Origin of the sequence: Streptomyces sp. NPDC050997, from assembly GCF_040660135.1 — a bacterium.
Lineage (GTDB): Bacteria > Actinomycetota > Actinomycetes > Streptomycetales > Streptomycetaceae > Streptomyces.
This window is the reverse complement of sequence record NZ_JBFAGK010000026.1, coordinates 1-115,343: the sequence shown is the minus strand read 5'-3', so window position 1 is coordinate 115,343 and position 115,343 is coordinate 1. Positions and strand designations below refer to the sequence as shown.

Sequence of the window (115,343 nt, the reverse complement as noted above, 5' to 3'; positions counted from 1 at the left end):
ACCGGCCTTCTCCGCCAGGGACATCCGGGACAGGAGATCGGCGACGCGCTTCTTCACCGGCAGCCCGCTGTTCAGATACGGCAGCCCGTGGGCGTCGACGACGACCTTCGGGGTCTCGGCGGGCGGCTTGGCGCCGGTGACGGTCAGCTTGAGCGGGATCGTCTCGGCGGACTCGGCGGACCTGTCCTTGAGGGTGCGGACCCGCACGGTGCGGGAGGTGCCGGAGGCGGTGCCGGCCGGGAAGGTGACCTCGCCCCTGAGCGGCGTGTAGTCGCTGCCCGAGGCGGTGCCGCCGGTCGTCTCGTAGCCGACGGTCACCGGCTCGTCGATCGGGGCGGAACCGGTGGTGGCGACGGTGAGCCGGACGTCGGCCGTGCCGCCCTCCTCGACCGGGTAGACGGCGGCGTCGGTGGTGACGTTCGCGCGCAGGGACTGGTCGGCCTTGCCGTACAACTCGACGTCGTCCATGGCGAATTGGCCGGGAGCGCCGACGGGGAGCGTGACGGCGTAGCCCCACATCCCGGTGAGACCCAGGACGTGGTCGATGCCGCCGACGGGTTGGTAGTCGGTTCGGTATACGAAGTCGGTGAAGGGGATCTCGATCTGTCTCCAGCCGCTGAAGTCGTCGGTGAAGGACGTCGTCCACAGCTCGGAGGCCTCGCCGTGGACGCCCCCGTCCTTGAGTTCGAAGGTGATCTTCTTGGCGTTGTTCCGGCCGTCCCACCAGAAGCGGATGCCCTTGTGCGCCGACCAGTCGTGGGCGGGCTCGGTCGCGGCGAAGTCGTGGGTGAAGCCGCCGTAGCCGCTGATGTCGTAGGTGCCGGAGAGGACCTTGGCGCCCTCGGGGGCGTCGGCGCGGTCGGCGAACCGGAGTTGGGGCGGGTCGTCGTTGTCGCCGCCCCAGGTGAAGATGCCGTCGGCGGGCTGGGCCGCGAAGGGGACCTCACCCTCGAAGCGGTCTACGGCGACGGGGGCGGGGTCGCCGGCCGCCTGGGACACGCTCGGTGACAGCAGAGCGGTCAGCAAGGCGGTGGTGACGAGCAGAGCGGCTCTTGGCATAGACCATTCCTCGACTCTCTGGTTCACTCATGACTTAGATCACGCCGTGAGTTAACTAACGGCCCACACACCCGTCAAGACGCCACGTCAGACATTTCGGGAAGGGCGACCAGCATGAGGAGAACCCCCCGCGCGATCCGGCTGCTGCTGGCCGGTCTGCTCTCCACGGCCGGCTTCACCGCGGCCACTACTCCCGCACACGCCGCCGGTGAACAGGTCACCGCGTGGCTCACCACCACCGACGACGCCGCCGGCCGCCATGTGACCCGCGGCCTCCAGGCCCAGACGCCGTTCGCCTTCCAGTCCGGATCGGGCGGCACCGGCGAGAACATCACCGTCGACGAGAACACCCGCTACCAGACCTTCACCGGCGGCGGCGCGTCCTTCACGGACACCGCGGCCTGGCTGATGAACAGCAGCGGGGCGCTGTCCGCGTCGACCCGGAACGCGACCATGACCAAGCTGTTCTCGCCGACGGACGGCATCGGACTGTCGTTCCTGCGCAATCCGATGGGCGCCTCCGACCTGGCGCGGTACGGGTACTCGTACGACGACATACCCGCCGGGCAGACGGACCCCAACCTGACGAGCTTCTCCATCGCGCACGACCTGGCCGACGTCGTGCCGCTCACCAAGCAGGCGCTCGCGCTCAACCCCTCTCTGACTGTCATGGCCTCGCCATGGACGGCGCCGGCCTGGATGAAGGACAGCGGCTCGCTCAACGGCGGCTGGCTGAAGTCGGAGGACTACGGGGTATACGCCAACTACTTCGTGAAGTACCTCCAGGCGTACAAGGCCCAGGGCGTCAACGTCTCGTACGTGACCGCGCAGAACGAGCCGACGTGCTGCTCGGGTTACCCGTCGATGAGCTGGAACGCCAGCGGGCTCGCGTACTTCACCAAGAGCGAGCTGCTGCCGAAGCTCCAGGCGGCGGGCCTCACGACCAAGGTCCTCGCCCACGACTGGAACTGGGACGTCTACGACTCCTACGCGGCCTCGACGGTCGACGACGCGGCGGTCCGTTCGCATCCCAACTTCGGCGGGATCGCCTGGCACGGCTACGGCGGTGACATCGCCAAGCAGACGACCGTGCACAACCAGTACCCCACGCTGGACGCCTTCGGCACCGAGCACTCCGGCGGCACCTGGATCGCCAACCAGCAGCGCGAGGACATGAACAACATCATCGACTACACCCGCAACTGGGCGAAGTCGGTGACCAAGTGGTCGCTCGCCGTGGACCAGAACATGGGCCCGCACAACGGCGGTTGCGGCACCTGCACCGGGCTGATCAGCGTGCACAACGGCGACGGCGCGAGCGGCACGGTGGACTACACGGTCGAGTACTACACGATGGGCCAGCTGACGAAGTTCGTCCGCCCGGGCGCCCAGCGGATCGCCTCGACGGCGTCCACCTCCGTGCCGAACGTGGCCTGGCGCAACCCGGACGGCTCCAAGGCTTTGATCGCCTACAACGACGCCTCCACCGCGAAGACGGTCACCATCAACTGGGGCGGGCAGCACGCCACTTACTCCCTGCCGGGCAAGACGTCGGCCACCTTCACCTGGACCGGCACGCAGTCCGGCGGCGGCGGTCAGACCGGTGCCTTCGTCGGCCTGTCGAGCAAGTGCCTGGACGTGGCGGGCGGTTCGGCCACCAACGGGACCGCCGTGCAGCTCTACGACTGCAACGGCTCGACGGCCCAGCAGTGGACCGCGGGGACCGACGGGTCGATCCGCTCGCTCGGCAAGTGCCTCGACGTCACCTCGGCGTCCACGGCGGACGGGGCGAAGGTGCAGTTGTACGACTGCAACGGGACCGGTGCGCAACAGTGGTCGTACAACGCGACGACCGGTGATGTGGTGAACACGGCGGCGAACAAGTGCCTTGATGTGACCGGCAGTTCGTCGACGAACGGAACGCGGGCACAGATCTGGACGTGCTCGGGAGCAACCAACCAGAAGTGGCACTTGCAGTAGGGCGGGCCATGTCCCGCCCTCGACGGGGGGAGGGCGGGACATGAGACGTACAGGGGTGGCCGTCGCGAGCGCGGTGGCCGGGTCTCTGCTGCTCAGCGGGTGCGGGGCCGTCGATCTGCCGCTGGCCGGGATAGAGGTCGGGGCGGACGGGGCGCCGTCCGTGCTGATCCGGCCGTGCGGGGGCGACACCTACCAGAAGCCGTCGCTCGACGGGTGGGCCGGATCCGCCGAGGACGGGCCGGCCACCACGGGGTGGGACGTACGGAAGGAGAAGCTGAGCGGGGACGCCGAGTTCCCGCTGTTCTCGCCGCCGAAGACCTGGCAGGCCCGGCATCTGGGCACGCAACGGCTCCTGCCCGAGCACCACTACGCGCTGCGCTTCGGGCACTACGACACCGGCGACTCCTACAACGGGACCGTCGACTTCACGGCCGCGGACATCGCCGCACTGAAGCCCGGCCAGGTCTGGGCCGACAACCGGGCGATGAGCCTCGACGAGTTCGAGAAGCTCGCCGAGGACTCCTGCTGAGGCGGCCCCGCCTGCTCGGCCGGAGCTACGCGGGCGGCTCCACGCCCGCCCGCAGCAGCCCGTACGTGTACGCGTCCTCCAGCGCCTGCCAGGACGCCGCGATCACGTTCTCCGCGACACCCACCGTCGACCACTCCCCCGCCCCGTCGGACGTGGAGATCAGGACACGGGTGGTGGACTGGGTGCCGTGGACGCCCTCCAGGATGCGGACCTTGTAGTCGACCAGGTCGAGCTGGGCGAGCTGGGGGTAGATCTTCTCCAGCGCGACGCGCAGGGCCCGGTCCAGGGCGTTGACCGGGCCGTTGCCCTCCGCCGTGGCGACGATGCGCTCACCCTTGGCGTAGAGCTTGACCGTGGCCTCGTTGGCGTGGCTGCCGTCGGGGCGGTCCTCGACGATCGCGCGCCACGACTCGACCTCGAAGTACTTGAGGGGCCTGCCCTCGACCTCGGCGCGCAGCAGCAGTTCGAAGGACGCGTCCGCCGCCTCGTAGGTGTAGCCCCTGAGTTCGCGTTCCTTGACCCGGTCGACCACCCGGCCGACCAGCTCGCGGTCGCCGCCGAGGTCGATGCCGAGTTCCTTGCCCTTGAGCTCCACCGAGGCGCGGCCCGCCATGTCGGAGACCAGCATCCGCATGGTGTTGCCGACCTGCTCGGGGTCGATGTGCTGGTACAGGTCGGGGTCGACCTTGATGGCGGAGGCGTGCAGGCCGGCCTTGTGGGCGAAGGCGGAGACGCCGACGTAGGGCTGGTGGGTGGAGGGGGTCAGGTTGACCACCTCGGCGATCGCGTGCGAGATGCGCGTCATCTCGCGGAGCTTGCCCTCGGGCAGCACCTTCTTGCCGTACTTCAGCTCCAGCGCGGCGACCACCGGGAACAGGTTGGAGTTGCCGACCCGCTCGCCGTAGCCGTTCGCCGTGCACTGGACGTGTGTCGCGCCGGCGTCGACCGCGGCGAGGGTGTTGGCGACCGCGCAGCCCGTGTCGTCCTGGGTGTGGATACCGAGCCGGGCGCCGGTGTCGGCGAGCACCGTGGAGACGACCGCCTGGACCTGCGCGGGGAGCATCCCGCCGTTGGTGTCGCAGAGGATCACGACGGACGCGCCGGCCTCCGAGGCGGCCCGTACGACCGCCTTCGCGTACTCGGGGTTGGCGCGGTAGCCGTCGAAGAAGTGCTCGCAGTCGACGAAGACGCGGCGGCCCTGCTCCGTCAGGAAGGAGACCGTGTCGCGGACCATCTCCAGGTTCTCGTCCAGCGTGGTGCGCAGGGCGAGTTCCACGTGCCGGTCGTGCGACTTCGCGACCAGCGTGATCACCGGGGCGCCCGAGGCCAGGAGAGCCTTGACCTGCGGGTCCTGAGCCGCCTTCGCGCCGGCCCGGCGGGTGGCACCGAAGGCGACCAACTGGGCGTGCTTGAAGGCGATCTCCTCCTGGGCGCGGGCGAAGAACTCGGTGTCGCGCGGGTTGGCGCCGGGCCAGCCGCCCTCGATGAAGCCCACGCCGAAGTCGTCCAGGTGCCGCGCGATGGCCAGCTTGTCCGCGACGGTGAGGTTGATGCCCTCCCGCTGCGCGCCGTCACGCAGGGTGGTGTCGAAGACGTGGAACGAATCGTCGAGTTCGCTGGTTTCGGTCATGGTGTCAAGGCTCCTGTGTTGGATCTCGGTCTACCGGAATGACCGGCTCCACCGTCCCCACATGGTCCCTCGCGCTCTCGCCTCCGGCTGCGGGTGGGCCAGAAAAAGCGAAAAACCCCTCGCGGGTGCGAGAGGTCTGCGCGCGGGTCGAGGACGACGGTGTCCGCCCGTACCTGGTCGTACGTGGCGGTCACTGCGGACCGGCGCGCCTGCTGCCAATAATCATGGCGAACGAGAGCACGGAGGCAGTTTGGCACAACCTGCCCCGGTGCTCACCGTCCGTCTCAGAATGCGAGCCCGCGATCTTCCCTGGGGAGTGTCGGCGGGCGGCTCAGCGCACCCGGCGGACGAAGGCGGTCCCGGCCTCGCCTGCCCCATGCCGTGCGCGATACGGCCGTCGCGTGCGCGAGGAAGCGGGAAGACGGGAGAACCGGAGAGCGGGAGAACCGGGGCCCGCCGCAGGACGCGGCGGGCTCCGGTATGTCCGCGGGGCTCAGCCGAGCCGGTGCATCCAGCCGTGCTTGTCCTCGTTGACGCCCCTCTGGATGCCCAGCAGGGCCTCCCGCAGCCGCAGCGTGACCTCGCCGGGGGCGCCGTCGCCGTGGGTCCAGGCGGAGTCCTTGGTCTTGACGTGGCCGACCGGGGTGACCACGGCCGCGGTGCCGCAGGCGAAGACCTCGGTGAGGGCGCCCGAGGCGGCGTCCGCGCGCCACTGGTCCAGCGTGACGACACCTTCCTCGGCGGTGTAACCGAGGTCGCGGGCGACCTGGAGGAGCGAGTCGCGGGTGATGCCCTCCAGGATCGAGCCGGTGAGCGACGGGGTGACGATGCGGTCGCCGTAGACGAAGGCGATGTTCATCGAGCCGGACTCCTCGACCTTGGTGCGGGTCACCGCGTCGAGGTAGACGACCTGGTCGCAGCCGTTGCGGGCGGCCTCCGCCTGGGGCAGCAGGGAGGCCGCGTAGTTGCCGCCCGTCTTGGCGTCACCGGTGCCGCCGGGGACGGCACGGACGTGGTCCTCGGAGACCCAGATGGTGACCGGCTTGACGCCGCCGGCGAAGTAGGCGCCGGAGGGGGACGCGATCAGCATGAAGAGGTACTCGTTCGCCGGGTGCACGCCGAGCGCGGCCTCCGTGGCGAACATGAACGGGCGCAGATAGAGGGAGTCCTCTCCGCCGTGCGGCGGCACCCAGTCGGCGTCCTGCCCGAGCAGCGCGTCGAGGGCCTCGATGAACAGCTCCTCGGGCAGCTCGGCCATGGCCATCCGGCGGGCGGAGTTACGGAAGCGGCGGGCGTTGGCCTCGGGGCGGAAGACCGCGACCGAGTCGTCGGACTGGCGGTACGCCTTGAGGCCCTCGAAGATCTCCTGGCCGTAGTGAAGGACGTGGGTGGAGGGGTCGAGGGAGATCGGCCCGTACGGGACGAGCTGCGCGTCGTGCCAACCGCGCCCCTCCGTCCACTTGATCGTCACCATGTGGTCGGTGAAGTGGCGGCCGAACCCGGGGTTGGCCAGGATCGCCTCGCGCTCGGTGGCGGAGAGCGGGCTGGCGGACGGCTTGAGCTCGATCGTGGGCGTCGTCATGAGTGGTTGTCCTTCACCGGTTGTTGAGTGACGGGCCGCGCTCACGTCCGGACTGCCAGTGGCCAGTGCTAGGACGTCCGAGCATTCCCTCATTCCGCGGCTCCACGTTCGATTATCGCAAGCGGGAGACCGATGGGGGTACCGCCCACGTCCTTGCGGCCGTGGGGGAGGAAACGGCGTGAAAACGCGACCCAGGGATGATGGTGGCACCCGGCGGGGACATGCGAAAGCCGCCGGGTACGGAGTGACCCGGCGGCTTGTGTGAAGCGCGGCGGGTCAGCCGGCTACTCGTACGGCGAGCGCGTCGCCGATCTCGGAGGTGCTGCGGGCCGGCTTGCCGGTGCGCTCCGCGAGGTCGACGGAGACCGCCTCGTCGATACGGGCGGCCTCGGACTCGTAGCCGAGGTGGCGCAGGAGCAGGGCGACGGACAGGACAGTGGCGCTGGGGTCGGCCTTGCCCTGACCGGCGATGTCCGGGGCCGAGCCGTGCACGGGCTCGAACATGGACGGGAACTCGCCGGACGGGTTGATGTTCCCGCTCGCGGCGACGCCGATGCCGCCGGAGACGGCCGCGGCGAGGTCGGTGATGATGTCGCCGAAGAGGTTGTCGGTGACGATCACGTCGAAGCGCTCGGGCTGCGTGACCAGGTAGATGGTCGCCGCGTCCACGTGCATGTACTCGGTGGTGACCTCGGGGAACTCGGCGGCCACCCTGTTGAAGACGTTCGTCCACAGGTGACCCGCGAAGGTCAGCACGTTGTTCTTGTGGATCAGCGCGAGCTTCTTGCGCGGGCGGCCCTGGGCGCGGGCGAAGGCGTCCCGGACCACACGCTCCACACCGAACGCCGTGTTCACGGAGACCTCGGTGGCGACCTCGTGCTCGGTGCCCGTGCGGATGGTGCCGCCGTTGCCGGTGTACGGGCCCTCGGTGCCCTCGCGGACGACGACGAAGTCGATCTGCGGCTCGCCGGCCAGCGGGGTGGCGACACCCGGCAGCAGCTTCGAGGGACGCAGGTTGACGTGGTGGTCGAAGGCGAAACGGAGCTTGAGCAGGAAGCCGCGCTCCAGGACACCCGACGGCACCGACGGGTCGCCGATCGCGCCGAGCAGGATCGCGTCGTGCTGCTTGAGGGCGTCGAGGTCGGCGTCGGTGAGGGTCTCCCCGGTGGCGTGGAAACGCTTGGCCCCGAAGTCGTAGTCCTTGGTCTCCAGCTTCACATCCTGCGGAAGGACGGCGGAGAGGACCTTCAGGCCTTCGGCCACGACTTCCTGGCCGATGCCGTCACCGGGGATCACTGCGAGATTGAGGCTGCGAGACATGTCGGCACCGTACTCCTTGTCCCATGGGATGACATGCGTTGTCCGCGATACGGACATCCGGGAGCACTGCCTGGGAGCACGTGCACGCCACCCCGTTGCCACGCGTTCACCCGTACGTATGACGGGTGTTGAGGTCCGGTGGGAAGTTCATCCTTATGGAGACACCCGACTGCGGCATCCCGCCCGAGCTCGCGCGCCGGATGAGCATGGCCGAGCAGCACGAGTACCTGCGCACGAAGCTGTCCCGGCGCCGCACGCTGGTGACGGCGGGCGCGGTGGCGGGCGGACTGCTGACGGGCTGTTCGAGCGTCGGCTCACCGCGTACCGCGGCCAGTGCGACGGCCACCTCCACCTCACCCTCGTCCGCGTCGGCGCACGGCTCGGCCGTCGTCCCGTTCGGCCGGCATCTCGCCTTCGGCGCCGACCCCAGGACCGGGATGCGGATCTCCTGGCAGGTCCCGGGCGCGGTGCGGGGGCCGTACGTCCGGATCGGCACCCGGCCCGACGAACTGAGCCGGAAGATCGACGCGGAGGTGCGCGACCTGCACACGCCGGGGGTGAGCGGGGTGCGCCTGGCGCTCGACCAGTTCTATGTACACGCGGCTTTGGACGGTCTGCTTCCCGGTTCCACGTACTACTACGGCGTCGGTCACGACGGCTTCGACCCGGCCTCGCCCGCCCACCGGTCGACGATCGGCTCGTTCCGTACGGCTCCGACGGCACCGGAACGGTTCGTGTTCACCGCGTTCGGAGACCAGGGGGTCAGCCGTGCGGCCGCCGCCAACGACCATGTCCTGCTGCGTCAGAAGCCCGCCTTCCATCTGCACGCGGGCGACCTCTGCTACGCGGACGGCACCGGCCACGGTGAGAAGACCGACGGTTACGACCCCGCCTACTGGGACCTGTTCCTCAAGCAGAACGAGCCGGTCGCGAGGTCGGTCCCCTGGATGGTGACGACCGGCAACCACGACATGGAGGCCTGGTACTCACCGGAGGGCTACGGCGGCCAACTGGCCCGCTGGTCCCTCCCGGACAACGGCTTCGACCCGCGCACCGCACCGGGCGTGTACGCGTTCACCTACGGCAACGTCGCCTGCGTGGCACTGGACGCGAACGACGTCTCGTACGAGATCCCCGCCAACTTCGGCTACACGGGCGGGAAGCAGACGGCGTGGCTGGACCGGAAGCTGGCCGAGCTGCGGGCGGACGCCGCAGTGGACTTCATCGTGGTCTTCTTCCACCACTGCGCCTACTCGACCTCCTCGCACGCCTCCGACGGGGGCGTGCGCACGGAGTGGCTGCCACTGTTCGCCAAGCACCAGGTGGACCTGGTGATCAACGGCCACAACCACGTCTACGAGCGCACGGACGCCATCAGGAACGGCGAGGTGGGCCGGCCGGTCCCGATCGGCGCGACGACCGACCCGACGCGGGACGGGATCGTGTACGTCACGGCGGGCGGCGGCGGCAGGGACCTGTACGGCTTCCCGGCGGGCGTGAAGGAGAGCTACGAGGGACACGTCAAGGACCGCGAGTCCGTGGACTCCTTCCAATGGACGAAGACGCAGCAGTCCAGGAAGGAGACCGTCGAGTGGTCCCGGGTGCGCTACCGCGGGTTCTCCTTCCTCTCGGTGGAGGCGGAGAGCGGTACGCGCCCGAAGCTCACGGTGTCGGCACTGGCGCAGAGCGGGAAGCGCATCGACCGTTTCGAGGTGCGGCGCGGTGCGTGATTCCGCGCCGCACCTCATACGGGTGCGGCTCTCGTCATACGGGTGCGGCTCTCACCGGTCAGTGGCCGGTCGCGCCGCCGTTGTCGCGGCGGTCGAGGGCGCGCTGGAGTGCGGCGGCGGCGTTCTTTCGGTCGGACTCGCTCGTACGGGAGATGTGACGGACTCGACGGCGGGCGGTCGTCTCGGCCATGGGGAATCGACTCCTTCGAGATTCCGCGCTGCGGAAAAAGGGGGTACGAGACGCCGGAAGAGGCGGCGAGCGGTGCCGCAGGGATTGCCTGCACGGGGCCCGGCTCACGACCGCCATTCGCTGGATCGAGCGAGACGTTCGGCTCCTACAAAGTTAAGGGAGGAGGTCCTGTCTGTCTCCACAATTACTCGGACTTCCTACTATCTGAGACGGCGTCCTCCCCCGCACCGCGCTGACCTGCACCGCGTCCGCGTCGCGAACGCGCGGAACGGGCCAGGTCGAAGACCTGGCCCGTTCCCTGTGCGCGGGGGCTCAGCCCATGTGCGGGTACGGGTAGTCGGTCGGCGGGACCAGCATCTCCTTGATGGCGCGGGTCAGGGTCCAGCGCATCAGGTTCTGCGGGGCGCCGGCCTTGTCGTTGGTACCGGAGGCCCGGCCGCCGCCGAAGGGCTGCTGGCCGACGACGGCGCCGGTCGACTTGTCGTTGATGTAGAAGTTGCCGGCCGCGTAGCGGAGCTTGTCCATCGTGTACGCCGCCGCCGCGCGGTCGGCCGAGATGACCGAGCCGGTCAGCGCGTAGTCGGACACCGACTCCATCTGGGTCAGCATCTCGTCGTACGCGTCGTCCTCGTAGACGTGGACCGCGAGAACCGGGCCGAAGTACTCCGTCGTGAAGACCTCGTTCTCCGGGTCGCCGCACTCGATGACGGTCGGCCGGACGAAGTAGCCGACCGAGTCGTCGTACGAACCGCCCGCGACGATCGCGCAGTTCGGGTCCGACTTCGCACGGTCGATGGCGGCCTTGTTCTTGGCGAAGGCGCGCTCGTCGATGACCGCGCCGATGAAGTTCGACAGGTCGGTGACGTCACCCATGGCGATGGAGTCGACCTCGGCGGCGAACTCCTCGCGGAAGCCGCTGTTCCAGATCGACGCCGGGACGTACGCCCGGGAGGTCGCGGAACACTTCTGGCCCTGGTACTCGAAGGCACCGCGGGTCAGCGCGGTCTTGAGGATCGCGGGGTCGGCGCTCGGGTGGGCGACGACGAAGTCCTTGCCGCCGGTCTCGCCGACCAGACGCGGGTAGGTGCGGTACTTCTCGATGTTGGCGCCGACCGTCTTCCACAGGTGCTGGAAGGTCCTGGTCGAGCCGGTGAAGTGGATGCCCGCGAGGTCGCGGTGGTTCAGGGTGACCTCGGAGACCTCGATGCCGTCACCGGTGACGAGGTTGATGACGCCCTTGGGCAGCCCGGCCTCCTCCAGCAGCCCCATGAGCAGCACGGCGGCGTGGGTCTGCGTGGGCGACGGCTTCCAGACCACCACGTTGCCCATCAGCGCGGGCGCGGTGGGCAGGTTGCCCGCGATCGCCGTGAAGTTGAAGGGCGTGATCGCGTAGACGAAGCCCTCGAGCGGGCGGTGGTCGAGGCGGTTCCAGACGCCCGGGGAGTTCGCCGGGGGCTGCTCGGCGAGCAGGTCACGGGCGTACTTGACGTTGAAGCGCCAGAAGTCGATCAGCTCGCACGGGGTGTCGATCTCCGCCTGCTGGGCGGTCTTCGACTGGCCGAGCATGGTGGAGGCGGCCAGCGTCTCGCGCCAGGGACCGGCCAGCAGCTCGGCGGCGCGCAGGATGATCGCCGCGCGGTCGTCGAAGGACATCGCACGCCAGGCGGGCGCGGCGGCCAGGGCCGCGTCGACGGCGTCCTGGGCGTCCTGCCGGGTGGCGTTGCCGTACGTGCCGAGGCGGGCCTTGTGGTTGTGCGGCTGCACGACGTCGATACGCTCACCGCCGCCCAGTCGCCTCTCGCCGCCGATGACGCACGGCAGATCGACGGGGTTGTCGGCCAGCTCCTTGAGCTTCGCCTCCAGTCGCGCGCGTTCCGGCGAGCCGGGGGCGTAGCCGTGCACCGGCTCGTTGACGGGGGTGGGGACCTGGGTTACAGCGTCCATGGTTCCTGAACTCCTTCTTGAGCGGTGTGTTTCCGGGGCTCAGCCCTTGGTGATCATGCTTCGCGCGAAGAACCGCAGGTTGGCCGGCTTCTCCGCGAGGCGGCGCATGAAATAGCCGTACCAGTCGGTGCCGTAGGCGGTGTAGACGCGCATGCGGTGGCCCTCGGCGGCGAGCCGCAGGTGCTCGTCGCCCCTGATGCCGTACAGCATCTGGAACTCGTACTCGTCGAGCTTGCGGCAGGCCTGCCGGGCGAGTTCCTGGGCGATGGAGATGAGGCGCGGGTCGTGGGACCCGACCATCGGGTACCCCTCGCCCTCCATCAGGACCTTCAGGATCCGGACGTACGCCTTGTCGATCTCGTGCTTCCGCTGGTGGGCGACCTCGGCGGGCTCGTTGTACGCCCCCTTCACCAGCCGTACGCGACTGCCGCTCGCGGCGAGGCGGCGGGCGTCGGCCTCGGTGCGGAAGAGGTAGGCCTGGATGACGCAGCCGGTCTGCGGGAAGTCCTTCCGCAGCTCCTCGTGGATGGCGAACATCGAGTCGAGGGTGGTGTGGTCCTCCGCGTCGAGGGTGACGGTCGTCCCGATGGCGGCGGCGGCCTCTACGACGGGACGGACGTTGGCGAGGGCCAGCTCGTGACCGCCGTCGAGCGCCTGGCCGAACATGGACAGTTTCACGGACATCTCGGCGCGGGGGCCGAGCTCCAGCCGCTTGAGCCGGTCCACGAGCTCCAGGTAGGAGTCCCGGGCGGCGGCGGCCTGTTCGGGCGTGGTGATGTCCTCGCCGACGACGTCCATCGTCAGCTCCAGACCCCTGTCGGTCAGCTCCTGGACGATCGACACGATGTCGTCGACGGACTCACCGGGGATGAAGCGGTCCACGACCTGCTTGGTGACCGGGGCCGCCGAGATCAGGCGTCGGATCAGGTCGCTGCGCGACGCGGCGAGAATCACGGGACCCAGCACGGGGCACCTCCACATACCAACCCTGATGAGGCCGATTCCCGAAGATTCGGGTACGGCACGGGGAACCACCGTGAAACCTAAGGATCCCTCCGATCGTCTGCCATCGACAGCTGTCACGCATCCGTGCCCTGGATCTCAGACAGATGTATGAAGGCCCCCGGAAATGGGGGAGAATGCCCGGGTGACGTCGGATGCTGCGCCTTTCAAGAACGTGGGTGACTACCAGGAGCTGGTCGACGAGATCTCCGAGCTCCTCGGCGCCCCCGCGACCCTGGAGAGCCGGGACTTCGAGCTGATCGCCTTCGGTGCGTACGACAGTGAGGGCGACCTGGACGCGTCGGCGCTGGACCCCGTGCGCACCCGCTCGATCCTCGCCCGGCGCTCCACGGCCGCCGTCCGCTCGTGGTTCGAGGGCTTCGGCATCACCCGGGCGACAGGGCCGGTCCGCATCCCGCCCACCCCCGAGGCGGGCGTCAACCGGGGACGGATCTGTCTCCCCGTACGCCATCGGGGCGTCGTCCTCGGTTACGTCTGGCTGCTGGACGACGACCCGGGGCCGACCGAGGAGAAGCTGACGGCGGCGATGGGGGTGACGACCCGCATCGGCGCGCTGCTCGCGGACGAGGCGCAGCACGGGGCGGATCTGAGCAGGGAACTGCGGGCGGTCCTCACCGCCGAGCGCGGCTGGCAGCACGACATGGCCGTCGCCGAACTCCGCACGGCCCTCGGCCCGCGCGCGGACACCCTGCACACGATGGTCTGTGTGGCTCCCTGGCCGTCGGCCGACCCGGAGGACGCCCCGTCCGTCCGTACGGTCCCGGGTGCGACGGCCCTGTGCACGGTCCCGTGGGGAACGACGGCCCACTCCCTCGCCCTGCTGGTCCGGCTCCGCGCACCGGACGTCCTGACACCGGCGACGTCGGCGGCGGGACGGCTGCTGGAGCGGGCGGGATCACAGACCGGAAGCGGGGGCGGGCCGAGCGGGGGCGGGCCGCCGGTCGCGGGCGGCGGTGCCGGGGGGCGGCCACCCGGCACCGGTGCCGCTGCGGGAAGCAGGCCGGTGGCCCCCGTGGCGTCCGTCGGTGGGTCCGACCGTGCCGGTGGGGTCGCCGCCGGTATCGCTGTCGCCCGCGTCGGTCTCGCCGAGTTGGGCGTCGCCTGGCGGGAGGCCGCGGCCGCCGCCCGAGCGGCCCTGGCGGAGACCCGTTTCGGGCCGGTCGCCGAGTGGGCGGACATCGGTCCGTACCGCCTGCTGACCTCGCTGCCCCCGGAGGCAGCCCACGACCCCGCCGTACGTACGCTCCTCTCCCCCGCCCACCGCGAACTGGCCCGCACCACCGAGATCTACCTCGACTGCGCCGGCCAGGCGGCCCGCACCGCCGCCGAGTTGGGCATCCACCGCCAGACCCTCTACTACCGCCTGTCCCGGGTCGAGAAGCTCACCGGCCTGGACCTGGACGACGGTGAGGACCGACTGCTGCTGCACATGGTGTTGAAGGGGGCCCGGCTGTAGCCATGTCCGGGACGGCCACGGATCCTCAAGGCATGCCCCTGCTGATGATCGACCTCGACAACACCCTGGTCGACCGGGACTCCGCCTTCCGGGAGGCGGTCGCGTCGTTCCTGGTCGAGTACGCGCTGCCCGCCGACGATCTCCCCCGGCTGCTCGCCCTCGACGCGAGCGGCTACACGCCCCGCGCGGATGTCGCCCGAGCCATGATCGACCGCTACGGCGCCACCGTCCCCGGCTCCGCCGTGCACGCCCTCCTCGACCACGGCGCCGCCGAACGCGTCACCCTGCCGGAGCCGACCCGCCGCGCCCTCGACGAGGCCGTCGCGGGCGGCTGGACCTGTGTGATCGTCAGCAATGGCCGCGTCGCCCAGCAGGAGACGAAGATCCGGATCACCGGGCTGGACCGGCTCGTCCACGGCTGGGTGGTCTCCGAGGCCGTCGGCCACAAGAAGCCCGCTCCGGAGATCTTCCAGGCCGCCGCGTCCCTGGTCGGCGCACAGCTCAACGGCGCCTGGATGATCGGCGATTCACCGCATGCCGACGTCCGGGGCGCGATGTGCGTCGACGCGCACAGCGTGTGGGTGTCGGGCGGCCGGCCGTGGACCGAGGTCGACTACCGGCCCACCCGCATCGCCCGGGACACAGCCACCGCCATCCACCAGGTGGTCGGCCCCAGCTCAGCCTCGGCTACCTGTTCGTAGCCGCGGCGATCACCTGACGCAGCCCCTCCGCGATCTGCTCCGCGCCAGGCGCGGTCTTCGGGTCGAAGGTCCACTGCGCGATGAGGCCCGTCATCAGGGTCACGTAGAACATGCCGAGGGTGTCGACGGTCTCGTCCGAGACGTCCTCCTCCCGTCCACCCATGAGCATCGGCACGAACCCACGCCCGGCCTCCCGCTGAGCCCGCGACAAGTGGTCCCGCACGTCGGGCAGTTGGTCACCCATGACCACGATCTCCATGCTGAGGTGCCAGAGCGAGCCCGGCTCCCGCATGGTGGCGATGACGTTCGACCACACCTCCTGGAACCGTTCGAGGGAACCGGGCTCGGCGCTCAGGGCGGTCCCGTCCCCCTCGAAGGCGTCACCCATGGCCTCGACCAGCGACACATACGCCTGCGCCAGCAGCGCGCCCTTCGAGCCGTAGTGATAGCCGATCGAGGCCAGGTTGGTCCCCGACTCCTTGACGATGTCGCGCGCCGTCGTCCGCACGAAGCCCTTCTGCAGCAAGCAGCGCTTGGCGCCCTCGAGCAGATCCTCACGGTGTCCCATGCGGTCCACCCTACCGCCGCCCCATACAGTCGTCCTAGACGCACGTATTACACAGTCGTTCTAGACAAGCGTTTAAGACGCGCGTACATTCCTCGGCATGACGACGAACCCGACGAGCACCACCCCGCCCCCCGCCCGAGCCGGCCGCCGTGAATGGACCGCCCTCGGCGTGCTGATGCTGCCGCTGCTGCTGGTCTCGATGGACGTCTCGGTCCTCTACTTCGCCATCCCGGCGATCAGCGCCGACCTGGACCCGAGCGGCACCCAGCAGCTGTGGATCTTCGACATTTACGGGTTCGTGCTGGCCGGCCTGCTGATGACGATGGGCTCGCTGGGCGACCGCATCGGCCGCCGCAGGCTGCTGCTGTTCGGCGCCGCGGCCTTCGGCGCGGCCTCACTGGTCGCGGCGTACGCGAACAGCGCCGAGACCCTGATCGCGGCCCGCGCGGTCCTAGGCATCGGCGGCGCGACCCTGATGCCGTCCACGATGGCGCTGCTGCGCACGATGTTCACCGACCCGGGCCAGCGGGCGAAGGCGATCGGCCTGTGGTCCGGCGTCATGACCGCGGGTATCGCGCTCGGCTCGGTGATGAGCGGCGTGCTCGTCGAGCACTTCTGGTGGGGTTCGGTCTTCCTGGTCAACCTGCCCGCGATGGCCCTGCTGCTGGCCCTCGGCCCGATCCTGCTGCCCGAGTCGAAGGACCCCGCGCCCGGCCGCTTCGACTGGCTGAGCGTCCCGCTGTCGATGGCCGCGGTGCTCCCCGTGATCTACGGCCTGAAGGAGATCCCCTCGGAGGGCTGGAACGTCCGCTACGTCGTCTCGATCACCGTCGGCCTGCTCTTCGCGGTCCTCTTCGTACGCCGCCAGCGCACCGCGGCTTCGCCGATGATCGACCCGGCCCTCTTCCGTGGCCGCGGCTTCGCGCCGTCCGTCGCCCTGAACCTCGTCTCGACGTTCGGGATCATGGGGTCGGCCTACTTCACCACGCAGTACCTGCAGTCGGTGCTCGGCAAGAGCGCACTGGAGGCGGCCCTGTGGGCGCTGCTGCCGTCGCTGCCGATCGGGGCCGCGGCGCCGGTCGCGACCGCCCTGGTCCAAAGGGGCGTCAACCTCGCACACGTCATCACCGCGGGCTTCGCGATCGCCTCGTGCGGCTTCGCGCTGCTGGCCCTCGTCGGCACGGACTCGATGTGGCTGGTGCTGGCGTCCTGCGCCGTCCTCGCGGTCGGCGGTGTCATCGTGATGTCCCAGATCATGGACCTCGCGATGGGCACCGCCCCGGTGGAACGGGCGGGCACCGCGTCCTCGCTGATGGAGACGGGCACGGAGTTCGGCGGCGCCCTCGGCATGGCCGTCCTCGGCTCCATCGGCACGGCGGTCTACCGCCACGAGATCCCGGCCTCGGCGCCGGCTGAGGCCCACGAGACGCTGGGCGGGGCGCTGGCGGTGGCGGATCGGGTCCCGGGCCTGGCCGCGGTGGCGCGAGAGGCGTTCACCAGCGGGATGCAGGGTGCGGCGATCGCGGGTGCGCTGGTGCTGGCGGGAGCGGCGGCACTGACGACGGTGACACTGCGTCGCGTCAGCGTGCGGCAGGTGCCGAAGACGGCTGAGCCGGAGCGGGCCACGGCCTGAGGAAGCGCGTTCACGGAAAACGCCGGACGGGCTGAGAAACCTCAGCCCGTCTGGGGGTCCCCCCTCTGGGGGAGTTGGAGGACAAGGCCCGTTCAGGGCCGAAGCGGGGGTCCGGGGGCGGCAGCCCCCGGAGGCGACAAACCCCTCAGACCAGATTCACCGCACGCGCGGACGTCGCCCCGATCTCCTCCGCGACCTCCGCCAGCACCCCGGCGGCCACCGCGTCATCGACGGTCAGCACCGCCAGCGCCTCGCCGCCGGCCGCCGACCGGGCGACCTGCATACCGGCGATGTTGATCCCGGCCTCGCCGAAGACCCGGCCGACCGTGCCGACGACACCGGGCCGGTCCTCGTACCGCAGCACCACCATGTGGTCGGCGAGCGCGAGGTCGACGTCGTAGTCACCGACCGCGACGATCTTCTGCAGGTGCTTCGGGCCGGCCAGCGTGCCGGAGACCGACACCTCCTCGCCGCTGCTGAGAGTGCCACGCACGGTGACGACATTGCGGTGCTCGCTGGACTCCGAGCTGGTGGTCAGCCGCACCTCGACGCCGCGCTCCTGCGCGAACAGCGGGGCGTTGACGTACGACACCGTCTCGTCGACGACGTCCTCGAAGACACCCTTGAGGGCGGACAGCTCCAGCACCTTCACGTCGTGCTGGGTGATCTCGCCGTACACCTCGACGTCGAGGCGGACCGCGACCTCGCCCGCGAGCGCGGTGAAGATACGGCCGAGGCGCTCCGCGAGCGGCAGGCCCGGCTTGACGTCCTCGGCGATGACCCCGCCCTGGACGTTCACCGCGTCCGGGACCAGCTCACCGGCGAGGGCGAGCCGCACCGACCTGGCGACGGCGATACCGGCCTTCTCCTGCGCCTCGTCGGTCGACGCGCCGAGGTGCGGGGTGCACACGACCTGGTCGAGCTCGAACAGCGGGGAGTCCGTGCAGGGCTCCTTCGTGTACACGTCGAGACCGGCACCGGCGACCCGGCCCTCCTTGAGGGCGGAGAACAGCGCCTCCTCGTCGACGATCCCGCCGCGCGCGGCGTTGACGATCCGCACCGACGGCTTGACCTTGTGCAGGGCCTCGTCACCGATGAGACCCAGGGTCTCGGGGGTCTTCGGCAGGTGCACGGTGATGAAGTCGGCGACCTCGAGCAGCTCGTCGAGGGACAGGACCTTCACGCCCATCTGCGCGGCCCGGGCAGGCTGGACGTAGGGGTCGTACGCGACGACCTTCATGCCGAAGGCCGACATGCGCTGGGCGACGAGCGCGCCGATGCGGCCGAGGCCGACGACACCCAGGGTCTTCTCCGCGAGCTCCACACCCGTGTACTTGCTGCGCTTCCACTCGCCGTTCTTCAGCGCGGTGTTCGCCTGCGGAATGTGGCGCGCGGTGGCGAGCAGCAGACCGCAGGCCAGCTCGGCGGCCGTCACGATGTTGGAGGTGGGGGCGTTGACGACCATCACGCCGGCCTTGGTGGCGGCGGAGACGTCGACGTTGTCCAGGCCGACGCCGGCTCGCGCGACGACCTTGAGCTTCTTCGCGGCGGCGACCGCCTCCGCGTCGACCTTGGTGGCCGACCGGATCAGGATCGCGTCGACATCGGCGATGGCGGGCAGCAGCTCGGCCCGGTCGGCGCCGTTGCAGTGCCGGATGTCAAAGTCCGGGCCGAGCGCGTCGACAGTCGCAGGCGACAGCTCTTCAGCGATGAGTACGACAGGTTTCGAGCTCACGTGAGTCCTCACAAGTCCATTGCGTGCGGACGGCCGTCCCGACGGCCGCAGGCGGTGGAGGGTGCTAGCCGCGTGGAAGACGCACGACGCTGTGGGCCTGACGCGTATGTAGTACGGCAGTGTAGTGGCGCGGCCGGGGCCGTCTCGCGCCGCCCGAGAAAGGATCACTCGGACGGGAAAGCCGGCCCCTTGGCGTGCGGCGGGGTCCGGGGACCAGCCCCGCGTCGGACCCCTGTGGACGGTTCGGCCGTGGCGTCGGGCGGACCCGATGTCGCGGCCGATCCACATCCAGTGTTACGCGTCCTCGTCGTTCACCCAGCTCATGAGCTTGCGCAGCTCCTTGCCCGTGGTCTCCAGCAGGGACTCGGCGTCCTGCTGCTTGTACTCGTTGTACTTCTTCAGACCGCCGTGGTACTCGTCCATCCAGGCCTGGGCGAAGGTCCCGTCCTGGATCTCGGCGAGGACCTTCTTCATCTCGGCCTTGGTGGCGTCGGTGATGATCCGCGGGCCGGTGACGTAGTCGCCCCACTCGGCGGTCTCGGAGATCGACCAGCGCATCTTCTCCAGGCCGCCCTCGTACATGAGGTCGACGATCAGCTTCAGCTCGTGCAGGCACTCGAAGTAGGCGATCTCCGGCTGGTAGCCCGCCTCGGTCAGGGTCTCGAAGCCCGCCTTGACCAGAGCCGCGGTGCCACCGCAGAGGACGGCCTGCTCACCGAACAGGTCGGTCTCGGTCTCCTCGGTGAAGGTCGTCTTGATGACGCCGGCGCGGGTGCCGCCGATGCCCTTCGCGTACGACAGGGCCAGCGCGAAGCCGTTGCCGGTGGCGTCCTGCTCGACGGCCGCGATACAGGGAACGCCGCGACCCTCCTCGTACTGGCGACGGACCAGGTGGCCCGGGCCCTTCGGGGCGACCATGCAGACGTCGACACCGGCCGGGGGCTTGATGAAGCCGAAGCGGATGTTCAGGCCGTGGCCGAAGAACAGCGCGTCGCCGTCCTGCAGGTTGTCCTTGATGTGCTCCTCGTAGACCTGGCCCTGGATCGGGTCCGGGACGAGGATCATGATGACGTCGGCCTCGGCGGCGGCCTCCGACGGGCTCACCACACGCAGGCCCTGCTCCTCGGCCTTCGCCTTGGACTTGGAGCCCTCATGCAGACCGACACGCACGTCGACACCCGAGTCACGGAGCGACAGCGCGTGGGCGTGGCCCTGGCTGCCGTAACCGATGACCGCGACCTTGCGGCCCTGGATGATGGACAGGTCGGCGTCGGCGTCGTAGAACAGCTCGGCCACTTTGGGTTCTCTCCTTGGTGTGCAGGTGTTGCGTCCCACCGTATGACGGAGGGCGGAAGGGAAGTTTCGGGGTCTCGGTATACGGGCGGCCGACGAAGCCGACCGCCCGTTTCCGATGTCTTACGCCGACCGATCCAGGGCGCGCAGCGACCGGTCCGTGATCGAACGGGCACCGCGTCCGATCGCAATCGTGCCGGACTGCACTAGTTCCTTGATGCCGTACGGCTCGAGCATCTTCAGCATGGCCTCCAGCTTGTCGCTGGAGCCGGTGGCCTCGATGGTGACGGCCTCCGGGGAGACGTCGACGGTCTTGGCGCGGAACAGCTGGACGATCTCGACGATCTGGGAGCGCGTCTCGTTGTCGGCGCGCACCTTCACCAGAACGAGTTCGCGCTGAACGGCCGATCCGGGTTCCAGCTCGACGATCTTGAGCACGTTGACGAGCTTGTTGAGCTGCTTCGTCACCTGCTCCAGCGGCAGTTCGTCGACGACACTCACCACGATGGTGATGCGGGAGATGTCGGGGTGCTCGGTGACACCGACGGCGAGCGAGTCGATGTTGAAGCCGCGGCGGGAGAACAGGGCGGCGATCCGGGCCAGGATGCCCGGCGTGTTCTCCACCAGGACGGAGAGCGTGTGCTTGGACATGTCTCTTGGGTCTCTCTCGCTCAGTCGTCTTCGTTGTCGCCGAAGTCGGGGCGGACGTCCCGGGCGGCCAGGATCTCGTCGTTGGAGGTGCCGGCGGCGACCATCGGCCACACCATCGCGTCCTCGTGGACGATGAAGTCCACGACGACCGGGCGGTCGTTGATCGAGTTCGCCTCTTCGATGACCTTGTCGAGGTCCTCCGGCGACTCGCACCGGATCGCGTAGCAGCCCATGGCCTCCGACAGCTTCACGAAGTCGGGGACGCGGGTGCCGGCGCTCGGCTCCTTGCCGCTGGCCCCGGGGCCCGAGTGCAGCACGGTGTTCGAGTAGCGCTGGTTGTAGAAGAGGGTCTGCCACTGGCGGACCATCCCGAGGGCGCCGTTGTTGATGATGGCGACCTTGATCGGGATGTTGTTCAGGGCGCAGGTGGTGAGCTCCTGATTGGTCATCTGGAAGCAGCCGTCGCCGTCGATCGCCCAGACGGTCTGTCCGGGCACGCCGGCCTTGGCGCCCATCGCGGCCGGGACCGCGTAGCCCATCGTGCCCGCGCCGCCGGAGTTCAGCCAGGTCGCCGGCTTCTCGTACTGCACGTAGTGGGCGGCCCACATCTGGTGCTGGCCGACGCCCGCCGTGAAGATCGTTCCCTCTGGGGCGAGTTGGCCGATGCGCTCGATGACCTGCTGCGGCGAGAGGGATCCGTCCCCGGGCTGGTCGTACCCCAGGGGATAGTTCTCGCGCCACCGGTTGAGGTCCATCCACCAGGCGCTGTAGTCGCCCCGGTGTCCCTCGCTGTGCTCCTTCTGCACGGCCTGGACCAGGTCCGCGAGGACCTCGCGGGCGTCACCGACGATCGGCACGTCCGCGGCGCGGTTCTTGCCGATCTCGGCCGGGTCGATGTCGGCGTGGACGATCTTGGCGTGCGGGGCGAAGCTGTCCAGCTTGCCGGTGACGCGGTCGTCGAACCGGGCTCCGAGGGCGACGATCAGGTCGGCCTTCTGCAGCGCGGTGACGGCGGTGACCGCACCGTGCATGCCCGGCATTCCCACGTGCAGCTCGTGACTGTCGGGGAATGCGCCGAGCGCCATCAGGGTGGTGGTGACGGGCGCTCCGGTGAGTTCGGCGAGGACCTTCAGCTCGGCCGTGGCCTTGGCCTTCAGGACGCCGCCGCCGACGTACAGGACGGGCCGCTTCGCGGCGGTGATCAGCTTGGCGGCCTCGCGGATCTGCTTGGCGTGCGGCTTGGTCACCGGGCGGTAGCCGGGCAGGTCCATGACCGGGGGCCAGGAGAAGGTCGTCTGCGCCTGGAGGGCGTCCTTGGCGATGTCGACCAGGACCGGGCCGGGCCGGCCGGTGGAGGCGATGTGGAACGCCTGCGCGATCACCCGGGGGATGTCCTCGGCCTTGGTGACCAGGAAGTTGTGCTTGGTGATCGGCATCGTGATGCCGACGATGTCCGCCTCCTGGAAGGCGTCCGTGCCGATCGCCTTGGAGGCCACCTGCCCGGTGATCGCCACGAGCGGCACCGAGTCCATGTGGGCGTCCGCGATCGGCGTCACCAGGTTCGTCGCACCGGGGCCGGAGGTCGCCAAGCAGACGCCGACCCTGCCGGTGGCCTGCGCGTAACCGGTGGCCGCGTGCCCTGCGCCCTGCTCATGGCGGACCAGGACGTGGCGCACCCGGGTGGAGTCCATGAGTGGGTCGTACGCGGGGAGGATCGCACCGCCGGGAATGCCGAATACCGTGTCGGCCCCGACCTCCTCGAGAGAGCGGATGAGGGACTGCGCACCCGTGACGTGCTCGGGGGCGGACTGATGTCCTCCGGAACGGGGCCGCGGCTGCGGGTGATGGGCCCCGGTGGCCTGCTCGGTCATCGGCATTCTCTTCTCGATGCTGAGGGTTTTTGCGAAGTTTGTGCGGTTTTTGAATGGTGCACGGACGGTGCCCGTGCAACAAAAAACCCCTCGTGCCATAAGGCAAGCGAGGGGAGCGCGCCGGGTGGGGTCGCTGTGAGTTCCGGGTCCGTCCGGAGGTCACCAGCGTCAGCCGACGCGCTTTCCAAGTACGAGAATTCGGGTGCGCATGGCACTGACCCTCTCCCCGGCACGCACTCACTGTCAAGTGGGTGGGACGGGAGTCTCATTATGTGAGCGAAGGGCCGTCCCGCCTCCGAGAACCGCGGCCACGCCTGCGGTGTACACCCCCGCGCCGCCGCCCGCCAACACGGGCTCGGCCGGGCCGTGCGGCACCGGATAGTGGCCGGAACTCAGTGCCCGGCGCAGCCGGAACTCGTCCAGCGGACCCGAGAACGCCATGCCCTGCCCATGGGTGCAGCCCATCGCGCGCAGCGCCACGACCTGCTCCGGCAGGTCCACGCCGTCCGCCACGGACTGCAGCCCGAGATCCCCGGCGATCCGCAGCAGCCCACTGGTGATCTTGTGCAGTCGCGCGGACTCGACGACACCCTCGACCAGACCGCGGTCGATTCTCAGCACGTCGACCGGGAGTCGCCTGAGGGCCGTGATCGCCGCGTATCCGCTTCCGAAGCCGTCCAGGGCGATCCGGACGCCGAGCCTGCGCAACGCGCTCAGTCGACGCTCCAGCTCGTCCAGGGAGACCCGGGGGTCGATGTCGGACAGCTCGATCACCAGGGAGCCGGACGGCAGCCCGTGCCGGGTCAGCAGGGCCTCGGTCGAGCCGAGCGGCATCGAGCGGTCCAGCAGCCGGCGCGCGCCCATCCGGACCGCCACCGGCACGGACAGCCCGGTCGACGCCCGCTCGGCCGCCTGCTCGACGGCCTCCTCCAGCATCCAGCGCCCCAGCTCGGCGGTCTTGTCACTGTCCTCGGCCACCCGCAGGAACTCGGCGGGCGTGAACAGCACGCCCTGGGAGGAGCGCCAGCGCGCCTGGGCGGAGACCGACGTGATCCGGCCGTCCTCCAGGCACACCACCGGCTGGTGCAGCAGCGTGAACTCGCCGTCGTGCAGCGCCGCCCGCAGACGCGTGGCCAGCTCCGCCTTCCGTACGACGTCCTGCTGCATCTGTGGGGCGTACAGCTCGACCCTGCCCTTGCCGCCCGCCTTGGCGCGGTACATCGCGAGGTCCGCGTTGCGCAGCAGTTCACCCGCGCCGAGACCCGGTTCGGCGAACGCGACGCCGATGGACGCGTTGACGCGGACATCGTTGCCGTCGATGAGGTAGGGCTGCGAGAGGGTGGTCCGCAGGCGCTCAGCGAGCTCCATGATGTGACGTTCGCGGGCGGAGCGGTCACGGGTGCCGTCGCCGACGATCAGGGCGGCGAACTCGTCGCCGCCGAGCCGGGACGCGGTGTCCCCGTGCCGCACGGCGTCCTGGAGTCTGCGAGCGGCCTGGACCAGCAGCTCGTCGCCGGCCTGGTGCCCGATCGTGTCGTTGACTGCCTTGAAGCCGTCCAGGTCGATGAAGAGCACGGCCGTGCCGCGCAAGGCGGCGCCCCGGTCCGAGGAACGGCGGCCGGACAGGGCCTGCTGGACGCGCCGGGTGAACAGAGCGCGGTTGGGCAGGTCGGTCAGCGGGTCGTGCTCGGCGTTGTGCTGGAGCTGCGCCTGCAGTCGGACTCTCTCGGTCACGTCCCGGCTGTTGAAGATGAGGCCGCCGTGGTGACGGTTGACGGTGGACTCGACGTTGAGCCAGCCGTCGTCACCGGACCGGAAGCGGCATTCGATGCGCGTGGTGGGTTCCACCAGAGGGCTGGCGGCGAGGAAGCGGCGCACCTCGTGCACCACGCAGCCCAGGTCCTCCGGGTGGATGAGTCCGGCCAGTTCCGTGCCGACGAGCTCCTCGGCCGGGCGCCCGTACACTCCGGCGGCGGCCGGGGAGACGTAGCGCAGGATGCCGTTGGGCGCGGCGATCATGATGACGTCGCTGGAGCCCTGCACCAGGGAGCGGAAGTGGTTCTCCTTCTGCGCCAGTTCCTGGGTGAGGGTGATGTTGTCGAGCAGCATGATGCCCTGGCGCACCACGAGGGCGAGCACCACCGTGCCGCCGGTGAGCAGCACCACACGGTCGACGCTGCGGCCGTTGAGGACGTTGTAGAGGATCCCCAGGGTGCAGACGGCGGCGGCGAGATACGGCGTGAGGGCGGCCAGGGAGCCGGCCGTGGGCCGGGCCGTGGGGTACCGGCTGTGATCACCTCCCGGCGCGGGCGGGTGGTGCTGCGGGCCGGTGTGCTGTCCGGGCAGGTGCTCACGCACCACGCGGGTACCCCCGGGCAGAGGTGGCCGGTCGGCGTCGGCTCCGGATTTCGACGCGGCCCAGGGGGCGTACGCGAGTAGCAGCGAGCCGGCGAACCAGCCCGCGTCGAGCAGCTGTCCGGAGCGATAGGTGTGGTGCAGCAGTGGCGAGGTGAACAGCGCGTCGCACATCACGGTCAGGGCGAGCGCCCCGATCGCGGTGTTGACCGCTGTCCGGTTCACCGCCGAGCGCCTGAAGTGCAGGGCGAGCACCATGCTGACCAGGGCGATGTCCAGCAGCGGGTAGGCGAGCGAGAGCGCGGCGTGCGACACGCTCGACCCCTCGGACCTGGCCGCCTGCGCGAGGGCGAGGCTCCAGGACAGCGTGAGCAGGGAGCCGCCGATCAGCCAGGCGTCCAGGCCGAGGCAGACCCAACCCGCCTTCGTCACCGGTCGCTTGGCGAGCACCAGCAGGCCCACGATGGCGGGCGGCGCGAAGCACAGGAAGAACAGGTCGGCGTAGCTGGGGCTGGGCACCTCGATACCGAGGACGACCTCGTACCACCCCCAGATCAGGTTGCCCAGGGCCGCCATCATCGAGGAGAGGGCGAACAGCAGCCATGCGGGCCGAAAGCGGACCCGTCGGCTGCGGGCGTAGAGGAAGCAGGACACGGCCGCGGCGCCCGCCGCGGCACTCAGCCCGAAGTCACCCATGATCAGGGCGACTTGGCGCGAGCCCCAGCCGAACGCGGAACCCAGGGCGTATCCCGCGCACACCAGGGCCAGAAGGAGTTGGCGGACCAGGCTCGACCCGCTGCCGGAAGCCGGTCGGCGGGTCGGCGACGGACCGGGCACGGGACGGACCCGCGGCACCGAGTCGAGGGTGGTCGTGGAAGACGGGGGCGAGCTCACCGGGCCCTCCCGGTCCGCGCCGCCCCCGGGTCCCACGGGTCCCGGTGCGCTGGGTGCGCGTGCTTCCTGCGGCTGCTGTGCCCGCGGGGGTGGTGGCTGTGAGCGTGATGGCTGTGGTGTCCGGCATGCCCGCAGGGGTGGCCGCCATGGTGACCGCGTCCGCGCGCGGCCGTGTTCCAGGGTCGTCGTCGGCGGCCTCGCCGCGTCGGATCGTTCGTCCATAGGCCGTGCATCGCCCGTCGCCCCCCTCACAGTCTGCAATGTCCATCCCCGGCGCCGAACGGTGAACGGCGCAGCCCCTGTCGGGACGATACACCAGTCTCGTCACTCAGGGACATAGTTCCTCTACGCTCCGTGACGACCAGCGGCGATGCGGGCACGGACCGCGTCCGCAAGACTGCGGAGGGTGCCGGAAACGGATCGCGCGCCTGTCGCGCCCGTCGCGCGGATCGCGCGCGGGGCTCGACCCGTGGGCGTCAGGCGCCGGTTGCGCCCGTCGTGAGAATCACGTTGCGCAGCGGCTCCCGGTTCACGAATCGGTTCAACTGGTCCACGAGGAGCCGCTTGGCGCGCGGCAGGAACGCGGACGTGGGTCCGCCGACATGGGGGCTGACGAGCACGCCGGGCGCGTGCCACAGGGGGTGGCCCGGGGGCAGCGGCTCGGGGTCGGTGACGTCGAGGGCGGCGGTGAGGCGGCCGCTCTCCAGCTCGGCGAGCAGCGCCTTGGTGTCGACGACGGGGCCGCGGGCCACGTTGACCAGCAGCGCGCCGTCCCTCATACGGGCCAGGAAGTCGGCGTCCACCAGGTGGCGGGTGGTCTCGGTGAGCGGCGTGGACAGGATCACGACGTCCGCCTCCGGCAGCAGGGAGGGGAGTTCGGTGAGTGGGTGCACCGGGCCGCGCGCCGTGGTGCGCTCAGAGCGCGCGACGCGCGCCACCCGCGCCACCTCGAACGGAACGAGCCGGTCCTCGATCGCTGCTCCGATCGAGCCGTACCCCACGATGAGGACGTTCCGGTCCGCAAGCGCGGGCCGGAACCCGCCAAGCCACTCCTCCCGGTCCTGGGCGCGGACGAAGCCCGGTACGCCGCGCAGCGAGGCGAGGATCAGCGTGAGCGCGAGTTCGGCCGTGCTCGCCTCATGCACCCCGCGGGCATTGCACAACCGCACGCCGGGGCGCAGGTGTTTGAGGCCCGGCTCGACGGCGTCGGTGCCCGCCGACAGGGTCTGCACGACCTGCACGGAGCTCAGCCGCGGCACGGGGCGCAGCCCGACCTCGACGGGCTTCATGTAGGGGACGACGTAGTAGACGCAGTCCTCGGGATCGGCGGGAAAGTCCTCCTCGCCGTTCCAGAAACGGTAGTTCAGGCTCTCGGGAAGTCCCTCGATCTCCTCCGGCGGAACGGGGAGCCACACATCAGCAGCAGTCATGGTCAGGAGGCTATGTCAGGGACGCGGCAGCGCAGAGGTTAGGTTGGGGGGCCAGGAGAGGGAGGGTCACGAGCAGGTGGAGCGCAGGACGATCGGCGCGGCGGCGCTCGAGGTGGGAGCCGTCGGACTCGGGTGCATGCCGATGAGCTGGGCGTACAGCGGGTCACGGCAGCGCGGCGAGGAGTCGCTCAGGGCCGTGCACCGGGCGCTGGACCTCGGCTCGACGCTCCTGGACACGGCCGACATGTACGGCCCCTTCACCAACGAGCTGCTGATCGGGCGGGCGCTGAAGGAACGGCGTCAGGACGCCTTCGTGTCGACCAAGGTCGGTCTGCTGGTGGGCGAGCAGCACATCGTGGCCAACGGCCGCCCGGGCTATGTGAGACGGGCCTGCGACGCTTCCCTGCGCCGACTGCAGACCGACGTCATCGACCTCTACCAGCTGCACCGGGCGGACCCCGAGGTTCCGGTCGAGGAGACCTGGGGTGCGATGGCGGACCTCGTCCGGGCCGGAAAGGTGCGGTCGTTGGGGCTGTGCGCGGTGGGCGCGCGGGGCGGCCGCCGGTCCGGGGGCGGGCTGCACGACGCGACGCTCCGGCAGCTGCGGAGGGTGCAGCAGGTCTTCCCGGTGAGCGCGGTGCAGGCGGAGCTTTCGGTGTGGTCGCCGGAGGCCACGCGGTCGCTGCTGCCGTGGTGCGAGGCCCGCGGCATCGGTTTCCTGGCCGCGATGCCGCTCGGCAACGGGTACCTGACCGGCACGCTCACTCCCGGCGAGGGCTTCGAACCGGACGACGTGCGGGCCCGCCACCCCCGCTTCACCGCGGAGATGATGGCCGCGAACCAGCCGATCGTGGTCGGCCTGCGCCGGGTGGCCCGCCGCCACGGCCCGGACGTCACCCCGGCCCAGGTGGCCCTGGCCTGGGTCCTCGCCCAGGCCGGGCACGTGGTCCCGGTGCCCGGAGCCAAGCAGGAGCGCTGGGTGACGGACAACGCACGGGCGGCGACCCTGCGTCTGACGGCACAGGACCTGGCGGAGGTGGCGGAGCTGCCACGGGCACAGGGATCCTGGGACTAGTGCCTGGGACTAGTGCCGTGGCAGGCACCGGGAATCGGGAACCTCTGAGGCGCGAGCGGTGTATGACAAGTAGAACCTGCCGCGAGACCGCCCGTCGAAGGGACCAAAATCGTGCAACATCGAGCTGTGTCGGCCGCGTTGGCCGCAGCCGCTCTCCTGCTGACGGCCGGATGCTCGTCCGACGGAGCGGGCGGCGGACCGTCTGCCGGCGCCGACAACGCCACACCGAGTCGTACGGCCTCGGGGTCGTCGCCCTCCCGGCAAGCCGCGGAGGAGACGCCCCCGGCCAAGGGTTCGGTGAAGGTGGTGCGCACCGTCACCGAAGGCCTCGACACCCCCTGGGGCCTGGCCCCGCTCCAAGACGGCGACCTGCTCGTCTCGTCCCGCGACCAGGGCACGATCACCCGGATCGACGGACAGTCGGGCAAGAAGACCGAGCTGGGCGAGGTGCCTGGGGTCTCCCCGGCCGGTGAGGGCGGCCTGCTGGGCATCGCGATCTCCCCGGACTACGCCTCGGACCACATGGTCTACGCCTACTTCACCTCGGCCTCGGACAACCGCGTGGTCCGCATGCTGTACGACGAGAAGAAGCCGTCCGGCGAGCAGCTCGGCGCGCCCGACACGATCTTCAAGGGCATCCCCAAGGGTGTGATCCACAACGGCGGCCGGATCGCCTTCGGCCCGGACCGGATGCTGTACGCGGGCACGGGCGAGAGCGGGGACACCGGCCTGTCCCAGGACACCAAGTCCCTGGGCGGCAAGATCCTCCGGCTGACCCCGGAGGGCGAACCGGCGCCGGGCAACCCCTTCCCGGACTCCCCCGTGTACTCCTACGGCCACCGCAATGTGCAGGGTCTGGCCTGGGACTCCAAGCAGCGCCTGTTCGCCTCGGAGTTCGGCCAGGACACCTGGGACGAACTGAACGCGATCAAGCCGGGCGCGAACTACGGCTGGCCGGACGCCGAGGGCAGGTCGGACAGTTCCAAGTACCAGAACCCGGTGGCCCAGTGGCGCACGGACGACGCCTCCCCGAGCGGCATCGCCTATGCCGGGGGTTCCGTCTGGATGGCGGGCCTGAAGGGCCAGCGTCTGTGGCGCATCCCCCTCAAGGGCACGGCGACCTCGGCCGACCCGCAGGCCTTCCTCCAGGGCGAGTACGGCCGGCTGCGCACGGTGGTCGCGGCGGGCGGCGACAAGCTGTGGCTGGTGACCAGCAACACGGACGGCCGCGGAGACCCGAGGGACGGGGACGACCGGATCCTGGAGATACAGGTCCGCTGAGGGCCTGCCCCGGCCCCGGCGATCACCCCACTCACCCCGCTCACTCCTGCGAGGAGGACTCCTCGTCCGGCTTCTGCGGTCGTACGACGACCTTCCCGGATGTGAGGTCTATCGGCCCGCGCCCGGGATCGCCGTCCCCGACGTCCTCCCGGGTGAGTTCCAGCCGGTTCTGCTCGTCGCGGGTGTGCTTGCGGCCGGGTGCGAACAGTTCCTCGAACATGTTGAACACGGCGCCTCCCTGCGCGTCTCTTGCAGCGTACGCCTCAACCGGATGTCTCCACCTGGGAGACGTCGGCCGCGAACAGCCCCAGGCGATGCGCCACCGCCGCCGCCTCGCCCCGTCCCGCGACACCGAGCTTGCCCAGGATGTTCGAGACGTGGACGCTGGCCGTCTTCGGGGAGATGAACAGCGCCTCCGCTATCTGGCGGTTGGTGCGGCCGGCGGAGACCAGGCGCAGGACATCGCGTTCCCGGCCGGTGAGGCCGAGGGCGCGGGCCGGGTCTTCCGGGGTGCCGGGCTCGGCCGCGCCGTCGGTGGCGGTCCGGCTACCGCCGTTCAGGGGGCGGGCGCCGGTGAGGCTGAGGCGGGCGCGCTGGGCCAGGCGGGCGGTGGCTATGGCGAGGGGACGCGCGCCGAGGTGTTCGGCGGCGGCGTGGACCAGGCGCAGCAGCTCCGTGGCGCGGTCGCGTTCGTCGCCGCTCTCCCCCGACAGCAACAGGGCTTCGGCCAGGCGGTGCCGGACGCGGGCGAGGTCGTAGGGGCGCTCCAGGGCCTCGAAGGCGGTGACGACCTCCGTCCAGGTGTCCGCGCGGGCGCCGTCCTCGGCTCGTAGCAGTTCGGCGCGGACCCAGCGTTCGTAGGCCTGCCATACCGGGACATGGGTGGCCAGGGGCTTGGCCGTGGCGCGGATGCGTTCGAGGATCTCGGGGCGGCCGGGGCCGACGGTGGGCAGGTCGCGCGCGTCGGCTTCCGCGGCGGCCGAGGTGAGCAGCATCCGCCAGACGTAGCGCTGGGTGCCAGGCGGGAAGCCGGCGTCCAGAGCGCGTGCGAGTTCGGCGCGGGCGTCGAGGAGGCGGCCCTCGGCCGCGGCGATGCCGATCGCGATGCGCACGAGGGGCAGTTCGTGCTGGGGAGCGCGGTCATGACTCCCGAAGTGGCCGCGGGCGGCGGCCAGATGGCTTGCGGCGGCTGCCAGGTCCCCTCGGTCGAGGGCGAGTTCGGCGCGGAGGGTGGCGTGGAAGCCGCGGGGCTTGGTGCTCTGGCCGACGTGTTCGGCCTTGGTGCCCGCTTCGGCGGCCCGGTCCCAGCGGCCCAGCGAGTAGAAGGTCTCGGCGAGGTTGCCCCAGATCCAGGCCTCGGTGTCCAGCAGGCCGAACTTCTGGGAGTGGGCGAGCCCCGCCTCCAGGATCGGCACGGCCTCCTTGGAACGGCCGACGGATTCGAGGGCGGAGGGCAGGTTCACATAGGCGCGGCCGGCGATGGTGGAGATGCCGTACTCGACCGTTCGGTCCTTGACCTCGGCCATCTCGGCGAGCCCGGTCGCCACGTCGCCGGCCTCGACCATGAGGCCGCCGAGCGTGAGGCGGGCGTTCATCTCGGTGTCGCGGACTCCGAGCATCCGCGCGTACTCCACGGCGCGTTCGGCGGCCGTGAAGGCGCCGGGGCCGGGGGCGTGCACCATGGACCAGTTGGCCACGCTGGCGAGGACCTCGGCGTGCACCTCCGAGGGCGGCAGGCCGCGTACGAGGTCCTGGGCGGTGGCCAGTTCGGCCCAGCCGTCGCCGCGGGACAGCGACTGGACAAGGCGGGAGCGCTGGGTCCAGAACCAGGCGGCGCGCAGCGGGTCGCCGTCTTCGACCAGCAGTCGCAGTGCCCGCTTGATGATCATCAGGGCGCGTTCGCGTTCCCCGCACAGTCGTCCGGCGACCGCGGCCTCGGCCATCAGGTCGAGGTAGCGCAGCGGAGTGGTCGCGGGGTCGCAGCCGCAGGGCGGATAGACCTCGGTGTAGTCGACGGGGCGCAGTCGCGCGCGGACGTCCTCGGGGGCGGTGTCCCACAGTTCCATCGCGCGTTCCAGCAGCCCCAGTTGTTCGGAGTAGGCGTGCCGGCGGCGGGCGGTGACGGAGGCGTCCAGGACTGCGGGCAGGGCCTTGGCGGCGTCGTGGGCGTGGTACCAGTAGCTGGCCAGGCGCATCACGCGTTCACCGGCGGGGACGAGCGTGGGGTCGGCCTCCAGGGCTTCGGCGTAGCGGCGGTTGAGGCGGGAGCGTTCGCCGGGCAGCAGGTCGTCGCTGACGGCCTCGCGGACCAGGGAGTGGCGGAAGCGGTAGCCGTCGCCGCCGGGCGCGGCGAGCAGGATGTTGGCGCCCACGGCGGCCCGCAGGGCCTCGATGAGGTCGTCCTCGGTGAGCCGGGCGACGGCGGCGAGTAGCCGGTACTCGACGGTGGAGCCGCCTTCGGCGACGATCCGGGCGACCCGCTGGGCGCTCTCGGGCAGTCCCTCGACCCGTACCAGGAGCAGGTCACGCAGGGAGTCGGTGAGGCCGCTGCAGCTGCCCTCGTGGGCGGCGACGGCGAGTTCCTCGACGAAGAAGGCGTTGCCGTCGGAGCGTTCGAAGATGTCGTCGACCTGGACCGGGTCGGGTTCGGAGGCGCGGATGCCGGCGATCTGGCGGCCGACCTCGGCGCGGTTGAAGCGGCCGAGTTCGATGCGGCGGACGGTGCGCAGCCGGTCGAGTTCGGCGAGCAGGGGGCGCAGTGGGTGGCGGCGGTGGATGTCGTCGGCGCGGTAGGTGGCGAGGACGACGAGGCGGCCGGTGCGCAGGGTGCGGAAGAGGTAGGCGAGGAGGTGGCGGGTGGAGGCGTCGGCCCAGTGCAGGTCCTCCAGGGCGACGACGACCGTGCGGTCGGCGGCGACGCGTTCCAGCAGCCGGGCGGTGAGTTCGAAGAGGCGGGCCATGCCCTCCTCGTCGTGCCGTCCGGGGCTCGTCTCGCCGAGTTCGGGCAGCAGCCGGGCCAGTTCCTCCTCCTGGCCGGCGGTCGCGGCGGCGAGTTCGTCGGGCAGTTCCCGGCGCAGGGCGCGCAGCGCGGTGGAGAAGGGGGCGAACGGCAGTCCGTCGGCGCCGATCTCGACACAGCCGCCGAGTGCGACGACGGCACCCCGGTGGCAGGCGGCGGTGGCGAACTCCTCGACGAGGCGGGTCTTGCCGACCCCGGCCTCACCGCCGAGCAGTAACGCCTGCGGCTCGCCCGCGGCGGCACGGGCGAGCGCGTCGTTCAACGTGTCCAGTTCATCGGCGCGGCCGACGAACACGGGACTGACGGACCTGGTCTCCACGGGCCCGAGCATCGCACGCGGGTCTGACAACGCGGCACCTGTTTTCGACAGATCCGTCAGCGCCGCACGTGCTGTCGCCACTCCCGGCCGCCCGGCCCTCGTCCTGGACGGATCCGACGACCCGGCACCCGTCCTCGGCGGAACCTCGACGGCGTCGGCGCGCACGGGGACGGGCGGCTGCGTCGTAGGGCTGCCCGTCCCTGCCCCGGCGCTCACGCGGTGGGGACGAACCAGTGCCGGCGTGGGCGGCCGGTATGCGGATCACTCTCGGCGGCGCGTCGGGCCGCTTCGCGGCGGGCGGCGCGGTTGCCGAGGACGGCCCGGCGGGCCAGCCGCTCCTGCTCGGCCCGGCGGATCAGTTCGGCGGAACGCAGTCGCTGGAGCTCGTACTCGTACATGGTGTGTCCCTCGTGAGGTCGGTTTCGGCTTCGCTCGTTGCGATGCCTCCACCTTCGTCTCCCAGGGGGGTGCGCCACATCGGGAGAGTTCCGCATCTTCGGCGAGGGACGGGGCCTTAGACGCGCGAGAGGGGCCTCAGGGAGCTCCGTAAGGTACTCACGGATTCCCTAAGGCCCCTCAGGACCTGCGGTGACTCAGCCGGCGGCCGGCACGGACGGCAGCCCGAGCAGGACGTCGGTGTACTTCAGGACGGCCAGGAGCAGGCCGATGACGCCGAGGGCGACACCGCCCCAGGAGACCGACTTGATCCACACGGCCTGCGGCCTGCCAGGGGCGCCGAACGCGGGACGGGCGAGCACCACGACACCGACGACCAGCGCGAGCAGCGCGAAGACGCCGCCCCACAGCGCGGTGGCGTGCCAGGCGTCGCCGTAGCCGTCCTTGAGGAGCTTGGCGATGTCGGAGGAGGACGTGGACTGTGCCTCCATCTGACCGACGAGCGACTGCCGCGCGGCCGCGATCGTGCCGACCCAGCTGCCGGTCAGCGAGACGAAGCCGAGCGCGGCGGAGACGACGGCACCCGCACCCTGGGCGACACCGGAGGGACGCTCGCTCTCGTTGTCCCTCGCAGCGAGATCCTCGACATCCGCGTCCTCGGCCGCCGTGTCGGCGCCTGCGTCGGCTTCGGACTCCGTCACCTCGTCGGTCTTGGTGACGTTCACCTTCTCCTCGTCGGTCGTGGCCTCGGCACCCGTCTTGGCGCCGGTCTCGTCAGCTGTCTTGGTTCCCATGTTGCGCACCGTACGGATCCTGTCTGAGAAGTTTCTTAATGATCCCTGTGAGCACCACGCGCGCGGGCCGCGCGCCACTCGGGGGCAAGGATGGACCACACCTCGAGGTCCAGACGTACGCCGTGGTGCGGGTAGCCCGACCGCCGCACCCCTTCCCGGGACATGCCCAGGCGCCGGGCCACGTTAAGGCTGGGGCGGTTGTCCACGGCGGCGATCCACTCGACCCGGTGGATGCCGCGCCGCTCGACCGCGAAGTCGAGGAGTACCCGCATCGCCCGGGTGACCAGACCGTGGCCGGTGCCGGCGGGTTCCAGCCAGCAGCCGACCTCGCAGTTGCCGTTCTCCGCGTCGAAGTTCAGGAAGAGCACCCCGCCGACGAGCTTCCCCTCCAGCCACAGGCCGTGCAGGGAGGCGGTGTCGGCGGCGCGCAGGTCGGCGTACCGCTGGAGCATGTCGCGGGCGCCGTCCAGGTCCGTGGCCTTCTCGCCGAACGGAACGAAACGGTTGATGAACTCGCGCCCGCGATCCAGGTGGGCCAGGAACTCCTCGGCGTGCCACGGCTCCAGGGGACGCAGTTCCGCTCCGTCGTCACCCAGGGATATCGCGTACATCCCGCTGCTGCTCCTTCGCCAGTACGTCCGCCACTGCGGCGTCCGTCGCAGCGGCCAGCCTCTCATGGGCGGCGCGGCACTCGGGCGGCTCGATGCTGATGCGGGGCATACGGCGCTCCAGCCAGCCCGGCAGCCACCAGTTGGCGCCGCCGAGCAGATGCATCAGGGCGGGCACCAGCAGCGTGCGCAGGACGAAGGCGTCGAGGGCGACGGCGGCGGCGAGCGCGATGCCGAACATGGCGATCACACGGTCGCCGCTGAGCACGAAGGCGAGGAAGACGGAGATCATGATGACCGCGGCGGAGTTGATCACCCGGCTGGTCTCGGCGAGGCCGACGCGGACGGCCCGTCGGTTGTCGCCGGTCTCCAGCCACTCCTCGTACATCCGGCTGACCAGGAACACCTGGTAGTCCATGGAGAGACCGAAGAGTACGGACACCATGATCACGGGCAGGAAGGGTTCGATCGGGCCCGCGCGCCCCAGGCCCAGCAGTTCGCTGCCCCAGCCCCACTGGAAGATCGCGACGACGATACCGAAGGCGGCGGCGACCGCGGCCACGTTCATCGCGGCGGCCTTCAGCGGGATGCCGACGGACCGGAAGGCGAGCAGGAGCAGCAGACAGCCCAGCCCGACGACAACGCCGACGAACAACGGCAGCTTGCCGACGATGATGTCGGCGAAGTCGTCGTAGCCGGCGGTCACGCCGCCGACCTGGACGTCGAGGGAGGTGCCGGTCTCGGCGCGCGGCAGCACCTCGGTGCGCAGTCGGTCGACGAGGTCACTGGTGTTCTTCGACTGCGGGGAGGACTCCGGGAGGATCGTGAGGTACCCGGTGTCGCCGCCGGTGTCGTACGTCACCGGCGTCACCGACGCGACGCCCTTGGTGCCGCGGAGGGTGGTGTCGAGGTTGTCCAGGGCGAGCTTGTCCTCGGCCCCGACGACGTGCGTGACCAGGGTGAGGGGCCCGTTCACGCCGGGGCCGAAGCCGTCCGCGAGAAGGTCGTAGGCCTGTCGGGTGGTCGACGTCCGCGGGTTGTTTCCCTGGTCGGAGGTGCCCAGGTGGAGGGAGAACGTGGGCAGCGCGAGGAGGGTGATGACGCCCAGGGCGAGGCCGCCGAGCAGTTTGGGACGGCGCTCCACGAACGCCGACCAGCGGGCGGCGAACCCGGTCGGCAGCTCGGGCTGCGGCCCGTGGTCCACGAGGTGGCGCCGCTCGCGCCGGCTGAGGGCGCGCGGGCCGATGAGGGAGAGCAGGGCGGGCAGCAGGGTCACGGAGGCCGCGACGGTCAGGACGACGGTCAGCGAGGCGGCTATCGCGACACCGTTGAGGAAGCCGAGCCGGAGGATCAGCATCCCCAGCAGCGCGATGCAAACCGTGGCACCCGCGAAGACGACCGCTCGTCCGGTCGTGGCGACCGCGTTGGTGACCGCCTCGGTGACGGACAGCCCCCGTTTCAGACCGCGCCGGTGTCTGGTGACGATGAACAGCGCGTAGTCGATGCCGACGCCGAGCCCGATCAGCATGCCGAGCATGGGCGCGAAGTCGGCGACGCTCATGACGTGGCCGAGCAGCACGATCCCGGCGTACGCGGCGTCGACGCTCACCAGCGCGGTGGCGATGGGCAGCAGCGAGGCGGCGAGCGAGCCGAAGGCGAGGAACAGCACCACCGCGGCGACGACCACGCCGACCACCTCGGCGAGATGTCCGCCGGACGACTCGGTGGATTGGATGGCACTGCCGCCGAGCTCCACCCGCAGCCCGCCGCTCTCGGCGTCCTCGGCCGCCCGCACCACGGCCCGTGCCTCGGACGCGTCGATGTTCTCGGCTGGGTCGTCGAAGGTGACCGTGGCGTACGCGGTGTGCCCGTCCGCGCTGATCCGGCCGCCGCCCTGGCTGTCGTAGGGGCCGAAGACGGAGGCGACGCCGGGCAGGGCCTCGATCCGGTCGAGGGTTCGGGCCATGGTCTGTTCGACGTCGACGGCGCGGACGGTGCCGGACTCGGTGTGCCAGACGACGGTGTCGCTGTCACCGCCGAGGTCCGGGAAGCCGTCCTGGAGCAGCTGGGTGGCGCGGCCCGACTCGGTGCCGGGGACCTGGTAGTCGTTCGAGTAGTCGGAGCCGGTGACGACGGCGGCCGTACCGAGCGAGCCGAGGGCGAGGAGCCACAGCAGGACGACGACCAGACGTCGCCGGACACACCAGCGTGCGAGGGCTGCCACGAACGTGCTCCCAGAGGACTTTATGGATCTTTGGCCGGGAATAAACGTTCATGAACATTCATGATGTGAACGGCCCGCAAAGAACGCATGAACAATGTGACGACCACTGTCGCAGCAGGAAGTGATCTTTTACGTCGTTCGTGCGCTTATTCACAGGAATAGGAGCCAGATCACAGGACAGTAACGGTCACTCTGTCAGTCAGTCGAACTGATCACCCAACGCCATCACCATGGCACCGGCGACCAGCAGCCACAGGGCCCGTCGGGTACGTCCCCGGGAGCCGAGGACCGACGCCAGCGCGCACACCATCGCCCCGAAGGCGTAGGCGACCGGAACGAGTGCGGGGGCGGAACCGGTCAGCCGCAGCGTCGACGCGGCCAGACCCGCGAGCGCGAGTACCGCCCCGGTCGCGGCCGCCGTCCAGCGCGCCCGCCGCGCGTCCTCGGCCGGATCCGCGAAGTCGTCCGTCATGCCATCCAGGGCATCGGATGTCTCGGAATCGCCACGTCCGCTCATGGCGGGCGAGGGTAGCGCCTCCGGCTGAGAATCCGGGTGCGCGGCGGCGCGGCGCACTGCTAGCGTCCCGGCGTCCGTCGTCTCCGGCACATCGCCGCCGATCGAAGCAGGTGCATTTTTTGAAGGTCCGTCCGAGCTCCTACGCATCACGTTTCCCTACGAAGGACTCAAGGAGCCCGTTCACCGATGTCCGACACCTCACCCGACACCTCACCCGACATCACGACCTCGAATGACGACCTCACCAGCCGACTGGCCCACCCGCGCCGTCCGCGCAGCAGCCGCTACGACGCCCGCTGGACCATCGAGAACCAGATGGGCCCGCACGCGCTGTGGCTGCTGGAGTGGCTGGCCCCCGCCCTCGGTCTGGACACGTTGCCCCCCGGCGCCCGGGTCCTCGACCTGGGCTGTGGCCGCGCGATGACCTCGGTGTTCCTCGCCAAGGAGTATGACGTCCAGGTCACCGCGGCCGACCTGTGGGTGAAGCCCGACGACAACGCCGTACGCGTCGCCGAGGCGGGCGTCGCCGACCGCGTGCTGCCCGTGCACGCCGAGGCGCACGACCTGCCGTTCGCCGAGGGCAGCTTCGACGCGGTCGTGAGCATCGACGCGTACCAGTACTTCGGCACCGCCGACCTGTATCTGCCCACGCTGACCCGGCTGTTGAGGCCGGGCGGGCGGATCGGTGTCGTCGTACCCGCGCTGCGGGAGGAGCCGGAGGGCGACCAGCCGCCGGCGCACCTCAAGCCGTTCTGGGACCCCGGATTCTGGGCCTTCCACTCCCCTGCCTGGTGGCGGCGCCACTGGACCCGCAGCGGGGCCGTGGAGGTCGAGACCGCGGACTGGCTGACGGACGGCTGGAAGGACTGGCTGCTGTGGAGCGAGGTCTGCGCCGAGGAGAGCCCCTACCCGTGGATGGCCGACATGGCCCGTGAGTCGGTGGAGCTGATGCACGCCGACCAGGGCCGCGCGCTGGGCTTCGCGCGGGTGGTGGGTCGCCGCGTCTGATCACCCACCCGGGGGGACGCGTCGCAACCGACGCGTCCCCCCGGGCTGTTGTCCTACAGCGGGCCTCAGCCCTCGCTGACGCCCAGCTTCTCCAGGATCAGCTCCTTGACACGGGCCGCGTCGGCCTGGCCGCGCGTGGCCTTCATGACCGCGCCGACCAGCGCGCCCGCCGCGGCCACCTTGCCGCCGCGGATCTTGTCCGCGACCCCCGGGTTGCCGGCGATGGCCTCGTCGACGGCGGCGGTGAGCGCGCCCTCGTCGGAGACCACCTTCAGGCCGCGCTTGTCGACGACCTCGTCCGGGGTGCCTTCGCCCTTGAGGACGCCGTCGATGACCTGGCGGGCCAGCTTGTCGTTGAGGGAGCCCTCGTTGACCAGGGCGGTCACGCGGGCGACCTGCTCGGGGGTGATGGCCAGCGCGTCCAGGGACACGCCCGACTCGTTGGCCCCACGTGCCAGCTCGCCCATCCACCACTTGCGCGCGGAGGCCGCGTCGGCGCCCGCCTCGATGGTGGCGACGATCGGGTCGATGGCACCGGCGTTGAGCATCGACTGCATGTCGTGGGCGTTGACTCCCCACTCCTCGCGCAGCCGGTTGCGGCGCGCCAGCGGCTGCTCGGGCAGGCTCGCGCGCAACTCCTCGACCCACTCGCGGGGCGGGGCGACGGGGACGAGGTCCGGCTCGGGGAAGTAGCGGTAGTCCTCCGCCTCCTCCTTCACCCGGCCCGAGGTCGTGGAGCCCGTGTCCTCGTGGAAGTGGCGGGTCTCCTGGATGATCGTGCCGCCGCCGTCGAGGACCGCGGCGTGCCGCTGGATCTCGAAGCGGGCCGCACGCTCGACGGAGCGGAGGGAGTTGACGTTCTTGGTCTCGCTCCGCGTGCCGAACTTCTCCCGGCCGTGCGGGCGCAGCGACAGGTTCACGTCGCAGCGCATCTGGCCCTGCTCCATACGGGCTTCCGAGACACCGAGCGCCTTGATGAGCTCGCGCAGCTCCGCCACGTACGCCTTGGCGACCTCGGGAGCGCGCTCCCCCGCGCCCTCGATCGGCTTGGTGACGATCTCGATGAGCGGGATGCCGGCACGGTTGTAGTCGAGCAGCGAGTGCGAGGCACCGTGGATACGGCCCGTCGCGCCGCCGACGTGCAGCGACTTGCCGGTGTCCTCCTCCATGTGGGCGCGCTCGATCTCCACACGGAAGGTCTCGCCGTCCTCCAGCTGGACGTCGAGGTAGCCGTTGAAGGCGATCGGCTCGTCGTACTGGGAGGTCTGGAAGTTCTTCGGCATGTCCGGATAGAAGTAGTTCTTCCGGGCGAAGCGGCACCACTCGGCGATCTCGCAGTGCAGCGCGAGACCGATCCTGATCGCGGACTCGATACCGATCGCGTTGACGACCGGGAGCGCGCCCGGCATGCCGAGGCAGGTCGGGCAGGTCTGCGAGTTGGGCTCGGCGCCCAGCTCGGTCGAACACCCGCAGAACATCTTGGTCTTGGTGCCGAGTTCGACATGGACCTCAAGGCCCATGACGGGGTCGTACGACGCCAGCGCGTCCTCGTACGACACCAGGTCGGTCGTGGTGGTCACGGTGAACTTCCCTCTCAGCCCAGCAGGACGTCGTCGTCGCCCAGCCGCTTCAGCTCGCGGTAGAGGATGGCGAGGCCGGTGACGATGGCGACGGCGGACACGGTGGCGTCGATCAGGACCAGGGTGTCCTTGTCGGCGCGGGCCTTCTTGAGCCGCTTGGCGACGCCGAACGCGCCGAACGCGGTCCCGGCGATGGACAGGTACGTACCGGACTTGGACTTCTTGAAGCCCTTGGCCTTGGTCAGTGCGCTCACAGCGACGGAGCCTCCTCGATCAGCGGGTGACCCCACCTTTCCACGAAGGCGGCCTCGACGGCGGCGCCGACCTTGTAAAGACGGTCGTCCTTCAGCGCCGGGGCGATGATCTGCAGCCCGACCGGGAGGTTGTCCTCCGGGGCGAGACCGCAGGGCAGCGACATGGCCGCGTTGCCCGCCAGGTTGGTCGGGATGGTGCACAGGTCGGCGAGGTACATCGCCATCGGGTCGTCGGCGCGCTCGCCGATCGGGAAGGCGGTGGTCGGCGTCGTCGGCGAGACGATGACATCCACCTGCTCGAACGCCTTCTCGAAGTCCCGCGTGATGAGCGTACGGACCTTCTGGGCGCTGCCGTAGTACGCGTCGTAGTACCCGCTCGACAGGGCGTAGGTGCCGAGCATGATGCGGCGCTTGACCTCGGGGCCGAAGCCCGCCTCACGGGTGAGGGAGGTGACCTCCTCGGCCGAGTGGGTGCCGTCGTCGCCCGTACGGACGCCGTAGCGCAGGCCGTCGAAGCGGGCGAGGTTGGACGAACACTCGGAGGGCGCGATCAGGTAGTACGCCGACAGGGCGAGGTCGAAGGACGGGCAGTCCAGCTCGACGATCTCCGCGCCCAGCTCCTTGAGGAGGGCGACGGACTCGTCGAAGCGCTGGATGACGCCGGCCTGGTAGCCCTCGCCGCGGAACTGCTTCACGACACCGACCCGCATGCCCTCCACGCTGCCGCTCAGGGCGGCCTCGACGACCGGCGGGACCGGGACGTCGACGGAGGTGGAGTCGAGCGGGTCGTGCCCGGCGATGACCTCGTGGAGGAGGGCCGCGTCCAGGACCGTACGGGCGCAGGGCCCGCCCTGGTCGAGGGAGGACGAGAACGCCACCATGCCGTAACGGGAGACCGCCCCGTAGGTCGGCTTCACGCCGACCGTGCCGGTGACGGCGGCCGGCTGGCGGATGGAGCCACCGGTGTCGGTGCCGATGGCGAGGGGGGCCTGGAAGGACGCGAGCGCGGCGGACGAGCCACCGCCGGAACCGCCCGGGATACGGGTGAGGTCCCAGGGGTTGCCGGTCGGTCCGAAGGCGCTGTTCTCGGTGGAGGACCCCATGGCGAACTCGTCCATGTTGGTCTTGCCGAGGATGACCACGTCCGCGGCCTTCAGCCGCTTGGTGAGCGTCGCGTCGTACGGCGGGATCCAGCCCTCGAGGATCTTCGAGCCGACGGTCGTCGGGATGCCCTCGGTGGTGAAGATGTCCTTGAGCGCGAGCGGGACGCCGGCGAGAGGACCGAGCTTCTCGCCCCTCTCCCGCTTCTCGTCGACGGCACGGGCCTGCGCGAGAGCGCCCTCCCGGTCGACGTACAGGAAGGCGTGCACCTTCTCGTCGACGGCCTCGATGCGCGCCAGATGCGCCTCGGTGACCTGGACGGCCGTGAGCTCGCCGGAGGCGATCTTCGCGGCGGTCTCGGCGGCCGTGAGCTTGATGATGTTGACGTTGTCCGTCATGGCGGTTAGTCCTCCCCCAGGATCTGCGGCACCTTGAAACGCTGCTGCTCCTGGGCCGGGGCGCCGGAGAGCGCCTGCTCGGGGGTGAGCGACGGACGGACCTCGTCCGCCCGCATGACGTTCGTCAGCGGGAGCGGGTGCGAGGTCGGCGGTACGTCTTGGTCGGCGACCTCACTGACGCGGGCGACCGCGCCGATGATGTCGTCCAGCTGTCCCGCGAAGTGGTCGAGCTCTTCGGGCTTCAGCTCCAGACGCGCCAGCCGGGCGAGGTGGGCGACCTCCTCGCGCGTGATGCCAGGCATGCAGCGATCCTCTGGGGTGAGTGAGTGTGGTTTGGAGCCAATCCTATGGGGCGGCGGCCCGTGCCTGTTAAACGGTTTCCCCGCACCGCTGACGCCTCGGGCGCTGCCGCTCCCCGACCGCACTCCGCGAGCACCGCTCGTCCTGACGCCGTACCCGCGGTTACTCGGCGGCCGGCAGCGCCGCGCGCGGCCGCTGCCAGCCCCGCGAACCCCTCGCCAGCAGCCACGCCGTCATCTCCTCCGGCGGCATCGCGGCCGCGACCAGCCAGCCCTGTACGGCATCACAGCCCAGGTCACGCAGACGCTCCCAGGTCTCGTCGTCCTCGACGCCCTCGGCGACCACGAGGAGCCCCAGGGAATGCGCGAGGTCGACCGTGCAGCGCACGATCTCCGCGTCCTCGTTGTCGATGGCGAGGCGGGCCACGAAGGACCGGTCGATCTTCAGCTCGCTGACGGGAAGCCGGCGCAGATGCACCAGCGAGGAGTAGCCGGTGCCGAAGTCGTCCAGGGACATCTTCACGCCGTGCGCGGTCAGCCCGGCGAGGGTGTCGGCGGCGCGCTGCGGGTCCTCCAGCAGGACGTGCTCGGTTATCTCCAGTTGGAGCGCTCCCGCGGGGACTCCGTGACGGGCCAGCCGGGCGGCCACCGATCCCGCGAACCCGGGGGTGTGGACATCGCGCGGGGAGACATTGACCGCGACCGGGACGAACAGCCCCTGCGAGCGCCACCGCGCGACCTGGGCGAGGGCCGTGTCCAGGACGTACTCCGTGAGATGGGGCATCAGTCCGGACGACTCGGCGATGGCGATGAACTCGTCCGGCGGGACCTTGCCCCGCTCGGGGTGCACCCAGCGGACCAGGGCCTCGAGCCCGGCCACCTGTCCGTCGAAGCGGACCTTGGGCTGGTAGTGCAGTTGGACCTCGTGCGCGTCCAGGGCCCGGCGCAGATCACCGAGCAGTCCGAGCCGGTCCGGGGTGTTGGAGTCCCGCTTGGACTCGTAGACCTCGACGCCCGTACGGTCCCGCTTCGCCTGGTACATCGCCACGTCCGCGCGGCGCAGCAGTCCCTCGGCGTCGAGGGCGTGGTCGGGGAAGACGGCGACTCCGGCGCTGGCCTCCAGCACGAGGGTGAGGCCGTCGAGGTCGAGCGGGGAGCTGAGGGCGGCCACGAGGCCGCGGGCGACCCGGGTCGCGGAGGTGGTGGAGTCGGCGACCGGCAGTAAGACGGCGAACTCGTCACCGCCGAGCCGCGCCGCCTCCGCTCCTCGGGGCAGCGCCAGCCGGAGCCGGTCGGCTATCTGCAGCAGCAGCCGGTCACCGGCGAGGTGGCCCAATGTGTCGTTGACCGACCGGAAGCGGTCCAGGTCGATGAGCATCAGGGCGGAGCGGGCGCCGATGCGTTCGGCGTCGTCCAGGGCCGTCCAGATGCGTTCCAGCAGCCACTGGCGGTTGGGAAGCCCGGTCAGCGGATCGCGCAGCTGCTCCTCGGCCCGGGCCCTGGCTATCCAGAGGGTGGAGTCGAGGGCGATGAGGGGGATGGCGAACAGCGGCAGCAGGATGGGCTCGGCGGCGGCGACCACGCAGATCAGGGGCGCGATGCCGAGCAGCGCGACGGCGACCAGGCCCTGTCTGACCAGGGCGGTGCGCGCGACGGTGGGCAGGCCGCCGGAGCGCGGGGCGTGGAGATACCAGCTCAGGATGCGGGTGACCGCGAGATAGGCGATCGCGACCAGCACCACCTGGGGGGCGGTGTAGAACGTCCAGGTGTCGGAGTTCCAGGGCCGCTCGACGGACGGCACCCGGCCGAACGCGCCGAGCAGCAGGGCACCGGTGGCGATGCCGAGGATGTCCACCGCCCCGTGCAGCACGCCCTGGCGCCACCGGTGCCGGCGGGCCACACCGACCAGCAGGACGACGGTCAGGCTGACCATGCCGGCCGACACCCAGCCGTACAGCAGCAGGACGGCGAGGGTGAGGGCGGCGCCGGAGCCGGTACCGCCCCACCAGCGGGCGCGGCCGAGTGCGACCAGATGGCCGACTATGACGCCGGTCAGTACGGCCAGGGCCCAGCCGACCGTGCCGGACGGGAAGAGCGCGTGGCCGCCGGTGAAGGCCCGGTAGAAGCCGGCGCCCAGCACGAATCCGGCCGCCGCGACGATCGCGGCGGGCAGCGCGGGCCAGGACAGATGACGGTCCGGTTCCTCGCCGGGCAGTCCGGGGGGGCCGTTGGCGGTGCGCGGGGAGGCGCTGAGTCCTTCGGCCGCCGTGTAGGGTCCGGCCGGGTACTGTCCGGCGGCATGCCCCTCGGCGCCCGGACGGTCTCCGGTCAGCCCGGCCCACCGGCTCTCCCGCCATGCGCCGACCATCCGGCGCATGCGCAGCCGTGAGTCCGGGGCGGCGCTCTCGCTGGGTTCCATTCCCGTCCCTCTCACAGCCGGCGGTGCCCACGCCACGCGGCCCGGTGCCCGACAACAACCCTCGACGGCGCCGCGTTGGTCAACCCTTCCCGCTGCTCCTGAAGGCGCTTCAAGAGCAAAGGGATGCCCCCACCGCAGCTGGGCACGGCAGGCGCACATCTCAACAGTAGGCCGCGGAAGGCTTCCACGGGCAGCGGTCGTCGACGGTTGCCTGAATGCGCCCCAGCCACCCGTATGCATCTGGTATGCGCCGATCGGGTGGCCTTCAACCGCTGTTCCTCGCTACTCCTCTGCCGGAAGGGCCACTTCGGCTGCCGCCTCGGGGCCCTGTTCCAGCAGGACTGCGAACCCGTCCTCGTTCAGAACCGGAACCTTCAGCTGCATCGCCTTGTCGTACTTCGATCCTGGATTGTCACCCACAACGACGAACGACGTCTTCTTCGAAACAGAACCGGTCACTTTCGCGCCACGGGTCTGCAACGCCTCCTTGGCGCCGTCCCGCGTGAAGTGTTCGAGCGTGCCGGTCACGACGACGGTGAGTCCTTCGAGCGGACGCGGTCCCTCGTCCTCGCCGGAGCCCTCCGCCTCCATCCGGACGCCCGCGGCCTGCCACTTTCGGATGATCTCGCGGTGCCAGTCCTCGGCGAACCACTCCTTGACGGCGGCGGCGACGATCGGGCCGACGCCGTCGGTGTTCCTCAGTTCCTCCTCGGTGGCCTGGTCGATCCGCTCGACGGAGCGGAACTCGCGGGCCAGCGCCTCGGCGGCGACCGGGCCCACGTGACGGATCGACAGGCCGGTGAGCACGCGGGCGAGCGGACGCTCCTTGGCGGCCGCGATGTTCTCCAGCATCGCCAGCGCGTTCTTCCTCGGGCTGCCCTCCTGGTTCGCGAAGACCGTGGCGACCTTCTCCTCGCCGGTCTTCGGGTCACGCTTGGGCAGCCCGCTGTCCTGGTCGAGGACGTACGCCTTGATCGGCAGCAGCCGGTCGATGGTGAGGTCGAACAGGTCGCCCTCGTCGGTGAGCGGCGGTTCGGCGGGTTCCAGCGGCTGGGTGAGGGCAGCGGCGGCGACATAGCCGAAATGCTCGATGTCCAGCGACTTGCGTCCGGCGAGGTAGAACAGGCGTTCGCGCAATTGGGCGGGGCAGCTGCGGGCGTTCGGGCAGCGCAGGTCGATGTCGCCCTCCTTCATCGGCCTGAGCGCCGTACCGCACTCGGGGCACTCGCCCGGCATCACGAACTCGCGCTCGTCGCCGTCGCGCAGGTCGACCACCGGGCCGAGGATCTCCGGGATGACGTCACCGGCCTTGCGCAGCACCACGGTGTCGCCGATCAGCACGCCCTTGGCCTTGACGACGTCCTGGTTGTGCAGGGTGGCGAACTCGACCTCCGAACCCGCCACCGTGACCGGCTCGACCTGGGCGTACGGCGTGACCCGGCCCGTACGGCCCACGCCCACACGGATGTTGACGAGCTTGGTGTTGACCTCCTCGGGCGCGTACTTGTACGCGATCGCCCAGCGCGGGGCGCGCGAGGTGGAGCCGAGGCGCCCCTGGAGCGGGATCTCGTCGAGCTTGACGACCACGCCGTCGATCTCGTGCGCCACGGAGTGACGGTTCTCGCCGTAGTACGCGATGAACTCCCGTACGCCGTCGAGGTCGTCGACCACCCTGTTGTGCGGGGAGGTCGGCAGGCCCCAGGTCTTCAGCAGGTCGTAGGCCTGGGAGAGCCGGGTCATGCCGTCGAAGCCCTCCAGGGCGCCGATGCCGTGGACCACCATGTGCAACGGCAGGGTCGCGGTGACCTTGGGGTCCTTCTGGCGCAGGGAACCCGAGGCGGAGTTGCGGGGGTTGGCGTACGGCTTCTCGCCGGCCGCCACCCGGCGGGCGTTGAGGTCCTGGAAGGCATCCATCGGGAAGTAGACCTCACCGCGGATCTCGACGAGCCGCGGGACGCGGTCGCCGTGCAGCCGGTGCGGGATCTCCGCGATCGTCATGACGTTGGGCGTGATGTCCTCGCCGATCCGGCCGGTGCCCCGGGTCGCGGCCCGGGTGAGCCTGCCGTCCTCGTACGTCAGGTTCACCGCGAGGCCGTCGACCTTGAGCTCGCACAGCAGGTGGTAGCCGGATGTGCCGACGTCCTTGGCGACGCGGTCGGCCCAGGCGGCGAGGCCCTCGTCGTCGAAGACGTTGTCGAGGGAGAGCATGCGTTCGCGGTGTTCGACCTCGGCGAGGTCCGTCTCGTACTCGACGGAGACCTTCTGGGTCGGCGAGTCGGGGGTCCGCAGCTCCGGATACTCCTCCTCCAACGCCTCCAGGGTGCGCAGGAGCTGATCGAACTCCGCGTCACTGACGACGGGAGCGTCCTTCACGTAGTACCGGAAGCGGTGCTCCTCGATCTGCTCAGCGAGCTGCGCGTGCTTCTCCCGTGCCTGCGTGGGCACCGTCGTCTCCGCTTGCTTTTCGCCGGCCACCGTGTTGTCCTCCCGTTACTCAGGGTTGTCCGCGAGGGATCTCGCCGCCCGGACGCAGTGGGCGAGAGCCTCGCGTGCGTACGCGGGGGAAGCTCCCGCGAGACCGCACGCCGGAGTCACCGTGACCGCCTCCGTGAGAAGCCCCGGATGCAGCCCCAGCCTGCGCCACAGCGTTCTGACACCCATGACGCTACCGGCAGGGTCTGACAATGGGCCGTCCGTGCCCGGCACGACACCGGCGAAGAGCCGGGTCCCCGCCTCCACCGCCTCACCGATCGCGTCGTCGTCACGCTCGGTGAGAAGCGAGAAGTCGAAGGAGACCGCGGCCGCGCCCGCCCGGCGCAACAGGGCGAACGGGACGTCCGGTGCGCACGAGTGGACCACGACCGGCCCGTTCCCGTGAACCCCGGCGACATCCCGGAGCGTGGCCTCGACCACCTGCCGGTCCACGGCACGGTGGGTGCGGTAGCCGCTGGCGGACCTCACCTGGCCGCGCAGTACGGCGACGAGGGACGGCTCGTCGAGCTGGAGGACGACCTGGGCGCCGGGGATCCTGCGCCGGACCTCCTCCAGATGCAGGCGCAGCCCTTCGGCGAGGGAGGCGCCGAGGTCACGGCAGGCGCCGGCGTCGGAGAGGGCGACCTCGCCGTTCCTCAGCTCCAGGGCGGCGGCCAAGGTCCAGGGCCCGACCGCCTGGACCTTCAGGGGGCCCTCGTATCCCTGGGTGAACTCCTCCAGCGCGTCCAGGTCCTCGCCGAGCCAGGACCGTGCTCGTTTGGTGTCCCGTCCCGGGTGGTCGCCGATCCGCCAACCGCTGGGCTCCACGCGCGCGTAGAGCTCGACGAGCAGGCCTGCGGTCCGGCCGATCATGTCGGCGCCCGGCCCCCGGGCGGGCAGCTCGGCGAGGAACGGGAAGTCCTCGAAGGACCCGGTGACGGTCCTGGCGGCCTCGCGGGCGTCACCGCCGGGCATGGAGCCGATACCGGTGGCGGGGCCGAAGCTGAAGTGTGCGTTCACGGGTGAAGCCTACGTACGACTCGGGGTGCCCTCGCCCGCGAAGCCCCCCTCGCCCGCGAAGCCGCCCTCATCGGCCCGGCCGCACCGTCAGTTCGTTGATCTCCGCGTCCCTCGGCAGGTCGAGGGCGAGCAGGATCGTCGTCGCGACCGACTCGGGGTCGATCCACCGCGCGGGGTCGTACTCCTTGCCCTCCTGCTGGTGGACCTTGACCTGCATGGGGCCGGCGGTGCGGCCGGGGTAGACCGTGGTGACGCGGACGCCGTTGTCGTGCTCCTCGTTGCGGAGCGAGTCGGCGAGCGCCTTCAAGCCGTGCTTGGAGGCGGCGTACGCGGACCACTCGGCGCTCGCCCGCAGCCCCGCGCCCGAGTTCACGAACACCACGTGGCCCTGGGCGGTGCGGAGTTGGGGCAGGAAGTGGCGGGTCAGCTCGGCGGGCGCGACGAGGTTGACGTTGAGCTGATGGTGCCAGGACTTGGGGGTCAGCTCGCCGACCGGTCCGAGGTCGACCACGCCCGCTATGTGCAGGAGGGAGTCCACCCGGTCCGGGAGCGTCTGGTGGGAGAAGGCCCAGGACAGCTTGTCGGGGTCCGCGAGATCGCCGACCAGCGTCCTCGCTCCGGGAAACTCCGCCGCCAGTTCCTTCGCGCGGCCCGCGTCGCGCGCGTGCAGCACGAGATCGTCCCCGCGCGCGTGCAGCCGGCGGGCCACGGCCGCGCCGATGCCGGAGCCGGCCCCGGTGATCACATGTGTAGCCATGTCCGCCATGCTCGCATCACCCCGGCCGGGCGCCGCGTCCACCTCACTCGATGCCCTGACTCTCCTCCAGGTAAGCCAGCGCACCCACCGGCTCCTGGGCGAAGAACACCAGGTCGGTCAGCGGCCTCGGCAGGAACCCCTCGTCCTCCATGCGGCGGAACTGCTCCTTGAGACCGTCGTAGAAGCCCGCGGTGTTGAGGAGGACCACCGGCTTGTCGGTGTGCCCGTGCTTCTTCAGCTCCAGGATCTCGGTGGCCTCGTCCAGCGTGCCGGTACCGCCCACCATGATGACCACCGCGTCGGCCTTCTGCAGGAGCAGCTTCTTGCGCTCGGCGAGGTCACGCGCGATCACCATCTCCTCGACGCCCTGCCGTGCCTTGGCCGCCAGGAAGTCCACGGAGACCCCGCACAGCCGGCCGCCCGCCTCCTGCACCCCGTCCGCGACCACCTTCATCAGCCCGACGTCGGAGCCGCCCCAGACCAGGGTGTGGCCGCCCTTGCCGAGCAGTTCGGCGAACTCCCGCGCGGGGCGGGTGTAGCGGTCGTCGAGGTCGGCGGCGGAGAGGAAGACGCAGATTCGCATACGGTCACCGTACGCGGGAAGAACCAGGGGCCCGTGAGCGCTTTTCCGGTATGGCCGATGAACATGTGACAGGACACAAGATCACCATCGAGCAGGGCACGCGGCGCGTACGGGTCGTCCATGGCGACCAGGTGCTGGCGGAGAGCGAACGGCCCCTTCTCCTGCGGGAGACAGGCTGTCCGGTGCGGTACTACCTCCCGCCCGAGGACGTACGGCTCGACCTGCTGACCCCCTCCGACACCCACACGTACTGCCCCTTCAAGGGCACGGCCTCCTACTGGTCGCTGCCGGACGCGACGGACCTGGTGTGGGCCTACCCGGACCCGAAGCCGGACGTGGCCGGCATCAAGGACCACCTCTGCTTCTACGAAGTGGAAGAAGCGGCATAGCGGTGTGGTGACCGATTAATCCGGTGCTGTGGGGCAGTCTTCTGAGGCATGGACAAGAAGACCCTTTCGCGCGACGGCACTCCCGTCGCGTACGAACGCACCGGACAGGGCCCGGCGGTCGTCCTGGTGAGCGGCGCGATGTCGACGGGCGGCACGATGCGGCCGCTGGCCGCGGCCCTGTCGGACCGTTTCGACGTCGTCGTGTACGACCGCCGGGGCCGCGGCGAGAGCGGCGACAAGGCCCCCTACGCGGTGGACCGAGAGGTCGAGGACCTGGCCGCGCTGATCGAGCTGCTGGGCGGCGAGGCGGCGCTGTACGGCGTCTCGTCCGGCGGCGCGCTGGCGCTGCACGCCGCGGCGAGCGGGCTGCCGGTGCGCCGGGTCGCCGTGTACGAGGTGCCGTTCGCCGTGTACGAGGGCGGCGCCAAGGAGCGCGCCGAGTACACCGAGCGCCTGGAGGACGCGCTCGCGCACGACCGGCGCGGGGACGCGGTGGAGCTGTTCTTGAGGCTGACCGGCCTGGCCGAGGAGATGATCCAGGGCGCCCGCCACTCCCCCATGTGGCCCGGCATGGAGGCCATCGCACCGAGCCTCGCCCACGACAACACCGTGATGGGCGACGGCCTGGTACCCCGGGACCTGCTGGCGTCGCTCACCGTCCCGGTGCTTTCCGCCGCGGGCGGCGCGAGTCCGGAGTGGCTGCGCGAGGCGGCCCAGGCGGTCGCCGAGGCGGCACCCGAGGGCACGTACCGGGTGCTGGAGGGGCAGACCCACATGGTGGACCCGCAGGCCCTGGCACCTCTGCTGGCGGAGTTCCTCGGTCAGTAGAGGTACGGGTCGGGCCACCTGGGCCGTCGGTTCACGCGACCCCGGCCGTCGCCCGTACCGTCGCCGCGATCGTCGCCGACCCCACCACGCGGGTGTCGTCGTACAGCACGATCGCCTGGCCGGGGGCGACTCCGCGGACCGGCTCGGTGAACGTCACCTCCAGGGTGGCGTCGACCAGTTCGGCGGTGACCTCGGTCTCGCCGCCGTGGGCGCGCAGCTGGGCGGTGTAGGTGCCGGGGCCGACGGGTGCGGCCCCGCACCAGCGTGGCTTGATCGCCGTCAGTCCGGTCACGTCCAGTGCGGCCGCCGGGCCCACCGTCACCGTGTTGTCCACCGGGGAGATGTCGAGGACGTAGCGCGGCTTGCCGTCGGGGGCCGGGGTGCCGATCCTGAGGCCCTTGCGCTGGCCGATGGTGTAGCCGTACGCGCCCTCGTGCGTGCCGAGCCTGGCCCCCGACTCGTCGATGATGTCGCCCTCCGCCTTGCCGAGGCGGTTGGCGAGGAAGCCCTGGGTGTCGCCGTCGGCGATGAAGCAGATGTCGTGCGAGTCGGGCTTCTTGGCGACGGCGAGGCCACGGCGCTCGGCCTCCGCCCGGATCTCGTCCTTCGTGGTGACGGTGTCGCCGAGCGGGAACATCGCGTGGGCGAGCTGCCGGTCGTCCAGGACGCCGAGGACGTACGACTGGTCCTTCGCCATGTCGGAGGCGCGGTGCAGTTCGCGCGTGCCGTCGGCGCGCACGATCACCTGGGCGTAGTGGCCCGTGCAGACCGCGTCGAAGCCGAGGGCCAGCGCCTTGTCGAGCAGGGCGGCGAACTTGATCTTCTCGTTGCAGCGCAGGCAGGGGTTCGGGGTGCGGCCGGCCTCGTACTCGGCGACGAAGTCATCGACGACGTCCTCGCGGAAGCGGTCGGCGAGGTCCCACACATAGAACGGGATGCCGATGACGTCGGCGGCGCGGCGGGCGTCGCGGGAGTCCTCGATGGTGCAACAGCCACGCGCGCCCGTGCGGAACGACTGCGGGTTCGCGGAGAGCGCGAGATGGACGCCGGTCACGTCGTGCCCCGCCTCGGTCGCGCGGGCGGCGGCGACGGCGGAGTCGACCCCGCCGGACATGGCGGCGAGGACGCGGAGCGGACGGGTGGGCTGCGTGGTGTCAGTCATAACCCCTCCAGGGTAAGGGGGCGCGGGAACCGGGGCCGCCGAGTATCCGTTCACGATCACATGGGGGCGAGACGAGCAGCCAAGGACAAGGCCACCGGCACGGACACGGACCGGCGCATCGGGCGGCGGGCCCTGCTCGTCGGCGGGACGGCGGCAGCGGCGGGCACGGCGGTGCTGGCCCGTGACGAGCTGGCGCGCCTGTGGTGGCGCGTGCCCGGCGTGGAGAAGCCGCGCACGGAGGGCGAGGTCGACTACGCGGGCGCGAAGTGGGTGGCCGCGTCCGACGCGAACTGGCGGCGCGCGGACCGCCCCGACGACTACGGCATAGACATGGTGGTCATCCATGTCACCCAGGGCAGCTTCGCCAGCGCGGTGCAGGTGTTCCAGGACCCGGAGCACGGCGCGGCCGCCCACTACATCGTCGGCAAGGACGGCCATGTCGCACAGATGATCCGCGAGCTGGACGTGGCGTACCACGCGGGCAACCGCGCCTACAACGAACGCAGTGTCGGCATCGAGCACGAGGGATTCGTGGAACGGCCCGAGGACTTCACGGACGAGATGTACGAGGCCTCGGCACGGCTCACCGCCCGGATCTGCGCGCGCTACGACATCCCCGTCGACCGGGAGCACATCATCGGCCACGTGGAGGTGCCGGGGACGGACCACACCGACCCCGGGAAGCACTGGGACTGGGACCGGTATCTGCCGCTTGTACGGAAGGCGCTCACCGCTTCCGCGTGATGCTCCGCCTGATACTCCGCCCGCGTCCGCCCGCCGTCCGGCCGCCGACTGGACGGCGAATGTGACGCACATCACATGAACGCACATGGTGAAGAATTCGTGAGAGCCGTTCGTCCGATGTGTCCCGCACCCGAACCTTGACCTGCGGTCGGTCAACTTGGCTTTCGTTCAAGGGAGTTGACGGCCGCCGACCACACAGGCCGCTCCACAGACTCCCGGGCTCGCACCTAAGTTCGCCTCAGTCTTTACATAGCCCTTAGGCCAAGGCTCCACGCTCATGACACACACCACAGAACCCAGCTCAGGCGCGGACCGGCAGGGTAGGGGCGCCCACGCCAGAGTCGGCGGGAACGACAAGGGCGGGCACTCGAAGGAGTCGAGGGGCTCCGGCGGCAAGGGCCTGCACCGACGGAAGTTCCTGGGCGGGATGGCCGGGGCGGCGGGGCTGGCCGCCGTCGGCGCCGCCGGGGTGACCTTCTCCATGCTGACGGGGGGCAACAACAGCAAGGCCTCGGCCGCCGACGCCAGCGGCACCCTCACCATTCCCGAGCTGCTGGAGGGCACCACCTCCGGCACCACCACCACCTACACCCTGACCGCGCAGACCGGCACGAGCGAGGTGCTCAGCGGCGTCACCAGCACCACGGCCGGTTACAACGGGTCGTACCTCGGCCCGACCATGAAGTGGACCAAGGGCAACACGGCCCTGCTGAACATCACCAACAGCCTGGGCGCCGACACCACGGTCCACTTCCACGGCGCCCACATCCCGCCAAAGATGGACGGCGGCCCGCAGAACGCGTTCGCGGACGGCGTGACCTGGTCGCCCACCTTCGAGGTCCTGGACGAGGCCAAGACCCTCTGGTACCACCCGCACGCCCTGGGCACCACGGCCGAGCAGGTCGTCAAAGGCCTGGCCGGAATGATCATCGTGGAGGACGACTCGGACGTCTCGGCCGCGCTGCCGAGCGAGTACGGCGTCGACGACATCCCGATCATCCTGCAGTGTCTGGCGGTCGACGCCGCCGGCGACATCAAGTACGAGGCCGCCGGCTACCGCACCTCCGGCGTCGTCTTCCCGGTGCTGGTCAACGGCACCAACGTGGACTCGACGACCCTCGGCTTCACCGCCACCAAGAAGCGCACCCGCTTCCGGGTCCTGAACGCCTCCCCCTCCGACATCATGACCGTCCAGCGCGGCGACGGCGGGACACTCACCCAGATCGCCACCGACCAGGGCTACCTCACCGAGGCCACCGAGGTGACCACGATCCGGCTGGTGGCCGGCGCCCGCGCCGAGTTCGTCCTCGACCTCGAGGACGCGGTCACGCTCCAGGCCGTCGTCACCACCGGCTGGATCCGCGGCGGAAGCGGCACGTACGACTTCCTGACCGTGACACCGGACGCCACCGACACGCCGGCCGACCTGCCGAGCACGCTCAACACCATCACCCGGTACGACACGAGCGCCTTCACCGAGCGGACGATCACCCTCGGCCAGGGCACCGGCGCGACCATGACCATCGACGGCGCGGCGGGCCTCACCATGGCCGCGATGACGATGATCAGTACCACTCTGGACGCCGAGGAGGTGTGGACGATCAAGAACGCGACGCAGCTGGAGCATTCGTTCCATCTGCACGACGTGCCGTACCAGCTGATCGAGATCAACGGCGAGACGCCCACCGGCGTCGACCTCGGCTGGTTCGACACCTACGAAGTGGTCGGCGGCGGCTCCATCAAGATCGCGATGAAGTTCACCGACTTCGCCGACGACACGTACATGTACATGCTCCACTGCCATCTCCTCCAGCACGAGGACGAAGGCATGATGGCGTCCCTCATGGTCACGGACAGCTAGCCCGGACCCAGCGGGCCGGCCAGTCGTTCCCGCCTCCTGAGCAGGCTGCCGCCGGCAGTGGAAGTGCCGGCGGCAGCCCCTGGCGCAGCGCATGGCGGGCCAGGTCTGTGGGGCTGCGACGTTCTGTGGGGCGCGACGTCACGTCAGCCCGGCGGCCCGCGCCCGTTTCACCACCGGGCCGATCACCTTGGCGACCGCTTCCACGTCGGCCTCCGTGGAGGTGTGGCCGAGGGAGAAGCGGAGGGTGCCGCGGGCCAGGTCGGGATCGGTGCCGGTGGCGAGGAGGACGTGGCTGGGCTGGGCGACACCCGCGGTGCAGGCGGAGCCGGTGGAGCACTCGATGCCCTGGGCGTCCAGCAGGAGCAGCAGCGAGTCGCCCTCGCAGCCCGGGAAGGTGAAGTGGGCGTTGGCCGGGAGACGGTCGACGGGGTCGCCGCCGAGGATCGCGTCCGGGACCGCCGTACGAACCGCCTCGATCAGGCTGTCGCGCAGGGTGCCGATCTCCCGGGCGAACCACTCGCGCTGCTCGGCGGCCAGCCGGCCGGCCACCGCGAAGGAGGCGATCGCGGGCACGTCGAGTGTGCCGGAGCGGACGTGCCGCTCCTGGCCGCCGCCGTGCAGGACGGGGACGGGGGTGTACTCGCGGCCGAGGACCAGGGCGCCGATGCCGTAGGGGCCGCCGACCTTGTGGCCCGATACCGTCATCGCGGCGAGGCCGGAGGCGGTGAAGTCGAGGGGGATCTGGCCGAAGGCCTGGACTGCGTCGGAGTGCAGGGGGATGCCGAACTCGGCCGCGGTCGCCGCGAGTTCACGGACCGGCAGGATCGTGCCGATCTCGTTGTTGGCCCACATGACGGTGGCGAGGGCCACGTCGTCGGGGTTGCGGGCGATGGCCTCGCGCAGCGCCTCGGGGTGGACTCGGCCGTGCGGGTCGACCGGGAGGTACTCGACCGTGGCGCCCTCGTGTTCGCCGAGCCAGTGGACGGCGTCCAGGACGGCGTGGTGTTCCACGGGGCTGGCGAGGACCCGGGTGCGGGCCGGGTCGGCGTCGCGGCGGGACCAGTACAGGCCCTTGACCGCGAGGTTGTCGGCCTCGGTGCCGCCGGAGGTGAACACGATCTCGCTGGGGCGGGCGCCGAGCGCTTCCGCGAGGGTTTCCCGGGCCTCCTCGACGGATCGCCGCGCGCGACGGCCGGACGCGTGGAGGGAGGAGGCGTTGCCGGTGGTACCCACGTGCGCGGTGAGTGCCTCGACCGCCTCGGGGAGCATCGGGGTGGTCGCGGCGTGGTCGAGGTATGCCATGGTGGCCCCGATTCTACGGGTCGCCGGCGGGCGGTCTCCGGGCAGCCGGACAGACTCCTCGGCCGGCCTCAGAAGCTCCAGGACACCGTGTTGTCCATCTCCATGAAGGTGACGAGGACCACGAGGTCCGCCACGCCCAGTCCCAGGCCCAGGTACGCGCGGCCCTTGCGGGTCGTGCCGCGCCACAGGGCCGCTCCGGCCAGGGCGATGGCGATCGGGCCGAGGAAGAGGTTGAGGACCAGCAGTCCGAGAAGGCCGAGGATGAAGGACGCGACGGCCATGCCGTTGGCGTCGCGGGCGCCGGTGCGGCGCGTGGTGGTGGCGGTTTCGGTGGCCGGTGCGGTGAGTTGCATGACGGTTCAGCTCCTTGGGGCGATCGGGACGGACGGCGGACGGCGGACGGCTGGCCGGTTCGCGTCAGTCGCGTCAGTCGTGTCAGTCGCGTCAGTTCGCGGACGTCCCGCGACGGCGGCCGTGGCGCTCGCGGATCGCGAAGACGCCGAGCCAGGCGGCGATGACGGCGGCGGCGATCAGGGTGAAGGACAGCGGCGCGTGGGCGACGGTGCCCATGACCACGCCGAGCAGCAGGAGTGCGGCGACGAGGAACAGCATGGTGGGGATCCCCCTCCGTTACGTTTGGGTGAACGGTTGTAGTTACAGTTGTTCACTGACTTCCCACCCTAGCGTGCCTCATGACTTTTCAATTCCAGAGAACAGTTGTTAACTGCATGGTATGAGTCACACTCTCGGCATCCGGCAGGTCCAGAAGCAGAAGACCCGCCAGGCGCTCCTGGACGCCGCGCTGGCCCTGCTGGAGGACCAGAGCCTGAGCAGCCTCGGGCTGCGCGAGGTCACGCGCGCCGTCGGCGTCGCTCCGACCGCCTTCTACCGGCACTTCCGCTCCATCGCGGATCTCGGCGTGGTCCTGGTCGAGGAGGCGCTGGGCAGCCTGCACCCGATGATCCGGAGGACGGTGTCCAGCGCGGACGACAGCGGCGAGCGCATCGCGCGCGCCATCGAGCTGATCGCCGATCACGTGGACGCGTACCCCGCGCACGTCCGGTTCATCGCCCGCGAGCGGCACGGCGGGGTCCAGCCGGTCCGGGAGGCGATACGGGAGCAACTGTCGAGATTCGGCCAGGAGGTGAGGGACGAACTGGCCCAGGACCCCGAGTCCGCCGGCTGGGACGACGACGACCTCCTGATGCTCGCCAACCTCTACGTCGACCAGATGCTGATCACCGCCTCGCTGTTCCTGGAGGCCCAGGAGTCCTCGGAGGAGGAACGGGAGCGGGTCACACAGGTGGCACAGCGCCAGATGCGGCTCATCAGCATCGGCCGCCGGCACTGGCTGGACTGAGCGGGACCGGACCCGGACAACGCGCACGGGGCCGGATCCGGACACCACACAGGGGCGGCCCACCCGTCGGCCGGGTGTTCCGCCCCTGCGCGCGACCCGCGCGGTCGTCAGCCCTGCTGTGCCTACTGACTGGGGGTACCGCTGGGCGCCGCGCCACCACCGCCGCCCGCGCCCGGTCCGCCGCAGCCGCCACCCTGCCCCCCTCCGGGGCCGCCCTGCCCGCCGCCCGGCGCACCGCTCGGCATCCCCGACGGCGTGCCGGTCGGCTTCGCCGTCGCATTGCCGGTGGGGGCGCCCGACGGAGCGCCCGACGGAGCCCCCGACGGGGCGCCGCTCGGCCTCCCCGAGGGGTTGCCGCTCGGCGCTCCGGACGGCGGCTGACAGGACTGCTGCTGACCGGAGTTGCCGCTGTCCGACGACGAGGAGTCACTCGAGCCGCAGGCCACCAGGATCAGGGGCGAGAGCGCCAGCAGGGCCACCGCGGGGACGAGACGCACACGCTGCATGAGAAACAACTCCAAGGAAGATGAGGAAGTCCTGAGGCGGGCACTCAACCAACGCCGCTTAGGCCTTCCTTGGGGCTGCCCTGTGTCGGGTCTGTGCGCCAGGTCAAGTGCCTCTAAAGGGAACGCACTGACCTGCACTTCTCCCCGGACACCTCACCTATCCGCTGGTACAGGTCCGTGACAGAGGCGCCCGCCGCGGCCGGCCGCGTTCGGCCGGCCGCCGGAACTCGACCCACAACCGGCCGAGTTCTTCCTCAGCCGAGCCTGGCCCTGGCCAGCTGCCGCGACTGCGCCACCAGCCGGTCCGCGCTGTCCCACACCTCGGCGTCCTCCTCCAGGAAGCCGCCGGCCAGGTTGCGCGTGGTGATCGACACCCGCAGCGGGCCCGGCGCCGGGCGGCAGCGGACATGGACCGTCAGCTCGACCGTGGGCACCCAGCCGGACAGCCCGAGCTCGAAGGCGGTCGGCGGCAGCGCGTCGACCGCAAGCAGCAGCGAGAGGGGGTCGGCGTCGCGGCCGTCGGCGAGCCCGAACCAGGCCCGCATCTCGCCCTTGCCGGAGGGCGCGCCGAGCGCCCAGCCCAGCGTCGACGGGTCGAGCTTGAGCATCAGCCGGTCGGCGATGGCCGAGCTGCCGTCCATCGGGGCGGGTCCGTCCTCGGGGCCGAAGCACTGCTCGACGGGCGGGATCGCGGGCGGCCTGGCGGTCGTACGGACGTCGTCGGGGAGGGAGTCCAGATCGCCGTAGGAGGCGAGGACGCGGATGCGTTCGATCTCGCGGCCCTGGTCGTCGTACTGGAAGAGCGAGGCCTGGCCGGTCGAGAGCGTGCGGCCGGTACGGACGACGTCGGTGCGCACCACCGCGGGGCCCGGCCGAGAGGCGGTCAGGTAGTGCGCCGAGACGGTGAACGGGTCGTCGTGCGGCAGGGCGTGCGCGAGCGCGCGCCCGAGGACGGCCAGCAGATAGCCGCCGTTGACGGCGTTGATGATCGTCCAGCCGGCGGAGAGGTCGATGTCGTAGACCCCGGGCTCTCGCGGGGTGAGCGCGGTGTCCCGGTCGAACTCGCTGTCGCCGACCACGGCGCGCGCGGTAGCTGCTTCTGACATGCCTGAACGGTACAACAGTTGATTACTAAGCGGTAGCTTTGGCTGTTTCGGGCGCGTGACGCTCTCCAGGTGAGGCCTCGGCAATATCTCGGTAAGTGTCCGTACTCGTCCGTAAACCCATGGCCCCGGCTTTCCCTCTGTAGGGGCATGAGCCTCACCGGGACTTCCTTCCTCTACGCCCTGATCGCCCTGGCCGTCGTCGCGATCGTGCTGCCGCTCGTGCTGTGGTCACGGCTGCGGGGGCCCAGGGTCGTGCGGGCCGCGGCTCGCGTGCTGATGCTGCTGTTCGCCCAGGGCACGGCGGTCGCCCTGGTCCTCGTTCTGGTCAACAACGAGAACAACCTCTACGACAACTGGGGCGACGTGCTCGGCACCGGCGACCACGTCCAGCAGGCCGCCGATCTGGGCGCCGACGGCACCGGCGGGATCGCGTTGCACCGCCTGCCCAAGGTGCGGCAGACGTTCGAGGAGGCCGGCGGGTCCGGGATGCGCGCGGCGGGCGGGGTGCGGGTCACCCAGCTCAAGGGCCGGGTGTCGGGCGTGAACGCCGAGGTCTACGTCTGGCTGCCGCCGCAGTACGACGAGCCCGCCTACCGTCATCACCGGTTCCCGGTGGTGGAGTTGCTGCCGGGCTATCCCGGCTCGGCGAAGGCCTGGTTCGGATCCCTGCGTGTGCACGAGCAGTTGCTGCCGCTGATGCGGGACGGCCGGGTCGCGCCGTTCATCCTGGTCGCGCCGCGCACCAACCTGCTGGCCGGGGTGGACACCGGCTGCGCCAACATCCCGGGCACGGTGAACGCCGACAGCTGGCTCAGTGTCGACGTGCCGAAGATGGTCATGGACAACTTCCGCGCCGAGCGCGCTCCGGCGGGCTGGGCGGTCGCCGGGTACTCGGCGGGCGCGCACTGCGCGACGAAGCTCGCCGTCGCCCACCCCGACCGCTACCGGGCCGCGGTCAGCCTGTCCGGCTACAACGACCCGATCGGCGAACGCAATTCGCTGACCGCGCAGAACCCCGCCCTGCGGAACACCAACGACCCGCTCGTGAGGCTGAGGGAGGCCCGCACCCCGCCCCGGATCGCGCTCTACCTCTCCGGCCAGCCGCACGACGGCTACGAGGCGGCCGTGGCCCTCGAACAGAGCGCGAAGGCGCCGACGACCGTGCATGTGGTCTACGTCCCGAAGAGCGCGGGCGGGCACACCATGGCGCTGTGGCGGCCCCAGGTGGTCCCCTCGTTCCGCTGGCTGACCGTGGAGATGGGCCAGAGCCGCCCCGCGGCGGGCACTACTCCTCTTGTACCGTCGACCGCCGGTGCCAGGCACGCGGAGCTCGCCAGTGGAAGCGCATCGCGAACAGCCGCAGCAGGAAGGCCGTGAGGGCGGCGAACGCGCTGGTGAGCGGGGTGAGGGCGCCGTAGCGGATACACAGCGCGACCATCGTGGCGCCGACGATCGCCGGGACCGCGTACAGGTCGCGGTCCCAGCGCAGCAGCGACGGCACCTCGTTGGCTAGCACGTCCCGCAGGACGCCGCCGCCGACCGCGGTGGCCAGGCCCATGACCGTCGACGAGGTGAGGCCGAGGCCGTACTCGTACGCCTTGGTGGTGCCGGCGACGCAGAACAGGCCGAGGCCGGCCGCGTCGAAGACATTGACCGCCGACTGGATGCGCTCCACCTGCGGATGCAGGAAGAAGACGAGGAGGGCGGCGAACAGCGGGGTGATGAAGTAGCCGAGGTCCGTGAAGGCGGCGGGCGGCACGGCCCCGATGACCAGGTCGCGGAACAGCCCTCCGCCCAGCGCGGTGACCTCGGCGAGGACGGCTATGCCGAAGATGTCGAAGTTCTTGCGGACGGCCAGCAGCGCGCCGGAGATGGCGAACACGAAGATGCCGACGACGTCGAGCGTGTGCTGGACGGAGGGGCTGAACAGTTGCTGGAGCACCCCACATTGTTACTCAGAAGGTGGGTGCACCTTGCAATACAAGGACCACAAGGCTCACAGGACCTACAGGGCGGGCTTCCCTGTAGTGAACAGCCAGGTCTGGAAGAGGTCGTCCAGCTGCTGTCCGGAGACCCGCTCGGCGAGGCGGATGAAGTCGTCCGTGTCGGCGTTGCCGTACCGGTGCAGCTTCGTCCAGGTCGGCAGCAGCTTGAAGAAGGCGGTGTCGCCGATGCGTTCGCGCAGCACCTGGAGGGTCATCGCGCCGCGCTGGTAGACGGCGGAGGCGAACATGGTGTCGCGCTGCGGGTCGCCGACGACCGTCTGCCAGAAGGCGTTGTCGGCGGGGCGGGAGTTGTACCCGGCCAGGAACGAGTCATGGGCGGTGCGGGTGCCCTGGTGCTCGGCCCACAGCCACTGGGCGTAGGTGGCGAAGCCCTCGTTGAGCCAGATGTCCTTCCAGTGCGCCACCGAGACGGAGTCGCCGAACCACTGGTGGGCCAGCTCGTGCACGATGGTCGACTCGTTGCGCACCGCCGAGTAGACCGGCTTCGACTGCACCTCCAGCGAGAACCCGGCCTGCGGCATGTCGTCGACGATCGCGCCGGTCTCCTCGAACGGGTAGGGCCCGAAGACCTGCGCCCAGTAGTCGGTCGCGGCGGCGGTCACGCCGTACACGTCGACGGAGTTGGCGTTCGCGAGCACCGGGTCGATGGCCACGTAGATCGGGATGCCGGAGGGGGTCTTCCCGGTCCGCACGTCGAACTTGCCGATGGTCGCGGTCGCGAGGTAGGTCGCCATGGGCTTCTTCTCGCGCCAGTGGGTGTACGTCGAGCCGCCCTTGTCGTACGTCGACACCAGCCGCCCGTTGGAGACCGCGGTCAACCCCTTGGGGGCCTTGATCCGGATGTCGTAGGCGGCCTTGTCCAAGGGGTGGTCGCTGGACGGGAACCAGGTGGAGGCGGCGTTGGGTTCGCAGGCGACGAAGACACCGTCGTCGGTCTTCATCCAGCCGTAGTCGGAGCCGAAGACGATGGGGCCACCGAGAGGCTCGGGGACACCGCCGTAGGTGACGGTGACCTTGAAGGTACGGCCCTTGCTCAGGGACGCGCGCGGAGTGATGCGCAGTTCGTCACCGGCGCGCGTGAACTGGGCCCGTCTGCCGTTCACTTCGACTCTGGTGACCTCCAGTTTCTGCAGGTCGAGGTCGAAGGAGGACAGGCTTCGGGTGGCGCGGGCGGTGATCGTCGTACGGCCGTCGAGACGGTCGGTGTCCGGGGCGTAGGCGAGGTCGAGGGAGTAGTGGAGGGCGTCGAAGCCGCCGTTGCCGAGGTCGGGGAAGTAGGAGTCACCGATGCCGGGCGTGCCCGGGGCGGGTGCGGGGGCGGCGGCGATGACCAGGAAGGAGGCCGCCGCGGTCGCGAGGACCCCTAACCGCGCCGAACGGGAGAGCGTCATGAGTCGTCCCTTCGAACGTGTACCGATAAGTCGGACACGGACGACTCTGCACTCTCCCGTTTCGGCATGTGCATGACTTTGCCAACTCGTCATGCGCTACTTGTCGGTTGGCTCCTGGCTCTCCGTGGCGCCGTCGGTCTTCGCGACGGGCTCGGCGACCTCCGCGGATTCGGCGACCTCAGCGGACTCGGCGACCTCAGCGGGCTCGGCCACCTCCGCCGACACCTCCGCCGCCACCGCCGCCGACGTCTCCGCCGACTCCTCCAGCACCGCCTCCGGCACCAGTTCCGCCGCCTCCTTGGCGGCGGAGAGCAGCACCGTCTCCTGCGGGGCCTGGTCCTCGAAGTTCTCCGGGTGATGGCAGGCCACCCGCTGGCCGGGCTTCAGCTCGACGAGCTGCGGCTCCGTGGTCCGGCAGATCTCCGTCGCCTTCCAGCACCGGGTGTGGAAACGGCAGCCGCTCGGCGGGGAGATCGGCGAGGGCACGTCGCCCTTGAGCAGGATGCGCTCGCTCTTGGCCGCCCGGCGCCTGGGGTCCGGGATCGGCACGGCCGACATCAGCGCCTTGGTGTACGGGTGCATCGGCGCCTTGTACAGCGCGTCACGGTCGGCGAGTTCGACGATCTTGCCGAGGTACATCACCGCGATCCGGTCCGAGACGTGCCGGACGACCGAGAGGTCGTGCGCGATGATCACGTACGTCAGCCCGAGCTCCTGCTGGAGGTCGTCCAGCAGGTTCACCACCTGCGCCTGGATCGACACGTCCAGCGCGGAGACGGGCTCGTCCGCCACCACCAGCTTGGGGTTGAGCGCGAGCGCGCGGGCGATGCCGATGCGCTGACGCTGACCGCCGGAGAACTCGTGCGGATACCGGTTGTAGTGCTCGGGGTTGAGACCGACCACCGACAGCAGCCTCTGCACCTCCTTCTTCACCCCGCCCTCGGGCGAGACGCCCTGGAGCTTGAAGGGGGCGCCGACGATGGTGCCGATGGTGTGGCGCGGGTTCAGCGAGGAGTACGGGTCCTGGAAGATCATCTGCACGTCACGGCGCAGCGGACGCATCCCGCCCACGCCGAGGTGCGTGATGTCCTTGCCCTCGAACTCGACGGTGCCGGCGGTCGGTTCGAGCAGCCGGGTGATCAGCCGGCCCATCGTGGACTTGCCGCAGCCGGACTCGCCCACGACCCCGAGGGTCTCACCGGAGCGGACCTCGAAGTCGATGCCGTCGACCGCGTGCACGGCGCCGACCTGCCGCTGGAGCAGGCCCTTCTTGATCGGGAAGTGCTTCTGCAGGCCGGTGACCTTCAGCAGCACCTCGCCACCTGGACGCCTGCCATCGCTCTGCGCGGGAATCGTCCCCGCTTTCTCGGCCTTCTCGTCGCTCACAGCTTCGGCGCAATCTCTTCGATCCAGATACGCTCCCGCTGCTCGTGCGTCATGTGGCAGGCGGCCCAGTGCCGCCCACCGACCTCGGTCAGCTCGGGGCGGACCGTGCGGGTGACGTTGTCCTTGGGGATGTCGGCGTACGGGCAGCGCGGGTTGAAGGCGCAGCCGGACGGGATGTTGATCAGCGAGGGCGGGGATCCCTTGACCGGGATGAGCCGCTCCTGCTGCTCACGGTCCAGGCGCGGCATCGAGCCGAGCAGACCCCAGGTGTACGGGTGCCGCGGCTCGTAGAACACGTCCTCGGCGGGACCCCGCTCGACACAGCGACCGCCGTACATCACCAGGATGTCGTCGGCCAGCTCGGCGACGACTCCCAGGTCGTGGGTGATGACGATGACCGCGGAGCCGAACTCCTTCTGCAGGTCCCGGATGAGGTCGAGGATCTGCGCCTGGACGGTCACGTCGAGGGCGGTCGTCGGCTCGTCCGCGATCAGCAGCTCGGGGTTGTTGACCAGTGACATCGCGATCATCGCGCGCTGGCGCATACCGCCGGAGAACTCGTGCGGATAGCTGTTCACCCGCTTGTCGGGCTGGGGAATGCCGACCCGGTCGAGCATCTCCACGGCACGGCGCCTGGCGGTCTTCTTGTCCACGTCGTTGTGGACCCGGTACGCCTCCACGATCTGCTGGCCGATCGTGTAGTACGGGTGCAGCGAGGACAGCGGGTCCTGGAAGATCATCGCCATCTCCCGGCCGCGCAGCTTGCGCACCTCGTCCGGGTCGGCGCTCAGCAGCTCGGTGCCGTCCAGCCAGATCTCGCCGGAGATCCGCGCCTTCTTCTTGCCGTACTGACCGGCGGTGTGCAGCCCCATGATGCCGAGCGAGGTCACCGACTTGCCGGAGCCGGACTCGCCCACGATGCCGAGGGTCTTGCCCTTCTCCAGCTGGAAGCTGAGCCCGTCGACGGACTTGACCAGGCCGTCGTCGGTCGGGAAGTGCACCTTCAGGTCACGTACTTCGAGGAAGGCGGTGGGTGCGGGCCGGCCGGCCACGGGTTCCCCCACGGCCGCTCCGGTCTTGTGCAGGTCGGTCATCCCAGCCTCACTCGCGGGTCGATGACGGCGTACAGCAGGTCCACGACGAGGTTGGCGACGGCGATCGCGAGGGCCGCGAACAAGGTCACCCCGAGGATCACCGGCAGGTCCTTGCTGCTGATGGCCTGGACCGCGGCGAGACCGAGGCCGGGGAGGTTGAACGTGGACTCCGTCAGGACGGCGCCGCCGAGCAGTACGCCGATGTCGAGACCGAAGACGGTCAGGATCGGCGTCATCGCGGACCGCAGTGCGTGCCGGGTGATGACCACGCGTTCCCCGAGCCCCTTGGCCCGGGCGGTGCGGATGTAGTCCTCGCCGAGCACGTCGAGCATGGTGGCCCGGGTGAGGCGGGCGTACATCGCGGCGTTCAGCAGGGCGAGCACGATCCATGGCAGCAACAGGGTCTCGAACCAGACGCCGATGGAGTCGTCGGTACTGAGGCTGTCCTGGATGTGCACCCACCCGAGGCTGTGCACGAAGATGCCCATCGCCACCATGCCGGTGAAGAAGATCGGCAGGGAGACGCCGCCGAGGGCGCCGATCATCGCGGCGCGGTCCCAGACGGAGCCCCGCTTGAGCGCGGAGAGGACGCCGGTGCTGACACCCGCGATCAGCCAGAGGACACACGCACCGGCGGCGAGCGCGGCGGTGACCGGCAGCGCCTCCTTCAGCGTGTTCCACACCGGCTCCTCCGTGACGAAGGAGTAGCCGAAGCAGGGGGCCGGGCAGTGCGTGACGTCACTGCCGTTGGCGTAGTCCCGGCCCAGCGGAATGCCCTTGACGAAGTCCCAGAACTGGAGGAACAACGGATCGTCCAGGCCCAGCTTGGTTCGGATGCCCTCGACCTGCTCGGCTCCGGTTGCCTTGCCGGCGAAGAGGACGGCGATGTCCTGTCCCGCCCACTTGGGCAGCATGTAGAAGACGGTGAAGGTCGCGAGCAGTACGACCAGCACCATGATGACAACGGCGACCAGACGCCGGATGAGATAAGCAAGCACTGTGCGCGGCCCGGCGGCGGCCGGGAACCTCCTTGTGGGAGGTCCCGACCGCCACCAGAGCCATCACCTGCCCTTCGGACTGGCGGGATTCGGCGGCAAGGGATCAAGCAACGTCGATCGGCTACTACTTCACGACGCCCAGGGACACGTAGTCGTAGCGGCCGTTGTACGCGGCGGACGAGTAGACGTTCGTCAGGCGGCTGCCGCGCCACGAGATGTTCTTCTCGTAGATGAACGGCATCCAGTCGGCGTCGTCGAGCAGCACCTTGTTCAGCTGCTCGTACAGCTCCTTGGACTTGGCCTGGTCAGTGGTCGCGATCGCGTCGTCGAAGATCTGGTCGATCTTCGGGTTCTTGATCTGCGACTCGTTGTAGTTGCCGTTCTCGAAGATGAAACGGCTGTCGAACAGCGGCTGCGCGTAGCCCTGGCCGGTCGGGAAGTCGGGGCCCCAGCCGCTCATCGTCATGCCGTAGCCGCGCTCCTTCACGACCTTCGGCGAGCCGGTGATGCTGGAGGACTGGGCGCCGTCGATCGGGTCGACCTCGACCTTGATGCCGACCTTGCCGAGCTGCTCCTGCAGGGCCTCGGCCGCGTCGACCTCACCCGGCTGGTTGGTGCGGGCGGTCAGCTTGGTGGAGAAGCCGGACGGCTTGCCGCACGCCTTCAGCGACTCCTTGGCCTTGGCGACGTCCGGCTTGCCCTTGCGGGCGACGACGCCGTACGGGTCGTAGTCGCTGTAGCCCGGGATCGTCTTCGGGAAGACGGAGTTGGCGATGTCGCCACCGGCGATCGCGCCACCACGGGTCTGCTGCAGACCGGCGAAGTCCGTGGCGTAGAAGACGGCCTTGCGGCAGTCGACGTTGTCGAACGGCTTCGCCGTCTGGACCAGGGCCACGTAGCGGACGAAGGAGGTCTGGAGGTTGTCCACGCTCGACTTGTGGTCCTGGACGGCGCTGACCCGGCCGGACTGGGTCATGCCGGTGCCGTTGACGTCGAGGTCGTAGTCACCTTCCATCAGCCGCTTGTCGTTCTCCTCCAGGTTGGCGGAGATCGTCACGGTGATCTTGTCCGGAAGGGCCTGGCGGAGCGGGTCCGAGGCCTTCTTCCAGGCGGTGTTGCGGACCAGCACCACGCTCTTGTTGGCGTTGTACGACTGGATCTTGTACGGGCCGGAGGAGAACGGGTGCTGCGTGTACTTGGCGCCGGTGTCCTTGCTCTGCTTCACCGGGGCACCGGTGGGCATGGCCAGGAACTGCTCGAAGTCACCGTTGGGCTTGGGCAGTTTGAAGACGATGGTCTGGTCGTCGGGCGTCTCTATCGCCTTCAGGCCCAGCTTGTCCTTGGACTTGTCCTTGTACGGGCCCTTGTACTCGCCCTTCGGGTCGAGCGTCTGCTTGATGTACGCCGGGCCACCGGTGATGGTGTCCGTCGCCCAGATGCGCTCGATGCCGTACTTGATGTCCTTGGAGGTCAGCGCGGAGCCGTCCTCCCAGGTGAGGCCGTCACGCAGCTTGTACGTGTAGGTCTTGCCGTCGGCCGAGACCTCGCCGGGTCCGGTGGCCAGGTCGCCGACCAGCTTGTTCGAGGCCTCGCCCGGCTTGGTGTCGTACGTGACCAGGGTGCGGGTGAAGAACCGCATGAAGTCCCACGTCATGCCGTAGTACGTACGCTGTGGGTCAAGGGAGTCGAAGTCCTGCTTGCCGACGAACTTCAGCGTCCCACCCTTCTTGGTGGACGCGTTGACGACCTTGTTCAGCGCCGCGCTGTAGCCGGCGCCCTTCTCGCCCTTGTCGTCACTGTCTCCGCCGCCGCACGCCGTGGTGGTCACCAGCGCCGCGACAACGAGGGCTGCGCCAGCAGCGAGCCGCCGCTTCGGGGAACCTGTGGGCATTTTCTCGTATCCTCCGAGATTCGCGGTTCCGGTCCTGTGCCGGAGAACCATGGAAAGAGCCACCTGACGGTGCGGCAGGGGCAAGTCGTGCGTCAGCGGGTCCCCTTGGGGTCGAGAGCGTCCCGCAGTCCGTCACCGAAGAGGTTGAAGGCCAGGACGGTGATGAAGATCGTCGCGCCGGGGAAGACCATGAACATCGGGTCGTGCTCGTAGGTCTGCAGGGCGTCGCGCAGCATGCCGCCCCACGACGCGGTCGGCGGCCGCACACCCGCACCGAGGAAGCTGAGCGCCGCCTCCGTGAGGATGTTGGTCGGAATCATCAGCGTCGCGTAGACCATGATCGGCGCGAACAGGTTGGGCAGCAGCTCCCGGAAGAGGATGTACCGCCTGCCACCGCCCAGGCTGCGCGCGGCCTCGATGTACTCGCGCTCACGGAGGCTCAGCGTCTGGCCCCGGACGATACGGCCGACGTAGGGCCAGCCGAAGAAGCCGATGACCGCGACCAGGACGGCGATGCGTACGCCCGAGCCGGTCAGCCCCAGCAGGTCGTCCGGGAGGACCGAGACCAGGGAGATGATGAAGAGAAGCTGCGGGAAGGAGAGCAGCACGTCCATGGTGCGGCTGATCACGGCGTCGACCCAGCCGCCGAAGTAGCCGGCGACGATCCCGAAGAGCGTCCCGAGCACCACCGCGACCACGGCGGCGAGGAACGCCACGAGGAGCGAGATGCGGGCGCCGTAGACGATGCGGCTGAAGACGTCGCGGCCCTTGTTGGGCTCGACGCCGAACAGGTAGTCACCGCTCACGCCGCCCCAGGCACCCTGCGGCAGGTTGGTCAGCGGGTCGAGTTCCTCCTGGTGGAACTCGTTCGGCGGGTGTCCGAGCAGCGAGACGATCAGCGGGGCGAACACCGCGACCAGCACCAGGACGAGCACGGTGACACCGCCCGCGAGAGCGACCTTGTCCTGCTTCAGGCGGTGCCAGGCGATCTGCTTCAGGGACCGGCCTTCGACCTTCTGGGCGCCTGAGGCCGCGGGGTCGACTGGAGCGGTCGGCGCCGCTTCCGCAGCGGTGTCGTGCAATGGCGCCGTCATGGCAGGGACCCCTCTCAACCGGCGGTGACCGGCCCGCACATGCCGCTGTAGCGGCTTCATCTTCCATGAAACTCAAAGGGGCAACCCCCCTTGGACCGGGAGTCTTCAACGCCTCGGCGATCAGGTGCCAGCCTTGGCGGTGAATGGATGCGCAACCGTGATGCTCCACCGGTGATTCCGTTATCCGAACAGCGGGTAACAGCTGTCGGACGTATGGAAGTTGGGACACCGGGGCGAAACGGGCGGCATCGAGGTAACCCGACGCCAATCTACGCGCATGGATTGTCGCCGCGAACCAAAGGAAGATCATTAACCCTAAAGTGACCTATGTCACAAGTCCGAACTGCCGCTCATAACCGGTCAGTACCGGCCACCCGCCTGCGGATAGCCGTAGCCGGTCGCCGGGGCCTGGGCCGGGGCGGCGTGGGCCTCACGGTCGTAGAAGGGGCGGGCGTTGGTCCGCATCCACAGGGCGATCGGGTCGTACTCGTCGGACATGGCCACGGTCGACACCGGCAGCCCGTCCGGGACGGCACCGATGGACTGCTGCATCATCGCGCGCACCGAGTCGACCGCCGGCGGGCTGGTGTCGTAGACATCGAGACCGACGGCGAGATACGGCGCCCCCAGCGCGGGCTGCACCCAGGCGCGGCGCAGGGCGCGGACGGCCGGGGTGCGGTGGGCGTTCTGGGCGAGCAGGGCGTAGAACTGCGGGATCTCGATGCCGGGTTCGGACAGCCTGAGGGGCCCGGCGGGTTGGCGTTCCAGGCCGGTGGCGATGCGGCGCAGGTCGAGCCAGGGGATGCCGACACCGCCGCCCGGGGCGTGCGGATTGAGCCAGAGGCCGTAGTGGTCGGGGTAGAGGGTGCGGGCCGCGTCGAGCCCGTCGATCACTTCGTACGATCTGTTCCAGCCACTGGCCGACAGCTCCTGGGCGGAGGTGACGCACGGGGCGTAGCCGTACCCCTCGACCTGCATGTTCCCGTACTGGGCGTCGGGGGAACCGGCCTGGCCGTGCCACAGCAGCATCCAGATCTGTCCGGAGGACGGGGTGGCGAGCGCGCGCAGGAGTGCCTCGTAGGCGTCGTAACGCCCGGGCGTCACCTGGCGCAGCATGTGCTCGACCTGCCCGGCCGCGGTGCCGCTGGCGCTCACCTTTTACCGACCCTTCGTGATGTGGCCCCTGGATAGGGACCCAGCTTAGGCGCTCCGCCGGGTTGAGCCGTTGAGCTGTGTCAGTGGCCCTGTTGGTAGATCAGTAGCCCTGTTGGTAGAAGGGCCGCACGCTCTCCCTCATCCAGTGGCCCACCGGGTCGTCCGCCACGTCCAGGAGGATCAGGTTGACCGGCCACTGGACGGGGCTGGCGCCCAGGGCGCGGGCCAGGGCCTCCATCGGCAGGGGCCGCAAGTCGCCCTCCCACTGGGACAGTTCCACGCCCACGAACATGACCGGATCGGCCGTTTCGATGACGGCGAGGCAGCGGCGGGCGGTGAGCACCACGCCCGTGGCGGCGAACTCGGACGAGGCCGCCGCGAGGAAGTCGACCGGGTCGTCCTGCCAGTCCGGCTCGAACAGACGGACCCGGCCGCCGGCCGCGGGGCCGTCCAGCGGGGTACGGCCCACCCGGCACAGTTCGGCGACGGCGGCCGGCGGCAACGGGACACCGACCGTGCCGTCCGGGTTCACCGCGAGGCCGACCTGGGGCGGCAGACCGCGGGCGAACTCGACCGCGGGAGCGATGGTGTACGACAGATGCGAGCCGACGACCTGGCGGAACTGCTCCTCGGAGCTGAACACCGGGACATGGACCTGGCCCTCGATCTCCAGGGTGGGCAGGTCAAGGGGGCCGCTGTGCGGGCCGCCGCCGTTGGGCAGCGGCACCCAGACGAAGCTGCGGCCGAGCACCTCGATGATCCGTCCGCCCGCCCCGGGGACGCCGAGGGCGGCGGACAGCACCTCCTCCAGCTCGTTGCCGGGCCATCCGCCGTGCGGATGAGGGTGTGCCTGTGCCGGGAAACCCGGGAAGTCAGCGGGGAGATCCGCCGGGAAGTCCATCTGCCTGCCTACCGCCTGCCTGATACCGCATACCGCCTGCTGTGGCTGAAAGGCTAACGGGTGCGGGGCACCCATGAGAGACGGGTGGCCGGTCAGATCCGGCCACCGAACCCGATCCCGGTCACCCCGTGAAGCCGATCCGCCGCAGCACGTTCGCCGCGTCCCGGTCGACCAGCACCGCCGAGCCGCAGCCCGGGGGCAGGTCGCCCTTGGCCACGGAGCCGATCAGGCGGGAGGCGGCACCCCGGTGGCGCAGGAAGGCGTACCGCGAGACACCGCGGCCCCTCTCGCGCTGGCCGGCCAGCGCGGTGTCCGGCGTGACGTCGAGCAGCAGCAGGTGCAGGGTGCCGGCCCGGCGACGCGCCTCGCGGGCCAGCCAGCCGCGCACCCAGGCCTGCGTACCGCAGTCGTGCACCACGACTCCCTCGCCGGAGCGCAGGGCGCGACGCAGACCGGCGTAGTGCGCGAGGCGGACCAGTGGGCGGTAGACCGCGTACGGCAGGAAGCGGGGCATCCGCGTCGCCCAGCGGTCGCGGGCGTCCTGGGAGTCGATGCGCAGGCCGTTGACCGTGCGCCGCATCAGCGTGGACTTGCCGCTGCCGGGCAGGCCGGTGATCACGACGAGGTCCTGGGGGCCAAAAAGCAGTGCGTGCGGGCTGTGGCCACCGCGCTCACGGAGGTCGCGGACGACGGGTGCGCTGAGCGGGCCGCAGGCCTCCGTGGCCGGGACCGTCGGCTGCTGAGGCAGCGCGAGGGCCGAGGTGGTCGCGTACGCCGTGGTCCTCTTCACCGTGATCGTCCTCCCCTGGGGTGGTCACGAGATTTCCTCCCCGTCGAGTGTAAAGAGAAGGTAATGCGCGGTGCCTCGTGTTTTCGTGCTCGTCCTGCCACAAGCCGGTCACAGATGCGGCCCTGCCGTAGTCGACCGAGGCGTGCAATGATGTCGGCGCCAACTGCATACCGGCCGCTTGAATCCGCGCGGGAGAGTTCCGGGTCGTACGTTCGTCGTACGGGTGCCCGGGCGCCGAAGGAGCAAGTCCCTCCCTTGAATCTCTCAGGCCCCCGTTACCGCGCGGGCGAGGCACATCTGAAAAGCGGGCCGCTGCGACAGTGGCTCCACCCAAGGTGCAAGTCATGATCACCGCTTCGCGGGGTCCTGACGAACCTCTCAGGTTCCGATGACAGATGGGGAGGAACGACCTCGCCCTCCCTCATGCTCGAACGAGCTCGCGCGGGAGGTACCCCCATCGCCTTGGGAGACGACCGTCCGATGAGCAGTACCGCACCCCGTCACACCGCGCTCGACGCCCTGCATCGTTCGCTGGGCGCGACCATGACCGACTTCGCCGGCTGGGACATGCCCCTTCGCTACGGCTCCGAGCGCGACGAACACCACGCCGTGCGCACCCGCGCCGGCCTCTTCGACCTCTCGCACATGGGCGAGATCACGGTGACCGGCCCGCAGGCGGCTTCCTTCCTGAACCACGCGCTGGTCGGCAACATCGCCTCCGTCGGCGTCGGCCGCGCCCGCTACACCATGGTCTGCCGGGCCGACGGCGGCATCCTGGACGACCTGATCGTCTACCGGCTCGCCGAGACGGAGGCCGGGTCCGCTCACTACATGGTCGTCGCCAACGCCTCCAACGCCCAGGTGGTGCTGGACGCGTTGACCGAGCGTGCCGCCGGCTTCGACGTCGAGGTGCGTGACGACCGGGACGCGTACGCGCTGATCGCCGTGCAGGGTCCCGAGTCGCCGGGTGTCCTGAAGTCCCTCACCGACGCCGACCTCGACGGCCTGAAGTACTACGCCGGCCTGCCCGGCACCGTCGCCGGCGTCCCCGCTCTCATCGCCCGCACCGGGTACACCGGCGAGGACGGCTTCGAGCTGTTCGTGAGGCCCGAGCACGCCGTCGAGCTGTGGCAGGCCCTGACCAAGGCCGGCGAGGGCGTCGGTCTGGTCCCCTGCGGACTGTCCTGCCGGGACACCCTGCGCCTGGAGGCGGGCATGCCGCTGTACGGGCATGAGCTCTCCACGTCGTTGACCCCCTTCGACGCCGGCCTCGGCCGGGTGGTGAAGTTCGAGAAGGAGGGCGACTTCGTGGGCCGCGAGGCCCTCCAGGAGGCCGCCACCCGTTCGGAGCAGAACCCCCCGCGCGTCCTCGTCGGCCTCGTCGCCGAGGGCCGCCGGGTCCCGCGCGCCGGGTACCCGGTCGTCGCGGACGGCCGGGTGATCGGCGAGATCACCTCCGGCGCGCCCTCCCCCACGCTGGGCAGGCCCATCGCGATGGCGTACGTCGACAAGGCGCACGCGACACCGGGCACGTCCGGTGTCGGTGTGGACATCCGGGGCAGTCACGAGCCGTACGAGGTCGTGGCGCTGCCGTTCTACAAGCGTCAGAAGTAGCGACGACCGAAAGCGGTCGGCGTGCGTGACCCTGCGCACTTTCCGCTGCTCACATACGTTTCCAGCAGACCCCCACTCATCAGCACTCCCCCGCGTACAGGAGAATTCAGGCCATGAGCAACCCCCAGCAGCTGCGCTACAGCAAGGAGCACGAGTGGCTGTCGGGCGCCGAGAACGGCGTCTCGACGGTCGGCATCACGGAGCACGCGGCCAACGCGCTCGGTGACGTCGTCTTCGTGCAGCTCCCGGAGGTCGGTGCCGATGTGACCGCGGGTGAGACCTGCGGCGAACTGGAGTCGACCAAGTCGGTCAGCGACCTGTACTCCCCGGTGACCGGTGAGGTCACCGAGGTCAACGAGGACGTGGTCAACGACCCGTCGCTGGTGAACTCCGCCCCCTTCGAGGGCGGCTGGCTGTTCAAGGTGCGCGTGGCGAAGGAGCCGGCCGACCTGCTCTCCGTCGACGAGTACACCGCCTTCACCGCCGGCTGAGGAGTCGTACACCTGATGTCCGTTCTGAACACACCCCTGCACGAGCTCGACCCCGAGGTCGCCGCCGCCGTCGACGCCGAGCTGGTCCGCCAGCAGTCCACCCTGGAGATGATCGCCTCCGAGAACTTCGCGCCGGTCGCGGTGCTGGAGGCGCAGGGCTCCGTCCTGACCAACAAGTACGCCGAGGGTTACCCGGGCCGCCGTTACTACGGTGGCTGCGAGCACGTCGACGTGACCGAGCAGATCGCGATCGACCGGGTCAAGGAGCTGTTCGGCGCCGAGTACGCCAATGTGCAGCCCCACTCGGGCGCCTCCGCCAACCAGGCTGCCCTGTTCGCGCTGGCCCAGCCCGGCGACACCATCCTCGGTCTGGATCTGGCGCACGGCGGCCACCTGACCCACGGGATGCGGCTGAACTTCTCCGGCAAGCAGTTCGACGTGGTCGCCTATCACGTGGACGCCGAGACCGGCCTGGTCGACATGGCCGAGCTGGAGCGGCTCGCCAAGGAGCACCGGCCGAAGGTGATCATCGCGGGCTGGTCGGCGTATCCGCGGCAACTGGACTTCGCCGAGTTCCGCCGGATCGCCGACGAGGTCGAGGCCCACCTGTGGGTGGACATGGCGCACTTCGCGGGTCTGGTCGCGGCCGGTCTGCACCCCAACCCGGTGCCGTACGCGGACGTCGTCACCTCCACCACCCACAAGACGCTGGGCGGCCCGCGCGGCGGGATCATCCTCGCGAAGAAGGACTTCGCGAAGAAGCTGAACTCGTCCGTCTTCCCGGGCTTCCAGGGCGGCCCACTGGAGCACGTGATCGCGGCCAAGGCGGTCTCCTTCAAGGTCGCCGCGAGCGAGGACTTCAAGGAGCGTCAGCGCCGTACGGTCGACGGCGCGCGGATCCTCGCCGAGCGTCTCATCGCGCCGGACGCCCGCGAGGCCGGTGTGAACGTGCTGTCCGGCGGCACCGACGTGCATCTGATCCTGGTCGACCTGCGCGAGTCCGAGCTGGACGGCCGGCAGGCCGAGGACCGGCTCCACGAGGTCGGCATCACGGTCAACCGCAACGCCGTTCCCGACGACCCCCGTCCGCCGATGGTCACCTCGGGCCTGCGGATCGGTACGCCCGCCCTCGCCACCCGCGGCTTCACCGCCGAGGACTTCGCCGAGGTCGCGGACGTCATCGCCGAGACCCTGAAGGCGCCCGCCCCCTTCGAGGGTGCCCCCGTCGAGGCGCTGAAGGCCCAGGTCGCAGCGCTCGCCGGCAAGCACCCGCTGTATCCCGGTCTGGGCAAGTAGTTCCTTTTCCCGGGTGCCGCGCACACTGAGAGGTGTGTGCGGCACCCCGCACCACCCGTACTGAGGAGTCACCGTGGCCATATCGGTCTTCGACCTGTTCTCGATCGGCATCGGCCCGTCCAGCTCCCACACGGTCGGCCCGATGCGCGCGGCCCACATGTTCGCCCGCCGGTTGCGCAACGAGGAGGTGCTGGACCAGGTCGCCTCCGTGCGCACCGAGTTGTACGGCTCCCTGGGCGCGACCGGACACGGCCACGGCACGCCCAAGGCGGTGCTGCTCGGCCTGGAGGGCGAGTCACCGCGCACGGTGGACGTGGAGTCGGCGGACGACCGGGTGACGCGGATCAGGGAGACGGGCCGCATCCGCCTGCTCGGCGAGCACGAGATCCCCTTCCGCTACGACGACGACCTGGTCCTGCACCGCCGCGAGACCCTCCCGTACCACGCGAACGGCATGACCCTGTGGGCGTACGACGCGGCGGGTGCGGAGGTGCTGTCGAAGACGTACTACTCGGTCGGCGGCGGCTTCGTCGTGGACGAGGAGGCGGTGGGCGCGGACCGCATCAAGCTGGACGACACGGTCCTGAAGTACCCCTTCCGCACAGGCGACGAGCTGCTGCGCCTGACGCAGGAGACGGGTCTGTCGATCTCCGCGCTGATGCTGGAGAACGAGCGGGCCTGGCGCACCGAGGAGGAGATCCACGAGGGGCTGCTGGCGATCTGGCGGGTGATGCAGGCGTGCGTGTCGCGCGGCATGTCCCGCGAGGGCATCCTGCCGGGCGGCCTGAAGGTCCGTCGCCGCGCGGCCGTCTCCGCACGCCAACTGCGCGCGGCGGGCGACCCGTTGGCGCACGCGATGGAGTGGATCACGCTCTACGCGATGGCCGTGAACGAGGAGAACGCGGCGGGCGGAAGGGTGGTGACCGCGCCCACCAACGGGGCCGCGGGGATCATCCCCGCCGTCCTGCACTACTACATCAACTTCGTGCCGGGCGCCGACGAGGACGGAGTGGTCCGTTTCCTGCTGGCCGCCGGTGCGATCGGCATGCTCTTCAAGGAGAACGCGTCCATCTCCGGCGCCGAGGTCGGCTGCCAGGGCGAGGTCGGTTCGGCGTGCTCGATGGCCGCGGGCGCGCTCGCGGAGGTGCTCGGCGGATCCCCGGAACAGGTCGAGAACGCCGCTGAGATCGGCATGGAACACAACCTCGGCCTGACCTGCGACCCGGTCGGCGGCCTGGTCCAGATCCCCTGCATCGAACGCAACGGCATGGCCGCGGTGAAGGCGGTCACCGCCGCCCGCATGGCGATGCGCGGCGACGGCTCCCACAAGGTGTCCCTCGACAAGGTCATCAAGACGATGAAGGAAACCGGCGCGGACATGAGCGTCAAGTACAAGGAGACGGCCCGGGGCGGGCTCGCGGTGAACATCATCGAGTGCTGAGGGGACGACCGGTCCGGATCGGACCGGATCGGTCGGGATCGGACCGGATCGGGGCGGATCGGGGCGGCATGTCCGACTGCGGCGTCCGACGCGCGTTCCCTGGTGGATCGGACCTTCGTGATCGCTCCAACACCATCGGCCACTGGGATTCCCCCACGCAACGAGCAGCCCGGCGCATGCTCTATATCACCACATCAACTCCGCTGTCCCTAAAAGGCGTTCATCCAGTCGTACAGTCCCATTGATCAGGCGATCCTCGGCCAAGGTGTGTCAAACTCGCCCCAGGACGAAGCGAGGCGGGGGGTCACCATGCCACCAGTTCATCCACCCTTCGGCGAGGAGCTGCGCCGGAGGAGAAACAGGTCCGGGATGTCCCTGGCCGTGCTGGCCGCCAAGATTCCCTGCTCGAAGGAGTACCTGAGCAAGATCGAGCGTGGTAAGGGCAACCCCAGCGACGCCATCGCCCAAGCGTGCGACGCCAAGCTGCGTGCGGGGGGACAGCTCGTCGCACTGCTCGGGCGTCCGTCACGGAACTCCAGTGACGCGTTGGTCGATTCCGCCTCGGAATCCGGCGGTCCCGGCCCATGGTCGCTCCAGCTGGAGGCGGACGGCGTGATCGACTTCGTCGCCCGCGATCCGGCCGCCCCCGCCGAAGGGGCACCCGCCGTCGCGGCGAAGTGGGCGATCACGCCCGGCCTGCGCGAGAACGGCTCGGCGGCCGAGACACTCACGATGTTCCGGACCCTGTTTCACCAGTACCGCAGCCTCGGTCAGTGCTCCAGCCCGAGCGTGGTGGCCCCGATGACCATCACGGCGACCGCCACCCTGCGCGGCCTCGGGCGCGCCGCGCCGCCCGCCCAACGCGGCGAGGCCCTCCGACTCGCCGCGCGTTTCGCCGAGTACACGGGCTGGATGGCGCAGGAGGCCGGCAACGACCCGGCCGCCCGGTGGTGGACCGGCCAGGCCGCGCGCCTGGCCAAGGCAGGCGGGGACCACGAGATGGCCGCGTACGCGCTGCTGCGCCAGGCCGAACTCGCCCTCTGCCAGGGCGACTCCATGTCCACCGTGGCCCTCGCCCACGCGGCGGCAACACGGGCGAGCGGCCGCCGTACCAGGGAACTGGCCGCGCAGCGCGAGGCCCAGGGGCACGCGCTCATGGGCAACGAGAGCGAGTGCCGACGCGCGCTGGAGCGGGGCGCCGAACTCGCGGACGACGTAGGACCCGAGGGCGACGGCAGCCCTTCCCTGGGCAGCACGCACCTTCCCGACCTCACCGCCTTCATCACGGCGTGGTGCCTGCGGGAACTCGGCGAGACCGAGGAGGCCGTCGCCCTGCTCGACGCGGGACAGGACACCATCGCGCCGCATGCGGTGCGCGCCCGCGGCCGCAATGGGGCTCGTCTGGCGCTGGCCCTGGCGGACGCCGGAGAGATCGAACGTGCCTGCGCGGTGGCCGAGTCGGTCGCCCAGGACGTGATGACGACGGATTCGGCGACCATCCGGGCCGAGCTGAGGCAGCTTCGATCGTCACTGGCCACCCGGCGGAAGCATCCCGCCGTCCACGCCACCCTTCCCGTCATCGCCGCGAGCCTGCGGGGAAACCCGGACTCGCGGGGAGACAACGGCTGACCCGGCGTCACCGAGGCTGAGCGGGCGGATGCGCCGCCCCGGTTCCAGCATCCCTTCCGTTCCCGCTCACCGCCTGCCGTCCCGGCCCTTCCCGCTCGCGCGTGCCGTCCCCGCTCGCACGGGCCGTCCCCTCCTCGCTCCTGCCATCTCGCCCCTGCCGCCCTCCCGTTGATCCCGCCGCGGCGCCGTTTCCGGGCAGAGCGCGCCCCGAGGCACGGCCCCCCGCCCGTGCGGCGCACCCGTATCCGCTTCCGTCCCGATCGGCCCTCCCGGCCCGGCTGTGTCCCGTTGCCTACAGAAAGGGCCACAGGCAACACATTGACCGCTCACAAGTCGGCTGAAAACGTCGGGATTACCCACCGGGACCAGCCGTCAGGCCGCATATCCGCAATCGCCAGGTGCGCTCTTCACGAAAGAGGAACAGCATGGCCCCCTCCATCTTCGTCAACTTCCGCCGAGCCGACACCGGTACCACCGGCCCGCACCTCGACACCGCACTCCAGCGGGAGTTCGGCAAGGAGGAGGTGTTCCGTGACCAGCGCTCCATCGCGAAGGGCGCGCACTTCCCCGACGAGATCATCGGGAAGCTCAGGAAGTGCGACATCCTGCTCGCGCTCATGGGCGACCGGTGGGCTTCGGTCACGGACCCGACGGGCCGCCGCTGCCTCGACAACGAGGACGACTGGGTGCGAAGGGAGATCGCCCTCGCCCTCGAGCTGGGCCTGACCGTGCTTCCCGTGCTGGTGGACCGCGCGGAGATGCCCGACAAGGACGCACTTCCCGGCGACATCCAGGTACTGACGACGCATCAGGCCGTGCACTTCCGTCCCCACCACGAGGACATCGACTTCCCGCCCCTCTTCAAGGCGATCCGCGATGCCGTTCCCGCTCTCGGCCCCGGACGGCCGAACGACACCGGTAAGGGGAACGGGAGTGGGCCGAGGGACGTCACGATCAACCGCGGCTCGGTGACGTTCGACAGGGGCACCGCCAACACCTTCAACTTCGATTCCAAGGGCGACCAGGACGACGGGGCGCGCACGTGAGCACAACAGACGAACTCCCCACGGACAGCACCCCCGAGCCCGGCACCGCCCCCGACCCGGACGGCGAGACCGCGGCCACGCCGCCCGACGGGACGCCTGGCGGCGAACCTGAGGACCGGGCGGAAGAACCCCGGGCCGAGGACCGGGAAACCCAGGACCCCCAGGACACTCGGGGCGCCCAGGGCGATACGAGCACCCCGGCGTCGTCCCGCGAGTCCTCGCCGGCCGCCCGCCCCGAACGGCGGGACGCCTTCGAGACCCTGGAGGCGTTCCACAGCTCCGTGGCCCAGCAGGGCAACGCCTACACGCTCAACGTGGGTACCTCCCAGCCCGTCGAGTACCAGCAGATGTCCCTCGACGCCGCCGAGACGTCACGGCTGCACCGTCTGTACCAGCCGGCTCCGCACACGACACGGATGGCCGACACCCTGGCCGAGCACCACCTTCTCGTGTTGGTCGGCTTGAGGGGCAGCGGGCGGGAAACCACGGGCCGTGTGCTCCTGGCCGATCAGTGCGGCGGTGACCGTGTCGGCGTCCTGCACGGTGAGGAGTCCGCCAGGCTCACCCAGGCCCTGATGGAGAAGGGCGGGCGCAGGCTGGAGCGGGGGCACGGCGTCCGGGTGAACCTGGGGACCCACAGCCCCGGCCAGAACACTCTCGACGTGCTGCGGCTGCGTGCCCGCGAACGCGGGGCGTACGTCGTGCTGATAGTCGAGGACACACGTACGGACCCTGGCGACCTGGGCCCGTACGCCGTCCACCACCGCAGGCCCGAGGACCCGGCGAAGGTGCTGGCGGCGCACCTGGGATCTGCGCTCGCCGAGCACCGTACCCACTGCGCGGATCCGGGCGGATGCAAGCGCGTCGCCGCGCAGAAGTTCATGGACCGGGTCCTGGCGGACGTCCGGCTGACCGGTACGCTCGCCGCCGCCCCCTCGGTCCACTGGATCGTCCGGTTGGCCAAGGACCTCGTCCCGCACCTGCACGGGCCCGAAGACGCGCTCGACCCACTGCTCGACACGCCCCACGGCGACCTGCGGAGCCAGGCCAGGCGCTTCCTGAGGCTGTCCGAGTCGGGGGCGGAGCCGGCCGCGCCGCCCTCCGCGGCGACCGATCCCTACCACCGGGCACTGCGCATCACCTATGTCCTGGGGCACGACCTGCCGCTGTCGGACGTCATCCGGACGGGCACGCTGCTGGGCACCGAGGTGCTGCGCGCCGAGAACCGGGACACGGCACCCGCCCGTCCCGTCTTCGAGGCGGATCTCGACCAGTTGGTCCCGCCGGGCAAAGGCATCGCCGCCGAACCGGGGGCCGGAGTCACCGACAACCCGCGCCGCGCCCGGCTCGCGGACCCGGAGGTGATGCCGGCCGTCGTGGAGGTCATCTGGCACGACCTTCCCTGGCTGCGCGAACCGCTGGTGCAGTGGTTGCGGAAGCTGGCCTCCGACCGTCTGGAACGGGTCCGGGCCCGGTCCGCGGTGATCGCGGGCCACCTCCTCCGCCACGACTTCGACAGCGTCTACCGGCACCTGGTGAAGTTCTGGGCGCTCGGCAACTCGGTCGCCGACCGGCGATGCGCCGCCCTGGCCATGGCGGTGGCGGTGGCGGCCGACGACCCCTGGCTGACGGAACGTGTCGCCAAGCAGCTCACCGACTGGGCCGGCAGCCCCAACCCGCAGTTCCAGGACAGTGCCGCACGGACCTACGGCACGCCGGTCGGAACCCGTGACGTGCCGGGCACCCTGCACGCCCTCCAGGCGCTGGGCGGCAGGCCGGCGCTGGCCCCCTACGCCTCCGTCGCCTACTCGACCGCCGCGCTGTTCCTGACCACCGGCGGGGCCGGACCGGTCGCCGAGGCGCTCGGCCGGTGGATCCGCTCGGACAACGACAACCTGCCCCGGCACGCGGTCCGTTCCCTGCTGGTCCTCGGCCCCTTCGCCGTCGGACCGGAGTTGCCGTCCCGGCCGACGCTCGCACAGCAGGCGATCGCCGACCCCGGGCGTGAGGAGACGCTCCTGATGCTGTGGCAGCGCGCGCTGATCGACCCGGCCCATTCCGGTCAGGCGTGGCAGCTGCTGCGGCAGTGGCTGCTGGCGGCCGACGAGGACGACGAACTGGCCGAGTTCCTGGAGAAGTTCGTGCCGCGGGTCTTCGGCCCCCGGCTGCGCACGCGAGCCGGCTTCCACCTCCGCCGGTGGGCACGGCAGCACCCGGAAGCCAGAACCCTGCACCGGCTGCTGCGCACGCTCGGCGAACCGTGAGAGCCGCGTACCGCCCACACATCGACACCTGTCACTCCCCCAGCCAGTCCCAGGAGGACCAGCCATGGCACGACGGCCCAAGGGCTTATTCGCCACGATGCGCGAAGCGGTACGCGCGTGGTGGCGCTCGAAGCGCGACGACCACGCACCCGACGAGGAGACCGAGTCCACGGCCTGGGACGGGGACGACTCCGCGTCGGCCCCGCGCAAGGACGTGTTCGTGCAGTCCCTCCCCGAGAAGACCCCGCTCTCCATGGCGGCCCACGGCGACGTCTTCTCCTTCGAGGTCTTCCCGACCTTTCAGTGGAGCAGCGGCGCGATGTCGCGGGACACGCTGAAGAAACGTGTCCAGCAGCACGAGGGGACCGCTCGCGAGGAGCTGCTCCGGGTCGCCTGGTCGGCGGCCCGCGCGTGCGACCCGGCCGACCCGGTCACCGCCGAGACCGCCGTCAACGCGAGGCTCGCGACGGACGGCAACTGGTGCTTCGACGACATCGAGGGCCGCATCCGCTGCATTCCCTCGGTGCGGGTCCGGGTGGATCCGGCCCTGCGTGAGCACGTACTGCCGCACCACCTGGACGAGCTGACGCTCAGGGAGACGGAGCGGCTGGGCCTGATCAGGGCCGAGCGGGCCCGGACGCTCACCGAGGCCTGGCTGAAGATGATCAGCGAGCTGGAGCTTCTCGGCGAGCTCGACGCACACCAGAGGCGCCTGCTGGTCCCGTTCGCGGCGAGGCTCGCCGACCAGGACTTCCGCAAGGTGATGGAAGAGCTGCGCGGTCACCGTCGTACGACCGTCGAGGCCCTGGTGGCGGCGCTGGAGGGCGCGCGCGGCCTGCACCAGGAGGCCGGCCTGTTCGAGTTCGCCGACGCCTACGACAAGGCGCTCAGCGCGTTCTGCAGGGAAGCGGGGATCCGCCCGTTCTCGTGGGTCGAGGACGCGGTCGCGACCGAGGGTCCGGCCCGGTGAGCCCCGTCGCGTCGTGGCTGTGGGTCGGTGCCGGCGCCCGTGCGGTGAGCGCGCTGGCCGTTCTCACGGTGCTGGTCGGGGGGCTCGCCGGGTGTGGGGCGGACGATCCGCGGGAGGGGTGCGGCTGGATGGAGACGCAGAGCACCGCGGACGACGCCGACGGCACCGTGGTCCTCGTCGACGGCTCGAAGTCCGTGCGCGGCACGGGGTCCGGGGCCGGGGGCCTCGACTACGGCAAGGCGGTCGGCGACCTGCTCGACGTGAAGAGCGAGAACGGCCAGGTCATCTCGATCGGGACGTTCGGCGGTCCGGCCGGAGAAGTCGAGTGGACGGTGGAGAGACGGTCGGCCGACTGGCGCGAGAGCAACGACAACCCGGACAACCAGGACGACAACCGCGATGACGCGAACAGGTGCCTCAGGGCCGACATCGCGACGGCCCAGCGACAGGCACCCGCCGACGGCGGCACCGACATCCTCGCCGCGCTGGCGACGGGGGCCGGCATGTTCGACGGCGTCAAAGGCACCCGGCGGCTGCTGGTCCTGAGCGACGGGCTGTCCACCACCGGCTGCGCCGACCTGCGGTCAGCGGGCTTCGGCTCCGGGGAGGAGGTCGACGCCATCGTCTCGGTCTGCGCAGCCAAGGGCGAGTTCGGGGAACTCCCCGAACTGCCCGGGGTGGACGTCACGTTCATGGGCCTCGGCCACTCCGCCGGCGCGCAGCCCTCCGCGAACAAGGGCCGTCGCACATGGCTGGCACAGCTGTGGACGGCCCTGTGCGAACGCGCGGTCGCCGCCGACGGGTCGTGCACCAGCAGTGACACTCCCGTCAGCAAACAGACGGGATCCGCCGGGGAAGGCGCCGACGGTTCCGTCCCGGCCGACCCGGTAGTGCCGTACAGCGACGGCAGTTCACGGACGTACCCGCTGCCCGGAGCCGCCCTGTTCGGCACGGACTCCTCGCGGGTCCTCCCCTCGGCCCTGCCCCTGCTCACCACCCTCGCCGCGCGCGCCCGCACCACACCGTCGCTCGATCGCGTCGTGGTCGAGGGATACGTCGATCCGCGCGGCGGGTCCGACAACAACACGTCGCTCTCCCAGGCGCGTGCGGACGCGGTGGCCGGAGTGTTGGTCGAGCACGGAGTGCCCGAGTCCCGGGTGGAGGCGAAAGGCCTGGGCGTCTCGCCGGGCTGCCCCGCGGACAAGGCCACGGAAAGCATGTCCCGGGAGCAGCGGCTGCAGTGCGACCGCCGGGTGGACGTCAGGATCATCGGGAACTGAGATCGGACATTCCGTTATGAGAGTGAACGGCAGCAACGGTTCGGAGCGGGCGGACGGCCCGCGCGACGCGCCCATACCCTGCGCCGGGTACAAGATCCCCACCGATGTCCATATCGCGCGGCTCCAGGTCGGGCGCAAGGTCGGGCGCCCGGCCGACCCCGTGGACAGCCGGGAACGCGCCGTGCTGATGCGCGCTTTCACCAAGGCCAACACCGGTCTGGCCAAGGCGCAGGAGCCGCTTGGAGGGCTGGGCACCAAGCTCCTGGAGACCTTCCAGGCCTCACTGACGGCGATCGACGCGGTGGAGCGCCTCACGGTCGGCCGGACGGTGGACGAGGCGCGGTGTCTGGCCGGCGCCGTGCGCGCCCGGCACGCCTCGGACGGTCCGGAGAGACTTCGCCGCGGCCGACGGCCGTGGTCGTGGCTCCAGTGGTTCATGCTCGCGCTCAGCGCGCTCTTCGACTTCCCGTTCGTCGGCAAGGCCACGGCACAGGTACTGAGCGTCGGCCCGGGCGGTCTTTGGGACGACATCGTCCACGGTCTCACCTACCTGGTCGCGATCGGCGTGTCCGTCCTCCAGTTCGCCCTCGGCCATCTGCTCGGCAGGTCGCTCTTCCGGGCCCGGGTCCGCGCCGGCCGCCGTACCGAGCGTGTGCTGCGCAGCCCGTGGGCCGCCTGGCGGCACGGATGGCGGCTGGACGGGCCCCGGGTCGAGACCCGTCGGCCCGACGACCTGCCCTGGGCAGGTCTGGCCTGGCCCGTTCTGGCCAACCTCGTACTGCTCACCCTGCTCGCCGTGACGGCGTATTCCCGGGTGGAGGACAGCAATTCGTCGGCCTTCGGCGACGGCGGCGAGATCATGGCGGTCTTCCTCGTCGTCTCGCTCGGACTCGCCACCCTGGCGACCACGGTGCTCGCGCACAATCCCTACGCGGAGAGCGCCGAGGACGCGAAGGCGGGGGTCGCCGCCGTCGAGGAGCAGGTGGGCCTGCTGGTACCCCGGGCGAGGAAACTGCTCGCCACGCACAGCAACTCGTGGCACACGCTGCGCGCCGCGCTGGAGCAGGCCACGGCCGACGCGCACCGCGTGGTGGACGACGCCTGCGCCATGATCGTCGAGGAACGGGCCGAGACCGGCGTGGCCGGAACACTGGAGCTGCCGTTACGCGAGTACGCCTGGCCGTCCGACGCATCCGAAGCGTCCAACTCGTCCAACGCGGCCGACCAGACTGACACCGCCGACACGCCCGGCACGCTCGGCACGCCCGATGTACCTGACGCGTCCCACGCATCCGACCCGTCCGATTCGTCTGGCGAGGGCCGGAGCGGGCCCGCCACGCCGCGGCTGCGGCTGCGGCTGGAGACCCTGGAACACGGTTACGCACTGCTGGGCCGGTACGACCCGAGCCTGCTGGAGAACTGGCTGGAAGACACCGCCGAAGAGCTGAACACGCAGTTCGAGGTCGGCTCCGGGACGACCGAGGCCGGGACGCGGCGTGCCGAGTCCCAGGGCGACGCCGCGCAGGGTCCCTTCGCCGAAACCGGGGCGCCCGTCACATGACGGAGCGTCCCCGCCCCGACGAGCGGGAGCTCAAACACCTGGAGCTCCTGCAGAGCGTGATCAGCCGGCTCAGCAACAACTCGTTCCTGGTCAAGGGCTGGTGCATCACGCTCAACAGCGTGCTCGTCGCCGTGGCGGACCGAAGCGCCGGCTGGAGGTCGATTCCGGTGGCCGTCGCCGTAGCGGTCGGGTTCTGGCTGCTCGACGGCTACTACCTCCGTCAGGAACGGTTGTTCCGCGCCCTCTACGAGAGGGTCGTCGACCGCCGCGACGACCCACCGCCCGCCTTCACCATGGACGCCGAGCGGTACGGAGGCCCAGTCTCCTGGGCCTCCGTGCTGCTGTCCCGGCCGATGCTTTTCTGCTACGGCGTACTCGCCACCGCCGACACCCTGTTGGTCCTCTTCCTGGGCTGACTCTCCGCGCCTCCCGCACGCTCCGAATCAGCGCCCGGCCCGGCGTACCGTCCAGGGCCTGCGCTCGCGGCCCCCGCGGCCTGAGCCGCTCACCGCCCGCGGGGTCGTCCAGGGCAGGAGGATCCCGTCCCCGGTCCGGCGCGGCACCACGTGGACGTGCAGATGCCGAACCGTCTGGGTGGCGGCCGCGCCCCGCGAAGTGATGACGTTGCAGTCACCCACCTCCCCGGCGAGCTCGGCGGCATGTCGCATCGTCACCGCGGAAACGGCCGGATCGGCTGCCACGTCAGGAACATGCGTCTTGGGAAGAACAAGCACATGCCCTTGAGTCACGCCCCCTCCGTGGGGCGTGATGGCCAGTGCTTCCTCCCATTCACGTACCACCCGCGCGGGTGCGACACCTTGCACGATTCGGCAGAACGGGCAGTTGGTCCGGGAGCGCCGGTCGAAGACGGGCATGCCGTCCGTCGTGTGACGGTCCTCGACGTGCTGGGACATGTCTCCTCCATATGCCGATCGCCTCACACATACGCGTTGAGTCACCGTACGGCGATCCCCTGCGGAACCCTGCCCATCCGCACCCGGCGACCGGCTCGCCGCCACCCTGGGCATCCCTGCCCTGACCGATCGGCAAAGGCCGCAGGTCGGCGTTTTGAGGTCACGCGTGGATCTCCCGTGCCAGGGTGGGGCAGCAGTCACGTTCAACTCCTGCCCCCCACAGGCACACAGGAATACAGGGAGCCCCCATGCTGCGTGGCATAGACGTCAGCGCGTACCAGTCCTCGTCCTACGGCACGGACGGCCTCTCCTTCGCCTTCATCAAGGCGACGGAGGGCCGTTCGTACGTCAACCCGAAACTCGCCGCCCAGGCGAAGCACGGCCGTGACGCCGGACTGGTCGTCGGCTTCTACCACTTCCTCTGGCCGGGCAACCTCACGGCCCAGGCGGAGTACTTCGTCAAACACGCCCCCGACAAGGCGGGCGACATCCTCGCCGTCGACTGGGAGACGACCGGGGAGGGCACGCACGCGAGCAACGCGGAGAAGGACAGCTTCATCCGGAAGGTGAGGGCACTGAGGCCGAACAACCGGGTGATTCTTTACTGCAACCGCGACTTTTGGCTCAATGTGGACGATACGTCCTACGCCGGTGACGGCCTCTGGATCGCCGACTACGTCACGGCCGGCAAGCCCCGCATCAAGGCGAAGTGGCGCTTCCACCAGTACACCGACGATCCGCTGGACAAGGACGTGGCGAACTTCGCGAGCAAGGCCGCCCTGCGGGAGTGGGCCGGGGACGCCTGAGGCGATCCGGCCAGGACTGCCCGGCGAACGAGCGAAGGGGCGCCCGTTCCCTCGCGGACGGGCGCCCCTTCCCCTCGGTTCACTTGTTCAGGTACGACCAGAACTCGTCGAAGGAGAGGACCTTGTCGCCGTTGAGGTCGCGGCTCTTGATGATCGCCTCGGCCACCGGCTCCGTGACGTTCCAGTCGCCCTGCTGAGCCAGGGCGGTCTTGAACTCGGCAGCGGTGATCAATCCGTCGCCGTCCGTGTCGATCCGCTCGAAGTGCTTGCGTGCCTCGTCGATGTCCGCCACCGATCCGCCCCTTTTTTCTCGTGCTGCTCATGACGTGCTGGTCATGAGCGCTTTTCATGACGTGCTGCCGTACTGACGCAGGTCAGGTTAACCGGCCACCCGGGCGCGCAGTGCGGCGACCACCCAGGAGAACTCCTCGGCGTACGCCGCCTGGGGTTCGAGTCCCTTCACGACGGCCGCCAGCTCGCGGTACCGGGCGAGCTGCGTGGTCGAGGCCGCCTCCAGGCGTTCCAGTACGGCGCCCAGGTCGGCGTCGCCGAGGATCGGGCGCAGCACCTCGTCCGCCTCCGGCGCCTCGGGGGCGGTGCCCGCGCGCAGTGCCTCGCCGGCCAGGTGCACCAGACGGCTCATGAACCACAGGGAGGTACCCGGCGGGACGTCCGGCCCCCGGTCCGCCGCGTTGAACTCGACCGCCCTGCGCATGGTCGCCCGGAACCCCGGGTCCTGCATCAGCTCGGCGAGTTCCACCCACGCGTCCACCTGCTCGGGTGTGGGGTCGTCGGGCAGGTCGGCCGCCGCGAACCGCAGCCGGGTGCGGATGTCGGGGTCGGTCGTGTCGAGGCCTTCGAAGATCTCCGTCATGAAGTCCTCGACGATCCGGCTCCGCTCGGCCGCCGACAGCCGGGCCAGTCTGTTCATCAGGGTCATCTCCTCCGCGGTCGAACCGCGTCGCGCCACGGACGACAGCACCGCACGGGTCACCTTCAACGACCGGATCTGCGCGTCCAGCGCCACCACGTGCGCGGCGGCGACCCGCGCGACCGTCGTCTCACCGGCCAGCACCTCGTGTACGTCGTCCAGGCCGAGTCCCAGTTCGCGCAGGGTGCGGATCAGCTCCAGACGGGCCACGGAAGCGGCGTCGTACAGCCGGTAGCCGCCCGCCGAGCGGGTCACCGGGGGCAGGGCGCCCTCGTCGGACCAGTACCGGATGGTGCGCACCGTCAGTCCGGTGGCCCGGGCCAGTTCGCCGATGGTGAAGAGTCCGGTGCCGTTGTCGATCATGTCTGAGAGTGTGGGCCTTCCAGTGGGTGGAGACTCAAGGAGTGTGGTGGAGACTCTTCGGGACATTCTCGAGGCGGCCGCTCACGGCGTCTTCCCACCGGCGGACGGTTCCACGACCGTCGTGGCGCAGCCGTCCCACCGGGACGCCGGGGTCCTCGCGTTCACCGCGCACTCGGTGGTCTTCACGGACGAGGATCCGCGGTGGGTCCACGAGACTCTGCGGGCCGTCGACTGCGACGGGCTCGCCGCGACCATGAACGCGCGCTTCCTCACGGCCTTCATGGACCGGACCGGACGCGCGAGCGACACCATCGACGTGCTGACGGTGGGCGCCCCGCTGCCGGGTGAGCCACCGCTCACGCTGCGGGAGATCGAGGACCCCGGCCACCCCCGAGTCGTCAGCTCCCGCAGGCGGCGCGACGATGTGCGGGTGTGGGCCGCGGACGGCGGCCTGCTCGTCCTGGGACGCGGGGTCGCCGGGCGGCTGGAGGTCGCGGTCGAGGTGGACGAGAACGTACGACACCGGGGGCTTGGGCGCGCGCTGGCGCGCGCGGCACGGCAGCTCGGCGGGGGCGAGCCGGTGTGGGCCCAGGTCTCGGCGGGGAACGCCCGCAGTCTGCGGGCGTTCCAGGCGGCCGGTTACCTGCCGGTGGGCTCCGAGGCGCTGCTCATGGCCGACGTCCGCTGACTGCACGTCAACTTCCGTGTGTCAGCGGAAGATGCCCGTGTGGCCCAGCGAATAGCGGCCCGGCTGCGGGTACACCGCGAGGCCGTGCGGGCCGCTGCCGACGGGGATGCGGGCGAGCTGCGTGCCGGTGCGGGTGTCGATGGCGTACACCTCGGAGTCGTAACGCCCGGACAGCCACAGGATCTTGCCGTCGGCGGAGACACCGCCCATGTCCGGGCTGCCGCCGTCGGGCAGGCGCCACTTCTTGGTGAGTTTGTTCTGGGTGAAGTCGAAGACCGAGATGGTGCCTTCGCCGCGGTTGGACACGTACATCTCGCTTGAGTCGCGGCCGATGTAGAGGCCGTGGGTGCCCTTGCCGGTGCGCAGCAGGGTCGGCACGGTGAATCTGTCGCCGTCCAGGACCCAGATGCCGTCGGCCATCATGTCGGCGACGTAGAACCGCTTGCCGTCCGGGGAGATCTTCACGTCCTGCGGCATCGCGCCCTCGAACGGGAGCTTGCGACGGCTGACGACCTTCATCTTCTCCGTGTCGACCTTGAGCAGTTCGCCGCTGAACTCGCAGGAGACGATGAAGTACCGGCCGTCGAGGGAGAAGTCGGCGTGGTTGACGCCGTAGCAGGGGACGGGTTCGGTCTTGATCCGCTTCATGGTGTGCGGGTCGCGGAAGACGAGTTCGCGGTCGAGGGAGGCCATCACGACGGCGTATCTGCCGTTGGGCGTGAAGTAGAGGTTGTACGGGTCGTGCACCTTCACCTCCTTGCCCGCCTTGCCGGTTTTGGGGTCGATGGGGGTCAGGGAGTGGCCGCGGTTGTTGTTGACCCAGAGGGTCTTCAAGTCCCAGGAGGGCACGACGTGTTGGGGCTGACCGCCGACACGGATGGTCTCGACGACCTCGTAGGTCCTGGGGTCGATGACCGAGACGGTGTCGGACCCGGAGTTGGGGACGTAGACCCGGGACGGGAAGTCCTTCACCACCGGGGAGAGCCGGTTCGGGCGGTCCGCCGCGTAGACGTCCTGCGGATCGAGGACCGGCGGCATGCCGGGCAGGCCCTGGACGGTCTTCTTCCTCGCCGGCGCGGGGACGGCGGCACTGGTGCCGGGGTTCTCGGTGGCGCGGTCCTTGGTGTCGGCGCCGCAGGCGGCGAGCGCGCCTAGGGCGGCGCCGAGGATCAGGGCGTGTTTGAAGAGGGTGCGGTGCGTCATCAGCTGAGCAGCTCCGTGGTGGTCACCGCGCGAAGGCCGCGGCGGTCGAGTTCGTCCAGTACGGCGGGGAGCGCGGCGACCGTGTCCGGGTACCCGAAGTGCAGGCTCACCACGGATCCGTTGCGGATCTCGCCGAGGACCTGGCGGGTGACGGCTGCGGCGCCGGGCGAGGTGTGGTCGAGGGAGTCGACGTCGTAGGACAGGACGTGCGGGTAGCCCGCGCGCTTGGCCAGGCGTTCGACGAGGGGGGAGGCCCGGGTGGCGCGGGAGGGGCGGAACCAGGTGCCGATGGAGCCGGTGAGGCGGGTGAGACGGTCGGCGCAGCCGGTGATCTCGGCCTGGGCGTCGGCCTCGGACATGCCGTTGATGTCGAGGTGGTGGAGGGTGTGGTTGCCGAGGTCGTGCCCGCCGTCGAGGATGCGGCGGGCCAGTTCCGGGTGTTCGTCGAGCCAGGTGCCGACGGCCAGGACGGTGACGCGGGCGCCCGCGCGTTCGGCTTCGCCGAGGAGGGACCGGGCGATGGCGGGTTCGCCCTGGCCGTGGAAGGTGAGGGCGACCCGGGGGCGGGTGCGGGGGCCGTGGGTGATCTGGGCGGGGTGGGCGGCGGGGCGGTGCGGGGCGGGCTCGGGCGACTGGGTGGCGGGGGCCGGGTGGGCGACGGTTCCGTGGGGCGTGCAGTCGGCGGTCAGCGCGCCCGCGGCGACTAGGGCGACGCCTGTGCGGAGCGCCGTCCGGCGGTCGGTCGTGGTCACCCGCACCATTTAAGGGGGAACGTACGGAGAAACAGGCTATTGGCCCGATTGACGGCCCGTCAGACAGCCGACGGCGACTGCGACCGTCAGCGGTCCGCCACTCTCATCTCGAACCATGTCGTCTTGCCGCGCGGCAGCAGGTCCACGCCCCAGCGGTCGGACAACTTGTCGACGAGGAACAGACCCCGGCCGCTGATGTCCATCTCCTGGACCGGCATCAGACAGGGCAGGCCGCGGGAGGGGTCGCGGACCTCGACGCGGATCCAGCCACGGCGGCGCCGCATACGGAGGCCGAAGACGCGGGCGCCGGTATGGCGGACGGCGTTGCCGACCAGTTCGGAGACGAGTAAGACGGCGTCCTCGGTCATCCTGGGGGTCAGACCCCACTCACGCAGGACCACCACCTGGGCCAGTCTGCGCGCGGTGGCCGCGGACTCGGGGCGGGACGGCAGCGGAACCTCCGCGTCCGTGGGGTTGCCGAACAGTTCGAGTGCCTTGAGCGCGCGTTCGTCCTCGACCGCCGGAGACCAGCGCGCCGCGGTCGCACGGCTCTCTCCCCGCGGCTGTTCGATACCCTCCAGCCCCGCCATGCCCCCATCATGGCCGCCAGGAGCACCCTCCGGGGGTGTTCCGGGGGAATACGCCCCTCGGAATCCCTTATTCCGCAGAGGTCGATTGGCATATGCCCTTGGCATTGCGGAGCCCTGGACAGCCCCTCCGACCTGCGCCGAAGGCCCGGTCGGAGGCAATCGACAGACTCCCTCGACACAGCGGGCTCAAGAGGGCCTTAAGGCTCTCTTAAACCGCCCCATCGAGGGACCCGGGTCAGACATCGCGTCAATTGCAAGCGGTTCAGAGGAATTTCGCCTTACCGGGTCCTTCTTCCACGAAGCTGCGCATCCCGCGCTCCCGGTCCTCCGTGGCGAACAGGCCCGCGAACCAGTTCCGTTCCACCGCCAGGCCCGTCTCGATGTCCGTCTCCAGGCCCGTGTCGATCGACTCCTTGGCCGCGCGCAGCGCGAGCGCCGGTCCTTGCGCCAGCTTCGCCGCCCAGGCGTGCGCCTCGGTGTACACGTCGGCGGCGGGGACGACCCGGTCCACCAGGCCGAGCGTCAGCGCCTCGTCCGCCTTCACCATCCGGCCGGTGAAGATCAGGTCCTTCGCCTTGGACGGGCCGATCAGCCGGGACAGCCGCTGGGTGCCGCCGGCGCCCGGGATCAGGCCGAGCAGGATCTCGGGCTGGCCCAGCTTGGCGTTGTCCGCGACGATCCGGAAGTCCGCGCAGAGGGCGAGTTCGCAGCCACCGCCCAGGGCGTACCCCGTGACGGCCGCCACGACCGGCTTGGGGATGCGGGCCACGGCGGTGAACGCGTCCTGCAGGGCGCGGGAGCGCAGGACCATCGCGCTGTGGTCCATCGCCTGCATCTCCTTGATGTCCGCGCCGGCCGCGAACACCTTCTCCCCGCCGTAGACCACCACGGCACGCACTTCCGCGCGTCGTGTGGCCTCCTCGGCGAGTTCCTTGAGCCGGTCCTGGGTGGCCATGTCCAGCGCGTTCATCGGCTGGCGGTCGAGACGGATCGTGCCGACGCCTTCGGCGACTTCGAGATTCACGGTCATGGAGGCCAGGTTAACGGGGACTAACGGGGCGGGGGCCGGTGCGGTCGGTCACACTCGGCCGGGGGTCTGGGGGTTGCCCCCAGGCAGACACAGCACGGGGACTAACGGGGCGGGGGCCGGTGCGGTCGGTCACACTCGGCCGGGGGCCCAGCACGGCCACGACCCCGGTGCCGTACCTCGCACCGGGGCCGTGACGCCGTACGTCAGGCGCGTACTTCAGGCGCGTACCTCAGGCGCCGTCCCTCAAGCCGTCCACTTCTCCCACGACATGTTCCAGCCGTTGAGTCCGTTCTCCGGGGCGACCGTCGCGTCGTCGGAGTTCTTCACGACCACCACGTCCCCGATCATCGAGTGGTTGAAGAACCAGGCGGCCGGTACGCCGCCGTCGTAACCGCCCTTGACGTCGCGCAGGCCGATGCAGCCGTGGCTGGCGTTGTAGTTGCCGAAGGCGTCGCCGCCCCAGTAGTTGCCGTGGATGAAGGTGCCGGAGTCGCTCAGGCGCGCGGCGTGCGGGACGTCCTTGATGTCGTACTCGCCGCCGTAGCCGACCGTTTCGCCGTTCATCCGGGTCACGGCGAGCCTCTCGCTGATGACCATCTGGCCGTTCCAGGTGTCGTAGCCGGGCTTGCCGGTGGTGACGGGGATGGTCTTGACGACCCTGCCCTCCTGCATGACCTTCATCGTGTGCTTCTCGGCGTCGACGACGGAGACCTGGTTGCGGCCGATGGTGAAGGAGACGGTCTTGTCCTGCTTTCCGTAGACCCCGTCGCGCCCCTTGACCCCGTCGAGGTTCAGCTTCACCGTCACCTTGGTGCCGGCCTTCCAGTAGTCCTCGGGACGGAAGTCGAGGCGGTCGTTGCCGAACCAGTGGCCCGCGACCTCGACGGCCGGCTCGGTCTTGACGCTGATGGCCTTCTCGATGTCCTCGGGGCGGGTGATACCCCGGGAGAAGCGGATCGAGAACGGCATGCCCACGCCGACCTTCGAGCCGTCCTCGGGCGTGAAGTTGCCGACGAAGGTGTTCTTCGGCGTGAGAGTGGTGAAGCTGGAGTCCTCGGCGGCCGTACGGCCCTCGGAGTCCTTGGCGACCGCGTGCACGCTGTACTTGGTGCCGGAGGCCAGGTGCGCGGACGGCGTCCAGGAGGCGCCGCCGCCGGTGATCTTCCCGGACATCGCGGTGCCCTCGGCGTCCTTGACCTTGACCTCGATCAGTTTGCCCTGGGCGGCGCTGATCTTGAGGGCGCCGCTGGTGTCGACGGACTTCGTGCCGTCCTTGGGGACGATGGTGACAACCGCCCGCGACTGCTTGGTCTGTGCCCCGGCGTCCTCGCCCTTCCCCTCACCCGACCCCGAGCCGGAGTCGCCACCCCCGCCGCACGCGGTGACGGCCAGCAGCAGGACGCCGAGTATCGGCGCCAACAGCCCCCTGCCGCCTCGTCCCCGCGCGTCAACCGACGCCCCCGATATCGGTCGCACGTTCAAGTCTGCTCCCCTCGACAGGCCTGGTCAGGCCCGCGCCCCAAGTGCGCTGCACGCGCATCGGCGCATATTAACCGGAGGGTTTTGAGCATCGTGTGAGCCTAAGGTCACCGTTCAGTCCCAACATCAACGGAGAGCCGGGCTGACGTTCCCCCCTGTGGGACTACTTCACCGCGCGCTCGCCTTCCACTCCTTCCAACTCATGTTCCAGCCTCCGAGGCCGTTGTCGGGAGCGACCTGTTTGTCTTCGCTGTGGACGACCTCGATGACGTCCCCGACGAGGCTGCGGTCGAAGAACCAGCCCGCGGGTGTGTCCGGCCCGCCGCCCTTCACGTCCCTGAGGCCCACGCAGCCGTGGCTGACATTGACCTGGCCGAAGGCGTCCGGCGCCCAGTAGTTGCCGTGCAGGAAGGTGCCGGAGTCGGTCAGGCGCATGGCGTGCGGGACGTCCGGGATGTCGTACTCGCCGCCGAAGCCGACCGTGCGGCTGTTCATGCGGGTCACTTCGAGCATCTCGGTGACGACCATCCTGCCGTTGTACGTGGTCGTCTTCGGGGCGCCGGCGGTGATCGGCACGGTGGCGAGCAGTTCGCCGTCCCGCCGGACCTCCATGGTGTGCCGGGCCGCGTCCACCAGGGAGACCTGACTGCGGCCGACGGTGAAGGAGAACGTCTTGTACTGGAGGCCGTAGACCCCCGGCGCGCCCTCGACGTCCCGCAGCCGCAGGGCGACCGTGACCTGTGTGCCGGGTTCCCAGTACTGCTCGGGGCGGAAGTCGAGGCGGCCCTTGCCGAACCAGTGCGGGCGGATCTCCACGGGCGGGTTCGCGGTGACGCGGACGGCCCGTTCGACGGCGGCGCGGTGCTCGATCTGCCGGTTGAACTGCAGGGAGACGATCATTCCGGTGCCGACGGTGGAGCGGTTCTCCGGGGTGACGTATCCGATGAAGCGCTCCTCGGGAACGTTCGTGGTGAAGGTGGTGTGCCGGGCGGAGCGGCGGCCGTGGGCGTCCAGGGCGACCGCGTCGACGGTGTACCTGGCGGCGAGCGCCAGCTTCTCCTCGACCGGCTCCCAGCTGAGGCGGTCGCCGGAGAGGTGCCCGGGGACCGGGGACTCCTGTGCGTCCTGGGACTTGACGACCCGGACCGACTCCAGGCGCCCGCTGGGCACCCGTACCCGGAATCTCTCCTCGGGCCGCACGTCCCTGGCGCCGTCGTCCGGGGAGATCCGGATGACGTCCTCGGGCGCCGGGGGTTTGCCGAGATCGCCGATGTCGATGCCGCCGGTGCCGTCCGCGGTCGCGGTACAGCCGGCGGCTCCGGCAAGCAGTCCTGCCCATGTCAGTACGGCGGCCAGTGCGACCCCCACGCGCCCTGCGCGCCCAGTTACGTGCCTCACGACGACCCCAACGACCGGGCATGCTCCTGGGAAACGTGAGTGCGAGCCAAGCGTTGGGCAGAACAGTGGGGAGAACGACACGAGAGGGCGCCACGACCGGGACGCCGTACGCCCTTTTCCCTGTCGTTCCACGAGCCGTGGGAGGCTGAACGGTGTCCAGCGCAGCCGAGCAGGAGGCGGTGGCCGAAGAACGCGCCACCGAGGACGGGCGCCCCGCCGTCGTGAACGGCGCGCACCAGCGCAGGGCGCCCGGGGTCCCCGTGTGGCCGGGCGCTCCGATGCCGCTGGGCGCCCGTTTCCGGGTCGGTCCGGACGGGGTGGCGGGCACCAACTTCGCGCTGTGGGCGGGCGGGGCGGAGGCGGTCGAGCTGTGCCTCTTCGACGAGCGGGGCAAGGAGACCCGCGCCCGGCTCACCGAGCTCACCCACGAGATCTGGCACGGCTTCGTCCCCGGCGTGATGCCCGGCCGGCGCTACGGCTATCGGGTGCACGGCCGCTGGGATCCGTGGACCGGCGGCCGGTGGAACCCGGCGAAACTGCTCCTCGACCCGTACGCGCGCGCGGTGGACGGTGACTTCAGTCTGCCGCCGGAGGTGTACGGGCACGTCCGCGACTGGCCGCAGCAGCAGATCGCGGACACGGTGCGCGACGAACGGGACTCGGCGCCGTACGTCCCCAAGGGTGTGGTCGTCCACGACGACGCCGCCGAGGACGAGTGGATGGACGACCGGAGGCCGAAGACACCGTGGGCGGACTCCGTGATCTACGAGGTGCATGTGCGGGGCTTCACTCGCCTGCACCCCGGGATACCGGAGGAACTGCGCGGGACGTACGCGGGTCTGGCCCACCCGGCGGCCGTCGAGCACCTCGTCAGGCTGGGCGTGACGGCCGTCGAACTGCTCCCTGTCCAGCAGTTCGCGCACGAGGACCATCTGCTGCGGAAGGGCCTGAAGAACTACTGGGGCTACAACTCGATCGGCTACTTCGCGCCGCACGCCGCCTACGCCGCCTCCGGTACGACGGGTCAGCAGGTCGGCGAGTTCAGGCGGATGGTGCGGGCCCTGCACGCGGCCGGGATCGAGGTCATCCTCGACGTGGTCTACAACCACACGGCGGAGGCGGGCGAGCTGGGCCCGACGCTGTCCCTGAAGGGCATCGACAACCGGGGCTACTACCGGCTCCAGTCGGACGCCCGCCGCTACGCCGACTACACGGGCTGCGGCAACACCCTGCACGTCGTCCAGCCGCACGTGCTCCGGCTGATCACCGACTCCCTGCGCTACTGGGTGACGGAGATGGGCGTGGACGGCTTCCGTTTCGACCTGGCGGCGGCGCTGGCCCGCTCCATGCACGACGTCGACATGCTGTCCCCGTTCCTGGCCGTCATCGCGCAGGACCCGGTGCTGCGACGGGTGAAGCTGATCGCCGAGCCGTGGGACGTGGGGTCGGGCGGATACCAGGTCGGGGCGTTCCCTCCGCTGTGGACGGAGTGGAACGACCGCTACCGAAACGCGGTCCGGGACTTCTGGCGGGGCGCGCTGCCGGACGTACGCGATCTCGGCTACCGGCTGTCGGGGTCGAGCGACCTGTACGCCTGGGGCGGCCGGCGCCCCTACGCCTCGGTCAACTTCATCACCGCGCACGACGGTTTCACCCTGCGGGACCTCGTGTCCTACGAGCGCAAGCACAACGAGGCCAACGGCGAGGGCAACCGGGACGGCACGGACGACAACCGGTCGTGGAACTGCGGGACGGAGGGAGAGACGGACGACGAGCGGGTACGGGCGCTCAGGCGCCGCCAGTTGCGGAACCTCGTGACGACGCTCCTGCTGTCGACGGGTGTGCCGATGCTGGTCGCGGGCGACGAGCTGGGGCGCACACAGCGCGGCAACAACAACGCGTACTGCCAGGACAACGAGATCGGCTGGGTCGACTGGGGGCTGCTGGAGGATCCGGCCTGGAAGGCCCTGTTCGACCTGACCGCCCGTCTGATCGACCTGCGCCACCGCCACCCGGTCCTGCGCCGCCGCGCCTTCTTCTCCGGGCGGGCCCACTCGGCGGACGGTCTGCGGGACCTGGCCTGGTTCACCTCGCGGGGCGCCGAGATGACCGAACGGGACTGGTACGCACCGGCCGCGACCCTCGGTATGTACCTCTCCGGCCGGGACATCCCCGGCCGGGACGAGCGCGGCGCCCCGATCATCGACGACAGCTTCCTCGCCGTCCTGCACGCGGGTGACCGCCCGGCGAGCTTCGTCCTGCCGGGGCCGCCGTGGGCGGAGAGCTACGAGGTGGTCGTCGACACGTCGAGGGAGGAACAGGGCGAGGCTCCCGGGGTCGTCCATCGGGCGGGAGCGGCGATCACGGTGCCGGCGCGAGCGGTGCTGTTGTTGAGGGTGGTCGACTGAGGCGACGTTTCAGCCTCATGAACGGCGCCCGGGATCCCTGGCCATGAGGTCGGCCGGCTGATCACATGGAAGCCGCGCGCTGTGTGCTCCCCCTTTTTTCACCCTCCGCTTACCACCCTCCGCACCAAGGACTCCGCATGGCGGTCGTACGCCGTGGCCCATCGCCGCCGCCCGGTCCTTGACGCCTCCTCGAACACGCAGGTCGTAGGACCAGCGGCCGATCCCGGTCCGGCCAAAACTAGGTGGGCGTTGTCAGTGCCGGTCCGTAGGCTCGCTGCTGATGTCCACTACACGTGCAACCACCGAGGACCGCTCAGCCGTAAGAACCCTGCTGCGCCTGTGGCCGTACGTCCGCCCGGTGCGGGCGCGGCTACTGACCGCCGCGTTCGTCGCCGTGCTCGCCTCCTGCACGGGGCTGGTGATCCCGCTGGTACTGAAGTGGATGGTGGACGGGCCGGTCGCCGACCGGGACGGGGCGGGGGTGTGGCTCGGGGCGCTGTACCTGCTGCTGCTCGGGTTCGCGGAGGCACTGCTGTTCGGGTTGCGGCGGTGGCTGGTGGCCCGGCCGTTGTCGCATGTCGAGGCGGAGATGCGGGCGGATCTGTACCGGCGTCTGCAACGGCTGCCGGTGGCCTTCCACGACCGGTGGGCGTCCGGGCAGTTGCTGTCCCGGGGGACCACGGATCTGATGCTGCTGCGGATGTTCCTCGCCTTTCCGCTGACGTTCCTGCTGGTCAACGGTGTGACGATCCTCGTCGGTGTGGTGATCATGCTGCTGCAGGACTGGTCGCTGGGCCTGGTGATCCTGATTCCGGCCATCCCCGTGATGGTGACGTGCGTGATCTTCGAGAAGCGGTACGCCCTGGTGGCGCGGCGCGCGCAGGACCAGGTGGGGGACCTGACGACGGTCGTCGAGGAGAGCGTGCTCGGCATCCGGATCATCAAGGGTTTCGGGCGGCACCGCAGCCAGGCACGGGCGTTCCGTGAGCTGTCCCAGACGCTGCGGGGGACGGAGCTGCGGAAGGCGGGGTTGCTGGCGACGATCTGGGGCGTCATCGTGACGCTGCCGGAGGTGGCCATCGGGGCGGCGCTGGTTCTGGGCGCCGTGCAGGTGGCGGACGGGGAGCTGTCGGCGGGGACGCTGGTCGCCTTCCTGTCCACGGCCCTCGCGTTGCGCTGGCCGGTGGACTCGATCGGGTTCCTGCTGGCGATGAGCCAGGAGGCGGCGACAGCGACCGAGCGGTACTTCGAGGTGATGGACGAGGAGCTGGAATCACGCGCCACCACCAGCGCCCCGGCGCGCGCCGAGGGCACCGGACTCCGCTTCCACGACGTCTCGTTCCGCTACCCCGACGCCCCCGCCGGTTCGTCCCCCGTCCTCGACGGCGTGGACCTGCACATCCGCTCCGGCGAGTCCATCGCGCTCGTCGGCGCCACCGGCAGCGGGAAGACCACGCTCACCGCGCTTGTCCCCCGGCTGCACGAGGTGACGTCCGGGCGGATCACCCTGGACGGGCAGGACATCACGGCGATGTCCCGGCAGGAGCTGCGCCGCATGGTGGCCGTCGCCTTCGAGGAACCGACCCTGTTCTCCGCCGCCGTCGGCGAGAACGTGCTCATGGGGGCCGACGACACCGCGGGAAGCGCCGAGTTGGAGCGGGCCCTGGCCGTCGCGCAGGCCGACTTCGTGCACAGCCTCCCGCAGGGCACCGACACCCAGGTCGGCGAGCAGGGCCTCAGCCTCTCCGGCGGTCAGCGGCAGCGTCTCGCGCTGGCCCGGGCGGTCGTCGGCCGGCCCCGGTTCCTGGTGCTCGACGATCCGCTGTCCGCCCTCGACGTCCACACCGAGGCGGCGGTGGAGGCGGCCCTGCGGGACGTCCTCGCGGACACCACCGCCCTCATCGTGGCGCACCGCCCCTCGACCGTCCTGCTCGCCGACCGCGTCGCGCTGCTGTCCGACGGCCGGGTCACCGCGGTCGGCACCCACCACGAACTGCTGCGCGCGAACGCCGAGTACGCCCATCTGATGGCCGGGACCGAGGAGGCCGATCGATGACGGCGCCCACCACCACCGCACCGGACAGGACGCGGCCGCCCGAGCCACCCCACGGTTCGGGCGACCCCTTCGACCAGGACGTGCTGCCCACTCCCCCGGGCGCCACCGCCACCCTGCTGCGCTCCCTGCTCGCCCCGCTGCGGGCCCGGGTCGCGTTCACGACGCTGCTCCTGCTGCTCCAGCAGGCGGCGGTGCAGGTGGGACCACTGCTGGTGGCGTACGCCATCGACAGGGCGGTACCGGCGTTCCGGGACCACGACAACGGTCCGCTCGTCGCCGTGGCCGTCGGCTATCTGCTGTGCGCGCTGGCCTCCGGAGGGCTCCAGTACGCGTTCATCATCGCCTCCGCCCGGGTCAACCAGGACGTGCTCCTCGACCTGCGCGGCCGGATCTTCCGTCACGCGCAGGCGCTGAGCATCGACTTCCACGAGCGGTACACCTCGGGCCGACTCATCTCCCGTTCCACCACGGACGTGGAGTCGCTGCGCGAACTCCTCAGCGAGGGGCTGCAGGAGCTGGTCACAGTCATCCTGTCCTTCGTCTACATCTCGGCCCTGCTGCTCTGGCTGGACCTGGGGCTCGGCGCGGTCGCGGTGGCGTCCTTCGTGCCGCTGTACCTCCTCGTCCGGATGTACCGGCGGCGGGCGGGGCGGGTGTACCGGCTACGGTCCACGGCCATCGCCGCCGTGATCGTGAAGTTCGTCGAGACGATGAACGGCATCCGGCCGGTGCGCGCGTTCCGCCGGGAGGCCGCCAACGACGCCGACTTCGCCGTACTCAACAAGCGGCACGAGCGGATCAACGGGAGCGCGCTGCTGGAGATGGCCCGCTATGTCGTCAGCTCCCGGCTGGTCGCGAACACGGCCGTCGCACTGATCGTGCTGTGGGGCGCCCAGCGGGTGGCGGACGGTTCGCTGGAGCTGGGTGTGCTGGCGGCGGCTGTGCTGTACCTGCGGCGGCTGTACGACCCGATCGACCGGCTCGGCATGTTCCTGAACTCGTACCAGTCGGCGGCGGCCTCGCTGGAGAAGATCGCGGGGCTGCTGGCGCAGACGCCGACCGTGCCGGAGCCGTCGGTTCCCCGGGAGCTTCCGTCGCCGAGGAGCGACCTGCCCGGCCGTGAGGTGGTCTTCGACGGTGTCCGGTTCGCCTACCGCACCGGCGGCGAGGTGCTGCCCAGCTTCGGACTGACGCTGCCGGCCGGGCAGACGGTCGCGGTCGTCGGCTCGACCGGCGCGGGCAAGTCGACGCTGGCCAAGCTGCTCGCCCGCTTCTACGACCCCTCCGAGGGCCGGGTCCTTCTCGACGGCGTGGACCTGCGCGAGCTGTCCGTGCCCGAACTGCGGCGCGGGGTGGTCATGGTGACGCAGGAGGCGTTCCTGTTCTCCGGCACGGTCGCCGAGAACATCGCGATCGGACGGCCGGACGCCACCCGTGGCGACATCGAGCGGGCCGCGAAGGCGATCGGGGCGCACGAGTTCATCAGCGCCCTGCCCGACGGCTACGACACGGACGTCCGCAAGCGGGGCGGCCGTATCTCCGCCGGGCAGCGCCAACTCGTCGCGTTCGCACGGGCGTTGCTCGCCGATCCGGCGGTGCTGATCCTCGATGAGGCGACCAGCTCGCTCGACATCCCGGGCGAACGGGCGGTGCAGCGGGCGATGGCGACGGTACTGAAGGGGCGTACGGCGGTCGTGATCGCGCACCGGCTGTCGACGGTGGAGATCGCCGACCGGGTGCTGGTCATGGAGCACGGCCGGATCGTCGAGGACGGCACCCCGGCCGAACTCGTCGCGGGTACCGGCCGGTTCGCGGATCTGCACCGGGCGTGGCGGGACAGTCTGGCGTGATCTTCCAGGGGGAGTGTTGATCGACGCGTACGAGGATCCGGGCACGCCCGACTGTCGGGGCGGCTGGTGGTATCTGTGGTGGCTGGTGCTGCGGCAGCCGTGGCGGTCGGCGGCGGGGGCGCTGCTGGGCAGCGCGTGGATGGTGCTGCTCGCGGCGACGCCCTATCTGATGGCCCGGGCCGTGGACGAGGGCCTGGAGACGGGGGACATGGGCGCGCTGGCCCTGTGGACCGGTCTGCTGGTCGCGGTCGGCACCTTCAACGCCTGGCTGGGCGTCATGCGGCACCGCACGATGACCCGGGTGCGGATGGACGCCAACTTCCGCACGGTCAAGGTCGTCGTCGGGCACGCGGTGCGGCTGGGGGCGGCGCTGCCCCGGCGGGTCGGGGCCGGAGAGGTCGTGACGATCGGTGTGGGGGACGTGCAGCAGATCAGCTCGTCCCTGACGGTGATCGGCCCCGGTGTCGGCGCGGTCGTCGCCTACCTGGTGGTCGCGGGGCTGCTGCTGTCCGTCTCCACGCAGCTCACCGTGGTGGTGCTGCTCGGGGTGCCGTTGGTCGCCGTGCTCGTCGGGCCGTTGATGCTCAGGCTGCAGGGCACGGAGGCGGAGTACCGGGAGCGTCAGGGCGTGCTGACCGCGCGGATCGGCGACCTCGCGGGCGGGCTGCGGGTCCTGAACGGGCTCGGTGGCAAGGGGCTGGTCGCCGACGCCTTCCGGCGGGACTCGACGCGGCTGCGCGAGCAGGGGTACCGGGTGGGAGCGGTGACCAGCTGGATGCAGGCGCTCGGCGTGGGCCTGCCGACGCTGTACCTCGCGGTGGTGACCTGGATGGCGGCCCGGATGGCGGCCCAGGGCACCCTCACGGTGGGCGAGTTGGTGTCGGTGTACGGCTATGTCGCGGTGCTGGTGCGCCCGGTGGCGTACTTCGTCGACTGGGGCTACCAGCTCGGCCGGGGTGTGGTGGCCGCGCGGCGGGTCGTACGACTGCTGCGGGTGGAACCGGAGCCGGACGGCGGGGTGTGCGACGCTCCCGCGGAACCGTCGGTGCTGTACGACCCGGAGTCCGGGGTACGGGTGCCGCCGGGGCGGCTGATCGCGCTGGCCGGGGCCCGGCTGGCCGACACGGCGGCCGTCGTCGACCGGCTGGGCCGGTACGCGCCGTCCGAGGCGACCTGGGGCGGCGTGCGTCTGGACGAGGTGCCGTTGCCGCAGGTGCGGGCGCGGATCCTGGTCGCCGACCACGAGGCCGATCTGTTCGCGGGGCCGCTGCGTGAACTGGTCGGCGGGCGTGGGGATTTCGACGACGGGGAGATCATGGCGGCGGTGCGGGCCGCTGCCGCGGAGGACCTCGTGCGGGGCCTGCCGGACGGGCTGGACTCGGACGTCGACGCGCAGGGGCGCAACCTTTCCGGCGGACAGCGGCAGCGGGTCCGGCTGGTGCGGGCGCTGCTGGCCGCCCCGGAGGTGCTGCTGGCCGTGGAGCCGACCTCGGCGCTCGACGCGCACACGGAGGCGGCGGTCGCGGCCCGGCTGCGGGACGCGCGCCGGGGTCGTACGACCGTCGTCACCACCACCTCCCCACTTGTGCTGGACCGTGTGGACACCGTGCTCTACCTGGTCGACGGGAAGGTCGCGGCCGGCGGCAGCCATCAGCGGCTGCTGGCGCAGGAGCCCGGCTACCGGGCGCTGGTGACCCGGGACGCGGACATCGAGGAGGCCGCCGGCCCGCGCGAGGACGGGGCCGGCCGGGACGCCGAGGAGGTTCTGGGGTGACGCGGGGACAGTTGCCGATCGCCGGGCCCGCGGCCGTGCGGCGCGCCGCCGGGCGTCTGGTGCGCGCCGACGCGCGTGCCTTCGTCGTCGTGCTGGCGCTGAACGCGGCGGCCGCCGGGGCGGGACTCGCCGGGCCGTGGCTGCTGGGCCGGATCATCGACGAGGTGCGGACCGGGGGCGGCGTCGGCGCGGTGGACCGGGCCGCGCTGGGGATCGTGGCCTGCGCGGCGGCGCAGTTGCTGCTGGCGCGCTGGGCGCGGTACGCCGGGCACCGGTTCGGGGAACGGACGCTGGCCCGGGTCCGCGAGGAGTTCGTCGACCGGACGCTGGCGCTGCCCGCGTCCGTGGTGGAGCGGGCCGGCACCGGCGATCTGACGGCGCGCGGTACGGCGGACGTGGCCACCGTCGGTACCACGCTGCGCGACGCGGGGCCCGAGCTGCTCATCAATGTCGTGCAGGCGCTGTTCCTGCTCGGCGCGGTCTTCGTGATCGACCCGCTGCTGGGCACCGTGGGCGTGTTCGGCCTCATCCCGATCTGGTTCGCCCTGCGCTGGTATCTGCGCCGGGCCCGGGACGCCTATCTCGCCGAGGGCGAGGCGAACTCGGACGTCGCCGAGATCCTCGCGGCGACCGCGGCCGGGGCCCGCACGGTGGAGGCGTTCCGGCTGCGGGAGCGCCGGGTCGCGGCGAGCCGTCAGGCGCTGGACCTCTCCCGGCGCAGACGCCTGTTCACGCTGCGTCTGCGCACGGTGTTCTTCCCGGTGGTGGACATGGCGTATCCCTTCCCGGTGGCCGGGGTGTTGCTGCTCGGCGGGGTGCTGCACGCGCACGGGGCGGTGAGTCTGGGAGCGGTCGTGGCGGCCGCGCTGTATCTGCGGCAGCTCGAGGGGCCGCTGGACGAGATCCTCGTCAGGGTCGAGCAACTGCAGAGCAGCGGCGCCTCCTTCGCCCGGGTGGAGGGCCTGGCCGGGGCGCCGCGCACCGCCGCGGACAGCGGCTCCCCCACTCCGGCGGGTGACCGCATCGACGTGACGGGCGTGCACTACGCCTACGACCGGGGGCGTGAGGTGCTGCACGGGGTGGACCTGACCGTACGGCCCGGGGAGCGGCTGGCCGTCGTCGGTCCGTCCGGTGCCGGGAAGACCACGCTGAGCAGGCTGCTGGCGGGCGTCGACACACCGAGCGCGGGTGCGGTGACGGTGGGCGGGGTGCCGGTCGTCGAACTGGGCCCGGAACAGTTACGCCGGCAGGTCGTGCTGGTCACCCAGGAGCACCATGTGTTCCTGGGTACGGTCCGCGACAACCTGCTGATCGCCGAACCCGCCGCTACGGACGAGGAGTTGTGGGCCGCGCTGGGGGCGGTCGGCGCCAACGTCTGGGTACGGGAGCTGCCCGACGGGCTGAACACCGAACTGGGTGAGAGCGGTTGCCGTACGGACGGGTCCCAGGCGCAGCAACTCGCGCTGGCCCGGGTGGTCCTGGCCGACCCGCACACCCTGATCCTCGACGAGGCCACCGCCCTGCTGGACCCGACGACCGCCCGGCACACCGAGCGCGCCCTGGCCGCCGTACTGGAGGGCCGCACGGTCATCGCCATCGCCCACCGCCTGCACACCGCGCACGACGCGGACCGGGTGGCCGTGATGGAGGACGGCCGCCTGACCGAACTCGGCACACACGAGGAGCTGGTGACGGCGCAGGGCGCGTACGCGGCGCTGTGGCGGTCGTGGCACGGGGATCGGGCGCCGGGGCACTGATCCCGGGCGATCGGTCCGCATATCGGACATGAACTCCCGGACAACGGAGGATTTCCGGCCAAGTTCCTGACGCGCTCCTGACAGAAACCGCACTCTCCTGCCACTCTTCCCACGGCCCCTGCACAGCAACCTCACATGTTCCACCGCTGTGCCGCGGCCGAGCACCCGCACGAGGTTCTGCGCACCGCCCCTGTTCTGCCCGTTCGGCCCACCCGCCGACCGGTCTCCCCTGGCCGCGCGTGCCGCGGCCGTGCAGAAGGAGTCAGTGTTGAGAAGTTCCTCTCACAGACGCACCCCCCACACCACCTCTCACGCCACCCTCCACTCCGCGCGCCGCAAGGCCGCGGCGGTCGCCCTCGTCGGCGTCTCCGCCCTGATCGCCGCGGCCGTCCAGTCGGGCGCCGCCACCGCCGCCCCGCATAAGGCCCCGTCGGTCGCGGGCAAGGTCATACCGGGCGCCGAGTCCGTGAAGCTCACCCCCGCCCAGCGCGCCGAGCTGATCCGGCAGGCCGACGCCGGCAAGACGCGGACCGCCAAGGACCTGGGCCTGGGCGCCAAGGAGAAGCTGGTCGTCCGGGACGTCCTCAAGGACGGCGACGGCACGGTCCACACCCGCTACGAGCGCACCTACGACGGCCTGCCCGTCCTCGGCGGCGACCTCGTCGTGGACAGCACGAAGGCCGACGCCACCGAGTCGGTCGTCAAGGCCACCCGCGCCGCCATCAAGCCGGCCACCACCACGGCCGCACTGCCCGCGGCCAAGGCCAGGACGCAGGCGCTCAAGGCTGCCGCGGCCGAGGACGCCAAGAGCCCCGAGGTCAACCGTGCCCCGCGCAAGGTGATCTGGGCGGCCGACGGCAAGCCGACCCTGGCGTACGAGACGGTCGTGGGCGGTTTCCAGCACGACGGCACCCCGCAGGAGCTGCACGTCGTCACCGACGCGGCCACCGGAGCGAAGCTGTTCGAGTGGGAGGCCATCGAGACCGGCACCGGCAACACGGTGTACTCCGGCACGGTCGACCTGACCACCACGCAGTCCGGGTCGACGTACAACCTCACCGACGGCGCCCGCGGCGGCCACAAGACGTACAACCTCAACCGCGGCACCTCCGGCACCGGCACGCTCTTCTCCGGACCCGACGACGTGTGGGGCAACGGCAGCGCCTCGAACCTGGAGTCGGCCGCCGCGGACGCGCACTACGGCGCCCAGCTGACCTGGGACTACTACAAGAACGTGCACGGCCGCAGCGGCATCAAGGGCGACGGCGTGGGCGCGTACTCCCGGGTCCACTACGGCAACAACTACGTCAACGCGTTCTGGTCCGACAGCTGCTTCTGCATGACCTACGGCGACGGCTCGGGCAACACCAACCCGCTGACGGCGATCGACGTGGCCGCGCACGAGATGACGCACGGCCTGACCTCCAACACGGCCGGCCTCAACTACAGCGGCGAGTCCGGCGGTCTGAACGAGGCCACCTCGGACATCTTCGGCTCGACCGTCGAGTTCTACGCCAACAACACCTCCGACGTCGGTGACTACCTCATCGGCGAGGAGATCGACATCAACGGCGACGGCACCCCGCTGCGCTACATGGACAAGCCGAGCAAGGACGGCGCGTCCAAGGACAGTTGGTACTCCGGCCTCGGCTCGATCGACGTGCACTACTCCTCGGGCCCCGCGAACCACTTCTTCTACCTGCTGAGTGAGGGCAGTGGCACCAAGACCATCAACGGTGTCACCTACAACTCGGCCACCTCGGACGGGCTTCCGGTCACCGGCATCGGCCGGGACAAGGCGGAGAAGATCTGGTTCCGCGCGCTGACCACGAAGTTCACCTCGACCACCAACTACGCGTCGGCCCGCACCGGCACGCTCGCGGCGACCGGTGAGCTGTACGGCACCACGAGCGCCGAGTACAAGGCCGTGCAGGACGCCTTCGCGGCCATCGCGGTCGGCGCCCGCTCCGACGGCGGCGGCGGGGGCGGCGGCACCTCCTTCGAGAACGCGGCCGACGTATCGATTCCGGACAACGGTGCCGCGGTCACCTCGTCGGTCACCGTCTCGGGCCGGACGGGCAACGCCCCGTCCAACCTCGCGGTGGCGGTCGACATCGTCCACACCTACATCGGTGACCTCCAGGTGCAGTTGGTCGCCCCCGACGGGACGGCGTACACGCTCAAGGCGTACGGCACCGGCGGGAGCACGGACAACCTCAACACCACGTACACGGTGAACGCCTCCTCCGAAGTCGCCAACGGTGTATGGCAGTTGAGGGTCCAGGACAACGCGGCCCAGGACACCGGCTACATCAACAGCTGGAAGCTCACCTTCCCGTAGACCCCACGGGGCCGCATGGCCCCCCACGGTCTCCCACGACAGGGCGCCGTTCCGGTGGTTCGACTCCACCGGAACGGCGCCCTCTTTTTGCCACCTCTATACGCACCGTCGGTTGGCGCTTGACCCTGCTCAACGCCGTTCACATGAACGCAATGTTCACCCGAAGGTCAGTTTTGAGCCAACATCACTTGAGGGTCATGACATGTACGCGCCCTCAGTGCCACTCTTCCCTCACGCCGCTTCAGCACAGCAACTCCACAACTCACTCCGACCGGTGACCCCAACCACCGGGCGGACTCCCCACAAAGGAGCATGCGTGACCCCCCTCTACGCGCGTCACAAGCGAACGACTCTGGCCATCGCCACCGCCGTCGCCGCCGGAGCCCTGCTGACCACCGGTCTGACCACCGGTTCCTCAGCCGCCGCCGAAACCGCGGCGGACACCGGCAGATCCACGCTCGCCTCCGCCCCGCTGCAACTGTCCTCGGCGGCCCGCACCTCGCTGATCCAGGAGCAGCAGGCCGACGCGGCCGGCACCGCCCAGAAGATAGGCCTCGGCGCCAAGGAGAAGCTGGTCGTCAAGGACGTCGTGAAGGACGTCGACGGCGCGGTCCACACCCGCTACGAGCGCACCTACGCGGGCCTTCCGGTCCTCGGCGGCGACCTGGTCGTCCACCAGTCGCCCACCGGTACGACCAAGGGCGTGACCAAGGCGCACTCGGCCACCATCAAGGTCGCCTCCGTGACGCCGAAGCTCGCCGCCGCCAAGGCAGAGAAGCAGGCACTGACCGCCGCACAGGCCGCCGGTTCCGAGAAGACCACCGCCGACCAGGCCCCGCGCAAGGTGATCTGGGCCGCCTCCGGCACCCCGGTCCTCGCCTACGAGACGGTCGTCGGCGGCCTCCAGGACGACGGCACCCCCAACGAGCTGCACGTCATCACCGACGCGGCCACCGGCAAGAAGCTCTACGAGTACCAGGGCATCGAGACCGGCACCGGCAAGAGCCTCTACTCGGGCACGGTCACCCTCAACACGACCCTGTCGGGCTCGACGTACCAGCTGACCGACGGCACCCGCGGCAGCCACAAGACGTACAACAAGTCGCACACCAGCACCACCTCCGCGGGCACCCTGTTCACCGACGCGGACGACACCTGGGGCACCGGCGCCGCCTCCAGCTCCACCACGGACCAGACCGCCGCGGTCGACGCCGCCTACGGCGCCCAGGTGACCTGGGACTTCTACAAGTCGACGTTCGGCCGCAGCGGCATCAAGAACAACGGCGTGGCGGCCTACTCCCGCGTCCACTACGGCAACGCGTACGTCAACGCGTTCTGGGACGACAGCTGCTTCTGCATGACGTACGGCGACGGCTCGGGCAACGTCAACCCGCTGACCTCGCTGGACGTGGCCGGCCACGAGATGAGCCACGGTGTCACCTCGAACACCGCGGGCCTCAACTACAGCGGCGAGTCCGGCGGCCTGAACGAGGCCACCTCGGACATCTTCGGCACCGGCGTCGAGTTCTACGCCGCCAACTCCAACGACGTCGGTGACTACCTCATCGGCGAGGAGATCGACATCAACGGCGACGGCACCCCGCTGCGCTACCAGGACAAGCCCAGCAAGGACGGCGGCTCCGCCGACTACTGGTCCTCATCGGTCGGCAACCTCGACGTGCACTACTCGTCGGGCGTCGCGAACCACTTCTTCTACCTGCTGTCGGAGGGCAGCGGCGCGAAGACGATCAACGGCGTCTCGTACAACTCGCCGACGTCCAACGGATCCACGGTCACCGGAATCGGCCGCGCCAAGGCGCTGCAGATCTGGTACAAGGCGCTGACGACGTACTTCACGTCGACGACCAACTACAAGGCGGCCCGCACCGGCACCCTCTCGGCCGCCAGCGCCCTCTACGGCGCCAGCAGCACCGAGTACGCCGCGGTCGCGGCAGCCTGGTCGGCGGTCAACGTCAGCTGATTGTCAGGCAGTTGACGGCACCGTGACAGGGCGGCACCCGGGACGAAAGCGTTCCCGGGTGCCGCCCTACTCTTGGGCCCATGTCCTTCACGTACGACGACGTCGGCGCGACCCGGGAAAGCGGCTTCTGCCCGCCCGGCTTCCGCCCCCTGCATGTGCGCAGCCGCATAGGCGAGGGCGAGGAGGTCTTCCAGAGAGCCCGCGAGGCGCTCCTCACCTGGGAGATGCACCGCGCGCTGGGCGTGGGCGTCGACGCGAGCGCGGACCGTGCCGCTCCCGACGTCGACGTCACGGTCACCCTCGGCGGCCTGATCAAGGCGCCCTGCCGGGTGGTCTGGACGATGGAGGAACCCCGCCGCGCCGGCTGGGCCTACGGCACCCTGAGCGGCCACCCGGAATCCGGCGAGGAGTCCTTCGTCGTGGACCGCACCGGCGACGGCACGGTCTGGCTGACGATCTCGGCCTTCAGCCGCGCCGCGAAGTGGTACGCCCGGGCGGGCGGCCCGGCGACCCGGGGCCTGCAGCAGGCCTACGCCCGACGCTGCGGGGCGGTGCTGCGCAGACTGTGCGCCGAGTTCGAGTGACCGTCCGCCGGGGCCGCCGGCGCAGGCCTACCGCATGAGCACCCCCGCCGCCTCCACCACCTCGTCCGACGGCAGCGCCACCAGCCCCGGTTCGGTGCCGGCCGCCAGCAGGCGGTGGGCCGGCAGGACCCGGACCGTGTAGCCGAAGGGTCCCGTGCGATCCAGGGACAGCGAACCCTCGTACAGCCTGCGTCCCTCCTGGTCCGGGCCGCCCGCCGGTTTCAGCGGGACGGCCGTGGCGTCGGTGATGCGGTCCTCCTCGTCGACCCGGCCCGAGACCGCCTGCACCTCGACGTCGTCGGGGCCGAGGTCGCCCAGTGCGACGCGGACGCGCACCCCGAGGACCGTGCCGAGTTCCGCGGTCGCCGTTTCGGCGGTCGTCTCCACGTGGTCGACGGTGACGCGGGGCCAGGCCGCGCGCAGCCGTGCCTTCCACTCGGCGATCTCGCGGGCGGAGTCCGGGTCGGTGCCGCGGTGGGCGCGGGCGGCCGGGGCGTAGAGCCGCTCGACGTACTCGCGGACCATGCGGCCGGCCAGCACCTTGGGGCCGAGCAGGGTGAGGGTCTGGCGAACCATCTCGATCCAGCGGTCGGGCAGGCCCTGCTGCCCGCGCTCGTAGAAGCGAGGGGTCACCCGCTGTTCCAGGAGGTCGTAGAGCGCGGCGGCCTCGATGTCGTCGCGGTGGTCGGCGTCGGTGCCGGCCCCGTCGGCGGTGGGGATCGCCCAGCCGAAGTCGGGCTGGAACCACTCGTCCCACCAGCCGTCCAGGACCGAGAGGTTGAGACACCCGTTCAGCGCGGCCTTCATCCCGCTGGTGCCGCACGCCTCCAGCGGCCTGAGCGGGTTGTTGAGCCAGATGTCACAGCCCGGGTAGAGCTTCTGCGCCATCGCCATGCCGTAGTCGGGCAGGAACACGAGCCGGTGGCGCACCCGTGGGTCGTCGGAGAACCGCACCAGTTCCTGCACCAGCCGCTTGCCGCCGTCGTCCGCGGGGTGTGCCTTCCCGGCGACGACGATCTGGATCGGCCGCTCGGGATGCAGAAGCAGGTCCATCAGCCGGTCCCGGTCCCGCAGCATCAGGGTCAGCCGCTTGTACGACGGGACCCGCCGGGCGAACCCGATCGTCAGCACGTCGGGGTCGAGCACTCCGTCGATCCAGCCCAACTCGGCCGTACCCGCGCCGCGTTGCCGCCAGGAGGCACGCAGTCGTTCCCGTACCTCCGTCACCAGTTGCTCGCGCAGGTTGCGCCGCAGCTCCCAGATGTCCTGGTCGGGGATGTCCGCGACCGCGTCCCACCGGTCCGACCCGACGCCCGTCATCGCGTCCTCGGTGCGCTGGGCGCCGATCTGCCGGGCGCCGAGCCGGAACACCTCCGGGGCGACCCAGGTCGGGGCGTGCACCCCGTTCGTCACGGAGGTGATCGGCACCTCCTCGGGGTCGAATCCCGGCCACAGTCCGGAGAACATCTCCCGGCTGACCCTGCCGTGCAACAAGGAGACACCGTTGGCCCGTTGGGCCAGCCTGAGCCCCATCACGGCCATGTTGAAGAGGTTCGGTTCACCGCCGGGGTAGGTCTCCATGCCCAGTTGCAGCACCCGTCCGACATCGATCCTCGGCAGTTCCGCGTCGGGCCCGAAGTGGTGGGCGACCAGCTCCCGGTCGAAGCGGTCGATGCCCGCGGGCACGGGGGTGTGGGTGGTGAAGACGGTCCCGGCCCGGACCGCCTCAAGACCGGAGTCGAAGTCCAGCCCCTGGTCGCAGAGTTCGGCGATCCGCTCCAGACCGAGGAAGCCCGCGTGGCCCTCGTTGGTGTGGAAGACCTCGGGTTCGGGGTGCCCGGTCAGGCGGCAGTACGTCCGCACCGCCCGCACACCCCCTATCCCGAGCAGCATCTCCTGAAGCAGCCGATGCTCACCGCCGCCGCCGTAGAGCCGGTCGGTCACCCCGCGCTCGCCGAGGTCGTTCTCCTCCACGTCGGAGTCCAGCATCAGCAGCGGGACCCGGCCCACCTGGGCCAGCCAGACACGGGCCCGCAGCCGCCTGCAGCCGGGCAGGGCCAGGGAGACGTCGGCCGGGGTGCCGTCGGCCTCCCTCAGCGGGGCGACGGGCAGCTCGTGGGGATCGAGCACCGGATAGTGCTCCTGTTGCCAGCCGTCGCGGGACAGGGTCTGCCGGAAGTACCCGTGCCGGTACAGCAGCCCGACACCGATCAGCGGTACGCCGAGGTCGCTGGCCGCCTTGAGATGGTCGCCGGCGAGGATGCCGAGGCCGCCGGAGTACTGGGGCAGGGCGGCGGTGATGCCGAACTCGGGCGAGAAGTAGGCGACGGCGTGGGGCAGGTCGGTGGTCTGCGTCTGGTACCAGCGGTCGCCGGTCAGGTAGTCGTGCAGGTCGTCCGCGGCCACGGCGAGCCGGCGCAGAAAGCGACGGTCCTCGGCGAGCTCGGCGAGCCGCCCTGGCCGCACGCTGCCGAGCAGCCGCACGGGGTCACCGCCCGAGGCGGCCCACCGCTCCGGATCAACGGACTGGAACAGATCACGCGTCTCCGTGTGCCAGGACCAGCGCAGATTGCGCGCGAGGTCGCTCAGCGGCCGGAGGGGCTCGGGGAGAACGGGACGGACGGTGAATCGACGGATCGCCTTCACTTGCCACCTCGTCAGGCGTGCGGAGGGGACCCACGACGGTGTGCGTCCCAGCTTCACGCTCGACGGTAATGGTTACTTCGGAGTCGGTGGGGTCGCGCCGGGGCATGGCCGGTCGGAGTCGGTGAACTCGAGGTCGTCGGGGAGTCGACGCGGCAGCGCCAGGCCGGGATACGCCAGGCCGGGATACCCGGCGACGCCCCCCTTCCGATATGGCCGATTCCGCACCTGTAGGCGTTCTTGTGGTGCTTCACCCCGCACGAGAGGCTGCCAGTGGCGTGCTGGTCGGCCGTCGGGCGCACCCGGCGGAACACGGCCGTCCACGCCGACTTCAGGAGGGGGTACACAGCCATGGCACGGACGCGAACACGGCGTCTGCGCGTGGCGGGGGGTCTGACCGCGGTGACCTGTGTCGCGGCGCTTTCGGCCATCACCCTGCCCGCGCACGCCGCACCGCAGGGGCGGATACTCGGCGCCGGAGAGCCCGGCTCCGTGGGCGGAAGTTACCTGGTGACGCTCAAGGGGGGCACGAAGGCACCCTCGGCGGCCGGAAAGGGCCTCGCCGAGAAGTACGGGGCGAGAATCAGCCACACCTACGGCACGGTCCTCAACGGTTACGCGGTGCGGGCGAACGAGAGACAGGCGAGGCTCCTCGCGGCGGACCCGCGGGTCGCCTCGGTCGCCCAGGACAGCCGCGTGAGCCTGGACCGGGTGCAGAAGAACCCGCCGTCCTGGGGCCTGGACCGGATCGACCAGCCGGCCCTGCCGCTCGACCGGAGCTACACCTCACCGGCCTCGGGGGGCGCCGGGGTGACCGTGTACGTGATCGACACCGGGATCCGGATCGATCACAAGGACTTCGGCGGGCGGGCGAGTCACGGCTGGGACTTCGTCGGCGGCGACCGGAACGCGGGCGACGGCAACGGGCACGGCACCCATGTCGCCGGCATCGTGGCCGGCGCCGGGTACGGCGTCGCCAAGAAGGCCGAGGTGGTCGCCGTACGCGTGCTCGACAACGCCGGCGCGGGCACCACCGCCCGGGTCATCGCCGGTATCGACTGGGTGACGAAACACGCCAAAAAACCGGCGGTCGCCAACCTCAGTCTCGGCGGCTACCGCAACGCCCAGCTGGACGCCGCCGTGCGCGACTCCATCCGGTCCGGTGTGACGTATACGGTCGCCGCGGGCAACGACGGGCTGCCCGCCTCCCTGTACTCCCCCGCGGCCGTCAAGGAGGCGATCACGGTCGGCGCCACCGACACAAAGGATGCCAAACCGGGCTTCTCCAACTACGGCTCGGTACTCGACCTGTTCGCCCCCGGCGTGTCGATCACCTCGGCGTCGTACGCGAGCGACACCGGCCGGGTGACCTACTCCGGTACGTCGATGGCGTCGCCGCACGCGGCCGGCGCGGCCGCGCTCTATCTCGCGGAGCATCGCCGGGCCACTCCCGCCCAGGTCGGCAAGGCACTGGTCGGTGCGGCCACATCCGGCAAGGTGTCCGGCCGGGGTCTGGGTTCACCGGACAAACTCCTGCGTGTGGCGCGCTGACCCAGGCCATGTCCGGCACCGGTCCCGTTCGGCCAGAACGGGGCCGGTCTTGTGTGTAGACATACGCGTGAGTAGTTAACAAAGTGCGGGATTGCTCACCCGAACGGGGTGGGAAGGCTCCTCCGGTACATTTCGCAGGAACAGCACAGGCACCCCAGGGATGCCCCGCAGGACCCACCTCCCCACAGCCATCCGCCCACCCACGTTGACGCGGACAGGAGCGGTCATGCCCGCCACGCACCACTCGTCAGCACCCCCGACACCCAGTACCGAAGCGCACCCCGTGCGTCCGGTCGACGGCCCGCCGGTCCCGGAGCCACCCTCCTCGGGCGACTGCACGGCCGTCGGGCGCATACCCGTCCTCGACGTCCGCCCGGTCGTCCAGCGCGGCCGCAGGCCGGCCAAGGCGGTGACCGGCGAGTTGTTCGAGATCTCGGCCACCGTGTTCCGCGAGGGTCATGACGCGGTCGCCGCCGACGTCGTACTGAAAGACCCGGAAGGGCGCCCCGGCCCGTGGACGCCGATGCGGGAACTGGCCCCGGGCACCGACCGCTGGGGCGCCACCGTCACCGCCGGCGAACCCGGCCACTGGACGTACACCGTGGAGGCCTGGGGCGATCCCGTCACCACCTGGCGGCGCCACGCGCAGATCAAGGTCCCGGCGGGGATGGACATCGAACTGGTCCTGGAGGAGGGCGCGCGGCTGTACGAGCGGGCGGCCTCCGGTGTCCCCAAGAAGGCCAAACGGCAGGTTCTCCGCGCCGCCGTCGCCACCCTCAGGGACGAGACCCGGCCCGCCGCCGCCCGGTTGGCGGCGGCGTTGACGCCGGAGGTGGACGCGGTGCTGGCCCGGTATCCGTTGCGGGAGCTGGTCACCGCCTCGGACACGCTGCCACTGCTGGTCGAGCGGGAACGCGCCCTGTACGGCGCCTGGTACGAGTTCTTCCCCCGCTCCGAGGGCACCGCGCAGCACCCGCACGGCACCTTCCG

Annotated in this window: 94 protein-coding genes and 1 riboswitch (1 of these 95 running past the window's edge); of the genes, 38 read left to right on the top strand and 56 right to left on the bottom strand. The window is 70.5% G+C overall.

What is annotated here, in order from left to right:
• Positions 1-1,059, bottom strand: partial view of a glycoside hydrolase family 3 N-terminal domain-containing protein gene (locus AB0H86_RS38475; RefSeq protein WP_362449760.1) — the 5' portion only. The gene continues 1,950 nt to the left of window position 1, outside the view; 1,059 of the gene's 3,009 nt are visible here — the first part of the coding sequence; its start codon is at positions 1,057-1,059; the stop codon falls past the left edge of the window.
• A 114-nt stretch (positions 1,060-1,173) separates the two neighbouring features.
• Here AB0H86_RS38475 and AB0H86_RS38470 point away from each other — a divergent pair, with 114 nt between their 5' ends.
• Both AB0H86_RS38470 and AB0H86_RS38465 read left to right on the top strand, forming a co-directional pair.
• Positions 1,174-3,039, top strand: coding sequence for a ricin-type beta-trefoil lectin domain protein (locus AB0H86_RS38470; protein ID WP_362449758.1), 1,866 nt, complete (start codon positions 1,174-1,176; stop codon positions 3,037-3,039).
• A gap of 40 nt (positions 3,040-3,079) precedes the next feature.
• Positions 3,080-3,568, top strand: a complete 489-nt coding sequence (locus AB0H86_RS38465) for a hypothetical protein (RefSeq protein WP_362449756.1) — start codon at positions 3,080-3,082, stop codon at positions 3,566-3,568.
• 25 nt (positions 3,569-3,593) lie between these two features.
• Here AB0H86_RS38465 and cimA read toward each other — a convergent pair whose 3' ends face one another.
• The 3 genes from cimA to AB0H86_RS38450 all read right to left on the bottom strand — a co-directional run bounded on the left by cimA (position 3,594) and on the right by AB0H86_RS38450 (position 8,100).
• Positions 3,594-5,198: a citramalate synthase gene (gene cimA, locus AB0H86_RS38460; protein WP_362449754.1), complete on the bottom strand. Its 1,605-nt coding sequence runs from the start codon at positions 5,196-5,198 to the stop codon at positions 3,594-3,596.
• A gap of 493 nt (positions 5,199-5,691) precedes the next feature.
• The gene (locus tag AB0H86_RS38455) at positions 5,692-6,780 is read right to left on the bottom strand and encodes a branched-chain amino acid aminotransferase (protein ID WP_362449752.1); all 1,089 of its coding nucleotides are present in this window, start codon (positions 6,778-6,780) and stop codon (positions 5,692-5,694) included.
• Positions 6,781-7,056: 276 nt separating this feature from the next.
• Positions 7,057-8,100 (bottom strand): 3-isopropylmalate dehydrogenase, encoded by a 1,044-nt coding sequence (locus AB0H86_RS38450; RefSeq protein ID WP_362449750.1) that lies wholly within the window; start codon positions 8,098-8,100, stop codon positions 7,057-7,059.
• A 155-nt stretch (positions 8,101-8,255) separates the two neighbouring features.
• Between AB0H86_RS38450 and AB0H86_RS38445 the strand changes: the two genes are divergently transcribed.
• Positions 8,256-9,830 (top strand): metallophosphoesterase family protein, encoded by a 1,575-nt coding sequence (locus AB0H86_RS38445; protein ID WP_362449748.1) that lies wholly within the window; start codon positions 8,256-8,258, stop codon positions 9,828-9,830.
• Positions 9,831-9,888: 58 nt separating this feature from the next.
• Here the strand turns inward: AB0H86_RS38445 and AB0H86_RS38440 are convergent, their stop codons facing one another.
• The 3 genes from AB0H86_RS38440 to AB0H86_RS38430 all read right to left on the bottom strand — a co-directional run bounded on the left by AB0H86_RS38440 (position 9,889) and on the right by AB0H86_RS38430 (position 12,930).
• Positions 9,889-10,020 carry a hypothetical protein gene (locus tag AB0H86_RS38440; protein WP_362449746.1) on the bottom strand — a complete coding sequence of 44 codons (132 nt, stop codon included), beginning with the start codon at positions 10,018-10,020 and terminating at the stop codon, positions 9,889-9,891.
• A 312-nt stretch (positions 10,021-10,332) separates the two neighbouring features.
• Positions 10,333-11,964 carry an L-glutamate gamma-semialdehyde dehydrogenase gene (gene pruA, locus AB0H86_RS38435; RefSeq protein ID WP_362449744.1) on the bottom strand — a complete coding sequence of 544 codons (1,632 nt, stop codon included), beginning with the start codon at positions 11,962-11,964 and terminating at the stop codon, positions 10,333-10,335.
• Between the two features lie 39 nt (positions 11,965-12,003).
• On the bottom strand, positions 12,004-12,930 hold the full coding sequence (locus AB0H86_RS38430) for a proline dehydrogenase family protein (protein ID WP_362449742.1): 927 nt from the start codon (positions 12,928-12,930) through the stop codon (positions 12,004-12,006).
• A gap of 163 nt (positions 12,931-13,093) precedes the next feature.
• On the opposite strand from AB0H86_RS38430, the gene AB0H86_RS38425 reads away from it, so the two are divergent.
• Positions 13,094-14,443 carry a helix-turn-helix domain-containing protein gene (locus tag AB0H86_RS38425; protein WP_362449740.1) on the top strand — a complete coding sequence of 450 codons (1,350 nt, stop codon included), beginning with the start codon at positions 13,094-13,096 and terminating at the stop codon, positions 14,441-14,443.
• 32 nt (positions 14,444-14,475) lie between these two features.
• The gene (locus AB0H86_RS38420; protein WP_362449738.1) at positions 14,476-15,144 is read left to right on the top strand and encodes an HAD family hydrolase; all 669 of its coding nucleotides are present in this window, start codon (positions 14,476-14,478) and stop codon (positions 15,142-15,144) included.
• Here AB0H86_RS38420 and AB0H86_RS38415 read toward each other — a convergent pair.
• Positions 15,131-15,712, bottom strand: a complete 582-nt coding sequence (locus AB0H86_RS38415) for a TetR/AcrR family transcriptional regulator (protein WP_362449736.1) — start codon at positions 15,710-15,712, stop codon at positions 15,131-15,133. The two genes, AB0H86_RS38420 and AB0H86_RS38415, sit on opposite strands and share 14 nt — an antisense overlap.
• A gap of 97 nt (positions 15,713-15,809) precedes the next feature.
• Here AB0H86_RS38415 and AB0H86_RS38410 point away from each other — a divergent pair, with 97 nt between their 5' ends.
• Positions 15,810-17,345 (top strand): MFS transporter, encoded by a 1,536-nt coding sequence (locus AB0H86_RS38410; protein WP_362449734.1) that lies wholly within the window; start codon positions 15,810-15,812, stop codon positions 17,343-17,345.
• 145 nt (positions 17,346-17,490) lie between these two features.
• Here AB0H86_RS38410 and serA read toward each other — a convergent pair whose 3' ends face one another.
• The 6 genes from serA to AB0H86_RS38380 form a co-directional block, all read right to left on the bottom strand.
• A complete protein-coding gene (serA, locus tag AB0H86_RS38405) occupies positions 17,491-19,080 on the bottom strand; it encodes a phosphoglycerate dehydrogenase (RefSeq protein ID WP_362449732.1) in 1,590 nt (529 codons plus the stop codon).
• A gap of 294 nt (positions 19,081-19,374) precedes the next feature.
• Entirely contained in the window at positions 19,375-20,376 is a 1,002-nt protein-coding gene (gene ilvC / locus AB0H86_RS38400; RefSeq protein ID WP_362449730.1) for a ketol-acid reductoisomerase, read from the bottom strand.
• Positions 20,377-20,496: 120 nt separating this feature from the next.
• Positions 20,497-21,024, bottom strand: a complete 528-nt coding sequence (gene ilvN / locus AB0H86_RS38395; RefSeq protein WP_030667415.1) for an acetolactate synthase small subunit — start codon at positions 21,022-21,024, stop codon at positions 20,497-20,499.
• Between the two features lie 20 nt (positions 21,025-21,044).
• Positions 21,045-22,901, bottom strand: coding sequence for an acetolactate synthase large subunit (locus AB0H86_RS38390; RefSeq protein WP_362449728.1), 1,857 nt, complete (start codon positions 22,899-22,901; stop codon positions 21,045-21,047).
• A 237-nt stretch (positions 22,902-23,138) separates the two neighbouring features.
• Complete coding sequence (locus AB0H86_RS38385) at positions 23,139-26,144, bottom strand: EAL domain-containing protein (protein ID WP_362449726.1); 3,006 nt, start codon at positions 26,142-26,144, stop codon at positions 23,139-23,141.
• A 476-nt stretch (positions 26,145-26,620) separates the two neighbouring features.
• Complete coding sequence (locus AB0H86_RS38380) at positions 26,621-27,574, bottom strand: 2-hydroxyacid dehydrogenase (RefSeq protein WP_362449724.1); 954 nt, start codon at positions 27,572-27,574, stop codon at positions 26,621-26,623.
• Between the two features lie 76 nt (positions 27,575-27,650).
• On the opposite strand from AB0H86_RS38380, the gene AB0H86_RS38375 reads away from it, so the two are divergent.
• A complete protein-coding gene (locus tag AB0H86_RS38375) occupies positions 27,651-28,649 on the top strand; it encodes an aldo/keto reductase (protein ID WP_362449722.1) in 999 nt (332 codons plus the stop codon).
• A 111-nt stretch (positions 28,650-28,760) separates the two neighbouring features.
• Complete coding sequence (locus AB0H86_RS38370; RefSeq protein ID WP_362449720.1) at positions 28,761-29,930, top strand: PQQ-dependent sugar dehydrogenase; 1,170 nt, start codon at positions 28,761-28,763, stop codon at positions 29,928-29,930.
• 40 nt (positions 29,931-29,970) lie between these two features.
• On the opposite strand, the gene AB0H86_RS38365 is transcribed toward AB0H86_RS38370, so the two are convergent.
• The 7 genes from AB0H86_RS38365 to AB0H86_RS38335 all read right to left on the bottom strand — a co-directional run bounded on the left by AB0H86_RS38365 (position 29,971) and on the right by AB0H86_RS38335 (position 37,807).
• Positions 29,971-30,159 carry a DUF6191 domain-containing protein gene (locus AB0H86_RS38365; protein ID WP_362449718.1) on the bottom strand — a complete coding sequence of 63 codons (189 nt, stop codon included), beginning with the start codon at positions 30,157-30,159 and terminating at the stop codon, positions 29,971-29,973.
• A gap of 34 nt (positions 30,160-30,193) precedes the next feature.
• Positions 30,194-33,280 carry an AAA family ATPase gene (locus AB0H86_RS38360; protein WP_362449774.1) on the bottom strand — a complete coding sequence of 1,029 codons (3,087 nt, stop codon included), beginning with the start codon at positions 33,278-33,280 and terminating at the stop codon, positions 30,194-30,196.
• A gap of 200 nt (positions 33,281-33,480) precedes the next feature.
• The gene (locus tag AB0H86_RS38355; protein WP_362449716.1) at positions 33,481-33,666 is read right to left on the bottom strand and encodes a hypothetical protein; all 186 of its coding nucleotides are present in this window, start codon (positions 33,664-33,666) and stop codon (positions 33,481-33,483) included.
• Positions 33,667-33,861: 195 nt separating this feature from the next.
• Positions 33,862-34,458, bottom strand: a complete 597-nt coding sequence (locus AB0H86_RS38350) for a hypothetical protein (RefSeq protein ID WP_362449714.1) — start codon at positions 34,456-34,458, stop codon at positions 33,862-33,864.
• 35 nt (positions 34,459-34,493) lie between these two features.
• A complete protein-coding gene (locus AB0H86_RS38345; protein WP_362449712.1) occupies positions 34,494-35,069 on the bottom strand; it encodes a GNAT family protein in 576 nt (191 codons plus the stop codon).
• Positions 35,047-37,290: an MMPL family transporter gene (locus tag AB0H86_RS38340; protein ID WP_362449710.1), complete on the bottom strand. Its 2,244-nt coding sequence runs from the start codon at positions 37,288-37,290 to the stop codon at positions 35,047-35,049. The genes AB0H86_RS38345 and AB0H86_RS38340 overlap by 23 nt, the downstream gene beginning before the upstream one ends.
• A 199-nt stretch (positions 37,291-37,489) precedes the next feature.
• On the bottom strand, positions 37,490-37,807 hold the full coding sequence (locus tag AB0H86_RS38335; RefSeq protein WP_362449708.1) for a hypothetical protein: 318 nt from the start codon (positions 37,805-37,807) through the stop codon (positions 37,490-37,492).
• A 186-nt stretch (positions 37,808-37,993) separates the two neighbouring features.
• Between AB0H86_RS38335 and AB0H86_RS38330 the strand changes: the two genes are divergently transcribed.
• Positions 37,994-38,815: a methyltransferase domain-containing protein gene (locus AB0H86_RS38330; RefSeq protein WP_362449706.1), complete on the top strand. Its 822-nt coding sequence runs from the start codon at positions 37,994-37,996 to the stop codon at positions 38,813-38,815.
• A gap of 65 nt (positions 38,816-38,880) precedes the next feature.
• Here the strand turns inward: AB0H86_RS38330 and gatB are convergent, their stop codons facing one another.
• The 9 genes from gatB to AB0H86_RS38285 form a co-directional block, all read right to left on the bottom strand.
• A complete protein-coding gene (gene gatB, locus AB0H86_RS38325) occupies positions 38,881-40,395 on the bottom strand; it encodes an Asp-tRNA(Asn)/Glu-tRNA(Gln) amidotransferase subunit GatB (protein ID WP_362449704.1) in 1,515 nt (504 codons plus the stop codon).
• A gap of 14 nt (positions 40,396-40,409) precedes the next feature.
• The gene (locus tag AB0H86_RS38320; protein ID WP_030040520.1) at positions 40,410-40,649 is read right to left on the bottom strand and encodes a hypothetical protein; all 240 of its coding nucleotides are present in this window, start codon (positions 40,647-40,649) and stop codon (positions 40,410-40,412) included.
• Positions 40,646-42,148, bottom strand: a complete 1,503-nt coding sequence (gene gatA, locus AB0H86_RS38315; protein ID WP_362449702.1) for an Asp-tRNA(Asn)/Glu-tRNA(Gln) amidotransferase subunit GatA — start codon at positions 42,146-42,148, stop codon at positions 40,646-40,648. The genes AB0H86_RS38320 and gatA overlap by 4 nt, the downstream gene beginning before the upstream one ends.
• Positions 42,149-42,153: 5 nt before the next feature.
• On the bottom strand, positions 42,154-42,450 hold the full coding sequence (gene gatC, locus AB0H86_RS38310; RefSeq protein WP_018531282.1) for an Asp-tRNA(Asn)/Glu-tRNA(Gln) amidotransferase subunit GatC: 297 nt from the start codon (positions 42,448-42,450) through the stop codon (positions 42,154-42,156).
• A gap of 160 nt (positions 42,451-42,610) precedes the next feature.
• Complete coding sequence (locus AB0H86_RS38305; protein ID WP_362449700.1) at positions 42,611-44,866, bottom strand: bifunctional diguanylate cyclase/phosphodiesterase; 2,256 nt, start codon at positions 44,864-44,866, stop codon at positions 42,611-42,613.
• A 282-nt stretch (positions 44,867-45,148) separates the two neighbouring features.
• On the bottom strand, positions 45,149-47,341 hold the full coding sequence (gene ligA / locus AB0H86_RS38300; RefSeq protein WP_362449698.1) for an NAD-dependent DNA ligase LigA: 2,193 nt from the start codon (positions 47,339-47,341) through the stop codon (positions 45,149-45,151).
• A gap of 15 nt (positions 47,342-47,356) precedes the next feature.
• Entirely contained in the window at positions 47,357-48,358 is a 1,002-nt protein-coding gene (locus tag AB0H86_RS38295; RefSeq protein ID WP_362449696.1) for a methionine synthase, read from the bottom strand.
• A 67-nt stretch (positions 48,359-48,425) separates the two neighbouring features.
• Complete coding sequence (locus AB0H86_RS38290) at positions 48,426-49,124, bottom strand: SDR family oxidoreductase (protein ID WP_362449694.1); 699 nt, start codon at positions 49,122-49,124, stop codon at positions 48,426-48,428.
• A 34-nt stretch (positions 49,125-49,158) separates the two neighbouring features.
• Entirely contained in the window at positions 49,159-49,698 is a 540-nt protein-coding gene (locus AB0H86_RS38285; protein WP_362449692.1) for a TIGR00730 family Rossman fold protein, read from the bottom strand.
• A 50-nt stretch (positions 49,699-49,748) separates the two neighbouring features.
• On the opposite strand from AB0H86_RS38285, the gene AB0H86_RS38280 reads away from it, so the two are divergent.
• Both AB0H86_RS38280 and AB0H86_RS38275 read left to right on the top strand, forming a co-directional pair.
• Positions 49,749-50,087: a DUF427 domain-containing protein gene (locus AB0H86_RS38280; protein ID WP_362449690.1), complete on the top strand. Its 339-nt coding sequence runs from the start codon at positions 49,749-49,751 to the stop codon at positions 50,085-50,087.
• A 48-nt stretch (positions 50,088-50,135) separates the two neighbouring features.
• Entirely contained in the window at positions 50,136-50,915 is a 780-nt protein-coding gene (locus AB0H86_RS38275) for an alpha/beta hydrolase (protein WP_362449688.1), read from the top strand.
• Positions 50,916-50,946: 31 nt separating this feature from the next.
• Here the strand turns inward: AB0H86_RS38275 and mnmA are convergent, their stop codons facing one another.
• The gene (mnmA, locus tag AB0H86_RS38270; RefSeq protein WP_362449686.1) at positions 50,947-52,077 is read right to left on the bottom strand and encodes a tRNA 2-thiouridine(34) synthase MnmA; all 1,131 of its coding nucleotides are present in this window, start codon (positions 52,075-52,077) and stop codon (positions 50,947-50,949) included.
• Between the two features lie 60 nt (positions 52,078-52,137).
• Here mnmA and AB0H86_RS38265 point away from each other — a divergent pair, with 60 nt between their 5' ends.
• Positions 52,138-52,821: a peptidoglycan recognition family protein gene (locus AB0H86_RS38265; protein ID WP_362449684.1), complete on the top strand. Its 684-nt coding sequence runs from the start codon at positions 52,138-52,140 to the stop codon at positions 52,819-52,821.
• A gap of 277 nt (positions 52,822-53,098) precedes the next feature.
• Complete coding sequence (locus AB0H86_RS38260; RefSeq protein WP_362449682.1) at positions 53,099-54,682, top strand: multicopper oxidase domain-containing protein; 1,584 nt, start codon at positions 53,099-53,101, stop codon at positions 54,680-54,682.
• A gap of 138 nt (positions 54,683-54,820) precedes the next feature.
• Here AB0H86_RS38260 and AB0H86_RS38255 read toward each other — a convergent pair whose 3' ends face one another.
• The 3 genes from AB0H86_RS38255 to AB0H86_RS38245 all read right to left on the bottom strand — a co-directional run bounded on the left by AB0H86_RS38255 (position 54,821) and on the right by AB0H86_RS38245 (position 56,596).
• On the bottom strand, positions 54,821-55,984 hold the full coding sequence (locus AB0H86_RS38255; RefSeq protein ID WP_362449680.1) for a cysteine desulfurase family protein: 1,164 nt from the start codon (positions 55,982-55,984) through the stop codon (positions 54,821-54,823).
• A gap of 68 nt (positions 55,985-56,052) precedes the next feature.
• A complete protein-coding gene (locus AB0H86_RS38250) occupies positions 56,053-56,337 on the bottom strand; it encodes a DUF4190 domain-containing protein (RefSeq protein ID WP_362449678.1) in 285 nt (94 codons plus the stop codon).
• Positions 56,338-56,428: 91 nt separating this feature from the next.
• Positions 56,429-56,596 (bottom strand): hypothetical protein, encoded by a 168-nt coding sequence (locus tag AB0H86_RS38245; protein WP_362449676.1) that lies wholly within the window; start codon positions 56,594-56,596, stop codon positions 56,429-56,431.
• Between the two features lie 121 nt (positions 56,597-56,717).
• On the opposite strand from AB0H86_RS38245, the gene AB0H86_RS38240 reads away from it, so the two are divergent.
• The gene (locus tag AB0H86_RS38240) at positions 56,718-57,344 is read left to right on the top strand and encodes a TetR family transcriptional regulator (RefSeq protein WP_362449674.1); all 627 of its coding nucleotides are present in this window, start codon (positions 56,718-56,720) and stop codon (positions 57,342-57,344) included.
• Positions 57,345-57,466: 122 nt separating this feature from the next.
• Here AB0H86_RS38240 and AB0H86_RS38235 read toward each other — a convergent pair whose 3' ends face one another.
• The gene (locus AB0H86_RS38235; RefSeq protein WP_362449672.1) at positions 57,467-57,850 is read right to left on the bottom strand and encodes a hypothetical protein; all 384 of its coding nucleotides are present in this window, start codon (positions 57,848-57,850) and stop codon (positions 57,467-57,469) included.
• A gap of 254 nt (positions 57,851-58,104) precedes the next feature.
• A complete protein-coding gene (locus AB0H86_RS38230; RefSeq protein ID WP_362449670.1) occupies positions 58,105-58,956 on the bottom strand; it encodes a thioesterase family protein in 852 nt (283 codons plus the stop codon).
• 147 nt (positions 58,957-59,103) lie between these two features.
• Here AB0H86_RS38230 and AB0H86_RS38225 point away from each other — a divergent pair, with 147 nt between their 5' ends.
• Positions 59,104-60,333: an alpha/beta hydrolase-fold protein gene (locus AB0H86_RS38225; protein ID WP_362449668.1), complete on the top strand. Its 1,230-nt coding sequence runs from the start codon at positions 59,104-59,106 to the stop codon at positions 60,331-60,333.
• On the opposite strand, the gene AB0H86_RS38220 is transcribed toward AB0H86_RS38225, so the two are convergent.
• The 10 genes from AB0H86_RS38220 to AB0H86_RS38175 form a co-directional block, all read right to left on the bottom strand.
• Positions 60,242-60,898: a trimeric intracellular cation channel family protein gene (locus tag AB0H86_RS38220; protein ID WP_362449666.1), complete on the bottom strand. Its 657-nt coding sequence runs from the start codon at positions 60,896-60,898 to the stop codon at positions 60,242-60,244. The two genes, AB0H86_RS38225 and AB0H86_RS38220, sit on opposite strands and share 92 nt — an antisense overlap.
• A 63-nt stretch (positions 60,899-60,961) precedes the next feature.
• A complete protein-coding gene (locus AB0H86_RS38215) occupies positions 60,962-62,353 on the bottom strand; it encodes a M1 family metallopeptidase (protein ID WP_362449664.1) in 1,392 nt (463 codons plus the stop codon).
• A 96-nt stretch (positions 62,354-62,449) separates the two neighbouring features.
• Positions 62,450-63,706 carry a dipeptide ABC transporter ATP-binding protein gene (locus AB0H86_RS38210; protein ID WP_362449772.1) on the bottom strand — a complete coding sequence of 419 codons (1,257 nt, stop codon included), beginning with the start codon at positions 63,704-63,706 and terminating at the stop codon, positions 62,450-62,452.
• Positions 63,707-63,735: 29 nt separating this feature from the next.
• The gene (locus tag AB0H86_RS38205; RefSeq protein ID WP_362449662.1) at positions 63,736-64,833 is read right to left on the bottom strand and encodes an ABC transporter ATP-binding protein; all 1,098 of its coding nucleotides are present in this window, start codon (positions 64,831-64,833) and stop codon (positions 63,736-63,738) included.
• Positions 64,830-65,831, bottom strand: a complete 1,002-nt coding sequence (locus AB0H86_RS38200) for an ABC transporter permease (RefSeq protein WP_362449660.1) — start codon at positions 65,829-65,831, stop codon at positions 64,830-64,832. The genes AB0H86_RS38205 and AB0H86_RS38200 overlap by 4 nt, the downstream gene beginning before the upstream one ends.
• A gap of 124 nt (positions 65,832-65,955) precedes the next feature.
• Entirely contained in the window at positions 65,956-67,722 is a 1,767-nt protein-coding gene (locus tag AB0H86_RS38195; protein WP_362449659.1) for an ABC transporter substrate-binding protein, read from the bottom strand.
• 92 nt (positions 67,723-67,814) lie between these two features.
• The gene (locus AB0H86_RS38190) at positions 67,815-68,816 is read right to left on the bottom strand and encodes an ABC transporter permease (RefSeq protein ID WP_362449657.1); all 1,002 of its coding nucleotides are present in this window, start codon (positions 68,814-68,816) and stop codon (positions 67,815-67,817) included.
• A 360-nt stretch (positions 68,817-69,176) separates the two neighbouring features.
• Positions 69,177-69,971 carry an enhanced serine sensitivity protein SseB C-terminal domain-containing protein gene (locus tag AB0H86_RS38185; protein WP_362449655.1) on the bottom strand — a complete coding sequence of 265 codons (795 nt, stop codon included), beginning with the start codon at positions 69,969-69,971 and terminating at the stop codon, positions 69,177-69,179.
• A gap of 100 nt (positions 69,972-70,071) precedes the next feature.
• On the bottom strand, positions 70,072-70,872 hold the full coding sequence (locus tag AB0H86_RS38180; RefSeq protein WP_362449653.1) for an enhanced serine sensitivity protein SseB: 801 nt from the start codon (positions 70,870-70,872) through the stop codon (positions 70,072-70,074).
• 121 nt (positions 70,873-70,993) lie between these two features.
• A complete protein-coding gene (locus AB0H86_RS38175) occupies positions 70,994-71,662 on the bottom strand; it encodes an AAA family ATPase (protein ID WP_362449651.1) in 669 nt (222 codons plus the stop codon).
• 179 nt (positions 71,663-71,841) lie between these two features.
• Positions 71,842-71,953: riboswitch (glycine riboswitch) on the top strand.
• A gap of 189 nt (positions 71,954-72,142) precedes the next feature.
• Here AB0H86_RS38175 and gcvT point away from each other — a divergent pair.
• The 11 genes from gcvT (at position 72,143) to AB0H86_RS38120 (ending at position 85,670) form a co-directional block, all read left to right on the top strand.
• Positions 72,143-73,276 carry a glycine cleavage system aminomethyltransferase GcvT gene (gcvT, locus tag AB0H86_RS38170; protein WP_362449649.1) on the top strand — a complete coding sequence of 378 codons (1,134 nt, stop codon included), beginning with the start codon at positions 72,143-72,145 and terminating at the stop codon, positions 73,274-73,276.
• Positions 73,277-73,389: 113 nt separating this feature from the next.
• On the top strand, positions 73,390-73,767 hold the full coding sequence (gene gcvH / locus AB0H86_RS38165) for a glycine cleavage system protein GcvH (RefSeq protein ID WP_362449647.1): 378 nt from the start codon (positions 73,390-73,392) through the stop codon (positions 73,765-73,767).
• A gap of 15 nt (positions 73,768-73,782) precedes the next feature.
• Positions 73,783-75,063, top strand: coding sequence for a serine hydroxymethyltransferase (gene glyA, locus AB0H86_RS38160; protein WP_362449645.1), 1,281 nt, complete (start codon positions 73,783-73,785; stop codon positions 75,061-75,063).
• Positions 75,064-75,136: 73 nt separating this feature from the next.
• Positions 75,137-76,504, top strand: a complete 1,368-nt coding sequence (locus AB0H86_RS38155; RefSeq protein WP_362449643.1) for an L-serine ammonia-lyase — start codon at positions 75,137-75,139, stop codon at positions 76,502-76,504.
• 309 nt (positions 76,505-76,813) lie between these two features.
• Positions 76,814-78,133 (top strand): helix-turn-helix transcriptional regulator, encoded by a 1,320-nt coding sequence (locus AB0H86_RS38150; protein WP_362449641.1) that lies wholly within the window; start codon positions 76,814-76,816, stop codon positions 78,131-78,133.
• A gap of 425 nt (positions 78,134-78,558) precedes the next feature.
• Positions 78,559-79,179: a toll/interleukin-1 receptor domain-containing protein gene (locus AB0H86_RS38145; RefSeq protein WP_362449639.1), complete on the top strand. Its 621-nt coding sequence runs from the start codon at positions 78,559-78,561 to the stop codon at positions 79,177-79,179.
• Positions 79,176-81,443, top strand: coding sequence for a hypothetical protein (locus tag AB0H86_RS38140; RefSeq protein ID WP_362449637.1), 2,268 nt, complete (start codon positions 79,176-79,178; stop codon positions 81,441-81,443). The genes AB0H86_RS38145 and AB0H86_RS38140 overlap by 4 nt, the downstream gene beginning before the upstream one ends.
• A gap of 97 nt (positions 81,444-81,540) precedes the next feature.
• Positions 81,541-82,413, top strand: coding sequence for a hypothetical protein (locus AB0H86_RS38135; RefSeq protein WP_362449635.1), 873 nt, complete (start codon positions 81,541-81,543; stop codon positions 82,411-82,413).
• Positions 82,410-83,693 (top strand): OmpA family protein, encoded by a 1,284-nt coding sequence (locus AB0H86_RS38130; protein ID WP_362449633.1) that lies wholly within the window; start codon positions 82,410-82,412, stop codon positions 83,691-83,693. The genes AB0H86_RS38135 and AB0H86_RS38130 overlap by 4 nt, the downstream gene beginning before the upstream one ends.
• A 22-nt stretch (positions 83,694-83,715) precedes the next feature.
• Positions 83,716-85,254, top strand: a complete 1,539-nt coding sequence (locus tag AB0H86_RS38125) for a hypothetical protein (protein ID WP_362449631.1) — start codon at positions 83,716-83,718, stop codon at positions 85,252-85,254.
• Positions 85,251-85,670, top strand: a complete 420-nt coding sequence (locus tag AB0H86_RS38120) for a hypothetical protein (RefSeq protein ID WP_362449630.1) — start codon at positions 85,251-85,253, stop codon at positions 85,668-85,670. The genes AB0H86_RS38125 and AB0H86_RS38120 overlap by 4 nt, the downstream gene beginning before the upstream one ends.
• A 27-nt stretch (positions 85,671-85,697) precedes the next feature.
• Here the strand turns inward: AB0H86_RS38120 and AB0H86_RS38115 are convergent, their stop codons facing one another.
• On the bottom strand, positions 85,698-86,168 hold the full coding sequence (locus tag AB0H86_RS38115) for an HIT domain-containing protein (RefSeq protein ID WP_362449628.1): 471 nt from the start codon (positions 86,166-86,168) through the stop codon (positions 85,698-85,700).
• Between the two features lie 248 nt (positions 86,169-86,416).
• On the opposite strand from AB0H86_RS38115, the gene AB0H86_RS38110 reads away from it, so the two are divergent.
• Complete coding sequence (locus AB0H86_RS38110; protein ID WP_362449626.1) at positions 86,417-86,974, top strand: glycoside hydrolase family 25 protein; 558 nt, start codon at positions 86,417-86,419, stop codon at positions 86,972-86,974.
• A gap of 79 nt (positions 86,975-87,053) precedes the next feature.
• Here the strand turns inward: AB0H86_RS38110 and AB0H86_RS38105 are convergent, their stop codons facing one another.
• The gene (locus tag AB0H86_RS38105; RefSeq protein ID WP_362449624.1) at positions 87,054-87,266 is read right to left on the bottom strand and encodes an EF-hand domain-containing protein; all 213 of its coding nucleotides are present in this window, start codon (positions 87,264-87,266) and stop codon (positions 87,054-87,056) included.
• Positions 87,267-87,353: 87 nt separating this feature from the next.
• The gene (locus AB0H86_RS38100) at positions 87,354-88,268 is read right to left on the bottom strand and encodes a MerR family transcriptional regulator (RefSeq protein ID WP_362449622.1); all 915 of its coding nucleotides are present in this window, start codon (positions 88,266-88,268) and stop codon (positions 87,354-87,356) included.
• A gap of 43 nt (positions 88,269-88,311) precedes the next feature.
• Between AB0H86_RS38100 and AB0H86_RS38095 the strand changes: the two genes are divergently transcribed.
• Positions 88,312-88,956 (top strand): GNAT family N-acetyltransferase, encoded by a 645-nt coding sequence (locus AB0H86_RS38095; protein ID WP_362449621.1) that lies wholly within the window; start codon positions 88,312-88,314, stop codon positions 88,954-88,956.
• Between the two features lie 21 nt (positions 88,957-88,977).
• Here AB0H86_RS38095 and AB0H86_RS38090 read toward each other — a convergent pair whose 3' ends face one another.
• From AB0H86_RS38090 to AB0H86_RS38065, 6 genes are all read right to left on the bottom strand, one after another.
• Positions 88,978-90,159, bottom strand: coding sequence for a YncE family protein (locus AB0H86_RS38090; protein WP_362449619.1), 1,182 nt, complete (start codon positions 90,157-90,159; stop codon positions 88,978-88,980).
• On the bottom strand, positions 90,159-90,920 hold the full coding sequence (locus AB0H86_RS38085; RefSeq protein ID WP_362449617.1) for a polysaccharide deacetylase family protein: 762 nt from the start codon (positions 90,918-90,920) through the stop codon (positions 90,159-90,161). Before AB0H86_RS38085 ends, AB0H86_RS38090 begins: the two co-directional genes overlap by 1 nt.
• Positions 90,921-90,997: 77 nt before the next feature.
• On the bottom strand, positions 90,998-91,501 hold the full coding sequence (locus tag AB0H86_RS38080) for an ATP-binding protein (RefSeq protein ID WP_362449615.1): 504 nt from the start codon (positions 91,499-91,501) through the stop codon (positions 90,998-91,000).
• A gap of 262 nt (positions 91,502-91,763) precedes the next feature.
• Entirely contained in the window at positions 91,764-92,531 is a 768-nt protein-coding gene (locus AB0H86_RS38075; RefSeq protein WP_362449614.1) for an enoyl-CoA hydratase-related protein, read from the bottom strand.
• A gap of 243 nt (positions 92,532-92,774) precedes the next feature.
• Positions 92,775-93,953, bottom strand: a complete 1,179-nt coding sequence (locus AB0H86_RS38070) for an Ig-like domain-containing protein (RefSeq protein ID WP_362449770.1) — start codon at positions 93,951-93,953, stop codon at positions 92,775-92,777.
• A gap of 225 nt (positions 93,954-94,178) precedes the next feature.
• Positions 94,179-95,408 (bottom strand): Ig-like domain-containing protein, encoded by a 1,230-nt coding sequence (locus tag AB0H86_RS38065; RefSeq protein WP_362449612.1) that lies wholly within the window; start codon positions 95,406-95,408, stop codon positions 94,179-94,181.
• Positions 95,409-95,560: 152 nt separating this feature from the next.
• On the opposite strand from AB0H86_RS38065, the gene glgX reads away from it, so the two are divergent.
• The 8 genes from glgX to AB0H86_RS38025 all read left to right on the top strand — a co-directional run bounded on the left by glgX (position 95,561) and on the right by AB0H86_RS38025 (position 110,159).
• Entirely contained in the window at positions 95,561-97,816 is a 2,256-nt protein-coding gene (gene glgX / locus AB0H86_RS38060; RefSeq protein WP_362449610.1) for a glycogen debranching protein GlgX, read from the top strand.
• Positions 97,817-98,096: 280 nt separating this feature from the next.
• Positions 98,097-99,872 (top strand): ABC transporter ATP-binding protein, encoded by a 1,776-nt coding sequence (locus AB0H86_RS38055; RefSeq protein ID WP_362449608.1) that lies wholly within the window; start codon positions 98,097-98,099, stop codon positions 99,870-99,872.
• A complete protein-coding gene (locus tag AB0H86_RS38050) occupies positions 99,869-101,722 on the top strand; it encodes an ABC transporter ATP-binding protein (protein WP_362449606.1) in 1,854 nt (617 codons plus the stop codon). Before AB0H86_RS38055 ends, AB0H86_RS38050 begins: the two co-directional genes overlap by 4 nt.
• A gap of 16 nt (positions 101,723-101,738) precedes the next feature.
• The gene (locus AB0H86_RS38045) at positions 101,739-103,496 is read left to right on the top strand and encodes an ABC transporter ATP-binding protein (RefSeq protein WP_362449604.1); all 1,758 of its coding nucleotides are present in this window, start codon (positions 101,739-101,741) and stop codon (positions 103,494-103,496) included.
• A complete protein-coding gene (locus AB0H86_RS38040) occupies positions 103,493-105,253 on the top strand; it encodes an ABC transporter ATP-binding protein (protein WP_362449602.1) in 1,761 nt (586 codons plus the stop codon). Before AB0H86_RS38045 ends, AB0H86_RS38040 begins: the two co-directional genes overlap by 4 nt.
• Before the next feature lie 265 nt (positions 105,254-105,518).
• Positions 105,519-107,594, top strand: coding sequence for a M4 family metallopeptidase (locus tag AB0H86_RS38035; protein ID WP_362449600.1), 2,076 nt, complete (start codon positions 105,519-105,521; stop codon positions 107,592-107,594).
• A 316-nt stretch (positions 107,595-107,910) separates the two neighbouring features.
• The gene (locus AB0H86_RS38030; protein ID WP_362449598.1) at positions 107,911-109,575 is read left to right on the top strand and encodes a M4 family metallopeptidase; all 1,665 of its coding nucleotides are present in this window, start codon (positions 107,911-107,913) and stop codon (positions 109,573-109,575) included.
• An 80-nt stretch (positions 109,576-109,655) separates the two neighbouring features.
• Positions 109,656-110,159, top strand: a complete 504-nt coding sequence (locus AB0H86_RS38025) for a DUF1990 domain-containing protein (protein WP_362449596.1) — start codon at positions 109,656-109,658, stop codon at positions 110,157-110,159.
• A 27-nt stretch (positions 110,160-110,186) separates the two neighbouring features.
• Here the strand turns inward: AB0H86_RS38025 and AB0H86_RS38020 are convergent, their stop codons facing one another.
• Positions 110,187-112,805 (bottom strand): glycosyltransferase family 1 protein, encoded by a 2,619-nt coding sequence (locus AB0H86_RS38020; RefSeq protein ID WP_362449594.1) that lies wholly within the window; start codon positions 112,803-112,805, stop codon positions 110,187-110,189.
• A 348-nt stretch (positions 112,806-113,153) separates the two neighbouring features.
• Here AB0H86_RS38020 and AB0H86_RS38015 point away from each other — a divergent pair, with 348 nt between their 5' ends.
• On the top strand, positions 113,154-114,353 hold the full coding sequence (locus AB0H86_RS38015) for a S8 family peptidase (protein WP_362449591.1): 1,200 nt from the start codon (positions 113,154-113,156) through the stop codon (positions 114,351-114,353).
• Positions 114,354-114,579: 226 nt separating this feature from the next.
• A partial coding sequence (locus tag AB0H86_RS38010) for a maltotransferase domain-containing protein (protein ID WP_362449589.1) occupies positions 114,580-115,343 on the top strand: 764 nt, incomplete at its 3' end.

Bases quoted from the DNA above. Each gene is read 5' to 3' on its own strand.
- AB0H86_RS38390 (WP_362449728.1), bottom strand. From the start codon at position 22,901: ATGCCGATGACCGAGCAGGCCACCGGGGCCCATCACCCGCAGCCGCGG.
- AB0H86_RS38355 (WP_362449716.1), bottom strand. From the start codon at position 33,666: ATGTACGAGTACGAGCTCCAGCGACTGCGTTCCGCCGAACTGATCCGC.
- AB0H86_RS38075 (WP_362449614.1), bottom strand. From the start codon at position 92,531: ATGACCGTGAATCTCGAAGTCGCCGAAGGCGTCGGCACGATCCGTCTC.
- AB0H86_RS38350 (WP_362449714.1), bottom strand. From the start codon at position 34,458: ATGGGAACCAAGACAGCTGACGAGACCGGCGCCAAGACGGGTGCCGAG.
- AB0H86_RS38195 (WP_362449659.1), bottom strand. From the start codon at position 67,722: ATGCCCACAGGTTCCCCGAAGCGGCGGCTCGCTGCTGGCGCAGCCCTC.
- AB0H86_RS38250 (WP_362449678.1), bottom strand. From the start codon at position 56,337: ATGCAACTCACCGCACCGGCCACCGAAACCGCCACCACCACGCGCCGC.
- AB0H86_RS38110 (WP_362449626.1), top strand. From the start codon at position 86,417: ATGCTGCGTGGCATAGACGTCAGCGCGTACCAGTCCTCGTCCTACGGC.
- AB0H86_RS38135 (WP_362449635.1), top strand. From the start codon at position 81,541: ATGCGCGAAGCGGTACGCGCGTGGTGGCGCTCGAAGCGCGACGACCAC.
- AB0H86_RS38335 (WP_362449708.1), bottom strand. From the start codon at position 37,807: ATGAGCGGACGTGGCGATTCCGAGACATCCGATGCCCTGGATGGCATG.
- AB0H86_RS38225 (WP_362449668.1), top strand. From the start codon at position 59,104: ATGAGCCTCACCGGGACTTCCTTCCTCTACGCCCTGATCGCCCTGGCC.
- mnmA (WP_362449686.1), bottom strand. From the start codon at position 52,077: ATGACTGACACCACGCAGCCCACCCGTCCGCTCCGCGTCCTCGCCGCC.
- gcvT (WP_362449649.1), top strand. From the start codon at position 72,143: ATGAGCAGTACCGCACCCCGTCACACCGCGCTCGACGCCCTGCATCGT.
- AB0H86_RS38115 (WP_362449628.1), bottom strand. From the start codon at position 86,168: ATGTCCCAGCACGTCGAGGACCGTCACACGACGGACGGCATGCCCGTC.
- AB0H86_RS38025 (WP_362449596.1), top strand. From the start codon at position 109,656: ATGTCCTTCACGTACGACGACGTCGGCGCGACCCGGGAAAGCGGCTTC.
- AB0H86_RS38305 (WP_362449700.1), bottom strand. From the start codon at position 44,866: ATGGAACCCAGCGAGAGCGCCGCCCCGGACTCACGGCTGCGCATGCGC.
- AB0H86_RS38360 (WP_362449774.1), bottom strand. From the start codon at position 33,280: ATGCTCGGGCCCGTGGAGACCAGGTCCGTCAGTCCCGTGTTCGTCGGC.
- AB0H86_RS38455 (WP_362449752.1), bottom strand. From the start codon at position 6,780: ATGACGACGCCCACGATCGAGCTCAAGCCGTCCGCCAGCCCGCTCTCC.
- AB0H86_RS38245 (WP_362449676.1), bottom strand. From the start codon at position 56,596: ATGCTGTTCCTCGTCGCCGCACTCCTGCTGCTCGGCGTGGTCATGGGC.
- AB0H86_RS38420 (WP_362449738.1), top strand. From the start codon at position 14,476: ATGCCCCTGCTGATGATCGACCTCGACAACACCCTGGTCGACCGGGAC.
- AB0H86_RS38280 (WP_362449690.1), top strand. From the start codon at position 49,749: ATGGCCGATGAACATGTGACAGGACACAAGATCACCATCGAGCAGGGC.
- AB0H86_RS38255 (WP_362449680.1), bottom strand. From the start codon at position 55,984: ATGGCATACCTCGACCACGCCGCGACCACCCCGATGCTCCCCGAGGCG.
- ilvN (WP_030667415.1), bottom strand. From the start codon at position 21,024: ATGTCCAAGCACACGCTCTCCGTCCTGGTGGAGAACACGCCGGGCATC.
- AB0H86_RS38445 (WP_362449748.1), top strand. From the start codon at position 8,256: ATGGAGACACCCGACTGCGGCATCCCGCCCGAGCTCGCGCGCCGGATG.
- AB0H86_RS38465 (WP_362449756.1), top strand. From the start codon at position 3,080: ATGAGACGTACAGGGGTGGCCGTCGCGAGCGCGGTGGCCGGGTCTCTG.
- AB0H86_RS38215 (WP_362449664.1), bottom strand. From the start codon at position 62,353: ATGACGCTCTCCCGTTCGGCGCGGTTAGGGGTCCTCGCGACCGCGGCG.
- AB0H86_RS38240 (WP_362449674.1), top strand. From the start codon at position 56,718: ATGAGTCACACTCTCGGCATCCGGCAGGTCCAGAAGCAGAAGACCCGC.
- AB0H86_RS38425 (WP_362449740.1), top strand. From the start codon at position 13,094: ATGGGGGAGAATGCCCGGGTGACGTCGGATGCTGCGCCTTTCAAGAAC.
- AB0H86_RS38150 (WP_362449641.1), top strand. From the start codon at position 76,814: ATGCCACCAGTTCATCCACCCTTCGGCGAGGAGCTGCGCCGGAGGAGA.
- gcvH (WP_362449647.1), top strand. From the start codon at position 73,390: ATGAGCAACCCCCAGCAGCTGCGCTACAGCAAGGAGCACGAGTGGCTG.
- AB0H86_RS38260 (WP_362449682.1), top strand. From the start codon at position 53,099: ATGACACACACCACAGAACCCAGCTCAGGCGCGGACCGGCAGGGTAGG.
- AB0H86_RS38450 (WP_362449750.1), bottom strand. From the start codon at position 8,100: ATGTCTCGCAGCCTCAATCTCGCAGTGATCCCCGGTGACGGCATCGGC.
- gatC (WP_018531282.1), bottom strand. From the start codon at position 42,450: ATGCCTGGCATCACGCGCGAGGAGGTCGCCCACCTCGCCCGGCTGGCG.
- AB0H86_RS38205 (WP_362449662.1), bottom strand. From the start codon at position 64,833: ATGACCGACCTGCACAAGACCGGAGCGGCCGTGGGGGAACCCGTGGCC.
- AB0H86_RS38190 (WP_362449657.1), bottom strand. From the start codon at position 68,816: ATGACGGCGCCATTGCACGACACCGCTGCGGAAGCGGCGCCGACCGCT.
- AB0H86_RS38055 (WP_362449608.1), top strand. From the start codon at position 98,097: ATGTCCACTACACGTGCAACCACCGAGGACCGCTCAGCCGTAAGAACC.
- AB0H86_RS38180 (WP_362449653.1), bottom strand. From the start codon at position 70,872: ATGGACTTCCCGGCGGATCTCCCCGCTGACTTCCCGGGTTTCCCGGCA.
- AB0H86_RS38345 (WP_362449712.1), bottom strand. From the start codon at position 35,069: ATGTACGCGATATCCCTGGGTGACGACGGAGCGGAACTGCGTCCCCTG.
- AB0H86_RS38380 (WP_362449724.1), bottom strand. From the start codon at position 27,574: ATGACTGCTGCTGATGTGTGGCTCCCCGTTCCGCCGGAGGAGATCGAG.
- AB0H86_RS38090 (WP_362449619.1), bottom strand. From the start codon at position 90,159: ATGACGCACCGCACCCTCTTCAAACACGCCCTGATCCTCGGCGCCGCC.
- AB0H86_RS38100 (WP_362449622.1), bottom strand. From the start codon at position 88,268: ATGATCGACAACGGCACCGGACTCTTCACCATCGGCGAACTGGCCCGG.
- AB0H86_RS38235 (WP_362449672.1), bottom strand. From the start codon at position 57,850: ATGCAGCGTGTGCGTCTCGTCCCCGCGGTGGCCCTGCTGGCGCTCTCG.
- pruA (WP_362449744.1), bottom strand. From the start codon at position 11,964: ATGGACGCTGTAACCCAGGTCCCCACCCCCGTCAACGAGCCGGTGCAC.
- AB0H86_RS38440 (WP_362449746.1), bottom strand. From the start codon at position 10,020: ATGGCCGAGACGACCGCCCGCCGTCGAGTCCGTCACATCTCCCGTACG.
- AB0H86_RS38085 (WP_362449617.1), bottom strand. From the start codon at position 90,920: ATGGTGCGGGTGACCACGACCGACCGCCGGACGGCGCTCCGCACAGGC.
- AB0H86_RS38120 (WP_362449630.1), top strand. From the start codon at position 85,251: ATGACGGAGCGTCCCCGCCCCGACGAGCGGGAGCTCAAACACCTGGAG.
- AB0H86_RS38080 (WP_362449615.1), bottom strand. From the start codon at position 91,501: ATGGCGGGGCTGGAGGGTATCGAACAGCCGCGGGGAGAGAGCCGTGCG.
- AB0H86_RS38145 (WP_362449639.1), top strand. From the start codon at position 78,559: ATGGCCCCCTCCATCTTCGTCAACTTCCGCCGAGCCGACACCGGTACC.
- AB0H86_RS38265 (WP_362449684.1), top strand. From the start codon at position 52,138: ATGGGGGCGAGACGAGCAGCCAAGGACAAGGCCACCGGCACGGACACG.
- cimA (WP_362449754.1), bottom strand. From the start codon at position 5,198: ATGACCGAAACCAGCGAACTCGACGATTCGTTCCACGTCTTCGACACC.
- AB0H86_RS38290 (WP_362449694.1), bottom strand. From the start codon at position 49,124: ATGGCGGACATGGCTACACATGTGATCACCGGGGCCGGCTCCGGCATC.
- AB0H86_RS38015 (WP_362449591.1), top strand. From the start codon at position 113,154: ATGGCACGGACGCGAACACGGCGTCTGCGCGTGGCGGGGGGTCTGACC.
- AB0H86_RS38275 (WP_362449688.1), top strand. From the start codon at position 50,136: ATGGACAAGAAGACCCTTTCGCGCGACGGCACTCCCGTCGCGTACGAA.
- AB0H86_RS38330 (WP_362449706.1), top strand. From the start codon at position 37,994: ATGTCCGACACCTCACCCGACACCTCACCCGACATCACGACCTCGAAT.
- glyA (WP_362449645.1), top strand. From the start codon at position 73,783: ATGTCCGTTCTGAACACACCCCTGCACGAGCTCGACCCCGAGGTCGCC.
- AB0H86_RS38050 (WP_362449606.1), top strand. From the start codon at position 99,869: ATGACGGCGCCCACCACCACCGCACCGGACAGGACGCGGCCGCCCGAG.
- AB0H86_RS38285 (WP_362449692.1), bottom strand. From the start codon at position 49,698: ATGCGAATCTGCGTCTTCCTCTCCGCCGCCGACCTCGACGACCGCTAC.
- AB0H86_RS38230 (WP_362449670.1), bottom strand. From the start codon at position 58,956: ATGTCAGAAGCAGCTACCGCGCGCGCCGTGGTCGGCGACAGCGAGTTC.
- AB0H86_RS38415 (WP_362449736.1), bottom strand. From the start codon at position 15,712: ATGGGACACCGTGAGGATCTGCTCGAGGGCGCCAAGCGCTGCTTGCTG.
- gatA (WP_362449702.1), bottom strand. From the start codon at position 42,148: ATGACGGACAACGTCAACATCATCAAGCTCACGGCCGCCGAGACCGCC.
- AB0H86_RS38470 (WP_362449758.1), top strand. From the start codon at position 1,174: ATGAGGAGAACCCCCCGCGCGATCCGGCTGCTGCTGGCCGGTCTGCTC.
- AB0H86_RS38410 (WP_362449734.1), top strand. From the start codon at position 15,810: ATGACGACGAACCCGACGAGCACCACCCCGCCCCCCGCCCGAGCCGGC.